The organism is Halobacillus sp. Nhm2S1 (assembly GCF_019599545.1).
GTDB lineage: Bacteria > Bacillota > Bacilli > Bacillales > Halobacillaceae > Halobacillus.
Window position 1 is genome coordinate 1 of sequence record NZ_JAIEZV010000006.1, and the last position, 101,729, is coordinate 101,729.

Below are 101,729 nucleotides of genomic sequence, written 5' to 3' on the forward strand. Positions count from 1 at the left end.
AAATCTCTTCTATAAAGAAGAAATGTTTTGACGTACTGGTTGGTTCGTTCAGTTTTCAAAGATCAAATGTTTTGTTTGCCGCTTCAAAACAGCGACTTAATTAATATATCATGTGTAGTTGTTATCGTCAACAACTTTTTATGATTTATTTTGTTAAGCCGTTTGCGGCTTGCCGCTCTCTTAACGCGACAAGTAATAATATATCATGGCATTTCGGAGGACGCAATAGGTTTTCCAATAATTTTTTAGTTTTCTAAGTTAATAGAATAGGATTGATCTTTTTCTTCCTTATTATATAGAGAAAAATAAAAAGCGAGCAGATTCCTGCTCACTTTTAGTACCGTCCTCTTCGTTTCCTCATGAACTTTTTTATAATTGGATATACAATAGGTCCATATTTGAACACTCGTTTAAGTAGTCGTCCCATGTTGCACTCTCCTTATTGGTTGTTGGTTTATCTATTCCCTTTCCTTTCCATAAACAAACTACATCAACCACCAACGATTTTATGATACAACGTTTTTGCTTCCTTAATATCATTCGTCCCGTGGATCAACACGCGGCCATCACGAAAAAAAACCATCCGGTGCCGCAATGTTTTATAGGATAACAAGAAAGGGTTCTCCTGAATCTCGCCATCTGACAATCGTTTTTTTAACTCCTCTAGATCTCTTTGCCCTTTGTTACCTGGGCGTATCTGCACGGTATCCCTTCCACATAGGACTGCAACTTTTGTCATTTCGTTTCCGAATAGATAAGGATAGTTCGGTTCATCTCCGCAAGATGGACAGTCTCGCCTTTGAATACGTCCGGTTTTAATCGAGGTATAGTCGTTTGTCCAAAGATCAAAGGTAACAAGACCTTTGCGTATGGATTGGACATCCCCTACAAGCACTTTCAAAGCTTCCGTCACTTGATGGGCGGCGACCATTTGAACCGCCGGACTAATAACCCCGACCGTATCACAAGTAGCGGCACCGAGCGGGATGCTCCTCATCAAACATGACAAACAAGGGGTTGAGCCCGGGATAATCGTATAACTCATCCCGTGACTTCCTACGCAGCCACCATAAATCCATGGGATTTGGTGTCTTTGTGTAAAGTCGTTGATGAGCATACGCGTTTCGAAATTATCCGTTCCATCAATGATCATATCGATTCCTTGTGCATATTTTTTTAGTTCTTCTGCTTGTACATCAGCGACGACCGCATGAATTGGAACCTCACTATTCACTTCTTCCAATCGGCTTTTAGCAGCCATCGCCTTAGGCATCCGGTTTTCAGCATCTCTTTCTGTGAATAGCTGCTGTCTTTGCAAGTTACTGAATTCCACATAATCCCGATCAATGATGGTTATTTTCCCGACGCCTGCTCTTACAAGCTGCTCCGAACTGCTTGTTCCTAGCGCACCAGCGCCTACGATGAGCACGTGCGATTCTTTCAGACGGCGCTGCCCTTTTTCTCCTATTGGTTGAAAGAGCTGTTGTCTTGAATATCGTTCTCCTGGCAAAGGGCCCACCTCCTTGTTTCCTTATCGCATGACACTTCCTCCAGATATTTTCAAAGATTCCCCGACAATATTGGTCGATGCCTCCGATAAAAGGTAAACAATGGACCTGGCCACTTCATCCGGTTCACTTAGTTTTCCTGAAGGAATCCCTTGTTCTGCTGCTTTTCTTTGTTCTTCATAACTTCTGCCTTCCCGTTCCCCTTTTGAACGAATAGCTTCCTGCCCCATAGCAGTATCTACATAACCCGGACATACAGCGTTAACGCGAACCCCGTGTTCAATGGCTTCATGAGCGAAAGACTGCGTAAATCCGGTAATGGCAAATTTCGAAGCACTGTAAGCCGTACCAGAATGCGTCCCCCGCAAACCAGAGAGGGAAGATAAATTGACGATACTCCCGCGCCCATTTGCTTTCATATCTTGATAGACTTCCTGAGTGAAAAGGACGGTAGAGAAATAGTTAAGCTCCATTACTTTACGTAAATCTTCTTCTTTTAAATTTTCAAGCGGTCCGCCACCAATGATGCCAGCCGAATTGACGAGTCCTGTCACTGGACCTATCACCTGCCTGGCGTCCTTTACTACTTTCACTCGATCTGCTTTCTCGTTCAAATCAGCAGTGCTTATTAAAACTTCCATTTCTCCATTTATCGTAGCACATTCCTCTTTTAACAAGGCCAGCTTTTCCTCGTTCCTGCCGGTAATGGTCACATGACCTCCAGCGCGGACGATTTCCTTAGCCGTTTCATATCCGATTCCACCTGTCGCCCCTGTTACGATAATGTGTTCGCCCTTTAAGGCTTCGCCAGAAAATATGTTCATTTTTTCGCCTCCTTAGCGAGTACGATAACCGAACCCTTCCCTATGTAAACCTTTTGGGTATAAAAAATCAGCGCTTCATGACTGATCTGTCAATGAAACGCTGATCCACGGGACAACCTGTTTTAAAAAGTCGACCATGTTGATTCTTTTTTTGTTACTTCTCATAGCTACCTCCACGACTTCTAATGCTATTTCCGCTTGTTAGTCTGCTTACGGAAAGAGAATAGAACCTTTCCACTACGTGTACGCTTTACGCCTTTAGCCTTGGATTGCACCTGCGCTTCCGGACTGTTTTTATAATCCTGATCGAACAGCTCACGGGCTTTTGAGTATAGCAGAGTCATCGTGGTATCCTCCCTTCTTTTTTAGTATATAAATCGATTCCCCTTGATATTATTAGTAAAACATCGTAAAAGCAAGAAAAAATTATGTTTTATACGTTTTTTTCTAACTATAGAGCTTATTTGAGGAATCATCATTGATTAACAATATCCGCACGGGTTGATTTTAAAACTCATTTATGTGGAAAAATGTCGATTTTTAATATTTTCCCACATAAGGTGCCACTGAATTGAATAAATGCTAGAATCAAATAACTCTTCCAGTGCTCCCACGTTTTCAAGGGAAGTTTTATATTGGTTACCAGCGGTAAAACAAAAAGAGACGACCCACAAAGGATCGTCTCCATCTATATTATTCATATACTTTTACTTGTACGTTTTTACGTCCGAAGTCAAGAGCATCAGAACGATCTGCCATGAATACATCGATACGGTTGCCTTGGATCGCTCCACCGATATCGCCGGCGATCGCTTTACCATAGCCTTCTACATAAACTTCAGAACCGAGTGGAATCACGTTCGGGTCTACGGCAATCACTTTTTGGTCTGGGTTAGCTCTCAAGTCAATACCTGTATAAGTTGTTCCGGAGCAACCTTCACAGAATGCTGTATAAGCTGTCGCTTCCATATTCAATGTTTTCACGACACCATCGTCTGCTGGTTGGCTGGATGTTTGCTCAGCTTCTGCTGCTTCATTGCTTGAGCTGTTTTCAGAAGTTGATTGTTCTGCAACTGCTGCTCCATCAAGAGATAATTTCTCTCCAGGATAGATCAGGTTGGAGTTAAGGTTGTTCCAAGCTTTCAGTTCTTGCACGCTTACATTATTTGCTTGTCCAATGCTGTAAAGTGTGTCCCCTGATTGAACCGTGTGAACGCTGCTGGAAGTTTGGGATTGAGCCTCTGCGTTTTGTCCTTCGTTAATAGAAAGTACTTGGTTAGGGAAAATCAGATTAGAGTTCAAGCCGTTTTCTTCTTTTATATCATTTACAGATACTCCATTGTTTTGAGCAATGCTCCAAAGAGTATCTCCTTTTTCTACTTTAATTTCATCTGCACTTACTGCTGTTGCTGTTACTGCCGAAACCGATGCGACCGCCGCCAAAGAAACAATTGTTTTTTTCATCATGTTTAATTTCCTCCTTGGTAAACAGCTCTCGCTCAGCCCTCGGCTAAGCGCTGTCTCAAAATCACAATTCCTACTGTAACACGCACAGCTCATATGCCAATAACAGGAACACAACAATAACTTTTCAAACATTACATCATCTTTACTACAGTGTAATAATGCGGTTGTAATGGATAAATGTACCTACAAAAGGTTTGTATTGGAAATATATGTATGACCTGGCACGCCATATATTGTAAGACCCGGTCATACATTTACTGGTACTAATACTGAATGGTTATTATTGTAAACGTTTACATTAGCAGTTATAGTTGTACTAAATGATATGGAGAGGTGATCGTTCCATGTTAGGTGAAGCTGCGGTTAAAGATTCGAGGATACCCAAGCCCTATAGTGAAAAGCATATGGACGAAACGTTTTCCCATCCTCAATACCGTGTTGACCTTAGACGCTATTCAGAGAAAGAATATAACAAGTTTGTTCGTTTAAACACGGTAGCTGATTGGTCTCTTTTGTCATGGAAGGATGTAGGTAAACCTTTTGAGGTCACGAATTATTCGAGTGAACGGACTGAATGGGAGAAAGAGAATGATCAAGTAATGGATCCACATACTTCATGGACCTATTTCAACAAATCTTTTCATGAGTGGTTCATCAAAGATGTTCCTCAGGAAAAGAACCTTGGTAAAAAACAATTCATGAGAAGCCTTGCTTCATTTAAGCCTGGACAAGTAAAACAAGCGCTTGGTAATCTTGTTCAGTTGCAGTTATGGAATTATGTTCATAGAATCCAAGATGGAATTTGGGACCCCCGAGGGAAGAGGGCCCTTTTTGAAGGATTACATTTAGACCGCCCACGCATTCTCTTTTTAGGAGCTGCGGAAGGGTATGAAGCGATGCAGCTTGGAGCCATGTATCCAGGAGCGGAGATTGTCATGGTCGATTACGATGAATTTTGCAAGACCACACGTTTTGGTGAATTCCCTGAGCATTACCCTTTTTTAGGTGAGAATCCGAGAACGGGACAGTGGAATGTCATGTATAAAGATGACTTGAACATTGAGTATGTGGTTGAGGATATTCGCAACCTTGATTTCGGAAAAGAATTTGATGTCGTCCTTTCCGTCGGTCTGTTGGAACATTTCCCTGATAAATACAAGCCGGAAGTCGCTGACTGGCACCGGCGATTTTTGAAAGAAGGTGGATACGCCATTCTTACCACCCCAAGGAACCAGGTTCGATCCCGTGTCTACTATCATGTCATGGCAGATGTGATGAACCATACCTACAGGGAACTCATGACCGTTGAACAAATGGGACTCTATATGTATGAAGCAGGGTTCGATATCCTGAGACACGGTTACATCAAAGTGCATAATGGACTCATTTGCCGCCCTCGTTAAATTGGAATAATCTGTATGACCTGGTACGGAAGAAAAAGGAACCACCTAATATACAAAATACACACATAAAAAAAACCAGCCCTCACAGTTTAGAACGGCAAGGGCTGGTTTTGGTTTTATGGTAATAAATGTATGACCTGGTCATACATTTATTACCTCTTCCACAAGGGGATTACCTTTCCTCCTGTTGGTCGCAGTAAATATGCATGGCTTTTTGTAGGAACTCTGCGTAGCCTTCTTTCCATTTATCGATATTCTTCGTGAAACGAGGGTCATTAACATACATGTCCGCCAACCCTCTGAAAATATCCAGATTGCACTCATAAAAATAATCAGTAATGTGCTGACGTTTTTTATCTATTAACTGCTGAACATCTGAATCAGAAGGGTCACGATCCATTAATTTTACAAGTTCGCGATCGATTCCATCTCCTTCTTGTTGGATCCTTTCCCAATCCTCTTTTGTATATTGTGATGTTTTTTGTTTGGATTGTTTGTAAGCGTCCGTGTGTCCCCAACGCGCTTCCACTTCTTTCTCATATTTTTTCTGATGGGCTTCAATCTCACTTTTATCAAATGGACGGAAACGGTCTTCATTTTTCATACGATCTTCTCCTTCCAACGTTTGTAACGTCTGATCTACCGACCGAATCAACCGCTCCAAACGTTTTTTCTTTTCTCTCAAAATCTCACGGTGGCGCTGCAATGCGTCGGCTTCATCAAAATCAGGATTATCGAGAATCTCTTTTATCTTTCTCAAAGAGAAATCCATCTCTTTGAAGAAAAGAATCTGCTGCAGGCGCACCAACTCGTTTTCACTATATAAACGGTAGCCGTTTTCACTTACATAGGTTGGTGTCAACAAATCGATATGATCATAATGGTGCAGTGTGCGCACACTGACCCCTGTCAACTCTGCCATTTCTTTCACTTTATACATCGGTGATCACCTCACAATTAACGATAAGCTATAACGTAACGTCAGAGTCAACTCATCGCACAAACATTCACTACGTCCATTTTTATGTATAGGTCTTTCTATGCACGTAACAAACAAAACCTTAGGGCGATTTTCGTCGTTTCCTGTAGTTTTTCGCTTTGAAAAGGGATTTAGTCGAACGTCGGAGAATAAGAGGAGGAATAACAATTTTAATAAGGTTGTGTTCCTATGAATATGTACTGTCAGAGCGCTTTTCATCAATTAGAAATCGTTATTGCATCCATTTCCGAAATGGTCGGTCAGTTGTCAGAAGAAGATTTGACCCTTAGACCGACGGAGGGAAAGTACTCCATTGGGGAATTGCTCGAACACATCGCAGCAATCCCTGCGGCTGATGGGCACATCACAGAAGGGGCTTCAAAAGCAGAGATGGAGCACTTCTATGAAACGGTATCAATGAAAACAAAAGATGAAATCTTAGAACGTCTATTTGAAAACTTTGCGCAATTGAAAACCCAATTCGAAAACTACACCGAAGAGCACCTGTACACAGAAACCACATCGTGGTGGGGTGTGACCAATACACGGTTTGAATGGCTCGTCCAGACAGTCGCCCATATGTATCACCACCGTGGGCAATTGCATGCTATGTTAGTCCACACCTATAAGAAAGACCCGGAAATCCTATTGTTTGAGTAGCTACAAAAAATCACCATACCAGGTCACCCATATTTTGGATGACCTGGTCCGCCTGTTTTTTCCATGATTTCAACTGGACAAAAACCCTCGCGCTGAATATACAGCGCGAGGGTTTTCGTTAGCGTTAGCCTAAGTATGTCATTTCCAGCTCATTTTCTTCTACTTCCTCCGCTTCCACTCTTACATAGTAGCCCTTCGCCTCTTCACGCGAGCTCACATTCTTCACTGGTTCCGTATTTACAAAATGAACAGCCGCTCCGTCATCAAGCGCATAGCCTGGACGAATCGATCCACCTTTAATAAAAGAAGTGTACGCCGGTTTCCGCTGTTCTTCCCCATCGTAATGCGGGCAGCAGCTTCCTGGTAGAAATCCGAGGCATTCCAGCGGTTCCAGCTGGTCGCCGTAGGAATCCGTCACCCCTTCATCAAACCAGCAAATGGCGCCTGCACTGATCCCCGCAAGGACAACCCCTTGTTCCCATGCTTCTTTCATGATTTCATCCAGACCCCACTCTCTCCAAAGGATAAGTAGGTTCTTAGTCGACCCTCCACCTACGTAGATGATGTCCTGTTCGAGCACAAATTTCCGTAAATCTCTCGTTGGTGGCTTGAATAAGGACAAATGGGTTGCTTCCGCTTTTTCTTTGAATGCTTCATAAAAGCGTTCGATGTAACTGTCCGCATCCCCACTAGCTGTGGGGACAAAACATATTTTCGGTCTTTCTTTTTCTACTTGATTTAATACGTAATCGTCCAACAACGGGTTTTCAGGCTCCATGGAGAAGCCGCCTCCACCCATAGCTATGATTTGCTTCATTGTTTAGCCCCCTTCTTATTTTTATTTCTTCCCAGGGAGGTTTGAATGTCCTCTTTGTAGGCATAAGAGAACAATAAGGATACCAATATCGCTCCTCCAATAAGGTTTCCGATACTGGCAGGTACAAGGTTAAAAAAGATATATTCATACCATGTGTATTTATCAGAAGCTAAAAACCCCATGCTAAAGTACCCCATATTTGCAGCACTGTGCTGGAAATTTCCTGCTACAAAAAGAACGACTGGTAAGGTGGTTCCAAGGATTTTACCTGTTAAATCCCGGGCAGAGGTCGTCAGAAAAGCCGCCATACCTATAAGCCAATTGGCAAGAACACCGGAAACCAGAACCTGAAACCACCCTTTGACTCCGTGATCCATAAACTTCATCTTATGATCCAAATACATTTCCAGCTCAGGATAGAATGTACTGGCGAAGGAGCCTGACCACTGGATCAGTACAGCGACCAGAAAAGCGCCGATGATGTTTCCAATATAGGAGGACATCCAGAACTTATAAATGTTCGTTTTCATCAACCCTGCTTTGTTAAACAAGTAGGAGGGTAATAAAACATTGATTTCCGTAAAAAGAACGGCCCCTGATATGAAGACCATCGAGTACCCTGCCGCGAACCCAAGCCCGGACAAAAGGTGATAGATTCCTTTTGTCTCGACTCCAACAGCAAGAAGGATGGAAAAGACGGCCCCGAATGTCATAAAAGATCCCGCCGTCAATGCGAGTAAAAATTGAGCACGGAAAGGCTTATTTAAATGGTCTCTTCCCTTTTCACCAAATTCATCTACGATTTGGGACGGAATATAAAATTGTCGCCCCGGACGATCTATTTTCTCATTTGAATCATTGCTTTCATTCACATCTGTTTCCTGTGGATTTTCCTCATTAGCCACGGTCATCCCTCCAATGATTCTCACATTCCCGATTCTTTAAAAATATAATCTCCCTTGTATAACCTGAAGCGTTTGAGAAATGGTAAGAAAAACAAGGAAAAGAGGAATGAAGATGGCCAGGGATGAATTCTGTCTCGCTTGTGATGGAGAAGGTCTGTTAATGGATGATGAAGAATGGCGCTACACTTGTAAGATTTGCGGCGGCAGTGGTCTCCGCCCTCAGGAAGGAAGCGTCTATGACCGCCAGAGTGCGGATGTGGATGTAATGAACCGGTACTTGGATTGACCACGAAATTTCCGCCTCCGCTAAAAAGCGCTCGGCTTCATTCGAGCGCTTTTGTCTTGTATAAATAAAAAGACGCGGCTTTAAAGCCACGCCTTTCTCCACCTAATAACTGATTGCTTCATCGGGTGCGGTCTTTTTCGGTTTACGGACGAGCGCAACAATTCCTGCAATCAAATACGCTACGCCTCCGAACAATCCCATAAATACAGTGGCGAACGTAAAGATAATCGCAGAAATAATTAAAATGATCCCCGCAGCTTTCGGTTTCTTATTCCCTTTAAGGAACACAGCAGCCAGAATACCTAATCCGATGGCAATTAGAGACGCAATCAATACGAACATTGCGAATGACCCCATCATTTCAAACATCTGGGTCATATCAGTGGAACTCATTTCCCCTTCCATCTGCACTTCCGGGGAATTCATGAAGTTTTCAATTTCTTGTTGTATTTGCGGATTATCTGAAGAGTTTAACAAAATGCCACTCAACAGAACGGGAAGTCCAAAAAGAACAATTCCAATGATGGTAAGAACGATTTCTACCGTACGTTTCAATTCCTTCTCCTCCTTTTTTTATGCTCCAGCTACGTCACGCTTCGTAAAGAATCCCCATGATAAAACCATGAATACTACATAATATACCGCTAAAACTGCGATGGAAAACCCAAGCGAAGTTCCTGATACGAACGGTGTCCCGGACATGTATTGAGTCAAGTCCGTATTGGCAAACAGGATATATTTCGCCCACTCTTTTTCCATAAAGAAAAGCACAATTGAGCTTCCGGCCATCATGAGGAAGATCGCCAAACCGATGGCAAGGGATGTATTCCTGAAAACAGAAGCGATCATAAACGCGAACGTAGCCATCATAATTAATTCTACAAAACTCAATAAGTATTGTGAAACAGTAAATGAAAAGAGGGCGGCATCTTTTATCTCGCCCGCTTGAGTATATACATACGTCGGAGAAAAGCTGCCCATTCCAAACAATAGAGATCCAACTAAAAAGGACAACAGGTATAAAATGAACAGCATCACCAAAGCATAGATGACCACGGACACATATTTTGCTAACAGAATCTTCGCTCTTGAAATCGGACGGATCAATAAAAGTTTAATTGTGCCCCAGCGAAACTCATTAGCTGTAATTCCTGCCGCTACAATGATTGTGAACAGACTGACCAACGCAACAAGATCTCGGTTATCGCGAACGAAATCCCACGCATTGTAGGGTGTCGGCTTCAAGTCATTTTCAATGCGATACTGATTCATCTCCACATTCGTATATCCCGGGTACTCAATCTCTGGCGGCTGTTCCCCCGCAGACATCAATTGCTCATTCTGCTGCTGCAGCTCCTGTTTCCAATTGTCGCCGGTCGGTCCTTCTCCGCCCGTAATCGCATCATCGATTTTGAGCAAAGTCCCTATCCCGACAATTAAAACCACCAACAGAATAGCCATGATCCACGTCGCCTTTTGGTTATAGAGCTTCATTTGTTCATTTTTGATCAGTTGAAAAAAGTTACTCAATGGCTCCCTCTCCAATCAAATCTAAGAATTTATCTTCAAGCGTTGAGCGGTTGACGTTGACACTATAGATTCGGATTCCTTTTTGCACCAGATCTGCCACAACAGATGGAATCTTCTCTTTTTCTACTGTGAAAGTCAGAAGCTCTTCCTTACGATTCACTTCCTTGCCTGTCATTTCTTGAAGAGCGACCATCGTTTGATCTACAGGTGTCGCTTCAATGGACACTTCTTTCTCATCTGTTTGCTGAAGAGCATCATGAACCGTCTGGATGGAAATCAATTCTCCATTTTTAATGATCCCAATTCGATCACACATCATCTCCATTTCAGAAAGGATGTGACTTGATACAATAACTGCTACTCCTTCTTCCTCCGCCAGTCTCCGGATATACGCACGGATTTCCCTGATTCCAGAAGGATCCAACCCATTTGTTGGTTCATCAAGGATGAGGACGGATGGTTTATGTAATAATGCCTGGGCAATTCCAAGGCGCTGGCGCATCCCAAGCGAGTATTTCCCCACTTTTTCCTTCATCCGCTTTTCCAACCCAACAAGCTTGACGACTTCCTTCATACGTTCCTCTGTAACTCCGGGCATCATGCGGGCGTAATGAACGAGATTCTTCCACCCGCTCATGAATGGGTACATTTCAGGGTTTTCTACGATTCCGCCTACATGACGGATGGCTCCTTTAAAGTTGTTCTTTACACTTTGACCCTGGATGATCACATCCCCGTCCGTCATTTTCATCAACCCGACCATCATCCGGATGGTTGTGGTTTTTCCCGCTCCGTTAGGCCCAAGAAAACCAAACACTTCCCCTCCGTAAATATCGAAATTCAAACCTTTAATGATTGATTTTTTGCCAATTGTCTTTTGGACATTCTTCAACTGCATAACAGGCTCTGACATTCTTCCCCCTCCTTTTTATCAACACACCTACTCTACGGCACAATACCAATCTGGTTTCACAAATTATGAAAAATTTTACAATATTCAAGTGTATGACAGAGTTGTGGAAGACTCGGGTTCGGTCGCTTTCTATGGGGCGGGTGGTGAGCCTCCTCAGGTTAAGTGTCTCGGGGAGCTTTAGTGGACAATGGAAAGCAGGGACGGATGCGTGGATGAGCTTGGGAATTTTTGATAAGATGGAAGCATGGAATGAGGGCAGCTCCCTCGGAACCGGATGAAAAAATGATCAGACTGTTAGGGGGTTAGACTGAGTGAAAATCGTATCTATTGAACCGACACCTAGTCCGAATTCAATGAAGATCAATGTAAACGAAACCTTGCCAGATGGCGAGACACACAACTATAAAAAAGATGATGAACTTAAAGATGCACCTGGCTTTGTCCAGCACCTTTTCGAAATTGAAGGGGTCAAAGGCCTTTACCACGTGACTGATTTCATCGCTCTAGAAAGAAATGCACGTGTATCTTGGGAAGCGATTCTTCCTGAAGTCAGGAAGGTTTTCGGATCGGAAGCAGCCGATGAAACAGCTTCACAAAAACAGGAAGAACCCGATGAACATTTCGGGGAAGTTCGTGTGTTCGTGCAGATGTTCCGCGGCCTCCCGATGCAAGTAAAGCTTGAGGAAGGCGAAGAAGAAACACGTGTAGGGCTTCCTGAGCGTTTCATGGATGCGGCTATGAAAGCAGCTCCCGCTTCTCCGAACATGATCATGGAGCGTAAATGGGTGGAGCAGAACCCACGCTATGGCGACGTGGCAGAAATCGGGGAACAGGTGAAAGAAGAACTTTCGGCAAGTTATGATGAAGATCGACTGGAATCTCTTGTTAAACAAGCGTTTGACCAAGAATCGGTTGATGTCGAACCGAAGGAAGAAAAGACGAAAATCAGCCTAGAAACATTGGATCATGACGACTGGAAAGTTCGCTATGCGGCTTTAGACCGGATGGATCCGACGGCAGAGGATTATCGCCTGCTTGATAAAGCCCTGGATGATGAAAAAGCTTCAATCCGGCGTTTGGCAACCGCCTATCTTGGAATGATTGAAGAAATTGAAACACTGCCGTATCTCTACAAAGCTCTCAATGACAAATCAGTCACCGTAAGACGCACAGCCGGCGATTGCATCTCTGATCTCGGCTTCAAAGAAGCGATGCCGAGAATGATGGAGTCCTTATCTGACTCCAACAAACTCGTTCGCTGGCGTGCAGCGATGTACTTGTATGAGCTTGGTGATGAAGCCGCCCTTCCTGCCTTGAAGGAAGCCGCTGATGATCCCGAATTCGAAGTCCGGCTCCAAATCAATATGGCGATCGAAAGAATTGAAGGCGGCGAGGAAGCTAAAGGATCCGTGTGGCATCAAATGACTCAAGCGACTAAGAAAAAACAACAATAGGAGGCTACCATTATGAACCCATATGAAGCATATATGAAAGAAATCTCCCAGCCGATGCGTGATGAATTGACGAACGCAGGCTTTACTGAACTGACGACCCCAGAGGAAGTGGACACATTCATCAGCGAAACGAAAGGAACATCCCTTGTCGTGATCAACTCTGTCTGTGGTTGTGCTGCAGGCCTTGCCCGTCCTTCTGCCCGTGAATCACTCAACAATGAAAAACGTCCAGATCATACTGTTACTGTCTTCGCTGGCCAGGACCGCGAAGCTACTTCACGCATGCGTGACTATTTAGAAGGCTATGAGCCATCCTCTCCATCCATGGCTCTTTTAAAAGATGGACAGGTGCTCCACTTCATCCCCCGCGAAGAGATTGAGGATTATGAAGTCGAAGAGATTGTAGCCAATCTTACGAACGCATATAACCAATACTGTTAACAAAAAGCGCCTTCCCCTATGAGGGAAGGCGCTTTTTCATGCGGTCTTGGTTTGATCCCCGCTTTTTTCGGGCTTGATCAACAGGAGAACAATCAATAAGAGAAGGGCACCTAAGGCACCGCTGGCGATGTAACTGATATTCAAATATTCCTTCATCAGAAGCGACATCAACGGAGGTCCCGCAGCGACCCCTATGAATCTGGATGAACTGTAAAAAGACGTAATCGTTCCTCTCTCTTCTTTTTCGATCCCTTCTGTGATGAGGGCATCAAGGGTCGGGAGCATCCCACCGATCGCCGTCCCCAGTACACTCGTTACAACGAGAAGCAGAAACAACTTCTCGTTGACATAACCGACGAAGATGACGCTTGCTGAAACCATTATCAATGCTGTGACAAGCACCCATTTCATGACGGTTGTGTCTCCCTTGATTTTCTTCCCAGTCACAAAGGCCGACACACATAACGTGAACAATGGAATAGCTAGGACGAATCCTTTTTTCACACCTTCAATGTTATGGGTTTTCTCAAGGATATCGGACATGAAGAACAACACGGCAAACAAAACAAGCATGGCGTAAGCCCCTAGTAGAAATACCGGGTACAACCATTTCCCTTCCTGTTTGAATATCTCTTTCGTCTTTTTCAGAAATTGCTTGAACGGCTGGGGTTCTTCCTTTTTCCCTTTAGGAACTTTAATAAAAAAGAAAACGAGGACAATCGAGATCAAACTGAAAAAGGAAATCGAAAAGAACGGTAAAAACCATAAAAATACAGCAAAAAGAGAACCCAATATGGGACTTAGTACTTTTCCGAACGTATTTGACGTTTCTATGATACCAAGGCAGGAGCTTGCTTTTTCATCATCGTCTTTATATAAATCTCCGACGAGAGGTAAAATGATCGGAGTCGCCCCTGCTGCGCCCATCCCCTGTAGAATTCGTCCAATCGTAATCCAGAGAAAGGGGTCATCCAGTTTCCATGAAGAAAAACCAGCGATCAGCCCTCCAATGAAAGCCAGGACTAAACTCGGAAGGATGATTAACTTTCTTCCGAAACGATCGGATAAGTAACCGGCAACAGGAATCAGAATAATGGCTGCTACGGAATAGCTGGTGATGATTGTACTTGATTGAAAAGATGTGATGCCTACCTTTTTCTCGAAAATCGGCAATACTGGAATCAGCATGGAATTCCCGAGCGTCATCACAAGGGGAATCGAAGCCATACCGACCAGGCACCAACGGCTTACTTTGTTTTCCAATGCAATTCCTCCTACGTATTCATAAACGTAGGATGCCCTATTCCAATGGATTCACGATGAGAAAAATCTGGATATACTCACGTCGCTTTTATGTAAACGTTTATGGACTCACCAGATAGGCTAAAGGCTTTCCCTTCCTGATCCCACCCGTATTTTTCATAGTACCCTTCCAGGTCAGTCGCCAAATAAATAAAATGGTAACCTAGCCTACCCGCTTCCTCCACGGCATGACTGAGTAACTGTTTCCCGGCCTGCTGCCCACGATGATCCGGATGAACATAAAGGCACGCCAACCATGGACAAAGGTCCTGTCGGCTGTTCATATCATTTCGGAGCAGAGCATAGGTGCCGATGATTTTCTCCTCATCCAAAAGAGTATAAAACAGAGGCAGTTCATCTTCATTTTTCAATGACTGATGAATACAGTCTTCATACAGCTTGAAGTTATCTTCATTTCCCCATTGTTCCCAAAAGATGTCGATGGCGCGGTCGACCAAGTCCATCCTCTCTTTCAAGTGCACAATTTTCATTCTTTCAACTCCCTCGTTTGATTGAGTTTATTTGTTATGAAAATAGCCATGAGTATAGGAAGAACCAACACTACCGCGGGCATGACTCTTACAAGAATGGAGGGGTCCGTTTCGGCATTTATTCTCCATGGATCAGGCTCATATAGAAAAGTCAAAATCAAACCTGATCCCCATGACACGAGCCCATAGCTTAACATCAACGTGATAATGAACACGATATATTTCTTCACCCTATCACCTCTACCTTTTATACGATGACATTGGTTTCAAGTTTCAAATCGCGGACATGAAATTTAAAAAATATAGAGGGCGATAGGGGTGAAGGCGGTACAGAATCCGAGAACGCCATTGACAGCAATAATAGCTGGTTTAATTACCATAAAATTACACTATATTCACTTCCCCTTAACAAAGGACGGGTATCTTTTATACGTAACTCACTTTGGAAAGGGGATTTTTTACATGTTGAAGAAATGGATGTTAGCGTTAGGTTTGGTATCTGTTTTGACCCTTGCTGCTTGTGGCGGAGAAGAAGACGGTGAGATGGAAGAAGAACAAATGGAAGAGCAGGAACAAAGTGACACAGAGAGCGAAGGCAGCGAAGAATAATCCATGAAAATAAAAGGCGGATCTTTTTTAGGATTCGCCTTTTTCATTTGATTCTCCATTTTGTTTTCACTTGCTGGCGCGGAGACGGATTGGCTTCAAGTGAAGATGAACAATTCGGGCAGATGATGGCTTGCGTCGGAATCGGCATACAGCAATACGGGCACTCTTTTTTTGTCATCCCATGCAGAGGGTGCTGATGAGGTTTTTTCCAGCGGTTGATTTGGCGGACGACGAGAAAAACCGCGAACAAAATGATGATAAAACGGACAGAAGCCGTAACAAAAAGACCATAATTAATGGTAGCGGCTCCTGCTTCTTTAGCAGCCGTCAGCGAAGGATAGACCGTTCCATCCAGACTGAGGAACATGTTCTCAAAATTCATCCTTGTGTACAAAACACCTACTGGCGGAAGCAAAATATCAGTTACAAGTGAATCAATAAATCCACTGAAAGCGGCTCCCAGGACCATTCCGACTCCCATATCGACGGCACTTCCACGCACGGTGAACTGTTTGAACTCATGCAACAATCCCAAACCAGGCTCCTCCTCTCACCCATCATCCTATGAGCGAAAAGGACAAACTATGATTCAGAAGGAAAACCTCCATACCTGGCACCATTTTCCCTCAATTTTTTCCAAATAGACATTTCCTTTCTGGTCGTACCGCTACGTAAAAGAATCGCTTTGCACCCCTATTCAATAGTTCGCTGACATGTGCAAATGAAGGTCCTGACATACAGTTACCGAGCCACGGATGGCTTAAGAATTTCATTTAGAAACAGGGCAAGTTTCTCCACCTGTTCTTCTGTTTGATGGTGACTAAAAGAAACACGAATAAAAGACTTGGCTACTTCTGCATCATAACCCATCGCGAGCAATGTACCCGGAGGTTCGTGGTTGCCGGCGCTGCAGGCGCTACCCGTGGAAAAATGAAAATCACGCCGATTCCCTTCAAGCATCGCCCATTGCCCTTCCATCTCAGGTAGAAGCAGTCCGATAATCGGCACAGCACCATCTGCTGTGTCTCCGACGACCTTCCACTCCCCTGCTCTCAAAAACACCCTTTTCAATGCGAAAATTTCCGACTTGATCCTATGCCTTTCTTTCACCATTTTTTCAGCAGCGACCGTAAACCCCGCAATCCCTGGTGTGTTGACCGTCCCCGCTCTGACTCCCCCTTCATGCGTCCCCCCCGGAGTTTTCGGATGAAATGAAAGTGACGGGCGTATGTAAACGACTCCTACCCCTTTCGGTCCATAAACCTTGTGTGAACTAATGGATAGACTATCGACATAAGGAGCTACTTCCTCCACCGGTATTTTTCCAAACGACTGAACACAATCACTGTGAAAAAGGATCCCAGACGTGCGGCAAACATCTGATAGCTGGCGAATCGGCTGCACCGATCCAATATCAGAATTCACGTGATGAACCGCCAAAAGGACAGTATCCTCTTGGATCGCTTTTTTAACATCTTCCACATTGACGATTCCCACTTCATTCAGAGGCACCCTTGTTACCTTATAACCTTCTTCCTCGTATTTATAAATGAGATTCCGCACAGAAGAATGCTCAGCATCTGTCGTAATGATATGCCTCCCTTTCCCTGCTTTCAATAGAGCATCGATGGCAAGTTCATTACTTTCCGTACCTCCGCTTGTAAAGTAAACCCCTTCCTGACCAATTCCCAGTAGCCCTGCCATTGTATTCCGGCATTGTTCTAACAAAGCATGAGCTTTTGTTCCGGGATCGTGTAAACTTTTCGTATTTGCAAAATAGTGACGAGCTGCATGGTTGTATGCCTCGAGCGCATCCTCATCCACCGGGCATGTAGCCGCATAATCAAAATATCCTTCCACATTCTTCTCCCCTTTTTGATCCAAATCTCTTGTCAATAGTTTAACAGTGTGTAAATATAAGTGTAAATACACATGTATATTTACGGAGGTTAAATTCATGGTTCGAAACACAGACATCATCATCATCGGTACTGGCGTAGCTGCCTTACAACTCGCCCGGCAAACCGCTACGGACAAAAATGTGATTCTTCTCACAAAGTCATCGATCGGCCATGGAAATTCCCGTTTAGCTCAAGGAGGAATTGCTGCAGCTATCGGCGACAGGGATCACCCTTTTTATCACTTCATCGATTCGGTCATCGCGGGTCGTTCGATGAACAACCATCAAGCTACGCTTATGATGACAAAGGAAGCTCCTCAAATCATCAGAGAGCTCGAAATGGAAGGTTGCGGCTTTGATTATGAAGAAAACGGCACCCTTGCTCTCGGAAAAGAAGGCGCCCATACACAAAACCGCATCATCCACGGGGGTGGTGATCAAACGGGAAAAGTTCTTATGGATTACTTGATGCGATCCCTTCCCCCACATGTCCATGTTCTTGAAAACCATTATGTATTTGATTTGTTAACAAATGATGATGGCCGCTGTTTCGGAGTGAAAAGCAAACATGCTTCAGGTGTTTATGAATTCCACGCCCCTCATACTGTTCTTGCGACAGGAGGATGCGGACAATTGTATGCCTCCACATCCAATGCCTCTTCTGTCACAGGTGATGGGATGGCCCTCGCGTATCAGGCTGGAGCGGAACTTACAGACATGGAATTTATTCAGTTCCATCCCACCCTTTTGTACATACAAGAAAAGCCGGTGGGGCTGATCTCTGAAGCGGTGCGCGGTGAAGGAGCCGTGCTAATTGATGAGATGGGAACACCAATCATGGAAAACGTTCACCCTCTCAGAGATCTGGCACCAAGGCACGTGGTCTCTCAAACGATTTATCAAAAAAGGAAAAACGGTGAAAACGTCTATTTGGATATACGTGCTGTAAACCATTTTGAACAAAGGTTTCCCCATATCACAAACCTATGCCTGCAGCATGGAGTAGATTTAAGAAAAGGACGAATTCCAGTAGCCCCCGGCTGTCATTTTTCTATGGGCGGCGTGAAGACGGACATGGTTGGGAAATCCACGGTTGAAGGCTTGTATGCGATTGGAGAAGTCGCTTGTACAGGTGTGCACGGAGCAAATCGACTGGCAAGCAACTCCCTCCTCGAAGGACTCGTATACGGAAAAAGGCTGGCGAAACATCTTCAAGACTGCACGGAGCCTTTTTTACGACCAAAAGAAACAAACGAGAAAAGGAAGCCCTGTCCTTTTCCCCTTCCTTCAAAAACCGAAATCCAGGAACGAATGATGGAAAACGTCGGTATTGTGAGGGATAGGCCAAAATTAGTCAGTCATCTGCAGTGGTTGGAATCGTTCGTCCAACCGTCTGAATGGAAAGAGTATGACTTAAGTATGCTCACATACGAGCAAATGACGAAAATGTTCATGCTGCAAACATGCTGGCTGATCACTCAATCAGCCCTTGAGCGTGAAGAAAGCCGTGGAGGTCATTATCACAGCGATTTTCCTGAAGAACAATTGGAATGGCAGAACAAACAAATCATCAGACAAAAAACATTAGAAATGAGGGAAGTCCATGAATTCATGGAGACGTAAACAACAGTTAGAAGCCTTTTTCGCGGAAGATATCGGGGAGCAAGATTACAGCACCGACTTGTTATTTCCGAAAGATCACCACGGAAGACTGACCTTTACATCTAAAGCAGAAGGCATTTTTTGCGGGGGTGAGATCATTACTGATGGCTATCAGCTGCTGGACCCTTCCATTACCGTCGAACACTACATCGAAGATGGAGAATGGATGTGCGCAGGAGACGCGATCGCCACCATTGATGGCCCCGTTCGAGAGCTTTTAAAAGGAGAACGCGTCATTCTCAACCTCATTCAACGGATGAGTGGGATCGCTACGATGACGAAGAAAGCCATGGAAGCCTTGAATGATGAAAACATCAGGATTTGTGACACTCGTAAAACCACCCCCGGATTGCGCTCATTTGAAAAGTATGCCGTGCGGACTGGCGGAGGTTTCAACCACCGCTTCGGGCTTTACGATGCCGTTATGCTGAAAGATAATCACATTTCATTCTTTGGTTCGGTACGAGAAGCGATCACTCAAGCGAAAGCGGCAGTCGGTCATACCGTCAAAATTGAAGTGGAAACAGAAACGGAGAGTCAGGTAGTCGAGGCTGTAGAAGCGGGTGCTGACATTATCATGTTCGATAACCGGACACCAAATGAAATCAAGCATCTCGCCACATTGGTACCTTCTTCGATCACGACAGAGGCCTCTGGAGGAATCACGCTCGAAAGCCTACCTGATTACCGCGGTCTTAAGATTGACTATATCTCCCTCGGATTATTGACCCATTCTGCAAAAGCCCTTGATATTAGCGCCCGTGTAGCCACAACAAAGGAGGAAGTACGATGAACCTTTTTGAAACGATTGAACAGAATACATTACCTGACCGGTATAAGACGATGGAAACCACGGACCTCGAAGAGAAAGTACTCCAAGTAAAGAGAGAAATGGGAGAGAAACTTTTCTTACCTGGTCACCATTACCAAAAAGATGAAGTCATACAATTTGCCGATGCTCGCGGGGATTCTTTAAAACTCGCACAACTTTCCGCGTCCCAACAAAAAGCTGAGGCTATCGTATTTTGCGGCGTTCATTTCATGGCAGAGACAGCAGACATCTTGACGCGGGAGGACCAGCACGTCTACCTTCCTGATATGCGCGCAGGTTGTTCGATGGCAGATATGGCGAACATCCAACAGACGGAGAGATCCTGGGGGCGTCTCATGGAACTTTTCGATGAGACCATCCTGCCACTGACCTATGTGAATTCAACGGCAGCCATCAAGGCTTTCGTAGGAAAGCATGGCGGAGCCACTGTCACTTCTTCTAATGCTGCAGATATGTTGCAGTGGGCGTTTTCTCAGAAAGAACGGATTCTTTTTCTTCCCGATCAACATTTAGGACGGAATACCGCGTATGACCTCGGCATCCCGCTCGATCAAATGGCTGTTTGGGATCCGATTGTAGAAGAATTGTTATATGACGGACCTTTGGAAGCCGTCAAAGTGATTCTATGGAAAGGACACTGCTCTGTTCATGAGAATTTCAGGGTCGCCAATGTTGAACAAGTTCGTGCGGACCACCCAAACATGAAAATTATTGTCCACCCCGAATGCAGTCGTGAAGTCGTGGAACTTTCCGATCTCTCAGGATCAACGAACGCCATCATTCAGGCGATCGAAAACGCTCCACCCGGAAGCGAATGGGCCATCGGCACGGAAATGAACCTCGTCAAGCGCATCATTCAGGAACACCCAGACCAGCACATCATTTCATTGAACCCGAGGATGTGCCCATGTCTCACGATGAACCGGATCGACCTTCCCCATCTGGCCTGGTCACTTGAATCGATAGCGGAAGGTCAGCCACAGAACTTGATACGGGTCGAGTCTTCCGTAGCTTCTGACGCGCGAAAAGCATTGGATCGAATGTTGGTCCGGGCGTGAACGAGTGATGAAAGTGCCCTATTGGACAGGAAAAGTGACTTAACAGTGAGTGAAAGCGCCCTGACTTTTACGAAAGTGACTTAACGCGGGTTCAAAGTGCCCTAACGCACGTGGAAAGTGACTTAACGTTATTTTAAGGAGAATACCACAGCCCATTCTTGAGAATATTACGTTTAAAAGGAGGGGTTGTTGAGATGAACAAAGAACGCGCAAAAGAAATCTTCAAATCTGAAGACATGATTCCGGTCATGCACGAAGACCGTGAAATTTACATCGAAGAGGTTATTGAACGTAATGAAATGGCGCGCATTCACCCGACAGATCAGCCGAATATCGTTCAAAAGGTTCCATTATACGAATTGAAAGAACAAGAATAGGTCAGAAGCCGCACTCACTACTGAGGCGGCTTTTCTTTATAAGGTGTGTACATCCTTCGCTTCTTGCGCAATAATGGAAATATAAGGAATGAAAATGACATAGTAGGAGGATTATATGAGGAAGTTATTGTGGGTAGCATGCCTGATCTTTATAGTCGCTTGTTCTGAAGGTGAAACAGAAGAACCCTACACGGTTGAAGATGCGGAAAAAGATGGACATGTGATTGTTGAACATCAATCCGAACAATTTGATCAAATAAAAAATGGGGCATTGGAAGTTGAAAACATTAAAAAATTGGCCGCTTTTATTAACAACGTAGAGCAAGGAAGAGAAGACGAAATCGATGTCTCCATCTTCAATCCTGATGGCTCCCATTATCAAAACTCCTTCTCCTACAATGGAGAGGCCATCCGTTTCATCAACAATTATGGAGCGTATCCGTCTTCTCCTACTGGCACTTTCGATTGTGAATACGTGACTCTCCGCGGACCTATGGTGTATGTGAGCAACTGTCAATCAGAGGAAGGGAAAGATCTCTCCACTCTGCTAAGCTTTGTGGGGACCGAAGAAGCATTCAGAGAAGCTGTGAATTAAAAAACCCGGACCATGTGATTAAACATGATCCGGGTTTTCTTTAATTCTGAATATACTTCTCAAACACATCAGCAAAGTCTTTGCGGGTATTCTCTTTGTACTTTTGTGTAAACCAATCATACGCAAAGGAAGCCGCTTCACTGAATTCTTTCGATATATCATTTTCATGGAACCGGTTGTCATGAATAAGATCCTGCGCCATGCCGATGCTGTCTTTCGCAAAAGCAGCCTGTCGCTGATTTTCCTCCTGGATTTGAGAAATAGACACTAGAGATTTATACAAGTCCGCAATCGCTTCTCCTTCATCCTTGGCGATATCAATGCTCATATACTGATCGCCAATGTAAAACTTGATTTCTAAATCCAAATCGATCGTCCCTGCCGTTTCTACCGAGACATTTCGAATGAGGTGCTGATAATAATCATAGCGGTAGATGTTGCGTTTACTACTTGTCGCTTTGTCACCATCCAGGTGAATGAGCGCACGGTTGGTAAAGCAGTACTCATCACTTTTGGATTTAATTAGAAAATGAATCTTTTCTCCATCCTCTGTCAGGACAAAATCATCAGACTGCGTCTTATCAAAATCTTCTTTTCTGATGATCTTTCCAATGTCACTTAAGCCTAATGCATCACTCGCCATTTTCTTAAACATGGATCTACCTCCTGAATAATCGTATTCGTTGTTTACTTCGATATCTCAGACACAAATCCTCTCGCTGAAAATAGAAAAGCTGGAGCCTAAGATGCCCCAGCTTTCCCTCTCGTTTATTTTTGAAGCGCTAGTTTCAGCTGGTGGTCACCGACTGTGTACTCTTTCATCGCTTCTTTTTCACCGACCGTCAAATCATTCACGAGAACATTTTCACGGATCAGCTGTTCATTTTGCTGGATCGCTTCTTTTACGTCTGCGTCTCCATCAAGGGCGATGTCGACACGAAGATCGATTGGAAGATCCTGCTGTTTACGTTCATCCTGGATCACGCGGATCACTTCACGCGCGAGGCCTTCCAGACGCAGCTCTTCTGTGATGTTCGTATCAAGCACAACGTGGAAGTCCTGGTTTGATCCCATAGAAAGTCCAGCATCCGCAACGCGTTCTACGTTCAACAGATCCATCGATACTTCGACTTCTCCATCCCCTGTCGGTACAACGACCTTTTCATCCTGGACGATTTTCGCTGCTTCTTCGTCTGAAAGTTTTTCAAGATACCCTTTCACAAGCCCGACATTTTTCCCAAGGACAGGTCCTGCCGCACGGAAGTTCAGCTTCACTTCATAACGGACAAGATCATCAGAGGATTGCTTCACGACAACTTCCTTAACGTTGATCTCATCACGGATGATGCTGCTGTATTCTTCGAGCGCTTTTCCTTGATCCTGGTTAACCGGGATGACGACAAGCTCAGATAGCGGCTGCTTCGTCTTGATGGATTCCGTATTACGGACACCACGAGCAAGCTCAACCACTTGCAGGACAGCATCCATATCTTTTTCAAGCTGTGTGTTGACAACCGTATCGTCCACTTTCGGGAAGTACGCCAAGTGCACACTTTCACCCGTCAAGTTCTGATAGATGTCATCAGCAAGGAACGGCGTGTACGGAGCCATCAGCTGACTCAGCTGTGCCAACACTTCATGAAGTGTATGGTAAGCGGCTTTTTTGGACTCTGTCATGCCTTCTTCCCAGAAACGGTCACGAGAACGGCGGATGTACCAGTTACTCACTTCATCGACATACTTCTCAAGAGCTTTCGCAGCTTTCGTGAAGTCATAGTCGTTCAAGGCTTCTTCTACGACTCCTGTCACACTGTTCAGGCGGGAAAGAACCCAACGGTCAAGCAATGTCTTTTCGCCTTCTTCATTCTTATCGAACGTGTAACCATCGATATTCGCATACAACGTATAGAAACCGTGCGTGTTCACGAGTGTGTCGATCACTTTCGATTTCGCTTCGATGACAACACGTTCGGAGAAACGCTTGTTGTTCCATGGAGCACTGTCAGCAAGCAGGGCCCAACGGAAAGCGTCGGCACCGAATTTCGTCACAAGATCCGTCGGGTTCAAGGCATTTCCTTTACTCTTGGACATTTTGCGTCCTTCTTCATCAAGGATGTGACCTGTGGAAAGGACACGCTTGTATGGAGCTTTACCCGTGAACAGAGTGGAAACAGCAAGCAAGCTGTAGAACCAACCACGTGTTTGATCGATTCCTTCACAGATGACGTCTGCAGGGAACTGCTTCTCAAACTGATCTTTGTTTTCAAACGGATAGTGCTGCTGGGCAAATGGCATAGAACCAGAGTCGAACCATACATCGATGACTTCAGGTACACGGTTCATCGTGCCACTACACTTCTCACACGTCACCTGCACGCGGTCGACATAAGGCTTGTGAAGCTCGACATCACCGATATCGCCGATCGCTTTTTCTTGTAGATCCGCTTTGCTGTGCGGTGCGTACTGGTGGTCACAAGAATCACACATCCAGATTGGAAGTGGTGTTCCCCAGAAACGGTTACGACCGATGTTCCAGTCCACCATGTTTTCAAGGAAGTTACCAAAACGGCCATCTTTGATGTGGTTCGGGTGCCAAGTCACTTCCTGGTTGTTCTTGATGAACTGATCTTTCAGTTCTGTCGTCTTGATGAACCAGCTCTCGATTGCGTAGTAAAGCAATGGAGAGTCACAACGCCAGCAATGCGGGTAGCTGTGCTCGTATTTTTCTTTATGGAAAAGAAGTCCTTCATTCGCCAGGTATTTCACGATGTCTACGTCACAGTCTTTGACGAAACGTCCTTCAAATGGAGGAATATCCTCTGTGTAACGGCCTTGACCATCTACGACATTGAAGAAGGACAAGTTGTTTTCCTTCACCAAGTTGTAGTCATCCTCACCATAAGCTGGTGCGATGTGAACGACACCTGTACCGCTTTCAGCGTTAACGAAGTCTGCTTCCACTACGAAGTGACCACGTTCAGGCTTAACGAACGGGAATGGCGGCTGGTATTCAACATCCTTGAAATCGCTCCCTTTATGCTTGGAAACAACTTCGTACTCTTCCCCAAGGTTCTTCTCAGCAAGAGCTTCAGCTACGATGTACACTTCGCCATCTTTCTTCGCCTTGATGTAATCAAGGTCCGGATGAACAGCTAGCGTTACGTTGGCAGGCAGCGTCCAAGGCGTTGTCGTCCAGCCCAGGAAGAATTCATTTTCAGAACCCTTCACTTTGAACTTCGCGGTTGCGGATAGGTCTTTGACATCTTCATATCCCTGAGCCACTTCGTGTGAGCTTAGTGTCGTCTGACAGCTCGGGCAGTATGGCGTAACACGGTGGCCTTTAGAAAGCAGATTACGCTTGTGAAGGTCACTCAAGATATACCAGACACTTTCGATATAACGGTCTTGAAGAGTGACATACGGATCATCCATATCGAGCCAGTAGCCGATTGATTCCGTAAATTCGCGCCATTCTTTTTCGTAGTTGAAGACACTTTCCTTACATTTCTCGATGAACTTTTCTACGCCGTACTCTTCGATCTGCTGTTTCCCGGAGATGCCGAGCTGCTTCTCAACTTCAAGCTCTACCGGCAGACCGTGTGTATCCCAGCCGCCTTTACGGAGCACTTGATAACCCTGCATCGTTTTGTAACGTCCGACAAAGTCCTTGATGACGCGGCCAAGGACGTGACCAGCGTGAGGAAGGCCGTTGGCTGTTGGCGGTCCTTCATAAAAAACAAATGTTTCTGCACCTTCGCGCTCGTTCATTGAGCGACGGAAGACGTTTTCTTTATTCCAGTAATCTTTGACACGATTTTCGCGGTCTAAAGCCGCTTCTTTCGTATTGACACTGCGCATTTCTTCCACCTCTTACCCTTTTATTTTTTTGTATAGAAAATGATAAAAAAACTTCCAATGACGGCAGGAACAAAATAAAAATCCGCCCCTGCTGTAACAACAGGGACGGATTCGATTCCGCGGTACCACCCATATTCCGCGCATCCCATGCACGGCTCTCGGTTCACATAACGGATAACGGCCGCCAACCGGTTCCACTTACTCTGTATCATTTCAGCAGAACTTCTCAGAGATGATCTTCAGCTATTATCCGCCATCGCTTCGCACCCACCAGCGACTCTCTTAAGACCGGAATAAAGCCTACTCTTCTCGTCAACGAAACTATACGTATCTTCTCCATATCCTACAATGTAATCTTTTGTATGTCAAAGCTTTCTTACCCTCATCCTCGCCCATTTTTCAGAACCTTATACGTATTCACTTTATCTTATCGCTTTCTATAAAAATTCCATATTATCGCAAATCACCAGTCTTGCTTACAATAAAGATAACTAGACAGGAAAGAAGGGATTTCAAATGTCAGATGAAGTGAAACGTCACGTTCAGGAAGTATTTTCGAAGAATAAGCAGGCGTATATTGATAGCAAGACACATAATAAGCAATCCGACCTTGATAAGATGATCGAGTGGCTGAAACCCGCCCCTTCCCACAAAGCATTGGATGTCGCTACAGGAGGAGGGCATGTTGCGAAAGCGTTAAGCAGCTATTGTGCAACGGTTTTCGCCACAGACCTTACGAAAGACATGCTGCAAAACACCGCCCGTCACTTGAATTCTCAACAAAATATTGAATACGTCGTCGCAGATGCCGAACAACTGCCTTTTCTTGATGAGAGTTTCAATCTCGTCACCTGCCGTATCGCTCCCCACCATTTTCCTGCTCCGCACGATTTTATAAAAGAAGTGGCTCGTGTCTTAAAAGGCCAGGGCAGATTTCTCATGATTGATAACGTGGCACCTGAAGATGATGAATTGGATGAGTTTTATAATCGTTTTGAAAAAATGCGAGATTACAGCCACGTCCGCGCCCTTAAAGTCAGTGAATGGGAAAAACTTTTCTGCACCCACCAGTTGAGCGTAAAGAAGCACCTCACTCGGAAGAAAGCCATGCCTTTTTCAGACTGGGTATGCCGTACATTAGATAACGAAGCAGACCAAAAAGCCGTTGAAGAACTTTTCAAACAAGCGCCCGATGAAGCAAAGAGTCACTTTTGCATTCAAGAAGAAAACAACCGAGTTCAATCATTTGCCATCGATGAGTATATGGTAGTCGTAGAAAAACATTCCTCCTGACGAATAATCCACCATCACATTGGAAAAATAAGCGAGGTATTGAATTCGCATGTGAGGTGGAGATCAATGGATATCGTCGTAATGGCCCGGGCCTTGTTCGGAACGTCGCTTGGGTTTCATATTATTTATGCAACGATCGGTGTTGGACTTCCGGTCATGATCATCATCGCGGAAGTCCTTCACTTCATAAAGAAAGATCCGGATTATGCACTGATGGCGAAACGATGGACGAAAGGTTTCGCTATACTACTCGCCGTATCGATTGCTTCAGGAACCATTGTCGGTGTCATGATCTCCCTCTTGTTTCCTGACTTTATGGAGATCGTCGGACAAGTCATCGCACTCCCGTTCCAAATGGAGATTTTCGCTTTTCTTATCGAAGCCGTGTTCATGTCGATTTATTTATATGCGGCTGATCGCCTGCCTCCGACATTGAGACTGGTCAGCATTATTTCTGTCGCACTTGGTGCGACAGCGTCGGCCATACTAATTACCGATGTCCATGCGTGGATGAATACGCCCGCCGGCTTCAACATCACACCAAATGGGGAGATCACAGATGTAGATACGTGGGCTGCCTTTTTCAATCCAAGTTTCGGAGTCACCGCCCTTCACGTGACTTTGTCTGCTTATATGACCGTCGCATTTCTCATCGCATCGATTGCCGCACTCCGGTTAATGAGGAGTAAAATTTCGAAAGCCGAACGTGCCTATCATAAAAAAGCATTGACCATCGCTCTTTACTTCGGTGCTCTCATGTCTCTTGCAACAGCGGTCAATGGTCATGAAACCGCCCAGATGCTTCATGAATACAACCCACGGAAATTGGCAGCTGCAGAAGGACTTTTCGAAACTCAACGCTACGCTCCATTATCCGTCGGTGGTTATACTTCTCTTGAGGATCAACGGGTGAAATATGCGGTTGAAATCCCCTATGGACTCAGTTTTCTTGCTGGTGACCGATTGGATACAGAAGTGATGGGCCTTAATGAATGGCCCGAGGAATTATGGCCGCCACTTTACGTCCACATCCTCTTCAATGTCATGGTCGGTATAGGAACGGTACTTATTATGATTTCGTTCCTCGCTTTGTTCTGGAAGCACGTTCTAAAAAAAGAATTCCCAAGCTGGCTTCTGGCTACACTCGTTGTCAGTGGCCCACTCGCGATGCTTGCCATTGAAACAGGCTGGTGCTTCAGCTGTATCGGGCGTCAACCGTGGACCATTAATGAAGTGCTGCGGACAGATGAGGCAGCTACCAAATCCAACAGTGTCGGTTTTCTTTTCTACCTGTTCATGACTCTTTACATCACGCTGCTCTTTGTCACCGGTTTTGTCATGCGGTACTACTTCAAGCGGAACCCGGTCCGTAAAGATTTGGAGGCGCGGGAAGTGTAAGAGAACATCATCCCAGAAAGGACGTACAACCTATGGAAGCATCAACATTAGCGATTACAATTTTGTGGAGCTTGCTTTTCGTCTATTCCATCCTAGGGTCTCTTGACTTCGGTGCTGGTTTCTGGGGGATGATCTACGGAAAGAATGAAGAGAAAAGCGCCTCCCAAATCGCCAACCGTTTTCTTTCTCCCACATGGGAAGTGACCAACGTCTTTCTCGTCATTTTCGTCGTATCTGTGGTCACCTTTTTTCCGTTCGCAACGACTCTGCTCAGTAATGTATTGCTCGTCCCTGTTGGACTTGGAGTTCTGCTGTTGACAATCCGAACGACGTTTATGGTTTTCCAGCATCACGCTGATCGGTACAAAGACTTGCTCCGGCTGACTTCCGGCTTTACAGGATTGATCATACCGGCACTTCTTGTCAGTATTCTACCAATTACCTTGGGAGGTTTCGTCAGCTTTGAAAGTGGCTATCCTCGCCTGCAATACGGAGAACTGCTTACCCATCCGACCTTGTACATGCACATCTTATTCGGATTATCGACCGAGCTGTTCATCTCTGCCATTTTTCTAATGGACTACGCCAAGGAAGCGGAGGATTGGAACGCGTATGATACATTCCGTAAGCATTCCCTGTGGCTTGGCCCTGTCAGTATCGCCATTGCCATGCTGACGATTAGCACATTCCCTGAAGAGGCATCGTGGATTGTCGATAACATTCAGGAACACTGGGTGGCGTTCGGATTATCCCTGCTGTGTTTTATCATCGGATACGCTTTTCTCTTTATAAAGAAAAAAGACGGTCGCCGCGGTCTGGCAAGGGCTGCCGTCATTATGGTCGGACTTCAGTATGCCATCGCCATTTATGCTTACGGGGCCGCCCACCTGCCTTACTTGATCTATCCGGACATCACAATTGAAGACGGGTTTACAAACCCTGATACGTTCTATCAGATGCTGATCGTCTACGCGGTCGGATTCGGCATTCTCATTCCAGCCTTCTACCTTTTCTGGCGTCTTTTCCTTAAAGACCGCCGCTACTTGAAACAGGAATAACAGATTACGGCACCCTCCTCATGGGTGCCGTTTTTTGTTTATCCCCTTTTTAAAAAAGGTACATAACTACCATATTCCATTGATTTCATAGAACTTCCTATAGAAAAGGAGCAAAGATATGCAGGAATTGACGAACGATTACCTCGTGGAAGCCATTGAAGACAGCCGCCCGTTCGCTTCATCCGGAAATGTCAACATGATCATACCCGAATACGACGAAACCATTAAAGACTACCTTGGCGTAACCATCATCACAACAGAAGGAGAATGCTTTGCAGCCGGTGATAATGACAAGTTTATCCCGATGCAGAGTACCTCAAAAATCATCGGCCTTATGCTTGCTCTACAGGATTTCGGAAAAGAGCGTGTGTTCCAAACGGTAGGCATGGAACCGATGGGTGATTTTTTCAACTCCATCAGCCAATTGGAGTCTTACGATACGAGTAAACCTTTCAACCCAATGATCAATGCTGGAGCCATCGCTGTTTCTGCTCTGATCAAAGGACAAACCGTTGATAACCGCTTCAACCGCTATATGGAATTCCTTCGTAAGGTGACGAATAATGAACAACTTGAAATGAGTGAGGAAGTGTACGAAGCGGAAAAGGCGAATGGTGCACGTAACCGCTCCCTCGCCTACTTCATGCAGAGTACCGGGACGTTGGTAACAGACGTGGAAGAGGCACTCGACCTTTATTTTCGGATGAATTCAGTCATGATGTGCTGCCATGATTTCGCTCGTGTGGGTCTGTTTTTAGCCAAAGGAGGGCTGGATCTTGAAACAGATGAAAAGCTCATCCCTTCCCACCACTTACGCACAGTAAAAGCAATCATGATGACCTCAGGGATGTATAATTCCTCCGGCCATTATGCAGTAGAAGCCGGCTTTCCTTGTAAAAGCGGGGTATCTGGAAGCATCATCGGTTCATCTCCCGGCCGAATGGGCATCGGCGTCGTAGGACCAGCTATTGATAAAAAAGGAAACAGTACAGCTGGAGGAGCTTTAATAAAAAAACTCTCCCAGGATCTTGAACTCAATATGTTTGGTGTCGAGAACACAGAAAGGAAGAATGAAGATGGCATTTGACTATGATCTCGATTTTGACAACATCGACTTTCGCAAAAACCCTGAAAAGTACCGTGTCGGACGAGGAGAACAAGGCGTCTTACTCGTCGAACCCTATAAAAGTGAAATTCTTGCCCACTGGCGCTTCAAGACACCTGAGATTGCCAGGGAGTCATCGGACAAAATCTACCAGATGTTCCTCGATTATAAAGAAGCGGATGACTTCGTTGGTATGGATATGGCCCGGAAATTCCTGCAGATGGGCTATACACGCTCGCGGAGATACGCCAACTATAAGGGTGGGAAAAAGTATGATAACAACGGGGAAGTGAATGAACGCGACATCGACGATGAGAAAGCGGAATCCGCAAAGATTTTCGAAGAAAAATGGATTCTGGCCAGGGAAGATGAAGATTATCTAAAGAAGAAAAAAAACCATCAAAAAGAATACGGATAAAACGTTGACAATTCTGTGCCATGGACGTAGGATATCATTAACCCGACTAAACAAATCGGATTAATGAAACGAGGGGTGTGCCCGTGAAAACCTACCCACTTCTGATTAACCTGCTGTTCATGATCATCTCCTGGTCCATCGGGGTTTACTTCTTATCTGTCATTTATACTCCTACGATCATCATCCCCCTTTTTAATGATTTCATCTGGATTCGCGACTACAAAGGACTTCTCGGCTTGACGGCTATTTTTACTGTCCTGACCATACCCTTGGTGGCCTTTCTATATAAGAAACGCGGACAAATGAAGAAAAAGACGACCTGGTATGGGATGAATGCCGTCGCTCACCTGCTCTGGATCGTCACGCTTGCCTTACAAATTAAAACTGTTCTCTACAACTTAGGAATATGTCATTAAATCACAGGAATCCCACCTCCTCTGTCGAACCATTCTTAATAGAGGAGGAATAGATTTGGATTTTCAAACCTTTTACGAAGAGTACAAACGACGAGCCAGCCAACATGATTTGGATTACTTAAAAAAAGTGACATCACGAAACCTCGAAGCAAGAGAAATCCGCCATGGGGAGTTGGTGGATTATTCTTATGAAGAGTCGATCGAAGGATGGCGTCAAGCTTTCGACCATTTCCAGGATCAAGATATGTCCTGGATTTACACCAACCATTCCGAGACCCAACTTAATGAAAACACACACATTGCCGCCTTCTGGGTCTCCATTCGATTAAACGGAGAACTGCTGGGGACGTCCAACCTCTTTTTTGATACGTTTGAAAAAGTTGACGGAGACTGGCAGCTCGTCCGCTCCTACATCGAAGCTGGGGTACAAAACCCATCCATCTAAGCCTGCTCATTCAAAAGGAGGCTTTTTTCTCATCCCGAAAAATTTTCAGAAAAATCCTAACCGGCATATTGTCAAAACTTTCTGAGTAGTGTAGAGTAATCAGCAATTAGAAAAAAATACAATTGAATCTCTTATCAAGAGAGGCAGAGGGACTGGCCCGACGAAGCCTCAGCAACCACTGGTTCGACCAGAAAGGTGCTAACTCCAGCAAGTTGTTTTTATCAACTTGAAAGATAAGAAGAAGAACCGTACACACAAAAGTCTTCTTCTTCAAGAAGGCTTTTTTTATGTTTATTTCAGATGTTGAGCTTATGCGGGAATAGAAAATGCCTTAATTTGAACCATTAATTAGTAAAGGATGTGTTGTTATGTGTCCGCACACGGATACGAAATTCGTTCAGACCGGGAACCAGCGGCATGAACCTACAGGGGCGATCAACCCTCCTGTTTATTTTTCCACCCCTTACCGGCACCCTGGTTTAGGAGAGTCAACGGGTTTTGATTATACACGAACCAGTAACCCTACCCGTCAAATTTTAGAGTCTTCGATCGCTGATATCGAAGGTGGTGATGCAGGATTTGCGTTCAGCTCCGGGATGGCCGCAATCCAAACCGCTCTATCTCTTTTCAAGAAAGGCGATGAAATCATCGTCTCTGAAGATTTATACGGCGGGACTTTCCGTTTGTTTGAACACATGGAAGAGCGTTATGACCTCCGCTTTCATTACTGTGACAGCAACAACCTTGATCGAATCCACACCTACATCAATGAGCGGACGAAAGCCATATATGTGGAAACGCCCACAAACCCACTGATGCATACGGCAGACATTGAGCAAATATCAACGGTCGCAAAAACCCACGACCTTCTACTGATTGTCGATAACACACTGTACACTCCGGTGTTGCAACAGCCGATTGCCGAGGGTGCCGATGTGGTCATCCATAGTGCCACGAAATATTTGGCCGGACATAATGACGTTCTTGCCGGAATCCTTGTGAGCAAAGGAAAAACCGTAAGTGAGAAGCTCGCTTTTCATCAGAATACATCTGGAGCTGTTCTCTCTCCTTTCGATTCATGGCTTGTGATGCGCGGGATGAAGACCCTTCCCCTTCGGATGCGCCAACATGAAGCGAATGCGAAATCTGTGGTTGCCTTCTTGGAGGACCACCCCCACGTGACAGACGTTTTCTACCCGGGTAAAGGTGGGATGGTGTCGTTCAGACTTCAAATCGAAGAGTGGATTGATCCATTTTTGCGGAACTTGAACCTGATTAGTTTTGCCGAGAGCCTCGGAGGTGTGGAGAGCTTTATCACCTACCCCGCGACCCAGACGCATGCCGATATTCCTGAAGAAACCCGAATCAGCTACGGGGTCTGTAATCGTCTGCTCCGTTTCTCTGTCGGTGTCGAGCACATCGATGATTTAATTCAAGATCTGGATTATACCCTCGCCCAACTACCAAAGGAGGAATCTGTACGATGACTGATCATTCTTTGCAAACCCGATTGCTGCACAGTGATTATAAGTTCGATCCGCACACCGGGGCGGTCAGTGTCCCAATCCAGCAGGCATCCACTTTCCATCAACAGGATTTTGACAATCCCGGGGGCTATGATTACAGCCGATCTGGTAACCCGACCCGGAAAGCTCTTGAAGATACCATTGCAGGACTTGAGAATGGAAGTCACGGCTTTGCTTTCGCCTCTGGAATGGCTGCAATTTCTACAACCTTCATGCTTTTATCGAAAGGCGACCATGTTGTCATCACCCGGGATGTTTACGGGGGTACTTTCCGAATGATTCGCGATGTCCTCGTCAGATTTGGAATCGATCACACATTTGTGGATATGACAGACCTCCATGAAGTAGCGACTGCGATCCAGCCGAACACAAAACTTTTATATATTGAAACACCTTCCAATCCGACGCTTGAAATTACAGATATCCGCGCAGTCGCAAAATTAGCGAAAGCGAACAATTGCTGGACATTCGTCGATAACACGTTCATGACCCCTGCCCTTCAGCGTCCGCTCGAACTTGGTGCGGATCTTGTCCTGCACAGTGCGACGAAATTCATCGCCGGTCACAGCGATGTGGTCGCAGGTCTTGCCGCTACCAAAGATGAAGGAATCGCAACGCAGCTTGGTTTTTTACAAAATTCATTCGGATCCATTCTCGGCGCACACGATTGTTGGCTCGTGCTTCGCGGCTTGAAAACTTTACATTGCCGAATGACACAGTCTCAAGCTTCGGCTGTAAAGATTGCAGAAAAATTGAGCGCTCATCCACTCGTGGAGCAGGTTTACTATCCAGGGTTCCGTTTTCATCCGGGGAGCTCGACGCAAGCCTATCAAGCTGAAGGTTCTGGTGCAGTATTGTCCTTCCGCCTGCGAGATGAAGATGCGGTAAGGCAGTTTACGAAACATGTAGAACTCCCCGTGTATGCCGTGAGTCTCGGAGCAGTTGAATCGATTTTGTCCTACCCTGCCCGCATGTCCCACGCCTCCATGCCTAAAGAAGAGCGCGAAAAGCGCGGCATCACAGATGGATTGCTACGCTTATCAGTCGGTCTTGAAAACCCAGATGACTTAATCAAAGATTTTCATCAGGCTTTAGGAAAAATTGAATCCGAAGCATTTTTACAAACAGGAGGTTGAAAGGGATGGATTTACGCGAAGCTTTACAACACAAGACACTGATCGGGGATGGAGCGATCGGTGTTTTGAAGAACTGAACCTCTCACACTCTGAAGAGGTGTTGAACGTCCACCGTGCTTACGTGATTTCCGGTGCAGACGTGATCCAGACCAATACGTATGGAGCGAACTACATTAAACTCGAGGGTTATGGCTTACAGGGTCAGGTGATTAGGGACTTCGGACTTTTTATTAGCATCTGGCCATTCAGCCTCCATATAAAAAAACGCCGAACGACAGCACCTGCCGTCGTTCGGCGTTTTTCTCATTTATGCTTATAGATCACTGTACTATACACTTGTGACTTCGCATTTGGATCCAAATGCTTGGCGGCACTGTTCACCGCTGCCATCGCTTCATTGAATCCAGAAGCAATGAGCATCGTTTTTGCTGGATAAACAGCCGCGTCACCTGCGACGAATACCCCTTCCATACTGGCACACATATCTGTTGAAACGGGGATCCTCCCTTTATCCGTTTCCAATCCCCATTCATCATATAAACTCTTATCAATTTGTAAGCCTTCGTACACGAGGATATGATCGACCTCGAGCACCAATCCGTCTTGAAGAACCGCTTCTTTCAAACCATCTTCGCCTCGCAGCTCTTCAATCTTCTTATTTCTATGAATGTGAACAGAAGAGGCCTCGACCTTCTCAACATCTTGTTCATAAACCGCCTTGAACTCATCGCCGCGATTCAGAAGGTGAACCTCTTCTGCCACCCCTTCGAGGGCGAGCGACCAGTCAATGCCGACACGATTTTGCGAGACGACGGCAACTTTCTGCCCGCGATACTGTTCAAGGTTTTGGATGGTGTAATGAATCTGCTTTCCGTCATAATGCTCGCTGCCCTTCACTTCCAGCGGCTGCATATCAAACGTTCCAAGCCCTGAAGCAACAATCACTGTTTTCGTATGATGCGTTTGACCGTCATCGGTTTCCAACAATAAAGTTCCGTCATCCTTTTTCTCCAAAGATGTCACTTTCACACCCGTCACAAAAGCAGGATCGATCATCTTTGCCTGTTCTTTAACATTCGCGACTAGTTCTTCACCAGTAATTCCCGGGAATCCGCCCACGTCATAGATTTCCTTCTCCGGATAGAAAAAGGAAACTTTCCCTCCGACCTGAGGCTGGTACTCAATCACTTTTGTCTTTAAATCTCTCATTCCACTATAAAAAGCAGCGTATAAACCTGTCGTTCCTCCACCAATCACCGTTACATCGTACATCTCTTCCATGGACGTGAACTCCTTCTTCTATTGGGTTTTCATAAGCAAATAGACAAAATATGGCGTGCTGACAATTGACACGACGATCCCCACAGGAATCTCTGCAGGGGCAATGATATTTTTGCCGATTGTATCAGCCACGACTAAAAATATTGCTCCAATCAATGCCGCAGTCGGAATCATCCGTTGATGCCCAGGTCCGACGATTCTGCGGGCGATATGAGGAGCTACAAGACCAAGGAAGGCTATGCCACCACCTGCCGCTACAGATAAACCGGCAAGACCGACAGCAAGCAGTAAAAATGTTCGACGAGCTTTTTCTACTTGGATGCCGAGACCCATGGACATGGAATCTCCTAAGTTCATAATGTTCAGCGTCCGGGATTGATAGATGGCCCAACCGATTAACAAGAGAATCGGAGGTACGATGACCAGAACGAGATTCCAATTGCCCATCCACAAATCCCCCGCCAACCAGACGAGCGCCTGATTGAAATCCTGTGGGTTCATTTTCACTTGAAAGATGATGAGGACAGCACTGAAACCTGCGTTCACACCAATCCCGACAAGGATAAGACGGATAGGGTTGACACCTTTTTTCCAAGCCAGTGCATACACGAGAAAAGCCGCGAGGAACGCACCGATGAGGGCAAACAATGGCAAAATATAAATACCCACTCCACTCACCATCGCCATCGACTGTTGAAAAAAGAAAATATATAAAATGACGGCAAATCCTGCGCCGGTATTAATCCCTAGAATGCCAGGGTCTGCAAGGTCGTTTTGCGTGACGCCTTGGAGAATCGCCCCGGAAACGGCAAGACCTGCACCAACAAAAAGAGCAAGGACCATGGACGGAAGCCTGAAATTGAAAAGCACCAACTCCTGCCGGTCGGTCCCTTGTCCGATGAACGTTTTCAGAACATCCAGAGGTGCAATTTTAACAACGCCCATATTCAAACTAATGAGGACCATGAAGCTTAAGAATAGAAACAGCACAGCCATCACGAACGAAAAACGTGTCTTTTTCATAAGGATCCCCTCCCTTCACCACGAGCAAGGTAAAGGAAAAATGGGACCCCGATACATGCTGTAATCGCTCCAACCGGCGTTTCGTAAGGAGCGTTGACGAGTCTCGCACCGATATCTGACAGTACAAGAAGCAAACTGCCTAGCACAGCCGAGACGGGGATGATCAGCCGGTAATCAGATCCGACGAAGAAACGTGCCACGTGAGGGATCACAAGACCGATGAAACCGACTGTCCCAGCAACAGAAACAGCCGCGCCAGTTAAAACGAAAACAACGATGACGCCGAGAGCTTTAACAAGGAATGTATTTTGACCAAGGCCTTTGGAAACCTCATCTCCGAGACTTAAAATCGTAACAGATTTAGAAATCAAAACAGCCAAGGTCAATCCGACCACCCCTGCAACCAGCAGGATTTGAATAGAAACCCAGTCCGTTGCGGCTAGTCCACCGGCATACCAGAAGCTCATTTGTTTGGCCACTTGGAAGTGTAAAGAAATGGCCGATGAAAGGGAACTCAACATACCACCGATAGCGACACCGGCAAGAGCTAACTTTGCCGGTGTCAGACCACCTTTAGAAAAGGCCCCTACGGCAAAAACGAGAATGACTCCGAGTCCTGCCCCGACAAAAGCGGCTGCTGTCATTCCGATGTTACTGACGGCAGGGAAAAAGACGATTGTCAAAATTAAGGCAAACGCCGCCCCATGCGTGACCCCCATAATGGACGGGGAAGCAAGAGGGTTTCTCGTCAGCCCCTGCATAACCGCACCCGACACAGCTAAAAACGCACCGACAAGGGCCCCTGCTAAAGCACGTGGCATACGCAGCTCACGAACGACGGCATGACTCGTAGACTCCGGAGCAAAAGCGAACACCGACTCCCAAACCGTTCGGATGGAAATGTCGGTCACTCCTACAGAGATCGATAAGGCCATCGTGACAGCTAATAGAATTATGCCACCTGTAAAAAGAAAGGCCGCACGCCACACTTTTCTCGTTACTTCATTCCATTCTTTGTTAGCTTCTCTCGTTCGTTCCTCCACAGCCAGCGACCCTCTCTACCTATGTATCTACTATAATGAATTGACACATCCAATGATAATGATTATCATTATCTTATCACACATTTCTTAGGAGGAACAAATAAATGTCGAAAAAAGTAACCCTTTACATAACCGGTTTACTGCTTCTTGTCCTATTAGCTACAGGATGCAGCAGTGACGGTGAAGATACATCGTCCACAAGCGACGAATCTGATGAAGCCACAAAAGAGGAAACAAGCGAACGTACACTTACACATGCGATGGGCGAGATTACACTTGAAGAAAAGCCTGAGCGCATTCTTGCTCCATATCTAGAAGATTCACTTGTAGCTCTAGGAGAAAAGCCTGTCGCCCAATGGTCCATCGGCGAAACGGTTTTGGAATATTTGCAGCCACAGCTTGAAGGCGTACCGAAAGTCGGCTGGGATCTCCCTGTGGAACAAGCCATTGAGCAAAACCCTGACCTCATTATTTTCAGCGCACCTTCCGCTTTGCAGAACGGAAGCTACGAAGACTATTCCAGCATTGCCAAAACGTACGTGTTCGATGAAGAAGCAGGTGCTGATTGGCGGAAGCAACTGACAACGATGGGAGAAATTCTGAACAAACAGGACGAAGCGGAACAAGTGCTGTCAGACTTTGACCAAAAAGTGGAAGAAGCCTCTGCAACAATCAAAGAAAACATCGGGGATGAATCGGTCGCTTTTGTCTGGACGATGGGCGAGCAGTTCTATGTTTTTGATGAAAACCGTTATGGCGCAGACATTTTCTACAATGAAATGGGAATCGCTAAACCGGAATTCCTGCAAAGTCTTCCTGAAGAAGGCGAGCAATGGAACCCTGTTGCTCTTGAAAAACTCGGGGAGATGGATGCAGATCACGTATTCCTCATCGGGAATGAAGGTGAGCCCGGATTCGAAATTCTTGAAAACAGCTCTGTATGGCAGAACACCGCTGCTGCCCAAAACGGCCAGGTGTACGAGGTGAACAATCCGAGTCACTGGACGATTGACGGTGTGATCGCCCATGGGATGAGTATCGATCAAATGGTAGATACGTTAAGTAAATAAAACGTTAAGATTCGCGCAAACTTCGTAAAGTTTGCGCGTTTTTTATTGTCTTTCTTTTCACAATATCGTATATTGATATCGGAATTCGATACAGGAGGTGCTTCCCGTGCTCAGAGACTTTTTCTTAGGATCGATCAAGATTCATATTCTCTATCACGCAAGCATTGAACCGATTTATGGAGCGTTCCTTATGGAAGAGCTGGCTTCCCATGGCTATGACATCAGCCCAGGAACCCTCTATCCTACACTGAAACAGCTCCACAAAGACGAATTGCTTGAGAAATACGAAGAAAAAGTGGAAGGAAAGATCAGAAAATATTACGTCATTACGGATAAAGGCAGAGAAGTGCTTGCTGAAGGAAGGGAACAAGTCCGTGAACTGGCGGAAGAAATCTTAGGAAAAGATTGGAGGAATCTTGATCATGAGTAAACCTAAAGGTTCTCTCTTGGAAATATTTAAAGCATCAACAAAGCTTGGTTTTACTTCATTCGGTGGTCCTGTGGCCCACCTGGCTTACTTCAAGGATGAGTATATCGATAGAAGAAAATGGCTCGATGACAAAACGTATGCGGACATTATCGCCCTTTGTCAATTTCTCCCTGGACCTGCAAGCAGTCAGGTCGGAATTGCAATTGGTATGCTCCGTGGTGGATTGCTAGGCGGAATCATCTCATGGATCGGTTTTACGGTACCATCCATTATCGTTCTCGTTCTTTTTGCTCTGTTATACCAGTCTTTTGACCTCGCAGATGCGACCTTCATCCACAGCTTGAAGGTCGTAGCAGCAGCTGTCGTTCTGCATGCCTTGATTGGTCTTGGAAAAAAACTGACGCCGGACCGGCCGCGGATTGCCATAGCATTAGTGTCCGCACTTATATTACTTCTATATCCATCCGCTTGGATGCAGTTGTTGATCATCCTGGCTGCTGGATTATTCGGTTGGAAAATGTTCTCCGGCATGGTGGAGTCTAAGATTCAACCATTTCCTGTGACGTTTTCGAAGAAGATTGGTGTCGCTTCTCTTGGCATTTTGGCCACTCTTCTTATCTTCTTGCCGATCCTTGCAAGAAACACCGAAAGCATGCTGATTCAACTGTTCGATACGTTCTTCCGTGTGGGTTCTCTCGTATTCGGTGGCGGACATGTCGTCTTGCCAATGCTTGAACGTGAAGTGGTGCCAACGGGATGGTTGACGGCAAGTGAATTCCTTGCCGGTTATGGAATGGCACAGGCTGTACCAGGTCCTTTGTTCACATTCTCCAGCTACCTGGGAACAATGATCGAAGGCATTGCAGGTGCTCTTGTAGCTACCGCAGGCATTTTCCTGCCATCTTTCTTATTTTTAATGGCCGCTCTTCCATTTCTAAATGAATTAAGAAAGCGTCCAGCCTTCCAGGGAGTCCTCACAGGGGTGAACGCAAGTGTTGTCGGCATTCTTCTTGCCGCTTTTTATGACCCTGTGTTGAAAAGTTCGATTATGGAAGGAGCAGACTTTGCTCTTGCTGCCATTCTTTTCGCTCTTTTACACTTCTTTAAAGTCCCAGCCTGGGCCATCGTTTTGATTGGAGTCGGTGCTGGCGCCGTATTGAATATATTGTAAGAAAACGGGCGCAAAAGTCCCCTTTTGTGCCTGTTTCTTTGTTTTTTTGTAAAAGTTATGCTTGAAATGCAGGAAGTTCGTTATAATAGTCGAACTTTATCAAAATATGACAACTATGGAGGTTTTTCAATGGCTGAAGAACAAACTAGATATTCTCGCCTCGCTCAAATCACACAGCTCATCAACACGGAGCATGATTTACGCGATGTATTAGAACACGTGGTCACAGCCATATCTGAAGAAATTATGCGGTGCGACTCTGTGGGCATTTACCTGCCTCGAGAGGATGGTACCTACCAAGGCTACGTCGGAAAACCGGCCTTGATCAATGGAATGACGCTTGATATGCACATCGTGGACCCGGAATATGATCTCCTCGCTAAAGAGGTCATCGAAACAAGAAAAACCATATACATACCGGATACATCCAAGGATGACCGTCCAGACCAACGGGCGATCCAGGCGTTTAAAATTAATTCACTGCTCGTCGCGCCTATTTCTTATGAAAATGAACTCTACGGCCTCGTGTTTTTGTTTGATTATGGAACACCGATGAATTTAACAGAATCGGAAATCGAATCCGTGAAAGCTTACGTCAACATGGCTGCTGTGGCGATTAGAAATGCAAACAATCTGACACGTAAAGAGAAATTGATCAGTGAAAAGCAGCTGTTGCTCAATGTCACCCGTGACCTTTCCTTATGTTCCTCTTTACAAGAAGCGCTGGACAAATGCTTCTATTATTTAGGAGAAGTCCTCGATAATCCAAATATCGGCGCCCACTTCATTGACCCCATTGCAGAACACAAACTAAAGCCTGCAAGCCTCAGTAAAGAAAGCGAGTGGACAGAAGAAGATTGGAAAGAAACCCACCAGAAAGCCCAGTTTAATCATAGAGAGGATCCTGTTTTTCAAGAAGTGATTAATACCAAGACATCCATTCTAGTCCCGGATGTCTTTGAAGATCCCCGGACGAACAAGGAGATCTGCGAAAAGTTCGGAATGAAAGGCTTATATATGATTCCTCTCGTTTCGCTTGGGGAAGTGCTGGGTGCAATCGCCATTGTAAACCTGAAGGATGCCGGTCAGGTCTACTCTGACTCTGCCTGCCAATTAGCTGAATCGATTGTAGATACAACCGCACCCGTCCTTTTCAACTTGCTCTATATGGAGAAGCAGGAAATGATTATACAGGACCGTACGTCCGAATTAATACAAAAGAATGATGAGCTGGAGGAAGCCATTTCCGAGCTCACGCAAATCAGTCGTGAGAAAGATTTGATTCTGAATTCAGCGGGTGAAGGGATTTTTGGAATCGATCTTGAGGGACACATCACTTTCGCGAACCCCTCTGCTACAGAATTATTAGGTTATGAGAATGAAAGGGAAATCATAGGTTCACCTTATTCCCAGATCTTCGATGATCAAAAAACGTTCCTAGAACACTACGAACAAAAGGACGGCCATACAGACAAAGATCATTTTTTCTTTAAAAAGTCAGGGGATACTTTCCCAGTGGAATACGTTATCACTCCTAAACTGGAAAACGATCTTACTACCGGTTATGTGGTCACTTTCAAAGATGTAACCTCCAGGAAACAAATGGAAGAAAAAATCAAATACCATGCCTACTACGACAGCGTGACAAACGTACCGAACCGTGTGCTGTTTCAGGATCGACTCAACCAGGCTCTTCAATATGCGGAACTGGCAGATAAGCCTATTGCCATTCTTTTTCTTGATCTTGATCGCTTTAAGAAAATCAATGATACTTTCGGGCACAGTTTTGGAGACAAAGTCCTGCTGAATGTGGCCGAACGCCTGCAAAAGGCTGTGCCGAACGGTGCGACCGTCTCAAGACAAGGTGGGGACGAGTTCATCATTCTACTACCGACGATTGAGAGGGAAGAAGGAGCCGTGAAATGTGCAAAAAGGATTCTAGAAGCTTTCAATGATCCTTTTGTAATCGGTGATCATGAGATTTCCATCAAAACCAGTATCGGCATCAGTCTTTTCCCGGAAAACGGGGATACCGCCGAAACGTTGATCAAACACGCGGATGTCGCGATGTACAAGGCGAAGGACTTATCTGGTAATCAATATCAGTTGTTTTCACCAGAGATTGAGAGTCGCACCTTTGAACAAATCCAGCTTGAGAACGACCTTTTCAAGGCATTGCAAAAAAATGACGAATTTGAACTGTATTACCAGCCTAAATTCGATGTACGTACAGAAAAGATCATTGGTATGGAATCACTAATCCGTTGGAACCACCCACGGCGTGGCACCCTCCCTCCCGGCCAATTCATTCCTCTGGCAGAGGAAACAGGCCTTATTACAAACCTTGGTGAATGGGTCATACGGGAAGCGTGTCAGCAAATGAAAAAATGGGTTGCTTCTGGATATACGGAATTGATCGTGTCCGCTAATTTATCTCCTCAACAATTCAATCAACAGAACCTGGTGCTTACGGTGTCGGACATATTAGAAGAAACCGGCCTCCCCGCTAAGCACCTTGAGCTTGAACTAACGGAGAATTTAATCATCCATAATACGGAGCACACATTAAAAACAATCGGCCAATTGAAAGAACTCGGTGTCCAAATATCGATTGATGATTTCGGTACAGGCTATTCTTCCCTTGGCTATCTAAAAGATTTTCCTGTCGATACTCTAAAAATTGACAAATCCTTTATTAACGACGTCACGACAAATCGGAACAATGCGGCCATAACCAAAACCATCATCACCCTTGCTGACAGCCTCCAGCTCAACGTAATCGCCGAAGGGGTCGAAAAAGCAGCACAGGCGGCTTTCCTTGCAGAGCACGGTTGTCATTGGATCCAGGGGTATTATTACAGTCATCCGCTACAAGCGGAAACATTTGAGGATCATTTTTTAAAATCATTTATAAAAAGGGGATAAGTCTATGAAATCTGTTCGCGCTGTGTTGGATTACTTTGTTTCTGGTGAGGTATCTTATATTTTCGGAATACCGGCAGGATCTGTGAATGCTTTTTTTGATGAACTTTATGATACTCCTTCCATTACGCCAATCGTTACCAAGCATGAAGGAGCCGCGTCATATATGGCAGCTGCTTATGCAAAATATACAAACTCCCTCAGTGTTTGTATCGGGAGCAGCGGCCCAGGAGGAACAAACCTTGTGACTGGAGCAGCGAATGCCATGCGTGAACACCTCCCTGTACTATTTCTGACAGGCGCGGTACCTGTTGACACTGTCGGTTTAAATGCGTCTCAAGAGTTACACGCCGACCCACTCTATCAATCGGTCACCAAATACAGCCAAAGGGTCGACCGTGCAGAAGACCTGCTTCCTGAGATTCATAAGGCCGTGGAGATCGCTATGACAGGCGTCCCGGGCCCTGTCCACATCGCCATGCCGATTGATGTGCAACTGACAGATATTCTGGAACCAGCCATCCCTGCGTTCCCACAACGGACCCCATTGCTTCCAACGGATGAGGTGGTCATGGAGACAGCCAAAACGCTCGCATCAAGTGAAAGTGGTTTTCTCTTCGTGGGGCAAGGGATTCGCGGAGCCGTGGATGACGTTCTTGAACTGGCCGAAACCTTAAACTGGCCGATTGTCACAAGTCCTCAAGCCAAAGGGCTTATTCCAGACCATCACCCTTTGAAGAGGGGAATCTTCGGCTTTGCCGGACATGAAGAGGCCTCCGATCTGATCAATCATGGACATGAAGAAACGGTGCTGGTGCTCGGCTCAAGTCTTGGGGAAACAGCCACGAACAATTGGAACCCAAATATTACGAAGCACCGCACACTGATTCAAGTCGATTATGACGCGACCGTCTTCAACAGAAAATATCCTGTTGACCAGCCGCTTCATGGAGACATCGATGTCACCGTCTCCTCCTTAATCACAGCCTTGAACGGGTTGGGCGTTAAACGGGCACCCCTTCCCGCTATGGCTCCTGCAGTTCCAGATGTTACCGAAGAGTTTAACTCCCAGAACGTCTTATGGTCCTTACAGGAAAAGCTTCCCGAGAATACTCGTTTCACAATCGACATCGGTGAATTTATGGCTTACGTCGTTCACTATATGGGAGTTAAAAGCAATGATTCCTTTGATATCAACGTTCATTTTGGAGCGATGGGAAGTGGAATCGGAAGTGCCATTGGAGCAAAACTTGCAGACCCGGAACGTCCAACTGTAAGTATTACGGGAGATGGCTGTTTCTTCATGCACGGCATGGAACTTCTGACAGCGAAAGAATACGACATCCCTGTTTTATTTATCGTCATGAACAACTCAAGACTCGGCATGGTCCATCATGGACATACGCTTCAATACAAACGCGCCCACGAGCGCTTTGGACAGGAAGAAGTCAACATCTCCCAGATGGCCGCCTCACTGGGAGTGCCAAACGCACGTGTTGAATCCATGGAAGATCTCAATGACGAGAACTTATCAGCGATTCTAAACGTCAAAGGCCCAGCTGTCTTAGAAGTAGCTCTCGTTGATGATAATGTACCTCCTATGGGCGACCGCGTGAAATTCCTATCTTCATTCGGAAAATAAATGTGACTGATCAACGAACTTTATAGAAAAGCATTGAAACTTCATGCCACCCTCTTTATGATGAAACTATCAATATGAAGAGGGTGCCTTTTTATGAAAAAAACAGTATTCCTGATCCTTACGCTTTTGATCGGTACCGCGCTTTCCGGATGTTCGTCGGAATCCGAAGAGGAAGCACATATCGAACACGTGAACGGTGACATTAGAGAAGAGACAGCCTCTGTGACAACCCTCCCATCATTCATGGATGAAAAACCACAGGAAATGCACGACATCTATATGGCAGCCGCCCAAAGCAAAGATTTGCTTGAGAACATCCCTTGCTATTGCGGATGCGGGGAGAGTGTAGGTCACCGGGACAACTATGACTGCTTTGTAAACAAAACCAATGAAGATGGCAGCATCGTCTGGGATGACCACGGCACAAAGTGCGGGGTTTGTATGGAGATTGCCGCGCAATCAATCATTGATTATCAGGATGGTAAATCAATAAAAGAAATCCGGGAAAAGATCGACTCTACCTATGAAAATGGCTACGCTGAACCAACACCAACACCTGCTTTATAATAAAAAAAGACCAGAAAACTCTGGTCTTTTTTCAATTCTTCGGTGATTCAATTGAAAAGTCCTTCTTACTTTTTTTCCATGACAGCAAAATACTGATCTTCATTGTCCGCAAAGTTAAATACCCTGCCCGTTGGCATAGGAACAATTTCTCCTACGGTCACTTTTTGATTGATCAAATCATGGTGAAGCTGTTCAAAACGATCCGTAAAAAACATTAAGGAAGGTGGATCAAGATTAAGGTCTGGAGACATTTCTGCAACCATTTCTTTATTGTGAAGAACAATGGTTGTTTCTACCCCCTCCTTGGGAGCAACCTCAATCCATCTCATCCCCTCCCCATTATTTTCTTCAGAAATCACCACAAACCCTAATTTCTCTGTCCAAAAATTAACGGCTTCATCCTGGTCGTTCACATACAACATAATTTGTCCTACTTTACTAAGCACAATCCTCCACTCCCTAACAGTGATCCTTACCTATTCGCTAAATGGAGTGGGAATCCCTCTTATTATAGAAGCTTTGAGCGGGCCGTTTTATGTAAAGAAGAAAAGCTTGATTGCCATAGCAATGACGGCAACGATCAGGAACCTTTGAATCCATTTGTCTCCGTGCTTCACCGCAAATTTACTACCTAAAAATGCTCCGATACTTGTCCCAACCGCCAGGGTCACCCCGTAGCCCCAATGGATTTGATCATTGACGACGAAAACCACCAAGGCAGACAATGTATATACAGCAACGACAAAAACTTTGATGCTGTTAATCTTCACGAGAGATAAACCTGTCACCAAAGTCAGCGCTGCTATAATCACAAATCCCACCCCGGCTTGGATGAACCCTCCATAGATACCTATAATGAAGAAGATAAAAGCAAGCCCAATCTTCTTCAACCGGGAGTCCTTGCCACTTGCCGCGGAAAGGTTTTTGTGAGGTTTCCATATCATGATCACTAAAACAACAATCATCACGATCGATAGGATACGATTAAACAGATCATCCGGGATATTCACCGCAATTTGTGCACCAACGATTGAACCGATGAGAGCTGGTATCGCTAATAGCAGACTGAACTTCCCATCAAAATAGCCATCTTTACGATAAGAGATAATGGCGACAATGTTCTGCGCCATCAGTGCAATTCGGTTGGTACCATTCGCCACAGCGGAAGGCAGACCGAAAAAAATGAGGATGGGCAGCGTTAAAAGAGACCCCCCGCCTGCGATGACGTTAATGAAGCCTGCTCCAATCCCTACCCCTAATATAGCCAGAAAAGATAGAATGGTCACGATCTCCCTCCTTTTTATTTATTCTGGTGCGCCTGCACGATCTATATAATCGGCTACTTCATCCAAGTTCGTCGTTTCCAACACAATCCCTTCTTGGTCCAATATAAAGTAAGTCGGGAAATTTGTAATTTCTTTTCCATGTGCTTGTATGGATGTTTCTTTTTTCACTTGAATATCTACCTGTGTAAGGTCGATCGCTTCATTCGCTTGCATTTTTGCAACAAGCTCATACATGCGTTGATACTCTGGATCTGCATCTCCCTCTGTCGGAACCTCCTCCACAAACGCCTGAAAGTGAATGTCCCCCTCCCTCTCAGGTAAAGGCAGGGACTGTTGGTTACTCTGACACCCTATCAACAGGAATAATAAAAGGATCCAATACCGAAAATACGTATTCTTCAAATCATCCACCTCCTTCTTTCTCTTTCTTCATACAAAAAAATATAACATTCATCGTCAAAAAAAGCAGAACCTCCGATTTAAGGTTCTGCTTTTTCATTACGCTGTAGAATAATGATGCCTTCCTTCTCCCAGCTCCCCCTTCATGGCCTGCCTCGCTCGGTGAAGGCGTGATTTGACGGCCGCTTGTGTAATATGAAGCGTTTGGGCGATTTCCTTTTCCTGCAGTTGCTTATCGTAACTCAGTTGAAACACAGCCCGAAGCTTAGGAGATAATGTGCTGATCCGCTTCTTGATATCTTCTTCTAGATGACGGCACTCACAAATGTGTTCAACATCTGAATCAGCGTTCTCATATAAAGGTTGAGGCATCGGCATCTCTTCTATCGGCAAAAGAACGGACCTCTTTTCTTTACGTAGAAGATCGATCGCTTTCCGGTGAGCGATGGTGGAGAGCCAAGCCCCCACCTTCCCTTCTTCACGGATTTCATCGAGTTTATCATAAGCTTTTATAAAGGTTTCCTGAAGGATATCTTCGGCTGAGCAAGGGTTCTTTGTTACTTTTAAGGCTGTGTAATAGACACGATGATAATACTGTTCATACATCTTACAAAAGTCCATCTTCCTCCATCTCTCCCTTTATTCGAAGTGTTCCTTTATAAAGTTCGGGGCGTCACCTTCATCGAAGCTTAATAGATTGTAATGATTTTCGTTGCGTTCATCAAAGTAGAAAGCGGCGATATACTTTCCATCTTCTTGATTTTCTCTCCCTTGCAGTAGGGCTTCAACCTGATCCTTTTCAGTGACCTCCAGGGGTTCTACACCATCTTCTTTCAAACGATCAAACACGTAATGAACATAATCATGAACATAATCGCGATTATCAGGCCACTCGTAAACTTCAACTCGTTGTATGTCTTCTGGTTGAATCATCATTTGTTCATAGATCCCTTCTTGCTTCATCCACTCGATGGTATGTTCATATGTGGGGAAGAGTTGAGCATGGTATGGATTATCACGTTCGCCATCAACAACAAAGGATACTCCTGAAGATAGACCTCTTGGCGCCACCATCTGGTCATAAGACAGTTCGTTAATGTCCTGCTTCAGTGCTTCCATAAAAGCTGATATTTCTTCAGGGTCATACAACTCTTCTCCTCCTGGACCTGCGTTCGGGTGAATCAACAACTGATCGATGTCAGTAGAGTTAAGACCTAGGACAGGATATTTAATACTCTTGTATTCTTTCGTTTCATAAACGGCTTTTTTCTCTTCTCGTACGTGCTCTTCACTTAATTGATATTGACGATAGACTTCACTGCCATCCTTCAACTCATATACAAAAAAGAAAGAATCTTCTCCATCCTTCAATGGATCACTTACCTCAATAAGCTGATCATGTAGGTTTAGTGCCGATTGTACTCCTTCTTCTGATGTGATGTAAGGCACATCAAGTTCATGATCAATAAGCTCCTGGTAATTCCAGTAACCACCACTGATATAGACTTTTTCTACTTCATCTTGTTCGGGAACGTAGGATTCATAATTCTGCCAAAGAAGTGGAATGGCAGCAATTAATACACCAGCAGCCGCACCATAAACCAGCCAACCTTTTAAATTTTGCAAGGAGAATACTCTCCAGGTTTTTTGAAGCAGCATGGAGGCCGCGGCATAACCGAATGTACCACCAATGAAATAGCCTGTAATCATCCAGCTATACGTATTTTGCGCAACACTGAAATACATGCCACCGAATAAAGCGAAGCAGAACGTGACTCCGAGTTTGAAAACTGGATCCAAAGCGCGTACAGCTAATGCACGTCCGGCTGCTTCCAATGGCCTTTTCTTATACAGCCATATGGAAGCGACGTAAAAGAGGATGGCAATGCCTCCATAAATGAATAGGGATATAGCTTCGACAGGGACACTAACCTCCTCCGGACCATAGCTGCGGTATTCTAAAAGGTCCACAAGGGGTGAAAAATACTGAAGGGAACGATCTAACACCATGTCACCGGAGTACCCTTTAATATAAGCGGTTAGGTGAAAAGCGATCATCCCATATAACCCCACAGGTAAAAACAGTAGAATGAAAGTCAAAACTCCTTGTACAGCGGATATCCCGGTTAAAGTGCCGACAAAAACGCCCGCTACGAAAATAAGAAGACTCATTGTCGTAAACAGCCATAACCAATAACTTGCATTCCCGATCGTATAGTAATCTGTTACGTCCGTTACTCCAGCCGTAATAACAAGAACCAAATAGTTTAGTAAAATTGGCAAGATTAATAGAATAATGCCTGAGAGAATATGGTGATGAAACAGGTTTCCTCTCTTCATAGGAAAGCTGTGAGCAAAATCTGAAGCCCCTTTAACATGCAGGTAACGGAATAAAAACACCGCCATCAGCACCGGCATAACAATTAAAAATAGGGATTGAAGCTCATATGCAAATATCCCGCCAAATAATCCACGATCGTCGGTGATACGCGGTTCATCTCTACCAAATTCCATGAATAACTGCATAGGAACAACGAAAAACAATCCTAAAAAGTAGACGATACTGATCCATCCGACATTTCGGAAATCCTGCTTGATGATCTCTTTGTTAAACGAGGATGTTTTCGAACGCATACCCGACACCTCCCATTTCATAAATAAAGATCTCCTCAAGCGTAAGTGGAAGCCTGTCATAAACAAGGGGGCGGTGTTTTTTGATGCCAGCTGATATGTCAGCTTCATTTCCTCGAACAATCAGCAGCCAGACACTGCCTCGCTTTTCTTTATGAAGAATATCAAGGTTCGACTCTTCCGGTTGAAAAGAATCTTCGTTAAAAGCAACCTGGATTTTGTGAACATCAGCTTTCAAATCATCCAAATCACGTTCAAGAAGGATTTCCCCTTTATGTAGAATTCCGACATGGTCACAGATATCTTCGACTTCCCTTAAGTTGTGGGAAGATATTAAAACGGTCATCTCCCGTTCCGCCACATCCTGAATGATCAAGTTCCGGACTTTCTGCCTCATGACAGCATCAAGTCCATCGAATGGCTCATCGAGAATTAAAACATCAGGCATCGCTGACATGGCCAGCCAAAAGGCGACTTGCCGCTGCATCCCCTTTGAGAACTGACTGATTTTCTTTTTTTCATCCAGTTGAAAGACATTTTTTAATTTCTCATATCGCTCTTCGTTCCAACTGTCGTACATGGACCGGTGATAATCTGCCATTTGACGCGTCGTGTACTGTGGCAAAAAGTAGAGACTGTCAGGGATGAAGACCATCCTTTGTTTGACGGATTCGTTCTCAAACACACCATCCTCCAAAACATGAACCTGGCCATTGTTCTGCTTAAGAATGCCTGTCAAAATCCGCATTAATGTTGTTTTCCCTGCACCATTGGAACCAAGAAGGCCGTAGATCGATCCTTTCTTCACATGAAAGGAAACGTCTTTTAAAACCCTGGTTCGATCAAACGATTTACTGACCGTATTGACCTCAATCATCCTGCTGACCTCCTTCAACTTCTTGGAGAAGAGCAGCGATCTCTTCTGATGTCATCCCTAAATAAATCGCTTCCGCAAACAGCTTCTTCAACTCTTCTCTCACTTTTTTCAACTCCTCTTCGTTATCGACTTTTCCAGAAGGATGCACGAAACTCCCTTTCCCCTTCAACGAGTAGATATACCCTTGCGACTCTAACTCCCGATACGCTTTCTGAATCGTATTCGGATTGATTGTCAACTGCTGGGCAAGTTCCCTCACAGAAGGTAGTTTTTCGTCTTCCTTCAGAACGTCATTGATAATCAGTTGCTTCAACTTTTCCACGAGCTGCTCGTAAATCGGCTTTCGGCTCCTGACGTCCAACTCAAACATCCAGCCACCTCCAACGGTGTGTTCTATCTGTATTAACTGTATTATTACTTCTAGTACAGTAGTATATAGGAGGATCTTCCATTTGAGAAGTCCCTATTTTAATTTTTTCCAAAGAATCACAAATTCTTCCTTGTAAACATGACCCTTCTCATGAAGAAAACAAAGTGTGAATAAGATGAAAGAGATGACCTAAGAAAAAGAGGGTGATGAAGGTGAAAGACTATACAGAACAAGCGAATTTTGAACATCTCTTCTGGTTGCAGATCCTTGGTGACCACGCCCGTTTCATTCGGGATTCTTTGTACGCTTCCGAAGAGGAAACGTTAAATCAAGTGAGGGATTATGTCACACAGTGGGATGATCTTTTGAACATGGTGCGTGAAGGTAATGTGGAGGACATGGCCGGATTTTCCATGCAAGTAGGGGAAAAAGCACGTAGCTTTCACAAGTTTAAACTCAACCTGATTGAACGTTCCCTACTTGGAAAAGTAAAGATCCATTTGAGCCCGACCTTTCTCAACCATATGGTCAATGAAGTAGAAGAGTATTTGCTTGTGCTTGGTTTTTTAGGAAAAGGAGATGTTCCTCCATTATTTCATGAGCTGCACCACCACATGCTCTGGTTGATGGATGCTTCTGGGCATGCAGGAGCCATCCATGATGAATTGGATGCTGTGGAACAAAGGTTAAAAGAAAAAAGTGATACATTCCGAAAACATTTCGATCAGTTCTACATAAAAGCAGTGGAGATGAAAGGGTATCTGAGAACAAACCAGCACTCCTTTCCTGCTCTGAAACGATTAAACAATGAAGTAGATCTGGAAATGAAGATCTTTCGTACATTTTTAGAGGAAATAGAGGAGATGGAAATGAATGAAGTCATACTCGGAACTTTCTCCCCCCTTATGGCTGACCACATGGCAAGAGAAGAATGCTACTACCTTTACAAATTAGCAGAAACCACAAATGGCGAATATCCAACCTGCGATCCAACTAAACCCCGCGTGGAGTGAATTACCAAATAATGTATGACCTGGTACACCAGTAAATGTAAAAAAGCCGCAGAACCTTTAGGAAAGGGTTGCGGCTTTTCTTTTATTTGGGAAGGTCGTTGTTGGGGAGTGAGAAGAAGTTCCGGATATAGCTGTAATCTCCAGCCATTCGTCCGACAGGCTTCATCTTATGTGGATCCACTTTGTCTGTTTCTATATAAACGTCATCCTTGATGTGGTAGCCGACCAGCCTCCCTAACACCAGATTTCCTTCACCGATTTCGATCACTTGATCGAGCTTACATTCCATGTGAACGGGTGATTGTTTTACTCTTGGAACGGATACGAAATCACCATCTTCGAAATCTGTCCCTGCCATCTCAAACTCATCGACATCAGGATCATATCTTTTACTGCTCTCATGCATCTGATTAGCCAAAGATTCTGAAACGACATTAATAATAAACTGCTTTGTTTCCTTAATATTTTTCAAAGTATCTTTATCTCTGTCCACACTTCCGACAGAAAAACAAAGCGTGATCGGATTCATAGAGGCTACCGTGAAAAAACTGAACGGAGCCAGATTACGTATGCCATCCTGACTTACTGTCGATACCCAGGCAATGGGACGTGGCACGATTGCCCCTTTAATCAACTTACTCATGGAATGACTTTCAAATTCTTCTTCACTAATAAACACCTGATCCCTCCTATCTATCTCTAGTGTATGACTTTTTCTCCCAAAGCTCATCTTCCTTGCTCATTTTATACGTTTAACATTATATGTAAAGGGAATATATGGGTATCTTACAGTTTGTCGAAAGGGGATCTTTCATTGGGAGATTTATGGAATAGTATCAAAGAGGGGATTACTACGATTTCCGACTTTTTATGGACGTATCCATTAGCGATCATCTTGATTCTGGGTGGAATCTTCCTTACCATTCGGATTAAGTTTTTCCAATTTCGCTTTTTTGGACATGTTCTCCATCAAACCATCGGACAGATATTCAAGAAAACGAAAAAGAAAGGGACAATCACCCCATTCCAGGCTTTCACTTCAGCCTTAGCTTCTACAGCTGGTGCAACGAATATCGTCGGTGTGCCTGTCGCGATTTCTTTAGGTGGACCAGGGGCTTTGTTCTGGATGTGGCTGGTCGCTTTAATTGGAATGGCCACAAAATATAGTGAAATATTATTGGGAATGAAATACAGGGAAACCAACGAGAAAAACATTTGGGTCGGCGGTCCTCAATATTACATAAAAAAGGCCTTGGGTTGGAAGTGGGTCTCCACCGCCTTCGCATTCTTCCTAATGATTGAGTTAATTCCAAGTACAATGGTCCAGTCCAATTCCATCGCTACTCAAACAGAGGGTGCCTTCGGGTGGCCGGTTGAAATTACAGGGGTCGTCATGTGTGCAGCGATTGCTGTCGTCGTTTTCGGTGGCATTAAAAGGATTGCCAAGGTCACTGATAAGATGGTGCCAGGCATGGTTCTGATTTACCTCTCTGTGTGTTTATACGTTATATTTGCCAACATTGATCAAATCCCCAACGTATTTGGATTGATCTTCACCCACGCTTTTACACCGATTTCCGCAACTGGTGGTTTTGCCGGTGCTGCCGTTGCCCAAGCGTTACGCTGGGGAATTGCGCGTGGTCTGTATTCAAATGAAGCAGGTCTCGGAACGGCATCGATTGCCCATGCCGCAGCCAAAACGGATCACCCTTCCCGACAGGCTTTATGGGGAATCTTCAGCGTATTCGTTGATACCATTGTCATTTGTACCGTGTCTGGTTTGACCGTCCTCGTCACCGGCGCATGGCAGGAAGTCGGTGGTAGTGATGCATCGAACATGATCAACGTGGCCATTGGTACCGAATTCGGTGATGCGTTCGGAGGCAGTTTCATCACTGTATTTTTACTCTTTTTTGTCATTACGACCATCGGTGTCCTGGTCTTTTATGGTGAAAAGCAAGCGGAGTATCTATTCGGTTTACGCGCAGCCAAAATTATGCGGATCGTCTACATCATAGCTGTATTTGTAGGAGCAATTGGAGGACTTCAATTCGTCTGGCAGTTCCTAGATTTGATTTTAGCTTTCGTCCTGCTTACAAACATCATTCCATTACTGTTCCTGCACAAGGAAATTGCAGCTCTAACAGATGACTACGTGAATCGTGTGTACAAAAAACGGACGAAGAAAAGAAAAGTCCAATTGTTTCATGAAGAAGAAGATGCCAGTTAAAACGATCAATCGTAAAAAGGAGATTCCTGTCCAGGAGTCTCCTTTTCCTTTTTTCCATTTCACTTATTGATCAACTTCATCACATAGAAAAATCCATAAAAAAACAAGCACCTTCAAAAGGTGCTTGTTTAGACGGTTTATCTTAAGAAAACGTGGTCGCCGATGACTGTAGTCACTTCTTTGCTGCTCAGATAGTCACTTTGCGCTTTATCAGGGTTATAGAAAAATAATGACTCGCGGTCGAACCCTTGATAGGCCACAGCTTCGTTAACCGCACGTTTTGACTCAGCGCTTGCCGGCTGATTAATTGTCCCGTTAAGAACAGGGGAGAACTGAATGCCGTCATAGATTACGCCATTCAATGAATCTGGGAAAAGGTCACTTTCCACACGGTTCAAAACAACCGTGGCAACCGCAACTTTACCAGCGTAGATTTCACCCTTGGCCTCTGCTTCTACTAGTCGGGCGAGTAGATCTTTTTCAGATTCACTAAGAGTAACTGGAAGCTGCAACTGCTCCCCAGGGTGAATCTCTGCATTCGATTTATTGTTCATGGCTTGCAACTGTTTAGCAGAAACACCATGTTTCATAGCTATTTTATAGATTGAATCGCCCTTTTGGACGGTGTGAGTGTTAGCGTGGGCAAAACTTTCGACAGGGAAGGAGAAAGCGAGCAAACTAACGGTAGCTATTCCTGTCAGCATCAATTTTTTGAACATTTAAAATCTACCTCCTTATCAGGTTCCCTAATAAGGTAACATAAGCGGATTGAGAGATTCATTATTAATTCTTTCCATCGTTTCCATGGAAATTTTCAGTATAAAAAGAGGCCCCTAGAGGAGCCTCTTCCCAATTGTTAAGCTTTTTGCCAATCTACATTCAGGGTAACCCCTGCTGCTTTCAGTGTTGTGAAAACAGGACAGCGTTGGTCAACGGTTTTTTGAAGCTCTTCGATACGCTCTTGGGGTTCTGATGTTTCTACTTCCGCTTTAATGTTCACCGTGTCAAAGTAAGGCTTTACATCTGCCGTCCCCATCAACCCTCGCATATCCAGAGTTCCATTGATATCAAACGAAATGCTTTGAAGATCAAAGTTCATTTCCTTCGCCACCATGTTCGCAACGACCGTTTCACAGCCTGCGAGCGAACCTAACATCGTTGCAAGTGGATCAGCACCTTCATCTGTTCCCCCCATTTGCTTCGGTTCATCAATCGTTAATGAATGTTTTCCAGCCTGGATCTCTGATTTCATCCCATGGGACTTACTCGTAATGGATACTTTATGTTCTGACATGTCCGATTCCTCCTTGTTGTTCGTTACAGGGATACTATACACCCTGTTCACTTGTTACAAACCTTCTGTGCTCAACATTGTAATCTGTCTTACATAAGAGGCAGGATAATTCTATTCCCATAGAGCGTGTGCTATCGTCTAAAGGGAGATCAAATAGGGTAAAGTGGTAACAAGACGTTGTTATTATTTGCTAAAGCAGGTGTTTTTTATGCTCGATACACACGCAAGGAAATTCGTTCAGCCGTCCATTGAACGTACCGCTTCTTACTTTCTGCAAAAAGGGCGCACAGCCAACGAGATTACAGTGCTCGCCTTGTTCGTCGGTCTTGCCACAAGTGCACTTTATGTGCTCGGTTTTCCGATTTTGGCGGTTGTATTCTTATGGCTTTCCGGATTTCTGGACGCCGTGGACGGGACGATGGCCAGAAACACAAAAACCTCCCCCTTCGGAACCGTGATGGATATTACATTCGACCGGATCGTTGAAATCGGGATGATTATCGCTATCGCTTATGTTCATCCAGAGGTTTTATGGCCGCTTCTCCTTCTCAGCGTTTCCATTATCGTTTCTATGACCATCTTTTTAGTCGTAGGAGCCGTATCAGAAAAGGCAGGAATCAAATCCTTTTATTATCAAGCAGGGCTTGCAGAGCGAACAGAAGGATTCGTTCTATTTAGCGTGATGCTCTTATTCCCTTCCTTCCTTTTCTGGTCCACGCTTTTGTTCTTTGCCGTTGAATTGTTTACAGGAATCCAGCGGTTCATGGAAGCAAAACGGATATTAAAATAAAACCCATTTTGGCTTATGTAACCACTAAGCCGAGGTGGGTTTTTGTTTTTTCTGCATCGATGGATAATACGTGGTCCTTTTTTAAATAGCCTTCCTTTTTTAAACGACTGATTTCCGCACTTGTCGTTTCCCTTGTCGCCCCAATCATCGTCGCAATGTCCTGATGAGTCAACTTCATCTCAACGGTCTGCCACTCCTGATGACGACGGCCGCTTTTTTCACTAAGCATGAGCAGCAAATATAAAATTCGTTCGCGCACCTCACCTAAAGCAATTTTTTCACTTCTCCTGTAAAAATCGTTCAACTTTGAAGAAAGCAACTGCACGAGACGAAGAGTGATTTTCGGGTACTTTTCCATGAATCGTTCAAACTCTTCCCGGCCCATCAGACAAACATATGTATCGGTCATTGCCTCCGCGTACATTTCATAATCCGTCAGGGTCAGCGTTGAAGCTTCGCCAAAGAGATTCCCGTCTTTCAAAATGTCGAGGGTAAACTGTTTTCCTTCTTTATTTGTCCGATATAATCGGATTTGACCTTTTTTCAATATATATAAATGCTCAGCCGGGTGTTCAGGGGAAAGGATGACTTCCCCCTTCCCTACTTTTTTCATTTCACTGATCGCATCGACATCCATCAGTTCTTCTTTAGTTAACTCTTCAAATAAATTAACTTCTGATAAGAGGGTCTGTTTATCCATCATTCCACCCCTTTCACTACCAACAATATACTTGATTCATAGGCGAGCTTGCAAAACTAAACGTCCAAAGTCGCTTCCCCTACTCGCTTCACACCACGGATGCTCGAGAAGTCTTCGACAAGCTTTAGAAGCGCACGATCCTTTTCTTTCGCTTCAATCATAAAATCAACGGGGGTGTTGAGAGCCTTCAATTCTTTTAAGAGAGGACGAATGAAATCAGCATCCACAAAATCAGCATGACTCCTGTACGCCTTTTCCGATTTTGGCGACGAAATATGAATCTTAGGTGGTAAACCAAGCCTGTCCCACGTTTTATAAAAGCGCGGCAGAATTTCAGACAGCGGCTCATCTTCCGTGTGATTGGCCATGTAATGATGATAGTCGAACATCATGGGGATCTCTTCTTTTTCACAGACATCAAGGGTTTCCGTTGTCGTATACGTTTTATCATCATTTTCGAGTGTCATCTGCTGTTTAATTGGAGCCGGCAATTTCTTTACATTTTCATGAAAACGGGCAACGGCTGCTTGTTTATCCCCATACGCTCCGCCCACATGCAAGTTGATATGAGATTCATTGTGAAGCCCCATCGCTTTAAGCATCGCATAATGGTACTCCATATCCTGGACAGCATTGTCTGTCACATGGGGACGGTCACTTGTAAAAAGGGTGAATTGGTTCGGATGAAAACTCGTGCGCATATTGTGCGCCCGTACCAGTTCGCCGATTTCCTCGAAAAGATGGCGAAAAGGCTCGATGTAATCCCACTCCACCTCATCATGAGTCGCAAGTGGAATGATGGATGAAGAAAAGCGGTACAGATGGATCTCCCTCGCAATGTTGTAATGGATGATTCGACGAGTGCGCTCCAAATTCATTTCCGCAATTTTGTGAAGCTGCTTTATGGCTGCTTCATGCCCCAGCTTCTTATAACGTGCAAATGTCATCGTCTTCGCAGGTGTCGCTTCCCATAGGTCGAGCGCATGCGATACGTAGCCAAACCGGATGATCATACAAAAGCTCCTTTACCGAGTAAATTGATACCTTTATGTTCCCCATATTTGGTGGGAATAACATAAGGGTCGGTTTGCGGAGTGTTGCTGGCGGCTCACTCTTCCTGCGCGTAACTCGCTCAGCAGCATTCCTAAATGGTTAATATCAGGTGGGATGACGCGGGGTTTTATGATCATGATTCCGCTCCTTTCTCCTCTATTAAAATCCATCCTCACTTCTTGGTCCATAAAAAAAAAGACTGCCATCTAAGGGCAGTCTTCCTCTACTTATCGTACGTTCATTTCAGATGGTTTCGGGCCTTTACGCTCGCCACGGTCCAACTTATTAATCGCAGCCATTTCGTCAGCTGTCAGGTCAAAATCAAACACGTCGAAGTTTTCTTCGATGCGGGATGGTGTGACAGACTTCGGAATAACGACCGTGTCGTTTTGCAGGTGCCAGCGGATGATGACTTGTGCTGGTGTTTTGCCGTGCTTTTCAGCGATGGACTGGATTGTATCGTTTTTCAATACTTCTCCACCTTGCATCAACGGGCTCCATGCTTCAAGCAGAATGCCATTGTCGCGGCAGAAGTCTTTCAGTTCGTTTTGTGCCAGGAATGGGTGGCACTCCACCTGGTTGACCGCCGGCTTCACTTCACACTCGTCAAGTAGACGCTGCAAGTGGTCGATATCAAAGTTACATACGCCGATGGCTTTGACTTTGCCATCTTTTTGCAGCTGTTCAAGTGCTTTGTATGTTTCCACGTAATCATCGTATTCTGGTGTCGGCCAGTGGATCAAATAAAGGTCCACATAGTCTAAGCCAAGTTTATCAAGGCTCGTTTCAAAAGCCTTCAATGTATTTTCATATCCTTGGTCTGTGTTCCAGACCTTTGTCGTAATGAACAATTCGTCACGAGCTACACCACTCTGGCGGATCGCTTCACCGACTTGTTTTTCGTTCCCATAAATCGCAGCTGTATCAATCGAACGGTAGCCTGTTTCAATCGCTTTTGTAACGGCTGGAACCGCGTCTTTTTCTTCGACTTGCCAAACACCAAAGCCTAGTTGAGGCATTTCAATGGTGCTATGTAGCGTAACTGTCTTCATTGATCATTCTCCTTTTCTTGTAAAGGTTTTACATGGGTAAGTGTAGCATAGCGAGTCCTCACAAGCTTTCATTTTGCTCATGGACAAGAAAAAACTCCCCGCAGAAGCAGGAAGTTATTTTTCAAAGTGGATGGTCCAATTCGAACCTGTACGAATATTGTAAGCCCTGGCAAATGAGCCTTGGTTGATCGCCACCGCTAAGTTATCAAGGCTGTTCACATAGACGAGCGGCTCGCCTTTATGAGTATCTGCAAACGAGCGTCCGAAGGTCATGGAATTATGATAAACTTCATCTCCATTATGCAAAATAGACACATTCAGGGTGTCTCCATAATGGACTCCCATTTGCTTGAAAAAGTCCCTCGGAATGTTTGTCCAAAGGTTGCCGAAGCGGATATCAAGGATATCAATGATGCCTGAGACTTTAGATTCTTGAATATCAGGATCTTTGACGGAAATCCGCTCAATGGAATGTGGCTTAAGGGCAGGTCCGACTTCTTCAAAGGTGATGACTCCGGCCGCCAGACGTGCTCCGGTATAGGCGTAAACATCTCTGCCATGAAATGTGTAGGACTCTCCGGACCTTGGCAGGCGGTTCACTTTTTCATCGATTTCCCTAACCTCAACGATTCCTTCGGTCCGGGCGATATGGGTCAGTGTTCCATTATCCGGGGTGATGACAAAATGACCGGAACCTGTTTTCACACCAATACTCTTTCGCGTCGATCCTACACCGGGATCGACGACAGAAACGAATACCGTCCCTTCTGTCCAGTAAGCCATCGTCTGCCAAAGTCTGTAAGACCCTTCCCAAATATTGAATGGTGGAATGTCATGCGTCAAATCGAAGATCGACAATTGATGATCTACAGAATGCGCCACCCCATGCATGGCACTTACGGCTCCATCACTGATTCCAAAATCTGATTGCAAAACTAACGCTCTCGTCATCATACCCCCACCTTTTTTCATTAAATAATGAATATTCTAACATATAAAAAAGACAAATAGAAAAAAGTACCCGCAAGAACTCAAGGTTTCGCTGGTACTTTTGGATAAACCGTAATCATCTTATACATGTAAGACACGAAAATCACCATAAAGATGAGGGCGCTGATGGCATTCGGAACGGTTAAATATTTTAATAATACGCTTAAGATCAAAGGCAGTGTACAAGCATAGGCAGTCAACTTCCACAACTGCTGGTATGCAAGCTTCCGGGAAAGAGCTTTTCGCATCAGCAGGCTTCCACCGGCAAGAATGGATACTCCGACAAGGATAAGAAAAACAATCAGCAGAGGATAGAAAACGAGAAACTGTGTAATGTACATCCCCCGTGATACCTCTGTCAGATTCGTCTCCAAATACAAAATCGATGTAACCATGTCCGGTAAAAACAGGAGCAGTAGCAATACGAACAAATAACCGATTGTATGGGTGATGCCTTTCCGGTTCAAGTGGAACATTGCTTCTTTTTTCGGCAAACGTAAGCTGTTGATTAGTGAATCCAAAAAACCCATCGTCTTCCCCTGCCTTACTCAGCGTAAATTGCTAATTCTTCTTCGATTTTCGTACGGATTTTCTGCAATGCTTCTTCGGGCGTCTTTCCAAATACCCGCTGGTTGTTAACAAGCGCGTAAGGACGGAGGGCACACATGCCGCAGAAGGATAGGCATTCACTAATGAGTACCGCCACTTCCGGGTATTCGGATTCAATGATACTTTCGATATCCATTTCATTGATTAAGTTCCCATCACAAACTTCAACAACGACAATTCCCATGGTGCTTCCTCCTTTCTAAGGTGTCAGTATGATTTATAGGCCTAAAATCGCTCGTGCGTCTTTTTCATCCTGGTGCATTTGTTCGATCAATGCATCCATTCCGTCGAAATTCTCCTCATCGCGCATGTGGCGTAAGAATTGGACGGTCACTTTATGGTCATAAAGGTCGCCGGAAAAATCCAGAAGGTAAGCTTCCACTTTATAAGAATCACCGTTGACCGTTGGACGATAACCGGCACTAATCAACGTGTAATAGTATTCAGGGGCTTCCTGTACTTTTTTGACAAGGCCGAGGTAGACTCCTGGTTTCACTTTGACATATTCATCAATCCCGCCGACGTTCAATGTCGGAAAGCCTAATTGTCTGCCAAGCTGCTCCCCTTTCTCCACGACTCCTGTGATCTCAAAAGGTCGTCCAAGCATCGCCTGAGCAGCTTCCATTCGTCCTTGTGTCACATGCGTGCGGATATCCGTACTGCTCACTTTTCTGTCATGAAGCTGGACACCTGGGACGATTGAGACACCAGCACCGATTTGCTGACACAGTTCTGCCAGCCCTTCAGCGTCCGACCCTCTCCCTTTACCGAAGCGGAAGTCCTCCCCGACGATCACATGACGGACGTTCAATCGGCTCAAGTGCTGAAGCACGAATTCTTCAGGAGATGTCTTTGCGTATTCTTTTGTAAAATGGACGTGATAATAACGATCGACACCGAACTGCTCCAAGCGGGTTTGACGGTCTTCAATCGTTGATAATGAATATTTGAATGATTCATCGCCTCTCAGGACCCATTTCGGGTGATCAGAAAAACCGTACACAGCGATTTTATCTTCCTCTGTCGCCAGCCTTTCTGCTTCCTGCAATAGAGACTGATGCCCTAAATGCACACCATCCATCTTCCCGATGATCAATACGACGGGCTCTGAGTTGTGAGGCGGTTGTCCTTGTACTTCAATCATTTCCATTTGCAAAGCATCCCCTTCAACCTGTTGATTAAACCTATTAATTATATAATATCCATTCTTATTTAATCAAGCTTTATCACTTTTTGCAATCATTCTGCCCCTTTATTTGTTATGATGAACAAAAAAGAAGGGGCGGGTCGTCGATGATTGAAAAAGCGAAAGCATTCGCAGCTAAAGCCCATGAGGGGCAAAAGCGTAAAAACTCTTCGGAAGACTATGTGGTCCATCCCATCCGGGTTGCGGCTCTTTTGGAACATGCAGGCTTTCGTGAAGAAGTGATTAGTGCCGGATACCTCCATGATGTGGTTGAAGATACTTCCTACACTTTAAAGGATATTGAACGTGAATTCGGTTTGGACATCAAAAATCTCGTCGCCGCTCATACTGAAGATAAAAGCAAGTCATGGAAAGAACGAAAACAGCATACAATCGAGACAGTCAGGGAAGGTTCGTTTGAATTGAAAGCGTTGATTGTAGCTGACAAGCTGGATAACTTACGCTCTCTGCAAAAAGACATAGAAACCTATGGCAACGAAGTCTGGAATAACTTTAACGCAGGTGCCCATGCACAAAAATGGTACAACCAATCCATCGTCGAAGGAATGACAAACGGACTGAAATCTGAAGAGGTCCCGGGTTATTTTGATGAGTATAAACAACTCGTTGAACAAACGTTTGATTAACAGGAAAAATCCAGTCTCTGTGACCGAGACTGGATTTTTTATTGAGCGACCGATGGAAAAAAGCTCTCTATAATTTTTTCATCCGAATGAGGAATCTCTTCTCCTTTGACGATTTGCGAATTGTTGATGCAGCCACTCGTCAAAAGAATAATATCTCCTTCTTCTCCCAACTGCATGGCTTTACGAACGCCTTCTTCCCTGGTCAATGTTGGGTGAATATTTGAAGCGCTTGGATCACTAAACCCAGTCAACACCTGATCAACCACGGCTTGAGGATCATGATAACCCGGGTGATCCACCGTGACAATCACTTCATCCGCTTTTCCTTCAATCGCTTTCGCCATCTTCGGCATTTTATTGAAATCCCGAATGCCAATGCCTGCAATCATAACGATTAAACGTCTATAATCAAGCTTCTTAACCTCCTCCAGCAGCCTGTTCAAGGCTACGGGAGTATGCGCGTAATCTAAAATTACTTTTTGGTTCAGAGGCGTTTCGATGACCTGAAATCTTCCTTCAGGCCCTTCCAAGTTTGGAAGCACATCCAATACTTCTTTCCAAGAGTAATTCAGATGGAAGGCCGTAGCGATTGCAGCCAGTACGTTCGCAACATTGTAGGTTCCATAGACGGGAACGTAGACTTTTTTCGTATCACCCTCATAGGTAAGATCGAACAAAGATCCCTTTTCCATCACTTCAATGTTGGCTGCTGACAAATCAGCCTGCGGATGACCTTCAATACTATATGTGAGAAGACCCTCATTCCCCATCGCTAACAGCTCAGGAGCCATGCCTTCATCATCAATATTCACAACACGGTGATCCGCCTGGTTGAACAAACGCATTTTACATTCCCTGTAGTGATCGATCGTCCGGTGGTATTCCAAGTGCTCTTCAGAAAAATTCGTATGAACAGCTACATCATATTGAATGCCCTCCACTCTGCATTGATCGAGAGCAATGGAAGAAACCTCCATGACTGCGGCGTGATCATCCAAATTTCTTAAGTCACGAAAAATCCTGTGCAGATCCATAGACTCAGGCGTTGTCGGCGTACTCTTCTTATATTCCAACTTCCTTTTTGAAGACCATATCCCTGTCGTTCCGATCGAACCTGTAGGAAGACCGAGCAAAGTCAACAAAGATCGTACATAAGCCGTAACAGTCGTCTTGCCGTTCGTTCCGGTGACCCCGATGGTTTTGAGTTCTTCATCTGCAAAGCCGAAGAAATCCTTCGAAAAAACAGACATGACGGAACGAACATTGTCTACAAGTAAGAAAGTAGTACGGTCATAGATCTTTGAAAGCTCGTCCAGCACCTTTTCATCACTGCCGATAATTGTGGCAGCTCCCAGTCCAATGGCTTCTTCGATATATTCATGCCCATCAAAGTTATCCCCTTTCAAACAAAAAAAAGCGGCTTCTGGTTCGACTCTTTTGGAATGAAAAGCAAGAGTTCTGACCTCTTGTTGAAGGGGGCCGTAAATATGTTTGATATGAAGTTTTTTTATATGTTCGAATTGTATCTTCATAGCCATTATCCTCACTCTTTATATATGGTTTATCGTCGTCTTTTCTTAGCAAAAGTATGTATTACAGACAGGTGGTTTTGACGGAAACAAAGCCACTATTTACCGTACGACCATGAGGTACGTTTCCCTTAATCTACCTCTTCGCAAACGCAAAAGACACCCTTAAAACAAAAAGGGTCCACTAAGCCTAGATTTCTTCCAAATAAAACCACACCAGGTTACCCATTATTTGGATGACCTGGTGTGGAAAAATATCAATATCCAATCATTTATCTTTCATGAGGAGGATGGTCAGGCTGATGAGTGTGACGAGAATCGTTGCCCCCATGTCAGCCAATATGGCGAACCATAAGGTAAGCCATCCTGGAATCGTGAGAAGAAGAGCGATCACCTTCAACCCAAGGGCAATTCCAATGTTCCATTTCACGACAGCATTCACACGTTTTGCGACCCTGAAAGCATTCGGCAACTTACCGAGGTGGTCCTGCATAAGAACAATATCGGCGGTTTCAATTGCACTGTCCGTACCTTTCCCCATCGCAATTCCTAAATCAGCCATCGCAAGAGCAGGCGCATCATTAATCCCGTCTCCAATCATGGCGAGTTTGGAATGTCTTTTTAATTCCTCGACTTTTTCTACTTTCTGATCCGGCAAAAGCTGCGCATGGACATCAGTGACACCAATCTCTGCAGCCACCTTTCCAGCCGTTTTTTCATGGTCACCGGTCAACATGATGGTGTGCTTGACTCCTAAGGAATGAAGACGTTTCATTAGTGTCCGACTTTCTTCACGTACTTCATCCGCTACTCCGAACATCCCAAGCACTTCTTTTTCATCAGAAACAATCACAAGGGTGAACCCATCTTCCTTGAGCTTGTTAATGTCTGCTTTCACCTTTTCTGAGACCGTTAAATGCGTCAGCGTCTGTTCGCTTCCCACATAGTACGTCTTTTCATCAATGACCGCTCTAACGCCTTTCCCGGGAATCGTATCCACAGAAGAAGGCTCCACTGAAGCTGCTTTTTGAACGCGCTTCTCCTCAAGAATTGCCTTCGCAATCGGGTGAGAGGAATTTCTTTCAACGGCATAAGCCACAGAGAAGAATCTCTCTTCCTCATAAGCATTCACTTCGTGGACCTTTGGCTCTCCTTTTGTAAGTGTACCTGTCTTATCAAAAGCAATGCTTTCGATTTTGCCAAGCTGTTCAAGAAAAGCACCGCCTTTAACAAGAATGCCGTTCCTGGCATTTTTGGTGATTCCTGATAAAATTGCAATCGGCGAAGACAAGATCAGGGCACAAGGACAACCGACTATAAGGACCGCCAGTCCTTGATAAAATGACTCTCCCCAAGAAGCAGAGAGAAGTAAAGGTGGAATGACCATCACAAAGCCGGAAATGACCATAATCAGCGGCGTGTAATATTTAGCAAATCGGTTGATGAAAAGCTCTGTTGGTGTTTTTCTCTCCTGCGCTTCTTCCACCAATTGAAGAATTTTAGCGAGGGATGAGTCGTTGTAGGCTTTCGCGATTTCTATTTTTAACAATCCTTCATTATTGATACTTCCACCAAACAGCTTTTCACCAGGCTTTTTGTCTACGGGCAGTGATTCTCCTGTGATGGCTGATTCATTGACAGAGCTGTAACCAGCCACAACCACACCGTCTGATGGTATTTTCTCACCTGCCTTGACGAGGACAAGGTCTCCCTCTTGTAAGTCTTCAATTCCTACAACTTCTTCCCTACCATCAGAGAGAAGTCTTGTCGCCTGTTTAGGTGCGACCTTCAACAATTGCTCCATTGAACTCCGTGCCTTTTCCATTCCGAGACCTTCCAAATATTCGTTCAAACCAAACAGTATGGCGACAAGGGTGGCTTCTTTCCACTCTCCGATGGCCACAGCCCCGACAAGAGCAATCGTCATCAGCGTATCGATATTAAACTTCAATCGGAATAAATTTTTCAAGCCTTTCCAGAACGTCTGATAACCACTGATCGCAATCGCAGCCAAATACATGCCGATCATGACGAATGGGCCGACCACCCCTTCTAATAAAAAGGTCGCACCGAAGATGAGCGAGGAAATAATGACGAGCTGCTTCATGTTCGGACCATGGCTGTGATCGTGGGCTCCTTCATCATCGACGAGAGAAGCGCCGTCAGATTTCAGTATCCGGCGTACTTTCTCCATATCGACTCCATCTTGAACTTTTAACTTGCTGGATGAGAATTGAAGCTCAGACTTTTCCCCATGATCGAGCTTTCTAATCTCCTCTTCCATCTCTGCTGCGCAATTTGCACAGGATAATCCTTGCAGTTTGTATTCCTTCATTCTCTTTCTCCCCTTTAATGGTGAAGAGCGTGATTGATGGTTTGTTGCAAAAGATCGATGACGTGTTCATCATCGTGGGAATAAAATAATGTCGTACCCGCTCTTCGATACTTCACCAAGCGTAAATTCTTCAGAAACCGCAGCTGGTGGGAAACGGTCGATTGGCGAAGTTCTAATGTATCAGCGATTTGATTGACAGACATTTCTTGTTCACATAGTAAATGTAGAATCCTAATTCTTGTCGGATCGGATAACGCCTTGAATGTTTGAGAAACGACAAACAATGTCTCTTCATCCAATTCATTGACGTGCTTTTTCTCCTGATCCTCTGGTTTATTTTTATCATCACTCATGAAATCGACACCCTCCTTATATGCACATATATTCATATATACAGTTATGGTATGCGCAGCATTCCATTTTGTCAATGTGTGCTCGCCCATGTTTTATCTATTTAGAAACGGGAAAATTAATCTATGTGCGACAAAGCAGAATGTTTGGCACTCTCAATTTTTAAATACTACAATGATACCCACTACCAAAAAGGAGGACAATCATGTCTAAAAAAGTATTAATGGTCGTTACGAACCACGAAAAAATCACGGATGAGCAACCGACAGGAATTTGGTTATCCGAATTTGGCGAAGCCTATAACGAGTTCCAAAAACACGGCTATGAAGTGACAGTAGCAAGCCCGGAAGGCGGCCGCTCACCTGTCGATCCAGGTAGTGTCAGTGAGGATGAACCACAAGAGATTTTAGATACAAAACCACATTTAGAAAATACAACACCGCTAGCCGATGTAGAAGCGGAAGACTATGATGCCATCTTCTTACCAGGCGGTCACGGAACGATGTTTGACTTTCCAGATAATGAAAAACTTCAAAAACTGCTTCGTAACTTTTATGAAGCGGATAAAATCGTGGCAGCCGTCTGCCACGGTCCCGCAGGGCTTGTAGGAGCTACATTATCTAACGGTGAACCGCTAGTTAAAGGAAAACGCGTCAATGCATTCACTGACGCTGAAGAAGTGGAAACAACACTAGATCAACACATGCCATTCCTACTTGAGAGCAAGCTGAATGAGCTGGGAGCAACATTCATGAGCGGTCCAAACTGGTCAGAGCATTATGAAGTGGATGGGAACCTGATTACCGGTCAGAACCCTCAATCCACTGAAGTCGTTGCTAAAGAAGTCGTTAAACAGCTCAATTAATATGTAAAGGGGTCCTGTGCCACAGGGCCCCTTTTTCATTATTCATCGTCGTCTTTCCAACGGCCGAACAAATACGCGTACAGCTTTTGGGCTACACACACAAATGAAGCAAGCCAGAAAATCAACAACCCGATGACGATCAACCCTTTAATCCACGTCAATCCCGTAACAATGGTAAAGATGGATGTTCCGAATAAAAGGAGAGTTACAACCACATGCATTACAGCAGATGACAGGATTTTGAAACTATTGCTGATCCAGGCAGGCATAGAAAATCACCTCCTGCTCTACTTTATGTGATAGAGAAAAATCAGCTTGTACGTTTGATAGATTCTGTAAAAAAGGGCTATTATTGAGGGGCGTCTGACAGATGCTTAGGCGTTCATATGTTAAAATGGTTCTCACACTGGCAGCAGAGGAGAATGAACGTGGAAAAAAGACTGGATCATATTGGAGTCGCTGTCCGCAACATTGAAGACAGCATCACATTTTATACGAACGTCCTCGGGGGCACTTTGATCGACCGTTACCGCAGTGAAGCGAAAGGCGTAGAGAGTGAAATTGCAATTATTGATATTAAAGGAGACCGTACAGAATTATTGATGCCGACGAATAATACGACTTCCCCCATCGCTCGCTTCATTAAGCAAAAAGGGAAAGGGGTCCACCACATCGCCTATGATGTCGGCAATTTGGATCAGGCGCTGAAAGAATTAGAAGGAGAAGGGATCCGCACTTTGGAATGGTCTTTACGTACCAACAAACACGGACGCCGCCTTATCTATTTAAATCCAGCCGATACAGAAGGAACGATCATAGAGTACTGTGACTATCCCGACAAACCATAAAAAATCCTTGCAGCTTTATTGGCTGCAAGGATTTTTTGTTGGGAGATTATTTATTAGATCCAAGCGCTTCCGACACGTCATAATCCGCCGGATCCAGTTCGGTTTCTTTTCCAAGTACCAACCGCGCAAGTTCTGCACCAACATAGGGGCCGGAGGTAAGACCGGAAGCCCCCAGGCCATTGGCGACATATAAGTTTGACCATTCAGGGATGCCACCGAAAACAGGTAGAGACCCAGGTGTAAACGGACGGAAGCCGACACGCGTCTCAGCAAAGGTACTGTCGTAAAGTCCTGGAGCGACTTCCAAGGCCTTATCAAACACATAATGAAGACCACCTACGGTCGAGCGTCCATCGAAACCTGCATCGGTTTCATGAGTGGCACCAATAACAACACGACCGCCCCCGAAGGAAAGCATGTACTGATTGTTCGGTGGCATAATGACAGGCCAATTTTCCGTTTCCGTATTTGGTAGATCCAGATGAACGATTTGTGCTTTTTGTGGGTGGACGAGAAAATCAATCCCTAGTGGCTTAAGGATGGGTTTTGCCCACGAACCAGCTGTCACGATCACTTCATCCGCTTGATGACGTACGCCGTCCACTTCGACGGCGGTCACCTTCTGTCCTTGATGAATAAGGCTCGCATCTCCATGGATCCTTTCCACCCCATGTTTCTCAGCTACTCGAAGAAGGGCATCTCTCAACTCACGTCCATTGACGCGGGCCGCCCCACTGACATGGATCGCATCATAACCTTCCGCGAGCGGCGGAAACATTTTTCTCGCTTCTTCTGAAGAAATCCTAGTGATTTCCCCGATTTCAGGTGCGCCATCTTCTCTCCGCTTTAATGCACGTTCGATCGTTTTTTCTAATTTCGCTTCATCCCTTTGGAGACTAATTGCCCCCACGCGACGATATCCTGTATGTTTTTCTCCTTCCGCTTCAAGCTGGCGGATCAGTTCAGGATAATAACGAGCGCCGCCTTTGACGAGCCGGTACCAGCGCTTATTGCGGCGTTGAGCGAGCCACGGGCACACGATTCCAGCTGCCGCTTCAGTCGCCTGTCCTTCATCTTTGCGGTCAATGATTTTCACATCGACGCCTTCTTTTGCTAAGTGATAAGCCGTGGATGCGCCCAGCACGCCCCCGCCGACAACGATATATTTCTTCATAGGTAAACACCTTTTCATTCGTATTTTCATTTCCATGACCATTGTATAAAAAAAGAAACCTCCACTCAAATCCCTATTCGATTTTATGGAAGGATTATGGACGGCTCGGTTTCGAGACTTTTGTGGGAGTTTAGGGCTCCGGGAAAAGGTCCGCTTTCCGTGGGCGAGTGATGAGCCTCCTCGAGCTAACGCTCTGCCGGGTCTCATCTACTACGCACTTCCCACAGGAGTCTCACCGTTTCCCTCCGCCCCCTTGCCATATGAGTCTCGAAACCACATCTAGAATATGAAGTCATTCAGCTTATTGAGTATAAGGTTAGAACTCTCTTGCCCAGGTAATTGAATCATGACAGTTTGATACAGAGCGCTTTATGCTTCTAAAAATGGGATAGTGGAAGACAATCCAATTGGGTAAAGGGGTTCATTTTTCACATACATTGAATGGGGTGGTTGGGAAGCTCGCCACTCCGCAAAGGAATGTACTCTTTCATTCCTTTGCGGTTCTGCTTATGACGCGAGTGTCGGGGCGATGGAGCTAGACGAGTAGCTTCCCAACCATCCCTTACGCTCCACCTGGCAAACGAATTCCGGTTATCTCGAAACTGAATCTTCAAGAAACAGAAGCTTTAGTGGAAAATAGGAGCCAAAGGAAAACCCCGAAGTGTGAACTTCGGGGTTTTCCTTTGAAATTACTTATTTAAATTACAAAGATAGGCGTAACAAGCTTCGATGTTGCTGACGCAATCATGAATGCCGTCACTTTCAATTTCAATAAGAGCAAAAGGATTCAAGGTAATGGTATAGGAGGCAATGCTTATTTTCGGGTTCTCCTCCGTTAAAGTCTGCAGTTCTTCATAAACCGGATCCCGCTCTTTTTCAACGAAATCAAACCAACTCGCTTGCTCCATACCGCCACTCCTTCGCGAATGTTCTACTAAAGAACTATTCGCCATAAGGAAGAAAAATCCTCTTATTCTGTGATCACTTCTACTTCCCACTGGTCGTTGACGTATAGGCCAATGGCATCCACATTGAAGCCCCATGACTTCACAAGGTCTACAGATTCCTTAATTTGACCGGCTTTCACATCACGATCAACAGGGTTACCGGCACAATTGTAGTGGCCGACAACAGCCACAACGCCAGACCCGTGCTTGTCTACAGAAATGCCAATTTTCGTTTTGACAGCATTCAGCTGATCTTCAGTGCCTTCCAACAAGAACTTGGTCGGGCCTGCTTCTGTAATCATGTCGATATATTCCGTACCATAACGTTCCTGCATCCAGTGGATGACGGGAAGCTGCACACGTCCATCCATACAATTAATTGCTGTTGCGAATGTTTTTTCTGCCATAAAAAATCCCTCCACTATTAAATTTCTATATTTATTTTATCATAACAAAAAAGCAGCAGGAGTGGGTGCCCTGCTGCTTTTTATCAATTGATGCCTTGAATCTGCATTTCTTCTACAGTTGCTGTTCCATTATCACGAATACGCGCCTGAATATTTACTTGATCTCCCTCTTTCAGGAAAATGGCGAGAGGGGCTTTACTCGTATTGACCGTATAGATAGTCGTTTCCCCTTCTAATAAAAATTGAACAGACTGCCTGGAGTCGGTAGAAGTAACTAGAACGCGGTTGATTGTTCCTGACTTCTCCGTCAAATCGACACCTTGGCTTCCCTCCACGCTGCTTGGGTCCTGGGCGATTTGCAGACGATAGGCGTTCAACGTCTGTTTGGCCGTGTCTCCAAATACAGCAAAGTCTGAATCGGCTGCCTTAATGTATGCATACTGCTTGAACAATCCATTCGGATCTAGCACGTTTACAATCCATGTCGGATGACCATCTACGTTATAGAGGACCGGCATCGTTCCTGTCCAGTTTTTCTCAGGATACTGTTTGTTGACGATCTGTACAGCTCCTTTGCTGTCCATGATCCCCTGATTTTGCTGGCCGTTGTAGTATGTCAGTTCTCCTGTCCGGGCATTGATTAACGTATAACCAAGGGCAGAATCAATATTTTCCTTCGGTGAGGCCATATCCGTGAAGTAGAACATTTCACCCGCTTCATTGAATATCGGTGTCACACTGCTTTCAGTCCCCGACTCATTCGGGATCTTTACATCTTTTTTTCCAAAGATCGAATTCAACCAGCCATTTACATACTTACCAAAGTACTCATTTTCAATCGCTGCCAGTTCTGAGCTTACCGACCCTTCCACGAAGTCAGGAGCATCGGAAGATTCAAACGTTTCGACGTCACCGGATACGGGGTCGACAATGGCCACTTTGATATCCTTCATATCCGGGCGGTTGGAAAACAGCAACGGCTTATAGATTGTTTGGACATACCATGGTTTGCCTTCGTCATCGACTTCAATTTGCGCTTCTCCACTTTGGATATAATCCGGATGTTTCCCATAGACGACACGCTGCACATTGTGATTGAAGAAACTTGAGTTTGTGTACCTCATTTTGCTCTGTACAAACTCCGGCTGCGCATTGATATTCGTTGCTGTAATCGTAAAGTATCCTTCTGTTTCTTTTCCTCGCAAGTAACGCCAGAAACTTGAAAACTCTACCGGTGCTACATAAGAGATTTCACCATCAATTCGCTGGGCCTGTAGTTTACCTAAATCATAGAATTGCGTATTGGGAACGACACTCATCGCTTTTTGCACCTTGTTCCGTGCTGATTCAGGTGCTACAGAAATGGGCGTGTTTTCTTCATTCAAAGGACGAGCTTCCTCTTCCTCTGATTTAGAAATGCTGTCATAGCTGTCCTCCAAAGCCAGAATGCTGTAAATGAAAACACCAATCACCGCGACCGCTACACCTAAAATTACGATTCCTGACAGTGAACGGTGCATCGTTTGATATTGCACCGGTACTTTGGCTCCTCCATACACTAAAGGAACAAACAAAACAGCGACAATCACATTAAGAATCAACATATTCGGTACCGTAATCGTCGGCATGAACGCATAAACGACGAAGAACATTACGATGATCCCGAAAACCAGGACTCCCAATGCCGTTTTCATGATTTTCTTTCTTCTCATTCGATTTTTTACATAGACGATGATTGACAACGCCAAAAATAATAGAAAAGATAAGACCGTTGTCATGACTATTCCAATCATTATGTATCCCCCTTTTTTCTCCTTATTTCTTACGTTTGAATCTTCCGTTATGTTTCAATTATATGTTCAATCATGAGAAAAAGCAGAACAATTACGTTCTGCTTTTCTTTTTCAAGTAGTCGGCAAGGCCCATGGAACATACTTCTATATCTAATTTGAGAATATCATAGACCTTATGATCCTTCGGAATTCCTTTTTCATCTAAAAAGGACGATACACGATCATGAAGACGCTGTTGAACACCATCCAATCCTAGGCCCTGCTCTAAGGCATCCTTCGCTTCACTCACAAAAACAGGGACCCAGTCAGTGACTTGGTCAAACGTTTGATCAGGATGCTCCGTCTTGCCGAAGTGACCGAAATAAAGACAAGAAGGGTTCATATCCCGAAAACGACGGATGCACGCAACCATTGCATCTGGATCGAACTGGTTTGGTGAAGTTGTTGGCAAATAAAAAGTCAGTCCATGATCTTCGGTCTGATGATACCGGATCCCTGCCGTATCCCCAGTGAAGATTCCATTACTCTGTGAATCATGAATACCAAGATGGTGCTTCGCATGTCCTGGAGTGTCGTAAAATGTGAGTTTACGATTCTGGGAAAGCAAAAGCGTATCTCCGTCTGTCTTTGTTTCCAGTTTCTCTTCCGGTATAGGAAGAATCGGGTCGAACAATTCATCAAACGTTTCTCCATACACCGCCTTCGCTCCTTGAATCAAACGTGAAGGATCTGCGAGGTGCCGTTTCCCTTTTTCATGAACAATGACCTGCGCATTGGGACATTCTTGCAAAAGCAGCCCAGCACCACCTGCGTGATCCAAATGGATATGCGTCAAAACTACATACGCTACTTTTTCTTTGGGAATCTTCAGCTCTTCCAAACCAGCAAGTACTCTCGGCACAGAAGGACTCGGACCCGTTTCCACGAGTGTAATGTCATCCCCTAACAAAACATATGTACCTGTTCGTCCTTCAAATCCCATATCATAACCATCAATCAAAAACACATCATTTCCTAAATCCATCGGCGCTCTCTTTTTCAATTCCTTCACCTCACCTTATGAATTATCTCTAGTGTACTAGAATTTAACAAATAATGATAACGCTTTCTTAAATGGCCGTTCCGCTTCTCATTGTTTTATATAAGCTCCCTTTAGTTAAAGAAGCAACTTCGAGACTTTTGTGTTAAGGGAGCGGTGGTTGGTAAAACGGCTCGCCTTAAAAAACTCAAAAGAAATGGATGGTCACACTTTTTGGGCTGGGTGAATATCATGGTCTTGAGGAGATGGTTAAAATGACAGAAGAACGAAAAATGCACCAACAAGGTCATACGCAGCCTTCCTATGAGCAGTGCAATAAAATGAAGTATTATCATGTCATGGTCCAAACCAAGGACGGGCAAAGCTTTGATGGAATCATCACCGATGTAAACAACGACAAGCTGACAATCTTAATCAGCGAAGACGTCATGGTCGATGAGAACGGAAATGCTATGGATGAACGTCAATATGGATACGGACGCCGTCGTGCACGTCGCTTCCGTCGTCGAACTTTTCCACTAGCCGGCCTTGCTACATTAGCGCTTTTTCCATACTTGGCAAGTCCGTACCCCTATTACTACCCTTACCCATACGGATACCCTTACTACTACTAAGCGATCCACGTTCCCATCGATAGCGGATGTTCACTTATCTCAATTACATGGAATAAATTACCGTACCAGGTCATCCATATTATGGAATATCCGGTACGGCATTTTTTTATGTGCTGAATATGTTTTTTTCGATTTGTTTCATTTCGTAGAAGTATCCTTGCTTTTGCATGAGGTTGTCATAAGAACCTGCTTCTACAACTTTCCCTTCGGCCATGACGATGATTTGGTCCATCTTTTCGAGACCGCTCAAGCGGTGGCTGATGAGAACAACGGTATCTTGAGACGCTCGTTCATACAGGGAATTGAAGATCCTCCGTTCGGTCAGCGCATCGACAGAAGAGGTCGGTTCATCGAGCAGCCAGACACGTTTTCCCTTCAGAAAAGCTCTTGCTATGGACAGGCGCTGACGTTCTCCTCCCGAAAGGTTTTCCCCTTTTTCAAAAACTGGTTGGTCCAGGTCAAAGTCCAGCCCCACCTCTTCCAGCACAAGGTTCATCTCTTCATCGGTGAGGTCTTGTCCTGCTAGCTGGAGGTTCTCACGGATCGTCCCGTAAAAATAATGGTTCTCCTGAAGTACGACATTGCTGTTCTCCCATATGCTCTCTTCTGATATGTCCGTGATGTCCATACCATTGAGCATGAATTCACCTTCAGAGGGGAGTTGGAATTTCATAAACAGTTGCAGGAGTGTTGATTTTCCGGATCCACTGGCTCCGACAATGGCCGTTTTACTTCCAGAGGGAATAGTTACATTGACACCTGTAAGCGCCTCTCTTTCCTCATTGGGAAAACGGTAACTGACATTAGTCAATTGGAAACTAGGAGCCAGCTCCCCATCAATTTTGTACGTATCTGACCCACGATTGTCTTCCTCTACTATAGAAAAAAGCCGTTCTGATGCTTGTTTACTATCATCAAGGTGACTTGGTAGAACAGCCATCGGTGCTGCGTTTTCAAAGACTGTCAACGAAATCATCACGAGCATCGCCAGGAACAGACCATTTAAGTCTCCTTCAGCCACAAGAAAGGCACCAAGTCCTGTGACAACCCACGATACAAGAAGTGTTGCAAACGTGTTCCATGAATGACTGGAGAGCATTTGACGACTGTTGCGCTCATCTTCTCGAATATAATCATCTGAAGACTGCTGAAGCGTTTCTTTTTTCTCTTCCAGCTGTTGATAGATTTTAAGGTCACGGAAACCGTACAGCCATTCGGCCGCTTCGGTTGATACCACCCCACGCGCATGTCTTACACGGGGGGTTAGTTTTCGTTGTCTGACGGTGTACCAGGCTGGAATCATCAGCCCCGTAACGATGAGACCTAAGAGAAGCACGAGGGCTACAGAAATAGAGAAGATGGATGTGAAAACGATGGTCCCTAAAAAGATGATGACAAGGACCACAGGTGGATAATACACCCGCAAAAAGAAGTTTTGCAGACTTTCTACATCACCGACAATCCGTGAGAGCAAATCACCACTCCTGTATTTTTGGAAAACCCTCGGTGCATGCGGCTCAATTTTTTTATAAAAAGCAAGCCGTAGGTTACTTAAGATTGTAAAAGTCGCTCTATGTGAGAAATATCTTTCAGCATAACGACCGAGCGCCCTTGCAAACCCGAACAACTTCAAAAAAGCGATAAGAACCGTCAAGGCATACAACGGTGGGATGAGGGCAGCCCTGGATATTAAATAACCACTGGCACCAAACAGCCCGACCGCTGACATTCCGGCAAGAAAGCCGAAAACGATGGAAAGCACAATATCCCTTTTCTCCAATACGACTAAACGGATGACTTCTCTCAGTTCCTTCATGCCGAGTCCCCTCCTTGCTGGACGGTCACCATATCTCTATACTCTTTCACCGTTTCCAGAAGTTCTTCGTGCGTACCTATTCCAATAAGGTGACCACGATCGAGCAGCAAAATTTGATCAGCCTTTTTGATGGTATGCAGACGGTGGGCTACGGTGATGATCGTCGCGGTTTTCGCGAGCTCTTCCATAGAAGCTTGTAATATCCGTTCTGTCTTCAGATCGAGACCGGTCGTCGGTTCATCAAACAGAATGACAGAAGGCTTCTTTAGAAATGTACGCGCAAGAGCGAGACGTTGTTTCTCTCCTCCAGAAAGTCCGCGTCCGGCCTCTCCCACAGGGGTGTCGTAACCCTTTTCCAATGAGGCGATCAACTCGGCAATTCCCGCTCTCTCCGCTGCCTCCTGGATTTCTTCCTTGGAATGGTCCCCCCGACCGCCAATCGCAATGTTTTCTGCAATCGTTCCGGAAAATAAATAGGGATGCTGGGAAATGTAGCTCACCCGAGAAAACCACTCCCTTTCCGCGTAATCAAAGAGGGAGCGATTATGGAGGGCGACAACTCCAGACGATGGTTTAGCCAAACCCGCTAAAAGGTGCAGGAGCGTCGATTTCCCCGCCCCGCTTTTACCAACAATGGCGACCTGGTCATACGGCTTAATCGTTGCGGTCAAACCTTCCAATGCAAATCCTTTGTCGTAGGAAAAGCTTACTTGATCAAGCTCCAATGCAGGGGGATGTTCAGCTTCAAGCTTTTCGTCTCCCCACTGAATGTGCTCTTCTTCTTTTTCAAGTTCTTCCGTCATGAGGTTTGCAGCGCCCGAAGCCCCTCTCCCTGTATGAAAAGCACTGCCGAAGTCCTTCAACGTCAAATAAAATTCAGGGGCTAGGATTAAAATGAAAAAGGCGGTGAAAAAGGAAACACTCTCATAAACGACCAGTCGTATGGCAATTTCCAATGCAATTAGGCCGATGCTGAGCATGGAAATGAACTCAAGCATCAAGGAAGAAACAAAGGCGACTTTCAATACTTCCATCGTCGCATCACGGAAACCGAGGCTGCTGGATTCAATCTCTTCCTTTTGCTGCTTGGAACGTCCGAACAGCTTTAATGTCGTCAAACCTTGAAGCGTATCAAGAAACTTCCCGGAGAATGTGTTCAACTTCTCCATCTGCTCTTCTGATTTCTTTTTTGTCATGACACCAATGATCGCCATAAACAAAGGAATAAAGGGAGCTGTAATAACCATGATCAGCCCCGAATAGATATGCTGGGTGAATACAACGATAAGGATCATCAACGGGATGATCATCGTTTGAATCATTTGTGGAATATAACTGCTGAAGTACCCGTCAATCTCGTCCACAGAATCCATCAGCACACTGACTTTCCTTCCCGATTGCCCTTGTAAGGAGGCTTGAACGGGATTGCGCGCGTACTTTTCAATAATTGATTGACGGTAATAACGCTTCGCTTTGGAAGCAAGCGTTATGCCTGTCCGGCCGTTCATCCATGTAAACAGCGTCCGTCCTGCGAGCACAGCAAGCAATCCTGCGAGAAGGGGAAGGATATCTTGAAAACGTTCCTCACCAAGGAAAATCCGGTCGACGATCGCAACGAAAAAATAGGATTGACCAATAATCGTGGCACCAATCAACACGGATGTGAGGACCAACAGCATGAAAACTTTTCGATCTGAGAAAGCTAGTCTGCTGAGGTGCTTCATTTATATAAAAACTCCTTACATATGTTTTTGTGAAATAGTTCACATTACAATCATTATAATTCATGAATCGGTTCATTGCTAAAAATTAAACTGAAGATTCTATGACAATTCTATATCATCGTCCCCTTAATAAACAGCGGTCATACGTAACTCAACACACAGCTGCTCAAGGTACCTTTTCTCTATCATTTCCCTCTCTACCATGATGGAGACCTTTTAATATGTATAAAGGAGCATTCGTCATTCTCTTCCCTTTTTGATGATTTTAAAGACACGTGCTTCACGATGCTCCTGAACATTGCCACACGAACGGACCTGTTCACATGGTATATAAATAAAAAAAACCTACAGGATTCATTTCCTGAAGGCTTGCGTAGTGCTTTATACTGTTGAAACAGCCCTTATCTATTTCGTTTACTGCTGAAGTTGATGCGCCCTATAGTCATAAGTTAAGTACGAGGTTCTACGTTAGCCAGCGGTTTTATAAGGGAAGGATTTCCTTTCGAGTAAATGGGCACGGGAGAGATGGAGTAATCGTCCAGTCATACAAGAAAACCCCGCTGCTGTAACGTCAGGTAAATGCCTTGAAACTAGTGTTATCACCCTCGTCCCACCTCCAAAACTCTTATATAATAGATGTCGCTTCTACAAATTTTGTTTTTTTGCGTTTGTTTGACCAGTTAATAACAGCCAAACCATATAGAGTAGAGTGAGCAAGCAAAACGGCCTCCTCTTTTATTTCGATTATTCCAGTCCCGAGAGAGTCTCAGGCACCTCTATCAGACCGAGATAATCTTAGGATCGTTAAATTTTATGATATATTTCTCCATTCATCTGTTCCAAATCATGCATATTCTACCCAGTTATCCTATTCCATACTAAATGCACCATACGGTCGCACCGGCAGAATCGAATCATTTGCTACCTGAAGATATTCCTTACCAGATTCAGGTGTAAGTTACCTGAATGCCTTTCATTTCCTGATTCGTTAATTTTGTTAATTAAAAATTTAACTTTTTGAATACTCTTTACGTTAACAAGCCTTTGGAAGCTTGTCAAAGCGAAAAATTTTTTAAATCGCCTATAACCTATGAGATGATAGGGCTTAAGGCGATTTTTTTCTAAAATGGATTTTGACAAGCGATTTTTATTCGTTAAGATAAAGTCTGTAAAGAAAAAATTTAATAAAGTTAATTGCTTTTACGCCTGTGAGGAGGTTTTTAATGACAAATCATCATGAAGAAAGCTCCCGACAGACCATTGAGCACGCGAAAGGACTTGTGATCGATTCCATTGCGGAAACGATGGATTTGTATGGAGTGACCCGGAGTGCAGGGACCTTATATGGGACGATGTACTTCGAGGATGATATGACGTTGGATGAAATGCGTGAAAAGCTCGGAATGAGCAAGCCAAGCATGAGTACAGGAGTAAAGAAGCTTCAAAACTACAACATTGTGAAGCAGACATTCCGAAAAGGAACGCGCCGGCAGACTTTTGTAGCTGAAAAAGACTTCTTTAATTTCTTCTCCAACTTTTTTACGAAAAAATGGTTACGAGAAGTCAAAACGAACTTAGATGCGATCAAACTTGCCCAAAAGGAATTGAATGGTCTCATCGAAGATCCTGAAGCTGACGAAGCGGTAAAAGAGGAAGCTGAACAAGTCTATCAGCAACTTGAAGCATCCAAACCTTATTACCATTGGTTACAGAAGCTCGTGGACTCTATTGAGAGTGGAGAAATTTTTGATTTTCTCCCTGTCGACCAAGAAAAATAAGATACTGCCTCTCTGAATAACACTTTTCCTGTTATTCAAGGGAGACGTATGGACTTTATAATTTACAGAATATTCAGATAATAATAAAGGAGTGATGTCATTGCAATCGAATCAACAACCATCTTTTTTCGCTAAAAACAAAGCCGCAATCATGCTCGGGACGCTGCTAGGTGTTTTCGTCCTCTACATGGCCTTCACAAATGAAAACATTCAATGGGGCGGATTTATCGCCATGATTGTTTTTTATGCCCTCGTCTATTACATCGGTGCAGTCTTCGCTACAAACAAATCCGGAACTCTAGCAGACATGATGGTCGCAAACCGCAGTTTACCTCTTGGAATTGCCATGTTCACAATGGCTGCTACATGGGTAGGTGGCGGATATGTCAATGGAACGGCAGAATTTACTTACAGCGACGGTCTCGTATGGGCTCAAGCTCCATGGGGATACGCATTAAGTCTGATCATCGGTGGTATTTTCTACGCTCGTAAAATGCGCCGCTATGAATTCCTCACCATCATTGATCCACTGGAACAACGTTTCGGGAAAAAAATGGCCGGAGTCCTTTACATTCCTGCTTTACTTGGAGAAATGTTCTGGAGTGCTGCCATTCTAACAGCTCTCGGCACAACATTCGGTACCATTCTGAACATTGACTTTACTACATCCATCATCCTTTCAGGAATCATTGCTATCGCTTATACCGTAGCTGGTGGTATGTGGGCGGTTGCCTATACAGACGTTTTCCAAATGGCTATTCTATTGTATTGATAATGCATGGAGTAACTATTCAGCAGAATTCGGATCGTACGCCAATTTATTTCCACCGTTGAACGGATGGCAAGATCCTGCATGGGGGAACTGGTTCTGGAACTGGATCGACTATGCTTTGCTTCTCATCTTCGGTGGTATTGCTTGGCAAGTATATTTCCAGCGTGTTCTTTCAGCAAAAAATGAAAAAACTGCCATGTGGTTATCCATCACAGCAGGAATCATCTGCATCATTGCAGCCATCCCTGCCGTTCTGATCGGAATTGTTGGCGTAAATATGGACTGGGCAAGCATGGGACTTCCAACTCCTGAGAACCCGGCAGTCATTTTGCCGCACATTCTAAGATATTTAACGCCTGAACTCGTATCCGCTATCGGACTTGGAGCTCTCGCAGCGGCGGTTATGTCCTCTATGGACTCTTCCATTCTTTCTGCCTCTTCCATGGCATCCTGGAACGTGTATCGTCCATTGCTTAAACCGAACGCAAGCTCTGAGCAGTTGAAGAAAGTGATCAAGCGTACAATCATCATCGTCGGTGTTGGAGCTATGATCATTGCATTAAATGTTAAAAGTGTATATACGCTGTGGTATTTAGCCTCCGATCTTGTGTACACGATTCTCTTCCCACAGCTCACCATGGCACTCTTTTATAAAAATGCGAACCTTTACGGATCGATCGCCGGATTCTCCGTGGCGTTATTCCTTCGTTTAGGGGGCGGAGAGCCTGCAATGGGACTACCGGCATTCCTGCCGTACCCAATGATCAATCCTGACGGCATCGTCCTGTTCCCATTCCGTACACTTGCTTGTATTGCAGCATTCGTGATGATTTTCGTTGTGTCAGAAATGACGAAGAAAAAATGTCAGCCTCAGCCTCTTCTCATGCCTGAGGAGAGAAAGCAAGAGAAAAAGGCTTCCTAATAAAAACAAAAAGGGCTCCAAGTGAAAACTTGGAGCCCTTTTTTATGTAAAAGTCCCGCTCACGAACCACTCATTTATGAAAGGCAATCAAGAAAATTCTGGATATCTTTTTTCGATTTCAATTGAATGACACGCTTCTCACGACCGATTTCCTGAAACGAAAGGAGCCTTTCCTGCATGTTCTTTTTCCGTTTACGATAGGTCGTTACAATGAATTTTAAAAAGTCTGCTTCCATTCTTTCACTGCACCCTTCCCCAAGGTCCGGGCGAGTGCTTCCACGGTGGATCCACCAACGCTTCAAGACTCGAAATAGACAGGTCCTTAGAGGCAATTCCAAGTAGATGATCGTGTCTGCCCTCTCTGCGCGTATCTCATACGTAGGTCTATAATTCCCCTCTATAATCCACTGGTCTTTTTCTACGACTTCTCTCTGCCTCTCTGCGAAAACCTCCAGTGCCGCTTCCTTCCAGCCAGGCTCCCAATAAAAACGATCGAGATGATACACGTCGATATCGAGCTTCTCCCCTAGTTTCTTTGCAAATGTCGATTTGCCTACACCTGCAGAAACACCAAGCACCATGATCCTCTTCACTGATCTACCTCCTTTTCTTCTTTCCGATTGAAAACCCTTCGAACAAACGCCCGCCGTATGGATTCAGTACCTCATCTACCAGTTCAACGACGCCTTCCTTCTCGCCGTGTTTGTAAAAATGATCAAAGCGTCGGACCAACCGTTCTGCAAAGACGATATCATAGTTTCGGAGCGAGCGAGCCATCCATTTTGAGGCTCCGCTCCACTGGCCATTCATTCTTAAATGAAACTCACTCGTCTGCTCTGCCAGTTTTGATGCAATGAAAAGAGATTCCCCCCGGTCTGTGCAGCCAACGAAATCGTCCAATGCATCCGTAAGGAAATACCGCTTGAACAAGAGGGTTTCATCAGACCATGGGGCCGGTCCTTCCTTCAGCAGATCCACGGCTTCATTTTTGACAATTTCCAGACGATCATCCCATTTAAGTACCTGCCCCTCTGCCACCATGCGTGGCATCGAAGGTTGTCCACGCTTACAATCACTCTCGAAAAACTCACGGTAGGAAGACCAATGATGTACAAAGACTTCGACCGGCCACTCTCTTGCATAGAAAGATTCGCGAAAAGAGGAGGCTACTTTCGAATCGAAAATGACGATGTCCAAATCGGATGTGCTTGTTTCCTCCCCCCTTACAACGCTCCCCGCGAGAAGGGCGGCATCACATTCCGGGAACCGTTCTCTGACCACATCTCTTGCCGCCTCTACGGCTTTCATAGGCTCACCCTTTCCAGAATGATCCGCGCCCTTTTATCGATATTCTCGGGGAGAGATTCAAGGCTGATATACTTCAAATCCAACGTTTCTTCACCATCCACTCTACGTTCTCCGCTAATCTCAGAAGCTATAAAACAAGCTATAACATTATAGACCTCGTCCCCGTTAGGATAGCGGTAAAAAAATTCTTCCCCTGAATACGTGGCGACTTGGCGCACATGTCCAGCCATTAGCCCCGTTTCTTCTTTCAGCTCTCTGACAGCCGTCTGCTCAAGCGTCTCCCCAGGCTCCATCGCCCCACCTGGAAGCCCCCATTCTTTTGTATCCTCTCGATACTGGAACAGCAACTCCCCCCGCTCATTCTGAACAAGAACCGTAGCCCCTGCCACGACGAGCGGCTGTGTCCCAATTCTTTTTCTTATTCTTTGTACGTAGTCCATTTCACGTCCCCTCTCTATCTACTTTTTTCAGGGAAGGATGCAAATAAATGAAAGAAGCGATGGTGGAAACACTTCCTCCAATAGCGATGGTCATGGATGTACTTATGTATTCACTGATAACTCCAGCCACCAAGGCAGCTACAGGCATCAACGCCCACGTCATGAAACGGCTCGTCGCCTGCACCCTTCCGAGTAAATGCTCCGGCGTCAGCTTTTGTCTTAACGTTACAATACATGGACTGCTGATGGAAGCACAAATAGTTCCGACAGCATTCAAAAGGGCTAGAGCCATAAAAGATTGATAGAAACTGAACAGGAAGATTGAAAGCCCTCCGAGTACGCCACATCCAAATAATAGGGTCCGATAAGTAACCCTCCTTCTCAGTATAGGAGAAAGTACCGCTCCTCCAATGGCTCCTAAACCGCCAATGGAAAGAAGCCAACCGATCGAGACCGCTGAAAAACCAATGTTAGCTTTTAAATGAACGATCAACATTGTCAAAAAGAGAGTCGTGCCAAATACAGAAAAGAACATAGCGATATTGGTGTAGAGTAAAGCTCGTTGTTGCATTACAAAATGAAACCCTTCGCTCATGTCTTGAGTAAATGACCGCTTTTCCCCTTGCAGCCGCTCCTCTTCCAACCGTAGACTCCAAACGACCAGAAAGCCAATCAAGAAAGAAAGGCTATTTATAATCATCCCGATTCCAGGGTTGTAAAGGGCCACAATCCAGCCACCCAGCCCCGGGGCAAGAAAGACAGCCGTATGAAACATTCCTGTGTTCCATGCATTTACAAGATCGAGATCCTGCTTTCTAACGAGTTTCGGAATCGATGCAAACTGAGAGGTTTGATAAAGCTGTCCAAGTACACCAATAACGAAAGCTGCTGCGTATAGAACATAGATGGTAATCGTTTCAGCCAGAAACAAAACTCCTACGCTCCCAAGTAAAAGAAACCGGAAAAAATCACAGAACAGGAGAATCCGTTTCCGGTTCAGTCGATCAGCAAGCACACCTGCGAGCGGCTGCAACAAAACAGGTACCCGCTCAATAGCAGCAACAATTCCCATACTGAGCGGTGACCCGGTCAAAACCAGTACCATCAAAGGGAGCGCAATCAAATAGATTTGATCTCCGAAAAAGGATACTAGATTTCCTCCAATGAAACGGAGAGCCTGCCGATTGGACTTGAATGACTGTTTGTCTCCAGTCTGCCATACTTCCGCACTGTTCATTTTTCCTCTCCCAAAAACAACTCCAATTCCTTCGGCAGCATTTCCCACGCCCGTGGGCTTACATGATAACGGGGGCCATAAGCGACGATGAGCCGGGCAGATTTCAACAACTTCAGATGGTGATAGACAGTGGTTTTACCCATTCCAACTTCCTCGGTCATCTCTTTTAGGGTACGCCCCCCTTCCTTCAAAATCTTGAGCATACGCAAACGATTCTCATCTCCCAGCGCCTTAAACTTCTGAACAAGCATTTGATCCGGAACATACGGGTCGTTTGGATGAACGTTTTCATTGGACACAGGGTAATAAAAGATTTTCGTCCCCTCAATATCGGCTTCCACATTCCAAGGACGATAGATAAAATGAGGGATCATGATGACTTTATAGACACTAGGTTCCGGGACATAACGAATTCCATGGGTCGCCCACTCCACAAAATCCTCCGCTTGCAGCTTCTCAAGACGCTTATTCTTGGAAACAGCATCGCGTTCCAGAATACCTTTGAACCTCGCCTCATCCGGTTGAATAACCAACTCGTACCACCCTGCCATCACCTCCCTGATATGACTCTTCAAGGAATGCATATCCACCTGACTAATGTAAGCCATGTAACGTGGAAAGAATACATGATCCTTAGCTGCATCCTGAAGCCGCGCCACAGCCTCTTGGTCCCCTTGAGAAGCAAGCCTTCGATCTTGTTGATATTTCTTCCCTAAGTAGGGAATCGCAATGTAACGCAACTCCTCTTCACCTAATTCACTTACAAATTCATTGAATTCATCTAATGCATTCATGTCCTTTTCATGAAGTAAAAGCAAAATCGTTTTCCACGTATTTTGTTCCTGGACGATTTGCAGATGATCCAACATTTCCATAGACAACGATGATTTAATCGTCTTCCATTGTTTTTCTGTATAGTCCAGCGTGTCCAGAAGCTGTTCATTCGTGATAGCAGCAATGCCAAGTGCGGCTTCCCACAGAAGAGAATGTTTCACCTCCACTTGATACGTCTCTCTTTTCCTTGAACTCATAGAAAATACTTCCATTTCATCACCTCTTGCAACCATTCTATACTTATAGAATTTATAATTCAATATAAATTGAATTAATTTTCAAAAAATATATATAAGGTGATTTCCCAATATATGTATGACCTGGTACACCATTATTTAGGTGATCCAGCCAAAGCGACCTAACCTATTTCTGGTACAAAAAAAGCATCGATCTGTTAGAACAGATCGATGCTCAATCGAGTCATTAGGATAAGTTTTCGCTCCAGTCGATCGTCGCTTCTCCTTCAAGGAAACGCTCTGTATCCATTGCTGCCATGCAGCCTGTTCCTGCAGCGGTAATCGCTTGGCGGTATTTCTGATCCTGGACATCGCCACAGGCGAAGATGCCTGGAATATTCGTGTTGGTCGTCCCGGGATCAACGAGAATATAGCCTTTTTCATCCATATTCAGCTTCCCTTTCACAAAGTCCGTGTTGGGATTATGACCGATCGCAACAAATATTCCATCGGTTTCAATGACTTCTTCTTCTCCGGACTCGTTGTCACGAACCTTAATGCCACTGATCTTCATACCATCCGACACCATTTCAACGGGTGTTTTGTTCAGCGCCCACGTCACTTTATCATTTTCCTGCGCACGTGTCTGCATGATTTTCGATGCGCGAAGATCATGACGCCGGTGAATGACTTGCACTTCACTCGCAAATTTCGTAAGGAAAGTCGCTTCTTCCATCGCGGAGTCCCCTCCACCAATGATGACCACTTTCTTTCCTCGGAAAAAGAACCCATCACAGGTCGCACATGTACTGACGCCTTTTCCAAGGTTTTCTTTTTCACCTGGGATGCCGAGCATTTTGGCAGAGGCACCAGTAGAGATGATCAACGTTTCCGTTTCCAGTTCTCCTACGCCATCGACCTGCAGCTTGAATGGGCGGTCTTCTACCTCTACATCTGTGACCCATCCGCGCTTAAAGGTCGCACCAAAGCGTTCGGCCTGCTTTTTCATGTTATCCATGAGCTCCGGCCCCATGATGCCGTCAGGGAACCCGGGGAAATTCTCGACTTCCGTCGTAAGCGTCAATTGCCCGCCAGGTTCCGGCCCCTCGATGACTAGAGGTTCCATATCCGCTCTTGCTAAATAAACAGCCGCTGTCAATCCGGCAGGGCCTGTGCCTAAGATAATCGATTTATAAGCCATGCAAACTCCTCCTTCAGCAAAGGTCTCCTCTTTAGAGGTATAACCTTATTCCACTGAAGTCATGCCTATTTTCTCTATATTAAAGCTTAGCCCCATCTGTTTTTTACTCTCCGGTTTCAGCGAACTTCTGAATTCGCGCTTCGATTTCGTCGCGCACACGTTGGAAGAAAGCCCACTTTTCTTCTTCCGTACCTTCCGCTTTCGCTGGATCATCGAAACCCCAGTGGAAACGAGTAACGTGTGAAGGCGTCATCGGGCACTTATCGTTTGCATCTCCACAAAGAGTAATCGCATATTCAGCATTGTTCAGAATATCAGGGTCGATGATGTCGGATGTTTGATCGGTAATATCTACATCGACTTCATTCATCGCTTTAACCGCATTCGGGTTCAAACCGTGCGCTTCAATCCCTGCTGATTTCACCTCATACTTATCACTCAAATATTTCTTTCCGAACCCTTCCGCCATTTGGCTGCGGCAAGAGTTTCCTGTGCATAGAAAATAGATAACTGGTTTGTTAGACATGTAGCATTTCTCCTTTTTGTGCAAAAATTATAGAATTAATAACCATAAATAAAGTCCGACGAGTGTAATGAATAAGGTCGGTACGGTTAAGATGATTCCGACTTTAAAGTAGTATCCCCAGGAAATCTTGAAGCCTTTCATGGATAAAACGTGAAGCCATAGCAAGGTCGCTAAAGACCCAATTGGCGTAATTTTCGGCCCAAGGTCTGATCCGATCACATTGGCGTATATGAGCGCTTCCCTCATCGTTCCTGACGTATTCGTGTCAGCAATGGCAAGAGCATCAATCATTACGGTAGGCATGTTATTCATGATGGAAGAAAGAATGGCCGCAATGAATCCCATGGAGACTGTCGCCGTGAACAAGCCTTGATCTGCCGTGTACTGAATGACATTCGCAAGGATATCGGTCAAACCGACATTTCGGAGTCCATAAACGACAACATACATCCCGACAGAGAAGAAGACAATCGCCCATGGAGCTCCTTTAATCACTTCTCCTGTTTGGACAGCTGCACTCCTTCTCGCCATCAATAGGAAAAAGATCGCGACAATACCGGCAATGATGGAAACAGGAATTCCCAAAGGCTCACTCGCAAAGTATCCGATCAACAGAACAGCAAGAACACCCCAAGACATACGGAACATCTTATCATCCTGTATCGCTTCCTTCGGCTTTTTCAACTGAGACAAGTCGTAGTTGTCGGGAATACTCTTACGGAAAAATAAGAATAAGACAAGAATACTTGCAGCCAGTGAGAACAAGTTGGGAACAACCATGCGTGACGCATACTCTACAAACCCAATATCGAAGAAGTCTGCGGACACAATGTTCACCAGGTTACTGACAATCAGTGGCAAAGATGTCGTATCAGCGATAAAACCACTCGCCATAATGAACGGAAGAATCATGGCTTCTTTAAAATTCAAATTCCTGACCATCGCAAGGACAATCGGCGTTAAAATCAAGGCCGCTCCGTCATTTGCGAACAGTGCTGCAACGACAGCTCCAAGCAAGGTCACATAAACGAACATACGCTTTCCGTCACCCTTGGCTACACGAGCCATATGAAGAGCCGCCCATTCGAAAAATCCAATCTCATCTAGAATCAATGAAATAATAATAATGGCAATAAAGGCTAACGTTGCGTTCCAGACAATGTCTGTAACGGCAAGGACGTCTTGAAAATCAACAACACCAAAAATCAAAGCAAGAATGGCACCCGCACAAGCGGACCAACCGATTCCAAGATTCTTAGGCTGCCAAATGACAAAGACGAGCGTAAGTACAAAAATAATCGTAGCAATCAGTGCTAAACTCAAAAAACAATCCCCCTAGCTATCACATTGGATCCGAAGTCCCGCTTCTTCCAATGCTGTCAATTTCTCTTTTTGGTCCGGGATCTGTTCCAGAACCTGATGAATGATGGGATATGTGGCGTGATCTCTGTTCAAGGAATAGAAAATCCACTGCCCTCTTCGTTGCTCTTTAACAAGACCAGCATCGCGCAGCTTCCTTAGATGCTGACTGATCGAAGGCTGACTCATTTGCAACACTTCTACAAATTCACAGACACAACATTCGCTATCTTTAACCAAACCAAGAATAGTCAGCCGCGTTTTATCTCCTAAGAGCTTCAACGTTTGTGCGGCTTGTTCCAACTCAATGATTGTCTTTTCCATCAGAATCACCTCACCCCCCATTATAATATAAGTATATGCTTATATACGCAATAGAAAAAACACAAAAATAAAAAGCCCCTGCATTCAGGGACTCGTTATCATTTCAATTATGCTATCTGTTTACAAGCTTCCGCACATTCATAGCAAGCTTTGGCACAATCCTGACAGTGCTGATGGTCATGTTTCTTGCATTCATCTCCACAAGCCTGGCAGATCTTCGCACAAACTCCTGCTAATTCTGATACGAATGGAGAATTTCTTGAAATCGCATGTTCTAAGTATCCGCAAATATCGGCACATTCGCGATCAGTACGGATACACTCCGCCATCATTTTTACGTCTTCCTCTTTTAAACAAGCATCATAACAATGATTACACGCTTCCATACAAGCATGCAGCTTCTGAATAAGGTTTTGATATTTTTCGTGTGACATCCTATCTCCTCCTGGATTGGTGTTCATTAGTATTTAACTCAATAGAGAATTTAATAAACCTATAAAGGGTGGGTGACCATACAAAAATCTATTACTTGTCATAAACTATTCCTAGCCAAACTATTGGATGGAGGAGAACCATATGCATAGAAGAAGAGGGCCAGTACGAAGACCCGGGTTCTGTGTCTTTCCCGGCTACAACTACTGTGGACCTGGATGCAGCGGCCCCGGCGCACCCGTAAACGCTGTAGATGCTGCGTGCAAAGCTCATGATGAATGCTATCGTCGGCGCAGAGATTATTGCGCTTGTGATCTTGCTTTCATCAATGAGCTTGAAAGATTACAAAACCCTTATACCTCAGAAGGGCGTCATGCAAGAACGCTGTATAAATACATGAGAATCCAGCGTCTCTTCACCTGTTTTTAACATATGCCATAACCCAATCACCGTTTTTATGGTGATTCTTTTGTTTGCATTGGAAAGAAAGTGAAGCTATGTTATTGATCAACCTGGCATTATTCTTGAAGAGTGGTTACGGGGGTTCTGGGTGGTGCGGAAATAAGCTCATTTTTCATAGGGCATGCGCTCCTCCTCCTACGGAAAGCGAGTGTTTCCCCCATTCCACGACTTGTTCATCAAGACTTCGAAACAGAGTCTTACGCCTTGGTTAACTTTTTTGATACATGAGTGTTACATTTTCATGTCCTTGAAAGAAAAGAATGCTTTATAATTGAAGAATAAGGAAGAGTTCACTTTTCAAACGTGTTACATGTGCTTATAATAGTCAACAGCACGCTTTTTTGCTTCGCCAACATGAGAGGATGTATAACCAAAAATGAAATTCGAAGAAAGATTCGATTGGCAGCTCTTTTTTATTATGTGTTGTTTCATAGCCGTCAGCGCAGTCGCTCTTTTCAGTGCCCAGCAAAGCACCCAATACAACGATAACTTTGTACTTAAACAGTTGGTCTGGTATGGACTCGGTGGCATCGTCATCGGCTTTATGCTCCTTGTAGATCCGGAAGACTTCAAGAAAATCAGCTGGTATTTATATGGATTCGGCATCATCCTTCTGATCGCCCTGATTGTCGCTCCACCATCCATCGCACCTGTCATTAAAGGGCAGAAGAGTTGGTTCGCCATGCCGGGATTGTCTTTACAACCTGCAGAACTTGTTAAGATATTCACCATTCTTGCCCTCGGAAGAATTGCCGTGGATCATAATCAAAAGCACCGCTCTTCCATAAAAATGGATTTATTCTTATTACTGAAACTAGGTGCGGTTACCGGACTGCCGGTTCTTTTAATCATGCAGCAGCCCGATTTAGGGACAAGCCTTGTGTTTATCGCCATCTTGGCAGGATTCGTCCTCATTTCAGGCATCTCATGGAAAATTATTTTACCGATTTTCACGATGATTTCAGCTCTTGGGACAGGATTGATCTGGCTTGCTTTAAAAGCACCTGAAATTCTTGACCGCTACTTAGGTGTGAAAGAGTACCAGCTCGGCCGTATCTACTCCTGGTTCCAGCCGACTAAGTATGAAGACTCTTCTGGATACCATCTCGTCAAAGCGATGCGGGCCATTGGTTCGGGTCAGTTGTATGGAAAAGGCTTCGGTGAGCGCGAAGTGTATTTACCTGAAGCCCAGACTGACTTCATTTTCAGTATCATCGCAGAAGAATATGGTTTTCTCGGTTCTTGTATCGTCATCATCTTGTTCTTCCTTTTGATCTACCGCTTCACCACCATCGCTTTTAAAGCGAACAGCAATTATAGTGCGTATGTAATGGTTGGGATTATCAGCATGATCGCTTTCCACGTTTTCCAAAACATTGGAATGTCTGTGCAGCTGCTACCGATCACAGGAATTCCGCTGCCATTCATCAGCTATGGAGGAAGTGCCTTGCTCGGAAACTTGATGGCACTCGGAATTGCATTTTCGATATCTTATCACCATAAGACCTATATGTTTGGAGAATAGAGAAACACCATACAAAGAGGGGGGGCGTCTTAGAACGCCCCCTTTTTTGTTTAACCTTAAATTCTTACTCGATCATTCACGATCGATGGTATTGGCGATTTCCACTAGTTCATCAGGGAAAAAGTGGTCAGCAACGCGTTGATCCATACTCAACCTGTACTGCCACTGCTCCGTTTCAAAAACGAAAACGTGGAAACCCGGGACCTTCACGAAAATTCCTTTTCCTCCAGTTTTCAACCTCACCTGTTCTATGATTCTCTTCTCATGAATAAACAGTTTATTTTCTGCAGGACGGATATCCACATTAAAGTGATTTTCAGGCACATGTTCATTCAAATACTCCACATTTAATTCCAAGTTCTCGCTCCCACCTAACCGATTAACCCTGGCCAGTACATGTGTAAATGCCAAGGACGGAAGTTTCTTAGGAAGAGTCACTTTCATTTTCATTTGCTGTTCAAATTCTTTGACGGCTTCATCCAAAGACTTGTATCCATATTCAGCATAGAAATCTTCAAGGGGTTTGGGCTCATCCACTTGGGCATAAGCAGGTGTAAATACAACCAACAGGCAGGTGATCAACAACAAAGCCATTCCATATTTCTTCATGAAAACATACACCCCTAACGGCATTGAATAGCCTTATTTTCCCCAGGTTTCCTTTCCCCTATCCAAAGGCATCAAAGTAAAAAAGCTGACACCCACCAGGGTGCCAGCTCTTTATTCTTTATTCTACCGTAACACTCTTCGCAAGGTTACGTGGTTTATCAACATCACAGTCGCGGTGAAGCGCTGCATAGTAAGAAATCAACTGCAATGGAATAACAGAAACAAGTGGTGTCATCAAATCATGCACTTGTGGAATGACGAAAGCATCGCCATCTTTGTTCAAGCCTTCCATACTGATGATCATGCTGTTTGCGCCACGCGCCTCCACTTCCTGGACGTTTCCACGGATGGAGTAGTTGACGTTTTGCTGTGTGGCAAGGGCAATGACAGGAGTGCCATCTTCAATCAAAGCGATCGTGCCGTGCTTCAATTCCCCACCAGCAAAGCCTTCCGCCTGGATGTAAGAGATCTCTTTCAACTTGAGAGACCCTTCCAATCCAACGTAATAGTCAATGCCGCGGCCGATGAAGAAGCAGTTACGAGTTGTAGATAGATACTCGCGCGCCAAGTCTTCCAACTTCTCTTTTTGATCGGTCAAGGCTTCCATCGTAGTTGCCACGATTCCAAGCTCCTGCATAGGATCAAAATCAAGTTCAATGCCCTTCGCACGCGCTGTATCGACAGCAAGAATGGCAAGGACAGCCATTTGTGCTGTATAAGCTTTTGTAGAAGCTACAGCAATCTCTGGTCCTGCGTGCAGGTGCATCGTATAGTCTGCTTCACGGGAAAGGGTGGATCCTGGCACATTCGTAATCGTCAGTGCCGGATGGCCAAGTTCTTTTGTCTGGACAAGGACAGAACGGCTGTCTGCCGTTTCACCACTTTGAGAAATGTAAACAAACAACGGTTTCTCAGAAAGAAGTGGCATGTTGTAAGAGAATTCACTAGCTACATGAACTTCTACTGGAATGTTTGCGAGTTTTTCAATGAACTGTTTACCTAGAAGTCCGGCATGGTAACTCGTACCTGCAGCGATGATGTAAATACGGTCACAGTCTTTCATCGCTTGACGGATTTCAGGATCCAGCTTGATCTCGTCATTCTCATTTTGATATTCCTGAATGATTTTACGGATGACGAACGGCTGTTCATCAATCTCTTTCAGCATAAAGTGAGGATACGTTCCTTTTTCGATATCTGTGGTATCCAATTCGGCTGTGAATGGTTCACGCTCAACCTTTGTACCATCGGGCTTTTGAATTTCAACACCATCACGGCGAACGATGACGGTTTCTTTATCCATAAGCTCAAGGAATTGGTCTGTTACGTGAAGAGCTGCCATGGAATCACTGGCTACAACGTTGAAGTCATCACCGATTCCGACTAACAGTGGGCTCTTATTCTTAGCGACATAAATCGTATCAGGATCTTCGCGGTCGATCATGGCAATCGCATAAGAACCAGTCAGAAGCTCGACAGCTTTACGGAAAGCTGCAGCTACATCATTCATTTCATTATTCAGCACTTCAATCAATTGAACGATGATTTCCGTATCTGTTTCACTCTTGAACTCCACGCCGCTCAAATACTCGTCACGAACATCCACATAGTTCTCAATGACGCCATTGTGAACGATTGTGAAGCGTCCGGAAGTACTTTGGTGCGGGTGTGCGTTTTCTTCACTAGGAGCACCGTGTGTAGCCCAGCGTGTATGGCCGATGCCGTGCGTCGCTTTGACACTCTCATCAACAGCTTCACGCAAGGAAGCAATACGACCTTTCACTTTCGTCACTTCTACCCCATTTTCGTTCAATGTGGCGATTCCCGCTGAATCATAGCCGCGGTATTCAAGCTTTTCCAAACCATTCAATAAAATCTCTTTTGTATCATTCTGTCCGATATATCCTACAATTCCACACATAATTGTTGTCCTCCTATTATCGGAGAAGGGCAACGAATGCTCCGTAGATTTCAAGGGGCTTTCCGCTGCCCCTCTCCCGTTATTCTTTCTTTGATCACTTCGTCCAGAATGTTTTGTTCGGAAAGTCACCTTCCCGTTTTACACTCGGACATGCGGTTGAAGTGTGGCAACCGGGAGGCATCCGCCGAAAACTCGATGAACCTCCACCTCGTCAACTGTGTTTATTTTTCAAACGTACACACAGTCCTGGCGCTTTATAAATAAGGAATGACCTCGATCCTCCTTAACTATTTCAAAATAAAATCCTTTTGTCTCATTTCCGAATGAAAGACTTCTCAAACATGGAAATCGACAATTTTTTCAAGGACATGTTCAATTGTACACAGACCTCTCAGGTGGGTCAATAAAAATTGTAACCGTTACAGAAATGTAAGGGCCCTGTAATAGGATATGCGCAGATCACCCCCATGTGCGACCTGCGCAAGCCCTGAAATTACTCCTTCAAACCAAGCTCTTCTTCAACGACTTGGACGACTTTATCACAATACTCTTCGCATTGTTCTTCTGTAGGTGCCTCCACCATAATCCTTACGAGAGGCTCTGTACCGGAAGGACGTACGAGAACGCGTCCACTATCTCCCATTTCCTCTTCTACAGCTTGGATCGCTTCCTGGATTCTAGGATGCGTTTGTACTTTATTTTTATCAATGACACGCACATTCTTTAGCACTTGGGGGAACTTTTCCATTTCACCAGCAAGCTCTGAGAGTGGTCTGCCTGTTTCTTTCATAACATTCACCAATTGTAGAGCGGACAGCATCCCATCGCCTGTCGTGTTGTGATCAAGGAAAATAATGTGGCCGGATTGTTCCCCACCAAGGTTATAACCACCGCGACGCATTTCCTCCATGACATAACGATCCCCTACGGCTGTCTTATCACTCTTCATTCCATTTGCTTCTACGGCTTTATAGAAACCAAGGTTACTCATAACTGTAGAGACCACTGTTGAGTTATTCAATGTACCATTTTCATTCATGTGCTTGGCACAAATGTACATGATTTTATCTCCGTCCACGATATTCCCTTTTTCATCAACTGCAATTAGACGATCGCCGTCTCCATCGAAAGCAAGTCCTACATCCGCTTTTTTCTCTTTCACAAGGTCTTGCAGTGGCTCAGGGTGAGTAGAACCGACACCATCATTAATGTTCAGACCATCCGGGGATGATCCGATCGAAGAAATATCCGCTTCAAGATCTGCAAACAAGTGGGAGGCAAGGGATGAAGTCGCTCCATGAGCACAATCAAGTGCGATGTGGAGTCCTTCGAAATCATAATCAACGGTTTGCTTCAAGTGTTGCAAGTACTTCTGACCGCCCTCGAAGTAATCATTGATTTGACCAAGATCTGCTCCTGATGGTCTTGGAAGATCATCTTGCTCTGCATCAATCAATGCTTCAATTTCCTGCTCTTGATCATCGGTCAATTTAAAGCCGTCGGGACCGAAGAATTTAATGCCATTATCTTCAACAGGATTGTGGGAAGCGGATATCATAATTCCCGCTTCCGCCTGCAATGCTTTCGTTAAAAAAGCTACACCTGGTGTCGAGATGACCCCAAGACGCATGACCTCTGCTCCAATTGACAATAACCCGGCAGCGAGTGCTCCTTCAAGCATCTCACCAGAGATCCTTGTGTCACGTCCAATCAAAACCTTCGGACGCTCGACGCCTTTTGTTACAACATAACCGCCATAACGGCCAAGTTTGAATGCAAGCTCCGGTGTTAATTCCTTATTCGCGACGCCTCGTACGCCGTCCGTGCCAAAATATTTACCCATAATCATTCGACCTCTCTTTCTATTCTTTCCATTGATCTATGTTTCACGATTGATTCGTTTTTAGTTATTCTGTCGCGTCTCCGTCATCTACCGCTTCACCTTCAACGACTTCAATGTCCACTTCAATCGTTTCAGGTTGTACGGAAGTCACCCCTTCAGGAAGGGGGATATCCACTTCAACGGTTTGACTTTCTGTCACTTCTGATACATCGACCGGTACTTCAGGAAGCGCCTCAATGCCATCAAGTACTTCCTTAGGCCCGGAAATGGTGACTTCTTCTGTTTCCGTACTAACCGATTCAATCAGTACGCCTTCTGTATTCCCACCACGAGCGGCAACGTTTAATGGGATGCTTTTCGTACGGGTGGCGATCGGAACGGACACATTCACAGTCGTTGGATCCAAGAGGACATTCAACTCATTCCCCTGATTATCATAAACCTTCACAGGGGCTTCCTGAGCTTCAATCGACTCTGTAGCTCCTCCGACATCAATGATCGCTTTCACAGAGGCTACACGCTCAATGACCGACGAAGCTCCCGTAATGGCAACTTGCGAAGGATCCACTTCTGGCTCACCGAGCTCGAGCGCACTATCCAGGTTTCCTTGATTGATATAATCAATGTTCACTTCATAATCTTCGGTCACTTTTTGCTCTATCGTCACTTCAATGATTTTCGGATCGAGCGTGACTGCCAGCTGATTGGATATCCCTGAATGCTGTAAGGACACCTCATGTGTACCCGGACCGAGCCCATTCAAATCTACAAAAACCGTAAAGTTCTTTTGTCTGGAAACAGGAGCGACAGCAGAGGTCGGCCCCTCAACAGAGACGGATACTTCTTGTGGAATTCCGCTGACTACGTATTCTTCACTATCAAACCTGATTTCCAATGGGATGTTTTCCATTACTTCCATATCTGAGGATGACTGATTGAAGAACAAAGAATCAGAGTCCATATTGTTATCGACATTCACCGTCACCCAAAGAAGACCCGCAAGCATAAGGGATATGATTCTTATAAACCATACACTCTTGAACCAATTATCCATTCTTTTTCCCCCTCCAGTTCCAGCTTTTCACCGCAGGGGCGGAGTAATCCAATTCTGTACGCAAGATCTCTTCCAGTTTCACTTGATCAAGGTCTCGATGCAATTCCCCGTTCTTCGTACAGGAAATAGCTCCTGTCTCTTCAGATACGACGATCGTTAATGCATCCGTCACTTCACTGATTCCCATGGCTGCTCTGTGCCTCGTACCCAGTTCCTTGGAAATGAAAGGACTCTCTGAAAGCGGGAGGTAGCAGGCAGCAGCAACAATTTCATCATTTTTAAGTATAACCGCTCCATCGTGCAAAGGAGTGTTCGGTATAAAAATATTCGTAAGCAATTCGCTCGACAAGTGCCCGCCGACACGAATGCCTGTCTCTACGTAATCTCCCATACCTGTATCACGTTCAATCGTAATCAATGCACCGATGCGGCGTTTGGCCATGTAGTTACAGGACTTAATGATCGCCTGTAAGGTTTTCTCGGTGTCTTCTTCTTCTGAGGTATTCCTGCTGAAGAAACTCCCTCGTCCCAGTTGTTCTAAAGCTCTTCTGAGTTCAGGCTGGAACAAAATGATGATTGCGAGGAAACCCCACGTAATCGCTTGTGACATCAGCCACCTTAATGTGGTTAGTCCAAATAAATTACTCAATAACCATATACCCAGAATGACGAAAATACCTTTTAAGAGCTGAACGGCTTTCGTTCCCTGGATCAGCATGATTAATTTATATACAACAAACCAGACAAGGGCGATATCCACAGTAATCAAGAAATAATCTAAAACATCCAGTCCCCCATCAAGCATGCCTACACTTCCTTTTAGATATAATAAACCTTAAAAATTCACATTTACCATTATATCACATAACCTTTCCTGTATATATGGAGAACATACCGTCCTGAGGACAGACTTATCCCGTTTTATGATTTTTTGGCTGTTTCAGGGAACCTTAGCACCATTCTGTTTAATTAAATAAAGCAAGGAAGCTTGGGCCTCCTTGCTTTATTTAATCTGATTCAAATGAGAAAATCGCCTTGAATGTTTTCTTCGTATGATACCAGACCCATTCGTAAACCTGGTTCACTTCGGTTAACTCCCCTGAATAGGCCCGGAGATTATTGCGGTCAAGTCCATCATCCGTTTCCACTTGATCAGAAGACTCATTGAGGATATCGCCATTGATAAGGGTAATATCCCCATCGACTTTCCCGTCAATCCTCAAATCCCCATTTCTGACGACAAGATCCCCTTCAACCGTAACGCCTTCAGGTACAATGACCGTATGATCCCGTATTTCGAGGTTCTCCTGCTTGGACACTGTTACTTGCTGGTCCTGGTTCCATGCGGTAAATATACCACTGAACATCAATATGAAAAAGACGGCAGCAGCTGTAAGCATAGGATGCCTTTGCAGCTTACGAAGATAGTTTTTCCTCTTCTTCTCTTTTGGCAAATTCGCCATTACAGTCGCCGTAAATCGTGGCGGCGCAGATACAGGGGTCGCGTTTGTGATCAATGTCGTCGTTCTCTTTAGTTCATGAAAGTGATTTTGGCAGGATGGACAGCTTTGTAAGTGATCTCTCAGTCGTCTCTCTTCTTCTTTATTTAATTCGCCATCTAAATACTTATGCATAAGTTCAACGGCTTCTCTTTTGCAATTCATTCCCTCTCAACTCCTTCACACATGTCGAAGCCTCTTACGTAAAGCCTCTCTACCTCGATGGACTCTCGTCTTAACAGTCCCTACTGGAATATCCAATACCTCCGCAATCTCTTGAAGAGCAAGCTCATCTAAATAACGAAGCACGATGACGCTCCTATATTTAGGAGGAAGTGCCAATATCTCTTTGTGAATGTACGACTGTAATTCAAGGCTTTCCACTTCTTCTTCAGGTAAAGCTTGGTCGGCAGCTAATTGCGAATACATGTCTAACCCTTCGGTCCCCTTCACTTCTGCATCCAGATGGTAGTCCGGCTTTTTTTTACGGATCCGGTCAATCGACAGATTCGTGGCTATCCTATACAACCAAGTGGAGAACTTCCTTTTCTCATCAAACGTATGGAGATTTGTGTAGGCTCTTATAAAGGCTTCCTGGGCCAGGTCTTCAGCTTCATACGAGTTCCCAACCATTCGCAGACAAATATGAAAAACTTTATTCTGATAAAAAGAAACGATGTCTTCGAAAGCGGATTGATTACCCTTTTTCACTTCTTTTATTTTTTGCTTAATCATGGTTTCCATCTTCTAATACCTCCGCTATACGTGCGGTCGTTAACCTTTACGGATGACCTCGCCACAAAGTTTCATAAATTTAATATTTTTTTAGCTAATATAAGTTTAACTTTTTTTAGTATCGGTTATAAAGCTGTAAATGTAAAAAATTTCTTAGGAGGAAATTTAATATGAAGCGAGTGACCGCTTTGAAGAAAGAAATCGAAGCTTGTCGTGTGGAAATGATTCGTTTAGCCAGCCTCCATAAGTTGAGCTCGCCGGAAGTTGTACGCATGAGTGTGAAATTAGACCACCTGTTAAATGAATATGATGAAATAACCCATAAAAAACAGCAACCCACCTTGCAAAAAGCGGGTTACTGCTAAGAATCGTTCATTTATTTCAAGCTTTCACCAAATAGAGACCCCATTAAACCTACCGCTACGCTAGCGGTTTTATTTTTTTCATCGAGAATCGGGTTTACTTCTACGAATTCCGCTGATGTGATCATCCCTGACTGATGTAGCATTTCCATCGCTAGATGGCTCTCACGATAGCTTAGGCCACCCATGACAGGTGTTCCTACGCCAGGAGCTTCATTAGGATCCAGTCCATCAAGGTCTAAGCTTAAATGAACCCCATCCGTACGATCTTTCAAATAATCGACTGTCTCTTCCATCACTTGCGTCATTCCCATACGATCAACTTCGTGCATCGTATAGACTTTGATGCCCTTCTCTTCAATAAGCACTCTTTCTCCTTCATCAAGAGAACGAGCTCCAATGATCACAATATTTTCTGGTTTAATCTTCGGTTCATAATCATGGATACTTGTCAGTTTTTCATGGCCGATCCCTAAGCTTACAGCAAGCGGCATACCATGAATATTACCCGAAGGCGAACTGTCTCCTGTGTTCAAGTCACCGTGAGCATCATACCAGATGACCCCAAGGTTTTCATAATGTTTAGCAACCCCTGCGAGCGTCCCCATAGCAATACTATGATCTCCCCCAAGTACGAGTGGAAAACGTTTATTTTCAACGACTTCATCCACCGCTTTTGCAAGACGGCGACTTCCTTCAGCAATTTCATTCAAGTTACGTAAATTATCCTGTTTCTCATCTGTATTTTGTTTTGGGCGAGGAATCTCAATGTCCCCTAGATCTTCAATGTTATACTTCAATTGCTCTAGACGTTCAACCATACCCGCATAACGAATAGCACTTGGTCCCATATCCACGCCTCGACGCATTTGTCCAAGGTCCATAGGTACACCGATAACTGAAAGCTGTTTATTCATTAAAGTTCCTCCTTTTTTCTCTACTATAATTGTATCCGTTTTTCCCGTTATGACTCAACTGGACATCTTTATGTATATATATACGATAAATAGTATGAAAACGTATGTAATCATGCATGTTTACAAGGTTTGAAACCTTTTTCCATATTGTAGGGGAAGTGAAACACACATAGTAAGCAACGTCACAGATTTTTCAACCCTCAGGATAGATGAAGGTTCGATCCTTATGGGTATATAGCGGGAACTAGAAGAAATCTATAAATGTAACAACACTAAAGCCATTAGAAAAGAACATAAAAAAACCTGACATCAAACGTTGATGTCAGGTTTAAAGAGTGGAGCCTAGCGGGATCGAACCGCTGACCTCCTGCGTGCAAAGCAGGCGCTCTCCCAGCTGAGCTAAGGCCCCGTATGGAGCGGGAGACGGGATTCGAACCCGCGACCCCCACCTTGGCAAGGTGGTGTTCTACCACTGAACTACTCCCGCATATAAAATTGAAAGATGAGCCATGAAGGATTCGAACCTTCGACCCTCTGATTAAAAGTCAGATGCTCTACCAGCTGAGCTAATGGCTCGTATTGTCATAACATCTAGTATAACATCTTTAAAAGAAATGGCTGGGCCAGCTGGATTCGAACCAGCGCATGACGGTACCAAAAACCGTTGCCTTACCGCTTGGCTATGGCCCAACAGTTACAAAAATAGTATATACCATCTAAAGATCATTATACAAGGAATGTTTATTTTCATAAAAAATAGCTGATCATGGATGTCAGCCGTTATCGTCAAATAAATAAATGGTGGAGGGAGTAGGACTCGAACCTACGAACCCGATGGGAGCGGATTTACAGTCCGCCGCGTTTGGCCAACTTCGCTATCCCTCCACTTTGACTAAATAAGTGGTGCCGGCCAGAGGACTTGAACCCCCAACCTACTGATTACAAATCAGTTGCTCTGCCAGTTGAGCTAGGCCGGCTTATGAATTTAATGGTGGAGGATGCAGGGTTCGAACCTGCGACCCCTTGCTTGTAAGGCAAGTGCTCTCCCAGCTGAGCTAATCCTCCGATAAGTGGTGACCCGTACGGGATTCGAACCCGTGTTACCGCCG

General features: G+C 44.8%; 102 protein-coding genes, 7 tRNA genes, 2 pseudogenes, 1 riboswitch and 1 other annotated feature. Of the genes and pseudogenes, 39 read left to right on the forward strand and 72 right to left on the reverse strand.

Features of this window, described 5'->3' with window-relative positions:
- Positions 1–490: 490 nt before the first annotated feature.
- From K2225_RS18670 to K2225_RS18685, 4 genes are all read right to left on the reverse strand, one after another.
- The gene (locus K2225_RS18670) at positions 491–1,510 is read right to left on the reverse strand and encodes a thiazole biosynthesis adenylyltransferase ThiF (protein ID WP_220586132.1); all 1,020 of its coding nucleotides are present in this window, start codon (positions 1,508–1,510) and stop codon (positions 491–493) included.
- A gap of 21 nt (positions 1,511–1,531) precedes the next feature.
- A complete protein-coding gene (locus K2225_RS18675) occupies positions 1,532–2,332 on the reverse strand; it encodes an SDR family NAD(P)-dependent oxidoreductase (RefSeq protein WP_220586133.1) in 801 nt (266 codons plus the stop codon).
- A 188-nt stretch (positions 2,333–2,520) separates the two neighbouring features.
- Positions 2,521–2,676, reverse strand: coding sequence for a hypothetical protein (locus K2225_RS18680; RefSeq protein WP_202410145.1), 156 nt, complete (start codon positions 2,674–2,676; stop codon positions 2,521–2,523).
- Positions 2,677–3,025: 349 nt separating this feature from the next.
- The gene (locus K2225_RS18685; protein WP_220586219.1) at positions 3,026–3,796 is read right to left on the reverse strand and encodes a 3D domain-containing protein; all 771 of its coding nucleotides are present in this window, start codon (positions 3,794–3,796) and stop codon (positions 3,026–3,028) included.
- A gap of 347 nt (positions 3,797–4,143) precedes the next feature.
- Here K2225_RS18685 and K2225_RS18690 point away from each other — a divergent pair, with 347 nt between their 5' ends.
- Positions 4,144–5,202 carry a class I SAM-dependent methyltransferase gene (locus K2225_RS18690; protein ID WP_220586134.1) on the forward strand — a complete coding sequence of 353 codons (1,059 nt, stop codon included), beginning with the start codon at positions 4,144–4,146 and terminating at the stop codon, positions 5,200–5,202.
- A 172-nt stretch (positions 5,203–5,374) separates the two neighbouring features.
- Here the strand turns inward: K2225_RS18690 and K2225_RS18695 are convergent, their stop codons facing one another.
- Positions 5,375–6,142 carry a MerR family transcriptional regulator gene (locus K2225_RS18695; protein WP_220586135.1) on the reverse strand — a complete coding sequence of 256 codons (768 nt, stop codon included), beginning with the start codon at positions 6,140–6,142 and terminating at the stop codon, positions 5,375–5,377.
- 228 nt (positions 6,143–6,370) lie between these two features.
- On the opposite strand from K2225_RS18695, the gene K2225_RS18700 reads away from it, so the two are divergent.
- Complete coding sequence (locus tag K2225_RS18700) at positions 6,371–6,841, forward strand: DinB family protein (RefSeq protein WP_220586136.1); 471 nt, start codon at positions 6,371–6,373, stop codon at positions 6,839–6,841.
- A gap of 124 nt (positions 6,842–6,965) precedes the next feature.
- Here the strand turns inward: K2225_RS18700 and K2225_RS18705 are convergent, their stop codons facing one another.
- Both K2225_RS18705 and K2225_RS18710 read right to left on the reverse strand, forming a co-directional pair.
- Positions 6,966–7,658, reverse strand: a complete 693-nt coding sequence (locus tag K2225_RS18705) for a Type 1 glutamine amidotransferase-like domain-containing protein (protein ID WP_220586137.1) — start codon at positions 7,656–7,658, stop codon at positions 6,966–6,968.
- Entirely contained in the window at positions 7,655–8,563 is a 909-nt protein-coding gene (locus tag K2225_RS18710; RefSeq protein WP_220586138.1) for a formate/nitrite transporter family protein, read from the reverse strand. The genes K2225_RS18705 and K2225_RS18710 overlap by 4 nt, the downstream gene beginning before the upstream one ends.
- 112 nt (positions 8,564–8,675) lie before the next feature.
- Between K2225_RS18710 and K2225_RS18715 the strand changes: the two genes are divergently transcribed.
- Positions 8,676–8,849: a hypothetical protein gene (locus K2225_RS18715; protein WP_220586139.1), complete on the forward strand. Its 174-nt coding sequence runs from the start codon at positions 8,676–8,678 to the stop codon at positions 8,847–8,849.
- Positions 8,850–8,951: 102 nt separating this feature from the next.
- On the opposite strand, the gene K2225_RS18720 is transcribed toward K2225_RS18715, so the two are convergent.
- Genes K2225_RS18720 through K2225_RS18730 form a run of 3 tightly spaced genes read right to left on the reverse strand, consistent with a single transcriptional unit; the run spans position 8,952 to position 11,292 of the window.
- Positions 8,952–9,404 (reverse strand): DUF4064 domain-containing protein, encoded by a 453-nt coding sequence (locus K2225_RS18720; RefSeq protein ID WP_220586140.1) that lies wholly within the window; start codon positions 9,402–9,404, stop codon positions 8,952–8,954.
- An 18-nt stretch (positions 9,405–9,422) separates the two neighbouring features.
- A complete protein-coding gene (locus tag K2225_RS18725) occupies positions 9,423–10,379 on the reverse strand; it encodes an ABC transporter permease (RefSeq protein WP_220586141.1) in 957 nt (318 codons plus the stop codon).
- Positions 10,372–11,292, reverse strand: a complete 921-nt coding sequence (locus K2225_RS18730; protein WP_220586142.1) for an ABC transporter ATP-binding protein — start codon at positions 11,290–11,292, stop codon at positions 10,372–10,374. Before K2225_RS18730 ends, K2225_RS18725 begins: the two co-directional genes overlap by 8 nt.
- 311 nt (positions 11,293–11,603) lie before the next feature.
- On the opposite strand from K2225_RS18730, the gene K2225_RS18735 reads away from it, so the two are divergent.
- Both K2225_RS18735 and K2225_RS18740 read left to right on the forward strand, forming a co-directional pair.
- Positions 11,604–12,746: a conserved virulence factor C family protein gene (locus K2225_RS18735; protein WP_220586143.1), complete on the forward strand. Its 1,143-nt coding sequence runs from the start codon at positions 11,604–11,606 to the stop codon at positions 12,744–12,746.
- Between the two features lie 9 nt (positions 12,747–12,755).
- Positions 12,756–13,187: a BrxA/BrxB family bacilliredoxin gene (locus tag K2225_RS18740; protein ID WP_220586220.1), complete on the forward strand. Its 432-nt coding sequence runs from the start codon at positions 12,756–12,758 to the stop codon at positions 13,185–13,187.
- 36 nt (positions 13,188–13,223) lie between these two features.
- On the opposite strand, the gene K2225_RS18745 is transcribed toward K2225_RS18740, so the two are convergent.
- Together K2225_RS18745 and K2225_RS18750 are read right to left on the reverse strand one after the other, a co-directional pair.
- Positions 13,224–14,414 carry an MFS transporter gene (locus tag K2225_RS18745; protein ID WP_220586221.1) on the reverse strand — a complete coding sequence of 397 codons (1,191 nt, stop codon included), beginning with the start codon at positions 14,412–14,414 and terminating at the stop codon, positions 13,224–13,226.
- 113 nt (positions 14,415–14,527) lie between these two features.
- Entirely contained in the window at positions 14,528–14,980 is a 453-nt protein-coding gene (locus tag K2225_RS18750; RefSeq protein WP_220586144.1) for a GNAT family N-acetyltransferase, read from the reverse strand.
- A 462-nt stretch (positions 14,981–15,442) separates the two neighbouring features.
- On the opposite strand from K2225_RS18750, the gene K2225_RS18755 reads away from it, so the two are divergent.
- Positions 15,443–15,589 (forward strand): hypothetical protein, encoded by a 147-nt coding sequence (locus K2225_RS18755; protein WP_220586145.1) that lies wholly within the window; start codon positions 15,443–15,445, stop codon positions 15,587–15,589.
- 43 nt (positions 15,590–15,632) lie between these two features.
- Here K2225_RS18755 and mscL read toward each other — a convergent pair whose 3' ends face one another.
- Together mscL and K2225_RS18765 are read right to left on the reverse strand one after the other, a co-directional pair.
- The gene (mscL, locus tag K2225_RS18760) at positions 15,633–16,124 is read right to left on the reverse strand and encodes a large conductance mechanosensitive channel protein MscL (protein ID WP_220586146.1); all 492 of its coding nucleotides are present in this window, start codon (positions 16,122–16,124) and stop codon (positions 15,633–15,635) included.
- 206 nt (positions 16,125–16,330) lie between these two features.
- Positions 16,331–17,449 (reverse strand): IscS subfamily cysteine desulfurase, encoded by a 1,119-nt coding sequence (locus tag K2225_RS18765; RefSeq protein WP_220586147.1) that lies wholly within the window; start codon positions 17,447–17,449, stop codon positions 16,331–16,333.
- Positions 17,450–17,546: 97 nt separating this feature from the next.
- Between K2225_RS18765 and nadB the strand changes: the two genes are divergently transcribed.
- The 5 genes from nadB (at position 17,547) to K2225_RS18790 (ending at position 22,013) form a co-directional block, all read left to right on the forward strand.
- The gene (gene nadB, locus K2225_RS18770; protein WP_220586148.1) at positions 17,547–19,112 is read left to right on the forward strand and encodes an L-aspartate oxidase; all 1,566 of its coding nucleotides are present in this window, start codon (positions 17,547–17,549) and stop codon (positions 19,110–19,112) included.
- Positions 19,093–19,944 (forward strand): carboxylating nicotinate-nucleotide diphosphorylase, encoded by an 852-nt coding sequence (nadC, locus tag K2225_RS18775; protein WP_220586149.1) that lies wholly within the window; start codon positions 19,093–19,095, stop codon positions 19,942–19,944. Before nadB ends, nadC begins: the two co-directional genes overlap by 20 nt.
- Positions 19,941–21,041, forward strand: coding sequence for a quinolinate synthase NadA (nadA, locus tag K2225_RS18780; RefSeq protein WP_220586150.1), 1,101 nt, complete (start codon positions 19,941–19,943; stop codon positions 21,039–21,041). Before nadC ends, nadA begins: the two co-directional genes overlap by 4 nt.
- A gap of 194 nt (positions 21,042–21,235) precedes the next feature.
- Positions 21,236–21,418 carry an H-type small acid-soluble spore protein gene (locus K2225_RS18785; RefSeq protein ID WP_115824538.1) on the forward strand — a complete coding sequence of 61 codons (183 nt, stop codon included), beginning with the start codon at positions 21,236–21,238 and terminating at the stop codon, positions 21,416–21,418.
- A 115-nt stretch (positions 21,419–21,533) separates the two neighbouring features.
- Positions 21,534–22,013: a DUF4362 domain-containing protein gene (locus K2225_RS18790; RefSeq protein WP_220586151.1), complete on the forward strand. Its 480-nt coding sequence runs from the start codon at positions 21,534–21,536 to the stop codon at positions 22,011–22,013.
- Between the two features lie 40 nt (positions 22,014–22,053).
- Here the strand turns inward: K2225_RS18790 and K2225_RS18795 are convergent, their stop codons facing one another.
- A complete protein-coding gene (locus K2225_RS18795) occupies positions 22,054–22,668 on the reverse strand; it encodes a PH domain-containing protein (protein ID WP_220586152.1) in 615 nt (204 codons plus the stop codon).
- A 113-nt stretch (positions 22,669–22,781) separates the two neighbouring features.
- Complete coding sequence (gene ileS, locus K2225_RS18800) at positions 22,782–25,871, reverse strand: isoleucine--tRNA ligase (RefSeq protein ID WP_220586153.1); 3,090 nt, start codon at positions 25,869–25,871, stop codon at positions 22,782–22,784.
- 98 nt (positions 25,872–25,969) lie between these two features.
- Positions 25,970–26,196 (reverse strand) — a binding site (T-box leader).
- A gap of 191 nt (positions 26,197–26,387) precedes the next feature.
- On the opposite strand from ileS, the gene K2225_RS18805 reads away from it, so the two are divergent.
- The 10 genes and pseudogenes from K2225_RS18805 to K2225_RS18850 all read left to right on the forward strand — a co-directional run.
- The gene (locus K2225_RS18805; RefSeq protein WP_220586154.1) at positions 26,388–27,164 is read left to right on the forward strand and encodes a class I SAM-dependent methyltransferase; all 777 of its coding nucleotides are present in this window, start codon (positions 26,388–26,390) and stop codon (positions 27,162–27,164) included.
- Positions 27,165–27,230: 66 nt separating this feature from the next.
- Entirely contained in the window at positions 27,231–28,562 is a 1,332-nt protein-coding gene (locus tag K2225_RS18810; protein WP_220586155.1) for a cytochrome ubiquinol oxidase subunit I, read from the forward strand.
- Between the two features lie 32 nt (positions 28,563–28,594).
- Positions 28,595–29,620, forward strand: a complete 1,026-nt coding sequence (locus tag K2225_RS18815; protein ID WP_220586156.1) for a cytochrome d ubiquinol oxidase subunit II — start codon at positions 28,595–28,597, stop codon at positions 29,618–29,620.
- Between the two features lie 118 nt (positions 29,621–29,738).
- The gene (glsA, locus tag K2225_RS18820) at positions 29,739–30,707 is read left to right on the forward strand and encodes a glutaminase A (RefSeq protein ID WP_220586157.1); all 969 of its coding nucleotides are present in this window, start codon (positions 29,739–29,741) and stop codon (positions 30,705–30,707) included.
- Positions 30,697–31,143 carry a DUF4385 domain-containing protein gene (locus tag K2225_RS18825; protein WP_220586158.1) on the forward strand — a complete coding sequence of 149 codons (447 nt, stop codon included), beginning with the start codon at positions 30,697–30,699 and terminating at the stop codon, positions 31,141–31,143. Before glsA ends, K2225_RS18825 begins: the two co-directional genes overlap by 11 nt.
- Before the next feature lie 83 nt (positions 31,144–31,226).
- Entirely contained in the window at positions 31,227–31,559 is a 333-nt protein-coding gene (locus K2225_RS18830) for a hypothetical protein (protein ID WP_220586159.1), read from the forward strand.
- A 55-nt stretch (positions 31,560–31,614) separates the two neighbouring features.
- The gene (locus K2225_RS18835) at positions 31,615–32,004 is read left to right on the forward strand and encodes a hypothetical protein (protein ID WP_220586160.1); all 390 of its coding nucleotides are present in this window, start codon (positions 31,615–31,617) and stop codon (positions 32,002–32,004) included.
- A gap of 128 nt (positions 32,005–32,132) precedes the next feature.
- Positions 32,133–32,244, forward strand: a riboswitch (SAM riboswitch).
- Between the two features lie 128 nt (positions 32,245–32,372).
- Positions 32,373–33,491, forward strand: a complete 1,119-nt coding sequence (locus K2225_RS18840) for a methionine biosynthesis PLP-dependent protein (protein WP_220586161.1) — start codon at positions 32,373–32,375, stop codon at positions 33,489–33,491.
- Positions 33,488–34,666: a cystathionine beta-lyase gene (gene metC / locus K2225_RS18845; RefSeq protein WP_220586162.1), complete on the forward strand. Its 1,179-nt coding sequence runs from the start codon at positions 33,488–33,490 to the stop codon at positions 34,664–34,666. Before K2225_RS18840 ends, metC begins: the two co-directional genes overlap by 4 nt.
- A gap of 5 nt (positions 34,667–34,671) precedes the next feature.
- A pseudogene (locus K2225_RS18850) lies at positions 34,672–34,880 on the forward strand (homocysteine S-methyltransferase family protein); the annotation flags it as partial.
- Between the two features lie 89 nt (positions 34,881–34,969).
- Here K2225_RS18850 and K2225_RS18855 read toward each other — a convergent pair.
- From K2225_RS18855 to K2225_RS18865, 3 genes are read right to left on the reverse strand one after another with little or no spacing between them, the layout of a single operon-like run.
- A complete protein-coding gene (locus tag K2225_RS18855) occupies positions 34,970–35,947 on the reverse strand; it encodes an NAD(P)/FAD-dependent oxidoreductase (protein ID WP_220586163.1) in 978 nt (325 codons plus the stop codon).
- Between the two features lie 18 nt (positions 35,948–35,965).
- Positions 35,966–36,976: a FecCD family ABC transporter permease gene (locus tag K2225_RS18860; RefSeq protein WP_370632787.1), complete on the reverse strand. Its 1,011-nt coding sequence runs from the start codon at positions 36,974–36,976 to the stop codon at positions 35,966–35,968.
- Positions 36,967–38,019 (reverse strand): FecCD family ABC transporter permease, encoded by a 1,053-nt coding sequence (locus K2225_RS18865; RefSeq protein ID WP_255574712.1) that lies wholly within the window; start codon positions 38,017–38,019, stop codon positions 36,967–36,969. The genes K2225_RS18860 and K2225_RS18865 overlap by 10 nt, the downstream gene beginning before the upstream one ends.
- A 98-nt stretch (positions 38,020–38,117) precedes the next feature.
- Here K2225_RS18865 and K2225_RS18870 point away from each other — a divergent pair, with 98 nt between their 5' ends.
- The 6 genes from K2225_RS18870 to K2225_RS18895 all read left to right on the forward strand — a co-directional run bounded on the left by K2225_RS18870 (position 38,118) and on the right by K2225_RS18895 (position 45,815).
- Positions 38,118–39,083 (forward strand): ABC transporter substrate-binding protein, encoded by a 966-nt coding sequence (locus K2225_RS18870; RefSeq protein ID WP_220586165.1) that lies wholly within the window; start codon positions 38,118–38,120, stop codon positions 39,081–39,083.
- Positions 39,084–39,189: 106 nt separating this feature from the next.
- On the forward strand, positions 39,190–39,513 hold the full coding sequence (locus tag K2225_RS18875; RefSeq protein WP_370632785.1) for a PadR family transcriptional regulator: 324 nt from the start codon (positions 39,190–39,192) through the stop codon (positions 39,511–39,513).
- Positions 39,506–40,684 carry a chromate efflux transporter gene (chrA, locus tag K2225_RS18880; RefSeq protein WP_220586166.1) on the forward strand — a complete coding sequence of 393 codons (1,179 nt, stop codon included), beginning with the start codon at positions 39,506–39,508 and terminating at the stop codon, positions 40,682–40,684. Before K2225_RS18875 ends, chrA begins: the two co-directional genes overlap by 8 nt.
- 129 nt (positions 40,685–40,813) lie before the next feature.
- Positions 40,814–43,609: a sensor domain-containing phosphodiesterase gene (locus K2225_RS18885; RefSeq protein ID WP_220586167.1), complete on the forward strand. Its 2,796-nt coding sequence runs from the start codon at positions 40,814–40,816 to the stop codon at positions 43,607–43,609.
- A gap of 4 nt (positions 43,610–43,613) precedes the next feature.
- The gene (locus K2225_RS18890; protein WP_220586168.1) at positions 43,614–45,248 is read left to right on the forward strand and encodes a thiamine pyrophosphate-binding protein; all 1,635 of its coding nucleotides are present in this window, start codon (positions 43,614–43,616) and stop codon (positions 45,246–45,248) included.
- Between the two features lie 93 nt (positions 45,249–45,341).
- On the forward strand, positions 45,342–45,815 hold the full coding sequence (locus tag K2225_RS18895) for a PCYCGC domain-containing protein (protein WP_220586169.1): 474 nt from the start codon (positions 45,342–45,344) through the stop codon (positions 45,813–45,815).
- A gap of 65 nt (positions 45,816–45,880) precedes the next feature.
- Here the strand turns inward: K2225_RS18895 and K2225_RS18900 are convergent, their stop codons facing one another.
- From K2225_RS18900 to K2225_RS18930, 7 genes are all read right to left on the reverse strand, one after another.
- Positions 45,881–46,261, reverse strand: a complete 381-nt coding sequence (locus K2225_RS18900; RefSeq protein ID WP_220586170.1) for a VOC family protein — start codon at positions 46,259–46,261, stop codon at positions 45,881–45,883.
- A gap of 87 nt (positions 46,262–46,348) precedes the next feature.
- On the reverse strand, positions 46,349–47,101 hold the full coding sequence (locus K2225_RS18905; RefSeq protein ID WP_220586171.1) for a sulfite exporter TauE/SafE family protein: 753 nt from the start codon (positions 47,099–47,101) through the stop codon (positions 46,349–46,351).
- Between the two features lie 18 nt (positions 47,102–47,119).
- Positions 47,120–47,503 carry a hypothetical protein gene (locus tag K2225_RS18910; protein WP_220586172.1) on the reverse strand — a complete coding sequence of 128 codons (384 nt, stop codon included), beginning with the start codon at positions 47,501–47,503 and terminating at the stop codon, positions 47,120–47,122.
- A gap of 96 nt (positions 47,504–47,599) precedes the next feature.
- Positions 47,600–48,121: an RNA polymerase sigma factor gene (locus tag K2225_RS18915; protein WP_220586173.1), complete on the reverse strand. Its 522-nt coding sequence runs from the start codon at positions 48,119–48,121 to the stop codon at positions 47,600–47,602.
- Between the two features lie 18 nt (positions 48,122–48,139).
- Positions 48,140–50,134: a DUF6449 domain-containing protein gene (locus tag K2225_RS18920; protein ID WP_220586174.1), complete on the reverse strand. Its 1,995-nt coding sequence runs from the start codon at positions 50,132–50,134 to the stop codon at positions 48,140–48,142.
- Positions 50,109–51,008, reverse strand: coding sequence for an ABC transporter ATP-binding protein (locus tag K2225_RS18925; RefSeq protein WP_220586175.1), 900 nt, complete (start codon positions 51,006–51,008; stop codon positions 50,109–50,111). Before K2225_RS18925 ends, K2225_RS18920 begins: the two co-directional genes overlap by 26 nt.
- On the reverse strand, positions 51,001–51,378 hold the full coding sequence (locus K2225_RS18930) for a GntR family transcriptional regulator (protein ID WP_220586176.1): 378 nt from the start codon (positions 51,376–51,378) through the stop codon (positions 51,001–51,003). Before K2225_RS18930 ends, K2225_RS18925 begins: the two co-directional genes overlap by 8 nt.
- A 212-nt stretch (positions 51,379–51,590) precedes the next feature.
- Between K2225_RS18930 and K2225_RS18935 the strand changes: the two genes are divergently transcribed.
- Positions 51,591–52,391 carry a DUF2935 domain-containing protein gene (locus tag K2225_RS18935; RefSeq protein ID WP_220586177.1) on the forward strand — a complete coding sequence of 267 codons (801 nt, stop codon included), beginning with the start codon at positions 51,591–51,593 and terminating at the stop codon, positions 52,389–52,391.
- Between the two features lie 82 nt (positions 52,392–52,473).
- On the opposite strand, the gene K2225_RS18940 is transcribed toward K2225_RS18935, so the two are convergent.
- Positions 52,474–53,070 carry a flavin reductase family protein gene (locus K2225_RS18940; protein ID WP_220586178.1) on the reverse strand — a complete coding sequence of 199 codons (597 nt, stop codon included), beginning with the start codon at positions 53,068–53,070 and terminating at the stop codon, positions 52,474–52,476.
- A 135-nt stretch (positions 53,071–53,205) separates the two neighbouring features.
- Between K2225_RS18940 and K2225_RS18945 the strand changes: the two genes are divergently transcribed.
- Complete coding sequence (locus tag K2225_RS18945) at positions 53,206–54,621, forward strand: alanine/glycine:cation symporter family protein (RefSeq protein ID WP_220586179.1); 1,416 nt, start codon at positions 53,206–53,208, stop codon at positions 54,619–54,621.
- Positions 54,622–54,758: 137 nt separating this feature from the next.
- On the opposite strand, the gene K2225_RS18950 is transcribed toward K2225_RS18945, so the two are convergent.
- Positions 54,759–55,340 (reverse strand): cell wall hydrolase, encoded by a 582-nt coding sequence (locus K2225_RS18950; RefSeq protein ID WP_220586180.1) that lies wholly within the window; start codon positions 55,338–55,340, stop codon positions 54,759–54,761.
- Positions 55,341–55,477: 137 nt separating this feature from the next.
- On the reverse strand, positions 55,478–55,915 hold the full coding sequence (locus K2225_RS18955) for an OsmC family protein (protein ID WP_220586181.1): 438 nt from the start codon (positions 55,913–55,915) through the stop codon (positions 55,478–55,480).
- Between the two features lie 208 nt (positions 55,916–56,123).
- On the opposite strand from K2225_RS18955, the gene K2225_RS18960 reads away from it, so the two are divergent.
- Positions 56,124–56,705, forward strand: a complete 582-nt coding sequence (locus K2225_RS18960; protein ID WP_220586182.1) for a CDP-alcohol phosphatidyltransferase family protein — start codon at positions 56,124–56,126, stop codon at positions 56,703–56,705.
- Positions 56,706–56,718: 13 nt separating this feature from the next.
- Here K2225_RS18960 and K2225_RS18965 read toward each other — a convergent pair whose 3' ends face one another.
- The 7 genes from K2225_RS18965 to K2225_RS18995 form a co-directional block, all read right to left on the reverse strand.
- Positions 56,719–57,405 carry a Crp/Fnr family transcriptional regulator gene (locus tag K2225_RS18965; protein ID WP_220586183.1) on the reverse strand — a complete coding sequence of 229 codons (687 nt, stop codon included), beginning with the start codon at positions 57,403–57,405 and terminating at the stop codon, positions 56,719–56,721.
- A gap of 56 nt (positions 57,406–57,461) precedes the next feature.
- On the reverse strand, positions 57,462–58,418 hold the full coding sequence (gene uvsE, locus K2225_RS18970) for a UV DNA damage repair endonuclease UvsE (RefSeq protein WP_220586184.1): 957 nt from the start codon (positions 58,416–58,418) through the stop codon (positions 57,462–57,464).
- Between the two features lie 267 nt (positions 58,419–58,685).
- A complete protein-coding gene (locus tag K2225_RS18975; protein ID WP_220586185.1) occupies positions 58,686–59,510 on the reverse strand; it encodes an aldo/keto reductase in 825 nt (274 codons plus the stop codon).
- A 114-nt stretch (positions 59,511–59,624) separates the two neighbouring features.
- Complete coding sequence (locus K2225_RS18980) at positions 59,625–60,464, reverse strand: SAM hydrolase/SAM-dependent halogenase family protein (protein ID WP_220586186.1); 840 nt, start codon at positions 60,462–60,464, stop codon at positions 59,625–59,627.
- A 77-nt stretch (positions 60,465–60,541) separates the two neighbouring features.
- On the reverse strand, positions 60,542–61,030 hold the full coding sequence (locus K2225_RS18985) for a DUF1189 family protein (protein ID WP_220586187.1): 489 nt from the start codon (positions 61,028–61,030) through the stop codon (positions 60,542–60,544).
- Positions 61,031–61,044: 14 nt separating this feature from the next.
- Entirely contained in the window at positions 61,045–61,293 is a 249-nt protein-coding gene (locus K2225_RS18990; RefSeq protein ID WP_146818124.1) for a YuzB family protein, read from the reverse strand.
- Between the two features lie 33 nt (positions 61,294–61,326).
- Positions 61,327–62,259: a bifunctional riboflavin kinase/FAD synthetase gene (locus K2225_RS18995; RefSeq protein ID WP_220586188.1), complete on the reverse strand. Its 933-nt coding sequence runs from the start codon at positions 62,257–62,259 to the stop codon at positions 61,327–61,329.
- 143 nt (positions 62,260–62,402) lie between these two features.
- Here K2225_RS18995 and K2225_RS19000 point away from each other — a divergent pair, with 143 nt between their 5' ends.
- Positions 62,403–62,942, forward strand: coding sequence for an HD domain-containing protein (locus K2225_RS19000; RefSeq protein WP_220586189.1), 540 nt, complete (start codon positions 62,403–62,405; stop codon positions 62,940–62,942).
- Between the two features lie 38 nt (positions 62,943–62,980).
- Here K2225_RS19000 and K2225_RS19005 read toward each other — a convergent pair whose 3' ends face one another.
- From K2225_RS19005 to K2225_RS19015, 3 genes are all read right to left on the reverse strand, one after another.
- A complete protein-coding gene (locus K2225_RS19005; RefSeq protein WP_220586224.1) occupies positions 62,981–64,474 on the reverse strand; it encodes a UDP-N-acetylmuramoyl-L-alanyl-D-glutamate--2,6-diaminopimelate ligase in 1,494 nt (497 codons plus the stop codon).
- 265 nt (positions 64,475–64,739) lie between these two features.
- Positions 64,740–66,806, reverse strand: a complete 2,067-nt coding sequence (locus K2225_RS19010) for a heavy metal translocating P-type ATPase (RefSeq protein ID WP_220586190.1) — start codon at positions 66,804–66,806, stop codon at positions 64,740–64,742.
- Between the two features lie 14 nt (positions 66,807–66,820).
- The gene (locus tag K2225_RS19015) at positions 66,821–67,159 is read right to left on the reverse strand and encodes an ArsR/SmtB family transcription factor (RefSeq protein WP_146818116.1); all 339 of its coding nucleotides are present in this window, start codon (positions 67,157–67,159) and stop codon (positions 66,821–66,823) included.
- Positions 67,160–67,362: 203 nt separating this feature from the next.
- Here K2225_RS19015 and K2225_RS19020 point away from each other — a divergent pair, with 203 nt between their 5' ends.
- Positions 67,363–68,022, forward strand: a complete 660-nt coding sequence (locus tag K2225_RS19020; RefSeq protein ID WP_220586191.1) for a type 1 glutamine amidotransferase domain-containing protein — start codon at positions 67,363–67,365, stop codon at positions 68,020–68,022.
- Positions 68,023–68,060: 38 nt separating this feature from the next.
- On the opposite strand, the gene K2225_RS19025 is transcribed toward K2225_RS19020, so the two are convergent.
- Entirely contained in the window at positions 68,061–68,291 is a 231-nt protein-coding gene (locus K2225_RS19025) for a hypothetical protein (RefSeq protein ID WP_220586192.1), read from the reverse strand.
- A gap of 159 nt (positions 68,292–68,450) precedes the next feature.
- Here K2225_RS19025 and K2225_RS19030 point away from each other — a divergent pair, with 159 nt between their 5' ends.
- Positions 68,451–68,870 (forward strand): VOC family protein, encoded by a 420-nt coding sequence (locus K2225_RS19030; RefSeq protein WP_220586193.1) that lies wholly within the window; start codon positions 68,451–68,453, stop codon positions 68,868–68,870.
- A gap of 46 nt (positions 68,871–68,916) precedes the next feature.
- On the opposite strand, the gene K2225_RS19035 is transcribed toward K2225_RS19030, so the two are convergent.
- The 5 genes from K2225_RS19035 to K2225_RS19055 all read right to left on the reverse strand — a co-directional run bounded on the left by K2225_RS19035 (position 68,917) and on the right by K2225_RS19055 (position 74,215).
- Positions 68,917–70,044 (reverse strand): NAD(P)/FAD-dependent oxidoreductase, encoded by a 1,128-nt coding sequence (locus K2225_RS19035; protein WP_220586194.1) that lies wholly within the window; start codon positions 70,042–70,044, stop codon positions 68,917–68,919.
- A gap of 689 nt (positions 70,045–70,733) precedes the next feature.
- Positions 70,734–70,952 (reverse strand): hypothetical protein, encoded by a 219-nt coding sequence (locus K2225_RS19040; RefSeq protein ID WP_220586195.1) that lies wholly within the window; start codon positions 70,950–70,952, stop codon positions 70,734–70,736.
- A gap of 62 nt (positions 70,953–71,014) precedes the next feature.
- Positions 71,015–71,398: a carbonic anhydrase gene (locus K2225_RS19045; RefSeq protein ID WP_220586196.1), complete on the reverse strand. Its 384-nt coding sequence runs from the start codon at positions 71,396–71,398 to the stop codon at positions 71,015–71,017.
- Between the two features lie 83 nt (positions 71,399–71,481).
- Positions 71,482–73,191, reverse strand: a complete 1,710-nt coding sequence (locus K2225_RS19050) for a DNA-binding protein (protein WP_220586197.1) — start codon at positions 73,189–73,191, stop codon at positions 71,482–71,484.
- A gap of 91 nt (positions 73,192–73,282) precedes the next feature.
- Complete coding sequence (locus K2225_RS19055; RefSeq protein ID WP_220586198.1) at positions 73,283–74,215, reverse strand: MBL fold metallo-hydrolase; 933 nt, start codon at positions 74,213–74,215, stop codon at positions 73,283–73,285.
- A gap of 269 nt (positions 74,216–74,484) precedes the next feature.
- On the opposite strand from K2225_RS19055, the gene K2225_RS19060 reads away from it, so the two are divergent.
- On the forward strand, positions 74,485–74,844 hold the full coding sequence (locus K2225_RS19060) for a hypothetical protein (RefSeq protein WP_255574710.1): 360 nt from the start codon (positions 74,485–74,487) through the stop codon (positions 74,842–74,844).
- A gap of 106 nt (positions 74,845–74,950) precedes the next feature.
- Here K2225_RS19060 and cydC read toward each other — a convergent pair whose 3' ends face one another.
- Together cydC and cydD are read right to left on the reverse strand one after the other, a co-directional pair.
- Entirely contained in the window at positions 74,951–76,660 is a 1,710-nt protein-coding gene (gene cydC, locus K2225_RS19065) for a thiol reductant ABC exporter subunit CydC (RefSeq protein WP_220586199.1), read from the reverse strand.
- Positions 76,657–78,384 carry a thiol reductant ABC exporter subunit CydD gene (cydD, locus tag K2225_RS19070; RefSeq protein ID WP_220586200.1) on the reverse strand — a complete coding sequence of 576 codons (1,728 nt, stop codon included), beginning with the start codon at positions 78,382–78,384 and terminating at the stop codon, positions 76,657–76,659. Before cydD ends, cydC begins: the two co-directional genes overlap by 4 nt.
- A gap of 1,223 nt (positions 78,385–79,607) precedes the next feature.
- Here cydD and cudC point away from each other — a divergent pair.
- Positions 79,608–80,162: a choline uptake/conversion transcriptional regulator CudC gene (gene cudC / locus K2225_RS19075; RefSeq protein ID WP_220586201.1), complete on the forward strand. Its 555-nt coding sequence runs from the start codon at positions 79,608–79,610 to the stop codon at positions 80,160–80,162.
- Positions 80,163–80,313: 151 nt separating this feature from the next.
- A pseudogene (locus K2225_RS19080) lies at positions 80,314–81,856 on the forward strand (high affinity choline transporter 1).
- 74 nt (positions 81,857–81,930) lie between these two features.
- On the opposite strand, the gene K2225_RS19085 reads toward K2225_RS19080, so the two are convergent.
- The 10 genes from K2225_RS19085 to K2225_RS19130 form a co-directional block, all read right to left on the reverse strand.
- Positions 81,931–82,449, reverse strand: a complete 519-nt coding sequence (locus tag K2225_RS19085; RefSeq protein WP_220586202.1) for a P-loop NTPase family protein — start codon at positions 82,447–82,449, stop codon at positions 81,931–81,933.
- Positions 82,450–82,453: 4 nt separating this feature from the next.
- Positions 82,454–83,164: a nucleotidyltransferase domain-containing protein gene (locus K2225_RS19090; protein WP_220586203.1), complete on the reverse strand. Its 711-nt coding sequence runs from the start codon at positions 83,162–83,164 to the stop codon at positions 82,454–82,456.
- Positions 83,161–83,604: an NUDIX hydrolase gene (locus K2225_RS19095; RefSeq protein ID WP_220586204.1), complete on the reverse strand. Its 444-nt coding sequence runs from the start codon at positions 83,602–83,604 to the stop codon at positions 83,161–83,163. Before K2225_RS19095 ends, K2225_RS19090 begins: the two co-directional genes overlap by 4 nt.
- A 1-nt stretch (position 83,605) precedes the next feature.
- Positions 83,606–84,841, reverse strand: coding sequence for an MFS transporter (locus tag K2225_RS19100; RefSeq protein ID WP_220586205.1), 1,236 nt, complete (start codon positions 84,839–84,841; stop codon positions 83,606–83,608).
- Positions 84,838–85,887 (reverse strand): ArsR/SmtB family transcription factor, encoded by a 1,050-nt coding sequence (locus K2225_RS19105; RefSeq protein ID WP_220586206.1) that lies wholly within the window; start codon positions 85,885–85,887, stop codon positions 84,838–84,840. Before K2225_RS19105 ends, K2225_RS19100 begins: the two co-directional genes overlap by 4 nt.
- A 211-nt stretch (positions 85,888–86,098) precedes the next feature.
- On the reverse strand, positions 86,099–87,052 hold the full coding sequence (trxB, locus tag K2225_RS19110; protein WP_220586207.1) for a thioredoxin-disulfide reductase: 954 nt from the start codon (positions 87,050–87,052) through the stop codon (positions 86,099–86,101).
- Between the two features lie 103 nt (positions 87,053–87,155).
- Positions 87,156–87,578: an arsenate reductase (thioredoxin) gene (gene arsC / locus K2225_RS19115; protein ID WP_220586208.1), complete on the reverse strand. Its 423-nt coding sequence runs from the start codon at positions 87,576–87,578 to the stop codon at positions 87,156–87,158.
- A 27-nt stretch (positions 87,579–87,605) separates the two neighbouring features.
- The gene (locus tag K2225_RS19120; RefSeq protein ID WP_220586209.1) at positions 87,606–88,901 is read right to left on the reverse strand and encodes an arsenic transporter; all 1,296 of its coding nucleotides are present in this window, start codon (positions 88,899–88,901) and stop codon (positions 87,606–87,608) included.
- A gap of 12 nt (positions 88,902–88,913) precedes the next feature.
- Positions 88,914–89,261 carry an ArsR/SmtB family transcription factor gene (locus tag K2225_RS19125; protein ID WP_220586210.1) on the reverse strand — a complete coding sequence of 116 codons (348 nt, stop codon included), beginning with the start codon at positions 89,259–89,261 and terminating at the stop codon, positions 88,914–88,916.
- 107 nt (positions 89,262–89,368) lie between these two features.
- Entirely contained in the window at positions 89,369–89,695 is a 327-nt protein-coding gene (locus K2225_RS19130) for a four-helix bundle copper-binding protein (RefSeq protein WP_220586211.1), read from the reverse strand.
- A 142-nt stretch (positions 89,696–89,837) separates the two neighbouring features.
- Between K2225_RS19130 and K2225_RS19135 the strand changes: the two genes are divergently transcribed.
- Entirely contained in the window at positions 89,838–90,122 is a 285-nt protein-coding gene (locus tag K2225_RS19135) for a phospholipase (protein WP_220586212.1), read from the forward strand.
- A 409-nt stretch (positions 90,123–90,531) separates the two neighbouring features.
- Positions 90,532–91,680 carry an FtsW/RodA/SpoVE family cell cycle protein gene (locus K2225_RS19140; protein ID WP_146818071.1) on the forward strand — a complete coding sequence of 383 codons (1,149 nt, stop codon included), beginning with the start codon at positions 90,532–90,534 and terminating at the stop codon, positions 91,678–91,680.
- Between the two features lie 72 nt (positions 91,681–91,752).
- Here the strand turns inward: K2225_RS19140 and K2225_RS19145 are convergent, their stop codons facing one another.
- From K2225_RS19145 to sigW, 7 genes are all read right to left on the reverse strand, one after another.
- Positions 91,753–92,289 carry a hypothetical protein gene (locus K2225_RS19145; RefSeq protein ID WP_220586213.1) on the reverse strand — a complete coding sequence of 179 codons (537 nt, stop codon included), beginning with the start codon at positions 92,287–92,289 and terminating at the stop codon, positions 91,753–91,755.
- A 118-nt stretch (positions 92,290–92,407) separates the two neighbouring features.
- A complete protein-coding gene (gene glmS / locus K2225_RS19150; RefSeq protein ID WP_220586214.1) occupies positions 92,408–94,210 on the reverse strand; it encodes a glutamine--fructose-6-phosphate transaminase (isomerizing) in 1,803 nt (600 codons plus the stop codon).
- 493 nt (positions 94,211–94,703) lie between these two features.
- Positions 94,704–96,053 carry a phosphoglucosamine mutase gene (gene glmM, locus K2225_RS19155; RefSeq protein WP_220586215.1) on the reverse strand — a complete coding sequence of 450 codons (1,350 nt, stop codon included), beginning with the start codon at positions 96,051–96,053 and terminating at the stop codon, positions 94,704–94,706.
- A gap of 64 nt (positions 96,054–96,117) precedes the next feature.
- Positions 96,118–97,107 (reverse strand): CdaR family protein, encoded by a 990-nt coding sequence (locus K2225_RS19160; protein ID WP_220586216.1) that lies wholly within the window; start codon positions 97,105–97,107, stop codon positions 96,118–96,120.
- On the reverse strand, positions 97,100–97,912 hold the full coding sequence (gene cdaA, locus K2225_RS19165) for a diadenylate cyclase CdaA (RefSeq protein ID WP_089652931.1): 813 nt from the start codon (positions 97,910–97,912) through the stop codon (positions 97,100–97,102). The genes K2225_RS19160 and cdaA overlap by 8 nt, the downstream gene beginning before the upstream one ends.
- Positions 97,913–98,114: 202 nt before the next feature.
- On the reverse strand, positions 98,115–98,771 hold the full coding sequence (locus K2225_RS19170; protein WP_220586217.1) for an anti-sigma factor family protein: 657 nt from the start codon (positions 98,769–98,771) through the stop codon (positions 98,115–98,117).
- Between the two features lie 15 nt (positions 98,772–98,786).
- Positions 98,787–99,350, reverse strand: a complete 564-nt coding sequence (gene sigW / locus K2225_RS19175) for an RNA polymerase sigma factor SigW (protein WP_146818059.1) — start codon at positions 99,348–99,350, stop codon at positions 98,787–98,789.
- A 161-nt stretch (positions 99,351–99,511) separates the two neighbouring features.
- On the opposite strand from sigW, the gene K2225_RS19180 reads away from it, so the two are divergent.
- Entirely contained in the window at positions 99,512–99,706 is a 195-nt protein-coding gene (locus tag K2225_RS19180; protein WP_220586218.1) for an aspartyl-phosphate phosphatase Spo0E family protein, read from the forward strand.
- A gap of 11 nt (positions 99,707–99,717) precedes the next feature.
- On the opposite strand, the gene rocF is transcribed toward K2225_RS19180, so the two are convergent.
- The 8 genes from rocF to K2225_RS19220 all read right to left on the reverse strand — a co-directional run bounded on the left by rocF (position 99,718) and on the right by K2225_RS19220 (position 101,685).
- Complete coding sequence (rocF, locus tag K2225_RS19185) at positions 99,718–100,620, reverse strand: arginase (protein WP_146818055.1); 903 nt, start codon at positions 100,618–100,620, stop codon at positions 99,718–99,720.
- Between the two features lie 336 nt (positions 100,621–100,956).
- Positions 100,957–101,029 (reverse strand) — tRNA-Ala (locus tag K2225_RS19190).
- Between the two features lie 3 nt (positions 101,030–101,032).
- Positions 101,033–101,107 (reverse strand) — tRNA-Gly (locus K2225_RS19195).
- A 16-nt stretch (positions 101,108–101,123) separates the two neighbouring features.
- A tRNA-Lys gene (locus K2225_RS19200) sits at positions 101,124–101,196 on the reverse strand.
- Between the two features lie 39 nt (positions 101,197–101,235).
- A tRNA-Gln gene (locus tag K2225_RS19205) sits at positions 101,236–101,310 on the reverse strand.
- Between the two features lie 109 nt (positions 101,311–101,419).
- A tRNA-Tyr gene (locus K2225_RS19210) sits at positions 101,420–101,505 on the reverse strand.
- 16 nt (positions 101,506–101,521) lie between these two features.
- A tRNA-Thr gene (locus K2225_RS19215) sits at positions 101,522–101,597 on the reverse strand.
- A gap of 12 nt (positions 101,598–101,609) precedes the next feature.
- Positions 101,610–101,685: transfer RNA gene (locus K2225_RS19220), tRNA-Val, on the reverse strand.
- Between the last annotated feature and the right edge of the window lie 44 nt (positions 101,686–101,729).

Coding starts and splice junctions, on each gene's coding strand:
- K2225_RS18965 (WP_220586183.1), bottom strand. CDS start 57,405: ATGGATAAACAGACCCTCTTATCAGAAGTTAATTTATTTGAAGAGTTA.
- K2225_RS19100 (WP_220586205.1), bottom strand. CDS start 84,841: ATGAACAGTGCGGAAGTATGGCAGACTGGAGACAAACAGTCATTCAAG.
- K2225_RS18785 (WP_115824538.1), top strand. CDS start 21,236: ATGAACAAAGAACGCGCAAAAGAAATCTTCAAATCTGAAGACATGATT.
- K2225_RS18950 (WP_220586180.1), bottom strand. CDS start 55,340: ATGTTCAAAAAATTGATGCTGACAGGAATAGCTACCGTTAGTTTGCTC.
- K2225_RS18925 (WP_220586175.1), bottom strand. CDS start 51,008: ATGATTGAGGTCAATACGGTCAGTAAATCGTTTGATCGAACCAGGGTT.
- K2225_RS18695 (WP_220586135.1), bottom strand. CDS start 6,142: ATGTATAAAGTGAAAGAAATGGCAGAGTTGACAGGGGTCAGTGTGCGC.
- K2225_RS19015 (WP_146818116.1), bottom strand. CDS start 67,159: ATGAGTGATGATAAAAATAAACCAGAGGATCAGGAGAAAAAGCACGTC.
- metC (WP_220586162.1), top strand. CDS start 33,488: ATGACTGATCATTCTTTGCAAACCCGATTGCTGCACAGTGATTATAAG.
- K2225_RS19050 (WP_220586197.1), bottom strand. CDS start 73,191: ATGATTGGAATAGTCATGACAACGGTCTTATCTTTTCTATTATTTTTG.
- K2225_RS18960 (WP_220586182.1), top strand. CDS start 56,124: ATGCTCGATACACACGCAAGGAAATTCGTTCAGCCGTCCATTGAACGT.
- K2225_RS19170 (WP_220586217.1), bottom strand. CDS start 98,771: ATGAATTGCAAAAGAGAAGCCGTTGAACTTATGCATAAGTATTTAGAT.
- K2225_RS19000 (WP_220586189.1), top strand. CDS start 62,403: ATGATTGAAAAAGCGAAAGCATTCGCAGCTAAAGCCCATGAGGGGCAA.
- nadB (WP_220586148.1), top strand. CDS start 17,547: ATGGTTCGAAACACAGACATCATCATCATCGGTACTGGCGTAGCTGCC.
- K2225_RS18690 (WP_220586134.1), top strand. CDS start 4,144: ATGTTAGGTGAAGCTGCGGTTAAAGATTCGAGGATACCCAAGCCCTAT.
- K2225_RS19095 (WP_220586204.1), bottom strand. CDS start 83,604: ATGGACTACGTACAAAGAATAAGAAAAAGAATTGGGACACAGCCGCTC.
- K2225_RS19160 (WP_220586216.1), bottom strand. CDS start 97,107: ATGGATAATTGGTTCAAGAGTGTATGGTTTATAAGAATCATATCCCTT.
- K2225_RS18890 (WP_220586168.1), top strand. CDS start 43,614: ATGAAATCTGTTCGCGCTGTGTTGGATTACTTTGTTTCTGGTGAGGTA.
- rocF (WP_146818055.1), bottom strand. CDS start 100,620: ATGAATAAACAGCTTTCAGTTATCGGTGTACCTATGGACCTTGGACAA.
- K2225_RS19005 (WP_220586224.1), bottom strand. CDS start 64,474: ATGAAGATACAATTCGAACATATAAAAAAACTTCATATCAAACATATT.
- nadA (WP_220586150.1), top strand. CDS start 19,941: ATGAACCTTTTTGAAACGATTGAACAGAATACATTACCTGACCGGTAT.
- K2225_RS18995 (WP_220586188.1), bottom strand. CDS start 62,259: ATGGAAATGATTGAAGTACAAGGACAACCGCCTCACAACTCAGAGCCC.
- K2225_RS18815 (WP_220586156.1), top strand. CDS start 28,595: ATGGAAGCATCAACATTAGCGATTACAATTTTGTGGAGCTTGCTTTTC.
- K2225_RS19130 (WP_220586211.1), bottom strand. CDS start 89,695: ATGTCACACGAAAAATATCAAAACCTTATTCAGAAGCTGCATGCTTGT.
- K2225_RS19020 (WP_220586191.1), top strand. CDS start 67,363: ATGTCTAAAAAAGTATTAATGGTCGTTACGAACCACGAAAAAATCACG.
- K2225_RS19090 (WP_220586203.1), bottom strand. CDS start 83,164: ATGAAAGCCGTAGAGGCGGCAAGAGATGTGGTCAGAGAACGGTTCCCG.
- K2225_RS18795 (WP_220586152.1), bottom strand. CDS start 22,668: ATGTTTAAGAAAATGGCGAGTGATGCATTAGGCTTAAGTGACATTGGA.
- K2225_RS18975 (WP_220586185.1), bottom strand. CDS start 59,510: ATGAAGACAGTTACGCTACATAGCACCATTGAAATGCCTCAACTAGGC.
- K2225_RS19010 (WP_220586190.1), bottom strand. CDS start 66,806: ATGAAGGAATACAAACTGCAAGGATTATCCTGTGCAAATTGCGCAGCA.
- K2225_RS18885 (WP_220586167.1), top strand. CDS start 40,814: ATGGCTGAAGAACAAACTAGATATTCTCGCCTCGCTCAAATCACACAG.
- sigW (WP_146818059.1), bottom strand. CDS start 99,350: ATGGAAACCATGATTAAGCAAAAAATAAAAGAAGTGAAAAAGGGTAAT.
- K2225_RS18750 (WP_220586144.1), bottom strand. CDS start 14,980: ATGAAAATTGTGCACTTGAAAGAGAGGATGGACTTGGTCGACCGCGCC.
- glmM (WP_220586215.1), bottom strand. CDS start 96,053: ATGGGTAAATATTTTGGCACGGACGGCGTACGAGGCGTCGCGAATAAG.
- K2225_RS19055 (WP_220586198.1), bottom strand. CDS start 74,215: ATGGATTTAGGAAATGATGTGTTTTTGATTGATGGTTATGATATGGGA.
- glsA (WP_220586157.1), top strand. CDS start 29,739: ATGCAGGAATTGACGAACGATTACCTCGTGGAAGCCATTGAAGACAGC.
- K2225_RS19135 (WP_220586212.1), top strand. CDS start 89,838: ATGCATAGAAGAAGAGGGCCAGTACGAAGACCCGGGTTCTGTGTCTTT.
- chrA (WP_220586166.1), top strand. CDS start 39,506: ATGAGTAAACCTAAAGGTTCTCTCTTGGAAATATTTAAAGCATCAACA.
- K2225_RS19180 (WP_220586218.1), top strand. CDS start 99,512: ATGAAGCGAGTGACCGCTTTGAAGAAAGAAATCGAAGCTTGTCGTGTG.
- K2225_RS18920 (WP_220586174.1), bottom strand. CDS start 50,134: ATGCGTTCGAAAACATCCTCGTTTAACAAAGAGATCATCAAGCAGGAT.
- nadC (WP_220586149.1), top strand. CDS start 19,093: ATGAATTCATGGAGACGTAAACAACAGTTAGAAGCCTTTTTCGCGGAA.
- K2225_RS19145 (WP_220586213.1), bottom strand. CDS start 92,289: ATGAAGAAATATGGAATGGCTTTGTTGTTGATCACCTGCCTGTTGGTT.
- K2225_RS18715 (WP_220586139.1), top strand. CDS start 8,676: ATGGCCAGGGATGAATTCTGTCTCGCTTGTGATGGAGAAGGTCTGTTA.
- K2225_RS18755 (WP_220586145.1), top strand. CDS start 15,443: ATGTTGAAGAAATGGATGTTAGCGTTAGGTTTGGTATCTGTTTTGACC.
- K2225_RS18675 (WP_220586133.1), bottom strand. CDS start 2,332: ATGAACATATTTTCTGGCGAAGCCTTAAAGGGCGAACACATTATCGTA.
- K2225_RS18915 (WP_220586173.1), bottom strand. CDS start 48,121: ATGGACTTTTGTAAGATGTATGAACAGTATTATCATCGTGTCTATTAC.
- arsC (WP_220586208.1), bottom strand. CDS start 87,578: ATGTCTAACAAACCAGTTATCTATTTTCTATGCACAGGAAACTCTTGC.
- cudC (WP_220586201.1), top strand. CDS start 79,608: ATGACAAATCATCATGAAGAAAGCTCCCGACAGACCATTGAGCACGCG.
- K2225_RS18810 (WP_220586155.1), top strand. CDS start 27,231: ATGGATATCGTCGTAATGGCCCGGGCCTTGTTCGGAACGTCGCTTGGG.
- cydD (WP_220586200.1), bottom strand. CDS start 78,384: ATGAAGCACCTCAGCAGACTAGCTTTCTCAGATCGAAAAGTTTTCATG.
- K2225_RS18745 (WP_220586221.1), bottom strand. CDS start 14,414: ATGGCTTCGATTCCCCTTGTGATGACGCTCGGGAATTCCATGCTGATT.
- K2225_RS18730 (WP_220586142.1), bottom strand. CDS start 11,292: ATGTCAGAGCCTGTTATGCAGTTGAAGAATGTCCAAAAGACAATTGGC.
- trxB (WP_220586207.1), bottom strand. CDS start 87,052: ATGGCTTATAAATCGATTATCTTAGGCACAGGCCCTGCCGGATTGACA.
- K2225_RS19105 (WP_220586206.1), bottom strand. CDS start 85,887: ATGGAAGTATTTTCTATGAGTTCAAGGAAAAGAGAGACGTATCAAGTG.
- K2225_RS18895 (WP_220586169.1), top strand. CDS start 45,342: ATGAAAAAAACAGTATTCCTGATCCTTACGCTTTTGATCGGTACCGCG.
- ileS (WP_220586153.1), bottom strand. CDS start 25,871: ATGCGCAGTGTCAATACGAAAGAAGCGGCTTTAGACCGCGAAAATCGT.
- K2225_RS18855 (WP_220586163.1), bottom strand. CDS start 35,947: ATGGAAGAGATGTACGATGTAACGGTGATTGGTGGAGGAACGACAGGT.
- K2225_RS19035 (WP_220586194.1), bottom strand. CDS start 70,044: ATGAAGAAATATATCGTTGTCGGCGGGGGCGTGCTGGGCGCATCCACG.
- K2225_RS18685 (WP_220586219.1), bottom strand. CDS start 3,796: ATGAAAAAAACAATTGTTTCTTTGGCGGCGGTCGCATCGGTTTCGGCA.
- K2225_RS18955 (WP_220586181.1), bottom strand. CDS start 55,915: ATGTCAGAACATAAAGTATCCATTACGAGTAAGTCCCATGGGATGAAA.
- K2225_RS18990 (WP_146818124.1), bottom strand. CDS start 61,293: ATGGGAATTGTCGTTGTTGAAGTTTGTGATGGGAACTTAATCAATGAA.
- K2225_RS19060 (WP_255574710.1), top strand. CDS start 74,485: ATGACAGAAGAACGAAAAATGCACCAACAAGGTCATACGCAGCCTTCC.
- K2225_RS19025 (WP_220586192.1), bottom strand. CDS start 68,291: ATGCCTGCCTGGATCAGCAATAGTTTCAAAATCCTGTCATCTGCTGTA.
- cdaA (WP_089652931.1), bottom strand. CDS start 97,912: ATGCTTGATGGGGGACTGGATGTTTTAGATTATTTCTTGATTACTGTG.
- cydC (WP_220586199.1), bottom strand. CDS start 76,660: ATGAAGGAACTGAGAGAAGTCATCCGTTTAGTCGTATTGGAGAAAAGG.
- K2225_RS19125 (WP_220586210.1), bottom strand. CDS start 89,261: ATGGAAAAGACAATCATTGAGTTGGAACAAGCCGCACAAACGTTGAAG.
- K2225_RS18870 (WP_220586165.1), top strand. CDS start 38,118: ATGTCGAAAAAAGTAACCCTTTACATAACCGGTTTACTGCTTCTTGTC.
- K2225_RS19045 (WP_220586196.1), bottom strand. CDS start 71,398: ATGGCAGAAAAAACATTCGCAACAGCAATTAATTGTATGGATGGACGT.
- K2225_RS18985 (WP_220586187.1), bottom strand. CDS start 61,030: ATGGGTTTTTTGGATTCACTAATCAACAGCTTACGTTTGCCGAAAAAA.
- K2225_RS19040 (WP_220586195.1), bottom strand. CDS start 70,952: ATGGAGCAAGCGAGTTGGTTTGATTTCGTTGAAAAAGAGCGGGATCCG.
- K2225_RS19140 (WP_146818071.1), top strand. CDS start 90,532: ATGAAATTCGAAGAAAGATTCGATTGGCAGCTCTTTTTTATTATGTGT.
- uvsE (WP_220586184.1), bottom strand. CDS start 58,418: ATGATCATCCGGTTTGGCTACGTATCGCATGCGCTCGACCTATGGGAA.
- glmS (WP_220586214.1), bottom strand. CDS start 94,210: ATGTGTGGAATTGTAGGATATATCGGACAGAATGATACAAAAGAGATT.
- K2225_RS18980 (WP_220586186.1), bottom strand. CDS start 60,464: ATGATGACGAGAGCGTTAGTTTTGCAATCAGATTTTGGAATCAGTGAT.
- K2225_RS18680 (WP_202410145.1), bottom strand. CDS start 2,676: ATGACTCTGCTATACTCAAAAGCCCGTGAGCTGTTCGATCAGGATTAT.
- K2225_RS18705 (WP_220586137.1), bottom strand. CDS start 7,658: ATGAAGCAAATCATAGCTATGGGTGGAGGCGGCTTCTCCATGGAGCCT.
- K2225_RS18805 (WP_220586154.1), top strand. CDS start 26,388: ATGTCAGATGAAGTGAAACGTCACGTTCAGGAAGTATTTTCGAAGAAT.
- K2225_RS18840 (WP_220586161.1), top strand. CDS start 32,373: ATGTGTCCGCACACGGATACGAAATTCGTTCAGACCGGGAACCAGCGG.
- K2225_RS18790 (WP_220586151.1), top strand. CDS start 21,534: ATGAGGAAGTTATTGTGGGTAGCATGCCTGATCTTTATAGTCGCTTGT.
- K2225_RS18825 (WP_220586158.1), top strand. CDS start 30,697: ATGGCATTTGACTATGATCTCGATTTTGACAACATCGACTTTCGCAAA.
- K2225_RS18930 (WP_220586176.1), bottom strand. CDS start 51,378: ATGTTTGAGTTGGACGTCAGGAGCCGAAAGCCGATTTACGAGCAGCTC.
- K2225_RS18700 (WP_220586136.1), top strand. CDS start 6,371: ATGAATATGTACTGTCAGAGCGCTTTTCATCAATTAGAAATCGTTATT.